Source organism: Maribacter aquivivus (assembly GCF_900142175.1).
Classification (GTDB): domain Bacteria; phylum Bacteroidota; class Bacteroidia; order Flavobacteriales; family Flavobacteriaceae; genus Maribacter; species Maribacter aquivivus.
The window spans coordinates 47,012-162,354 of record NZ_FQZX01000004.1 but is presented as its reverse complement, the minus strand read 5'-3'; the positions used below and the strand labels follow the sequence as shown (position 1 = coordinate 162,354).

At 35.1% G+C, this 115,343-nt stretch carries 100 protein-coding genes, 2 tRNA genes and 2 riboswitches (1 of these 104 cut by a window edge); of the genes, 75 read left to right on the top strand and 27 right to left on the bottom strand.

Annotated elements, in window-relative coordinates; all coding sequences use genetic code 11:
- The 15 genes from nhaD to BUC31_RS18755 all read left to right on the top strand — a co-directional run.
- Positions 1-1,193, top strand: partial view of a sodium:proton antiporter NhaD gene (gene nhaD / locus BUC31_RS18825; protein ID WP_073247170.1) — the 3' portion only. Its footprint begins 178 nt before the window's first position; the window shows 1,193 of its 1,371 coding nt (coding positions 179-1,371); its start codon lies beyond the left edge, outside the window; the stop codon is at positions 1,191-1,193.
- A 52-nt stretch (positions 1,194-1,245) separates the two neighbouring features.
- Positions 1,246-1,935, top strand: coding sequence for a MotA/TolQ/ExbB proton channel family protein (locus tag BUC31_RS18820; protein WP_073247168.1), 690 nt, complete (start codon positions 1,246-1,248; stop codon positions 1,933-1,935).
- Between the two features lie 9 nt (positions 1,936-1,944).
- Positions 1,945-2,331 (top strand): ExbD/TolR family protein, encoded by a 387-nt coding sequence (locus tag BUC31_RS18815; RefSeq protein ID WP_073247166.1) that lies wholly within the window; start codon positions 1,945-1,947, stop codon positions 2,329-2,331.
- Positions 2,332-3,270, top strand: coding sequence for an energy transducer TonB (locus tag BUC31_RS18810; RefSeq protein WP_073247165.1), 939 nt, complete (start codon positions 2,332-2,334; stop codon positions 3,268-3,270).
- Positions 3,267-4,478, top strand: a complete 1,212-nt coding sequence (locus tag BUC31_RS18805) for a bifunctional folylpolyglutamate synthase/dihydrofolate synthase (protein ID WP_073247163.1) — start codon at positions 3,267-3,269, stop codon at positions 4,476-4,478. The genes BUC31_RS18810 and BUC31_RS18805 overlap by 4 nt, the downstream gene beginning before the upstream one ends.
- A 59-nt stretch (positions 4,479-4,537) precedes the next feature.
- Positions 4,538-4,612: transfer RNA gene (locus BUC31_RS18800), tRNA-Val, on the top strand.
- Positions 4,613-5,543: 931 nt separating this feature from the next.
- The gene (locus BUC31_RS18795) at positions 5,544-8,648 is read left to right on the top strand and encodes a SusC/RagA family TonB-linked outer membrane protein (RefSeq protein WP_073247161.1); all 3,105 of its coding nucleotides are present in this window, start codon (positions 5,544-5,546) and stop codon (positions 8,646-8,648) included.
- A 17-nt stretch (positions 8,649-8,665) separates the two neighbouring features.
- Entirely contained in the window at positions 8,666-10,108 is a 1,443-nt protein-coding gene (locus BUC31_RS18790) for a RagB/SusD family nutrient uptake outer membrane protein (protein ID WP_073247159.1), read from the top strand.
- Positions 10,109-10,128: 20 nt separating this feature from the next.
- Entirely contained in the window at positions 10,129-10,950 is an 822-nt protein-coding gene (locus BUC31_RS18785; protein ID WP_073247157.1) for a PKD domain-containing protein, read from the top strand.
- 158 nt (positions 10,951-11,108) lie between these two features.
- On the top strand, positions 11,109-12,551 hold the full coding sequence (locus BUC31_RS18780; RefSeq protein ID WP_073247155.1) for a hypothetical protein: 1,443 nt from the start codon (positions 11,109-11,111) through the stop codon (positions 12,549-12,551).
- Between the two features lie 10 nt (positions 12,552-12,561).
- Positions 12,562-13,473, top strand: a complete 912-nt coding sequence (locus BUC31_RS18775; RefSeq protein WP_073247153.1) for a polysaccharide lyase family 7 protein — start codon at positions 12,562-12,564, stop codon at positions 13,471-13,473.
- Between the two features lie 10 nt (positions 13,474-13,483).
- Complete coding sequence (locus tag BUC31_RS18770; RefSeq protein ID WP_244534076.1) at positions 13,484-14,464, top strand: polysaccharide lyase family 7 protein; 981 nt, start codon at positions 13,484-13,486, stop codon at positions 14,462-14,464.
- Between the two features lie 219 nt (positions 14,465-14,683).
- Positions 14,684-15,385: a FadR/GntR family transcriptional regulator gene (locus BUC31_RS18765; protein WP_073247149.1), complete on the top strand. Its 702-nt coding sequence runs from the start codon at positions 14,684-14,686 to the stop codon at positions 15,383-15,385.
- Positions 15,386-15,461: 76 nt separating this feature from the next.
- A complete protein-coding gene (locus BUC31_RS18760; protein ID WP_073247147.1) occupies positions 15,462-16,733 on the top strand; it encodes an Nramp family divalent metal transporter in 1,272 nt (423 codons plus the stop codon).
- Between the two features lie 78 nt (positions 16,734-16,811).
- Positions 16,812-16,886, top strand: a tRNA-Val gene (locus tag BUC31_RS18755).
- A gap of 17 nt (positions 16,887-16,903) precedes the next feature.
- On the opposite strand, the gene BUC31_RS18750 is transcribed toward BUC31_RS18755, so the two are convergent.
- The gene (locus BUC31_RS18750) at positions 16,904-18,181 is read right to left on the bottom strand and encodes a UDP-N-acetylmuramoyl-tripeptide--D-alanyl-D-alanine ligase (RefSeq protein ID WP_073247145.1); all 1,278 of its coding nucleotides are present in this window, start codon (positions 18,179-18,181) and stop codon (positions 16,904-16,906) included.
- A 63-nt stretch (positions 18,182-18,244) separates the two neighbouring features.
- The gene (gldJ, locus tag BUC31_RS18745) at positions 18,245-19,912 is read right to left on the bottom strand and encodes a gliding motility lipoprotein GldJ (RefSeq protein ID WP_073247144.1); all 1,668 of its coding nucleotides are present in this window, start codon (positions 19,910-19,912) and stop codon (positions 18,245-18,247) included.
- 440 nt (positions 19,913-20,352) lie between these two features.
- On the opposite strand from gldJ, the gene porV reads away from it, so the two are divergent.
- The 9 genes from porV to BUC31_RS18700 all read left to right on the top strand — a co-directional run bounded on the left by porV (position 20,353) and on the right by BUC31_RS18700 (position 29,924).
- Positions 20,353-21,501: a type IX secretion system outer membrane channel protein PorV gene (gene porV, locus BUC31_RS18740; RefSeq protein ID WP_073247142.1), complete on the top strand. Its 1,149-nt coding sequence runs from the start codon at positions 20,353-20,355 to the stop codon at positions 21,499-21,501.
- Between the two features lie 126 nt (positions 21,502-21,627).
- Complete coding sequence (gene cdd, locus BUC31_RS18735) at positions 21,628-22,116, top strand: cytidine deaminase (protein ID WP_073247141.1); 489 nt, start codon at positions 21,628-21,630, stop codon at positions 22,114-22,116.
- 188 nt (positions 22,117-22,304) lie between these two features.
- Positions 22,305-23,303: a pyruvate dehydrogenase (acetyl-transferring) E1 component subunit alpha gene (gene pdhA / locus BUC31_RS18730; protein WP_073247139.1), complete on the top strand. Its 999-nt coding sequence runs from the start codon at positions 22,305-22,307 to the stop codon at positions 23,301-23,303.
- Positions 23,304-23,307: 4 nt separating this feature from the next.
- Positions 23,308-24,951, top strand: coding sequence for a pyruvate dehydrogenase complex dihydrolipoamide acetyltransferase (locus BUC31_RS18725; protein ID WP_073247137.1), 1,644 nt, complete (start codon positions 23,308-23,310; stop codon positions 24,949-24,951).
- A gap of 85 nt (positions 24,952-25,036) precedes the next feature.
- Positions 25,037-26,086, top strand: coding sequence for a M28 family metallopeptidase (locus BUC31_RS18720; RefSeq protein WP_073247134.1), 1,050 nt, complete (start codon positions 25,037-25,039; stop codon positions 26,084-26,086).
- Positions 26,086-26,766, top strand: coding sequence for an SDR family NAD(P)-dependent oxidoreductase (locus BUC31_RS18715; RefSeq protein WP_073247133.1), 681 nt, complete (start codon positions 26,086-26,088; stop codon positions 26,764-26,766). The genes BUC31_RS18720 and BUC31_RS18715 overlap by 1 nt, the downstream gene beginning before the upstream one ends.
- A 2-nt stretch (positions 26,767-26,768) precedes the next feature.
- Entirely contained in the window at positions 26,769-27,371 is a 603-nt protein-coding gene (locus BUC31_RS18710) for a SprT-like domain-containing protein (RefSeq protein ID WP_073247131.1), read from the top strand.
- 1 nt (position 27,372) lies between these two features.
- Complete coding sequence (locus BUC31_RS18705) at positions 27,373-28,452, top strand: mannose-1-phosphate guanylyltransferase (RefSeq protein ID WP_073247129.1); 1,080 nt, start codon at positions 27,373-27,375, stop codon at positions 28,450-28,452.
- Positions 28,453-28,454: 2 nt separating this feature from the next.
- Positions 28,455-29,924 (top strand): DUF389 domain-containing protein, encoded by a 1,470-nt coding sequence (locus BUC31_RS18700; protein WP_073247127.1) that lies wholly within the window; start codon positions 28,455-28,457, stop codon positions 29,922-29,924.
- Here the strand turns inward: BUC31_RS18700 and BUC31_RS18695 are convergent.
- Both BUC31_RS18695 and BUC31_RS18690 read right to left on the bottom strand, forming a co-directional pair.
- Positions 29,921-30,688, bottom strand: coding sequence for an ABC transporter ATP-binding protein (locus BUC31_RS18695; RefSeq protein ID WP_073247125.1), 768 nt, complete (start codon positions 30,686-30,688; stop codon positions 29,921-29,923). The genes BUC31_RS18700 and BUC31_RS18695 overlap by 4 nt on opposite strands.
- The gene (locus BUC31_RS18690) at positions 30,688-31,425 is read right to left on the bottom strand and encodes an MlaE family ABC transporter permease (RefSeq protein WP_027068092.1); all 738 of its coding nucleotides are present in this window, start codon (positions 31,423-31,425) and stop codon (positions 30,688-30,690) included. The genes BUC31_RS18695 and BUC31_RS18690 overlap by 1 nt, the downstream gene beginning before the upstream one ends.
- Positions 31,426-31,543: 118 nt before the next feature.
- On the opposite strand from BUC31_RS18690, the gene pafA reads away from it, so the two are divergent.
- Positions 31,544-33,211, top strand: coding sequence for an alkaline phosphatase PafA (gene pafA / locus BUC31_RS18685; RefSeq protein ID WP_073247189.1), 1,668 nt, complete (start codon positions 31,544-31,546; stop codon positions 33,209-33,211).
- Position 33,212: 1 nt separating this feature from the next.
- Complete coding sequence (gene murI / locus BUC31_RS18680) at positions 33,213-34,001, top strand: glutamate racemase (RefSeq protein ID WP_073247123.1); 789 nt, start codon at positions 33,213-33,215, stop codon at positions 33,999-34,001.
- Here murI and BUC31_RS18675 read toward each other — a convergent pair.
- Together BUC31_RS18675 and BUC31_RS18670 are read right to left on the bottom strand one after the other, a co-directional pair.
- Positions 33,988-34,488 carry a dihydrofolate reductase gene (locus tag BUC31_RS18675; RefSeq protein WP_073247121.1) on the bottom strand — a complete coding sequence of 167 codons (501 nt, stop codon included), beginning with the start codon at positions 34,486-34,488 and terminating at the stop codon, positions 33,988-33,990. The two genes, murI and BUC31_RS18675, sit on opposite strands and share 14 nt — an antisense overlap.
- An 11-nt stretch (positions 34,489-34,499) precedes the next feature.
- On the bottom strand, positions 34,500-34,901 hold the full coding sequence (locus tag BUC31_RS18670) for a 2TM domain-containing protein (protein WP_073247119.1): 402 nt from the start codon (positions 34,899-34,901) through the stop codon (positions 34,500-34,502).
- Between the two features lie 54 nt (positions 34,902-34,955).
- Here BUC31_RS18670 and BUC31_RS18665 point away from each other — a divergent pair, with 54 nt between their 5' ends.
- Positions 34,956-36,041 (top strand): aminotransferase class V-fold PLP-dependent enzyme, encoded by a 1,086-nt coding sequence (locus BUC31_RS18665; protein ID WP_073247117.1) that lies wholly within the window; start codon positions 34,956-34,958, stop codon positions 36,039-36,041.
- 148 nt (positions 36,042-36,189) lie between these two features.
- Positions 36,190-36,486, top strand: coding sequence for an isoamylase early set domain-containing protein (locus tag BUC31_RS18660; RefSeq protein ID WP_073247115.1), 297 nt, complete (start codon positions 36,190-36,192; stop codon positions 36,484-36,486).
- A 75-nt stretch (positions 36,487-36,561) separates the two neighbouring features.
- Here the strand turns inward: BUC31_RS18660 and egtD are convergent, their stop codons facing one another.
- The 8 genes from egtD to BUC31_RS18620 form a co-directional block, all read right to left on the bottom strand.
- Positions 36,562-37,530 (bottom strand): L-histidine N(alpha)-methyltransferase, encoded by a 969-nt coding sequence (gene egtD, locus BUC31_RS18655; RefSeq protein ID WP_073247113.1) that lies wholly within the window; start codon positions 37,528-37,530, stop codon positions 36,562-36,564.
- A gap of 16 nt (positions 37,531-37,546) precedes the next feature.
- Entirely contained in the window at positions 37,547-38,707 is a 1,161-nt protein-coding gene (egtB, locus tag BUC31_RS18650) for an ergothioneine biosynthesis protein EgtB (RefSeq protein ID WP_073247111.1), read from the bottom strand.
- A 75-nt stretch (positions 38,708-38,782) separates the two neighbouring features.
- Positions 38,783-39,598 carry an energy transducer TonB gene (locus tag BUC31_RS18645; protein ID WP_084135095.1) on the bottom strand — a complete coding sequence of 272 codons (816 nt, stop codon included), beginning with the start codon at positions 39,596-39,598 and terminating at the stop codon, positions 38,783-38,785.
- Positions 39,599-39,601: 3 nt separating this feature from the next.
- Positions 39,602-40,426 carry a thymidylate synthase gene (locus BUC31_RS18640; RefSeq protein ID WP_073247107.1) on the bottom strand — a complete coding sequence of 275 codons (825 nt, stop codon included), beginning with the start codon at positions 40,424-40,426 and terminating at the stop codon, positions 39,602-39,604.
- Between the two features lie 133 nt (positions 40,427-40,559).
- Positions 40,560-42,020, bottom strand: coding sequence for a NupC/NupG family nucleoside CNT transporter (locus BUC31_RS18635; protein WP_073247105.1), 1,461 nt, complete (start codon positions 42,018-42,020; stop codon positions 40,560-40,562).
- A 17-nt stretch (positions 42,021-42,037) separates the two neighbouring features.
- Complete coding sequence (locus BUC31_RS18630; RefSeq protein ID WP_073247103.1) at positions 42,038-42,667, bottom strand: bifunctional nuclease family protein; 630 nt, start codon at positions 42,665-42,667, stop codon at positions 42,038-42,040.
- Positions 42,668-42,752: 85 nt separating this feature from the next.
- On the bottom strand, positions 42,753-43,721 hold the full coding sequence (locus BUC31_RS18625) for an electron transfer flavoprotein subunit alpha/FixB family protein (protein WP_073247101.1): 969 nt from the start codon (positions 43,719-43,721) through the stop codon (positions 42,753-42,755).
- A gap of 38 nt (positions 43,722-43,759) precedes the next feature.
- Positions 43,760-44,500 carry an electron transfer flavoprotein subunit beta/FixA family protein gene (locus BUC31_RS18620; RefSeq protein ID WP_073247100.1) on the bottom strand — a complete coding sequence of 247 codons (741 nt, stop codon included), beginning with the start codon at positions 44,498-44,500 and terminating at the stop codon, positions 43,760-43,762.
- Positions 44,501-44,673: 173 nt separating this feature from the next.
- On the opposite strand from BUC31_RS18620, the gene BUC31_RS18615 reads away from it, so the two are divergent.
- The 4 genes from BUC31_RS18615 (at position 44,674) to BUC31_RS18600 (ending at position 51,392) form a co-directional block, all read left to right on the top strand.
- Positions 44,674-45,651 carry a pyruvate dehydrogenase complex E1 component subunit beta gene (locus BUC31_RS18615; protein ID WP_073247098.1) on the top strand — a complete coding sequence of 326 codons (978 nt, stop codon included), beginning with the start codon at positions 44,674-44,676 and terminating at the stop codon, positions 45,649-45,651.
- 107 nt (positions 45,652-45,758) lie between these two features.
- Positions 45,759-48,260: a DUF5686 family protein gene (locus BUC31_RS18610; RefSeq protein WP_073247096.1), complete on the top strand. Its 2,502-nt coding sequence runs from the start codon at positions 45,759-45,761 to the stop codon at positions 48,258-48,260.
- 72 nt (positions 48,261-48,332) lie between these two features.
- A complete protein-coding gene (locus BUC31_RS18605; protein ID WP_073247094.1) occupies positions 48,333-48,860 on the top strand; it encodes an inorganic diphosphatase in 528 nt (175 codons plus the stop codon).
- 105 nt (positions 48,861-48,965) lie between these two features.
- Complete coding sequence (locus BUC31_RS18600; protein ID WP_073247092.1) at positions 48,966-51,392, top strand: sodium-translocating pyrophosphatase; 2,427 nt, start codon at positions 48,966-48,968, stop codon at positions 51,390-51,392.
- 57 nt (positions 51,393-51,449) lie between these two features.
- Here BUC31_RS18600 and BUC31_RS18595 read toward each other — a convergent pair whose 3' ends face one another.
- Positions 51,450-52,154, bottom strand: a complete 705-nt coding sequence (locus tag BUC31_RS18595) for an energy transducer TonB (RefSeq protein WP_073247090.1) — start codon at positions 52,152-52,154, stop codon at positions 51,450-51,452.
- A gap of 210 nt (positions 52,155-52,364) precedes the next feature.
- Between BUC31_RS18595 and BUC31_RS18590 the strand changes: the two genes are divergently transcribed.
- Positions 52,365-53,390, top strand: coding sequence for an App1 family protein (locus BUC31_RS18590; RefSeq protein ID WP_317614969.1), 1,026 nt, complete (start codon positions 52,365-52,367; stop codon positions 53,388-53,390).
- Positions 53,391-53,393: 3 nt separating this feature from the next.
- On the opposite strand, the gene BUC31_RS18585 is transcribed toward BUC31_RS18590, so the two are convergent.
- The 3 genes from BUC31_RS18585 to BUC31_RS18575 are packed head-to-tail and all read right to left on the bottom strand — an operon-like array spanning position 53,394 to position 55,595.
- Positions 53,394-53,996, bottom strand: a complete 603-nt coding sequence (locus tag BUC31_RS18585) for an aminotransferase class IV (RefSeq protein ID WP_073247086.1) — start codon at positions 53,994-53,996, stop codon at positions 53,394-53,396.
- Positions 53,980-54,954, bottom strand: a complete 975-nt coding sequence (locus tag BUC31_RS18580) for an aminodeoxychorismate synthase component I (RefSeq protein ID WP_073247084.1) — start codon at positions 54,952-54,954, stop codon at positions 53,980-53,982. The genes BUC31_RS18585 and BUC31_RS18580 overlap by 17 nt, the downstream gene beginning before the upstream one ends.
- A gap of 26 nt (positions 54,955-54,980) precedes the next feature.
- Positions 54,981-55,595, bottom strand: a complete 615-nt coding sequence (locus BUC31_RS18575) for a deoxynucleoside kinase (RefSeq protein ID WP_073247082.1) — start codon at positions 55,593-55,595, stop codon at positions 54,981-54,983.
- Positions 55,596-55,789: 194 nt separating this feature from the next.
- On the opposite strand from BUC31_RS18575, the gene BUC31_RS18570 reads away from it, so the two are divergent.
- The 8 genes from BUC31_RS18570 (at position 55,790) to BUC31_RS18530 (ending at position 70,351) form a co-directional block, all read left to right on the top strand.
- A complete protein-coding gene (locus tag BUC31_RS18570; RefSeq protein WP_073247080.1) occupies positions 55,790-56,650 on the top strand; it encodes a GLPGLI family protein in 861 nt (286 codons plus the stop codon).
- A gap of 39 nt (positions 56,651-56,689) precedes the next feature.
- Positions 56,690-59,368, top strand: coding sequence for a TonB-dependent receptor (locus tag BUC31_RS18565; RefSeq protein WP_073247079.1), 2,679 nt, complete (start codon positions 56,690-56,692; stop codon positions 59,366-59,368).
- A gap of 258 nt (positions 59,369-59,626) precedes the next feature.
- A complete protein-coding gene (gene metK, locus BUC31_RS18555) occupies positions 59,627-60,883 on the top strand; it encodes a methionine adenosyltransferase (RefSeq protein WP_073247075.1) in 1,257 nt (418 codons plus the stop codon).
- 458 nt (positions 60,884-61,341) lie between these two features.
- A complete protein-coding gene (locus tag BUC31_RS18550) occupies positions 61,342-61,539 on the top strand; it encodes a hypothetical protein (protein WP_073247073.1) in 198 nt (65 codons plus the stop codon).
- 386 nt (positions 61,540-61,925) lie between these two features.
- The gene (locus BUC31_RS18545; RefSeq protein WP_084135094.1) at positions 61,926-63,869 is read left to right on the top strand and encodes a CocE/NonD family hydrolase; all 1,944 of its coding nucleotides are present in this window, start codon (positions 61,926-61,928) and stop codon (positions 63,867-63,869) included.
- 242 nt (positions 63,870-64,111) lie between these two features.
- A riboswitch (SAM riboswitch) is annotated at positions 64,112-64,215 on the top strand.
- A gap of 119 nt (positions 64,216-64,334) precedes the next feature.
- Entirely contained in the window at positions 64,335-65,609 is a 1,275-nt protein-coding gene (locus BUC31_RS18540; RefSeq protein WP_073247071.1) for an O-acetylhomoserine aminocarboxypropyltransferase/cysteine synthase family protein, read from the top strand.
- A gap of 146 nt (positions 65,610-65,755) precedes the next feature.
- Positions 65,756-69,142 carry a bifunctional aspartate kinase/homoserine dehydrogenase I gene (gene thrA, locus BUC31_RS18535; protein WP_073247069.1) on the top strand — a complete coding sequence of 1,129 codons (3,387 nt, stop codon included), beginning with the start codon at positions 65,756-65,758 and terminating at the stop codon, positions 69,140-69,142.
- 36 nt (positions 69,143-69,178) lie between these two features.
- Positions 69,179-70,351: a trans-sulfuration enzyme family protein gene (locus tag BUC31_RS18530; RefSeq protein ID WP_073247068.1), complete on the top strand. Its 1,173-nt coding sequence runs from the start codon at positions 69,179-69,181 to the stop codon at positions 70,349-70,351.
- Between the two features lie 69 nt (positions 70,352-70,420).
- Here BUC31_RS18530 and BUC31_RS18525 read toward each other — a convergent pair whose 3' ends face one another.
- Positions 70,421-70,948, bottom strand: a complete 528-nt coding sequence (locus BUC31_RS18525; protein ID WP_073247066.1) for a hypothetical protein — start codon at positions 70,946-70,948, stop codon at positions 70,421-70,423.
- 86 nt (positions 70,949-71,034) lie between these two features.
- Between BUC31_RS18525 and BUC31_RS18520 the strand changes: the two genes are divergently transcribed.
- The 21 genes from BUC31_RS18520 to BUC31_RS18420 all read left to right on the top strand — a co-directional run bounded on the left by BUC31_RS18520 (position 71,035) and on the right by BUC31_RS18420 (position 95,986).
- Entirely contained in the window at positions 71,035-71,445 is a 411-nt protein-coding gene (locus BUC31_RS18520; protein ID WP_073247064.1) for an RrF2 family transcriptional regulator, read from the top strand.
- Between the two features lie 200 nt (positions 71,446-71,645).
- Positions 71,646-71,909, top strand: a complete 264-nt coding sequence (locus BUC31_RS18515) for a DUF2061 domain-containing protein (RefSeq protein WP_036156290.1) — start codon at positions 71,646-71,648, stop codon at positions 71,907-71,909.
- A gap of 14 nt (positions 71,910-71,923) precedes the next feature.
- Positions 71,924-72,547, top strand: a complete 624-nt coding sequence (locus BUC31_RS18510) for a phosphoadenosine phosphosulfate reductase domain-containing protein (RefSeq protein WP_073247062.1) — start codon at positions 71,924-71,926, stop codon at positions 72,545-72,547.
- Positions 72,548-72,594: 47 nt separating this feature from the next.
- Complete coding sequence (gene cysD / locus BUC31_RS18505; protein WP_073247061.1) at positions 72,595-73,545, top strand: sulfate adenylyltransferase subunit CysD; 951 nt, start codon at positions 72,595-72,597, stop codon at positions 73,543-73,545.
- 105 nt (positions 73,546-73,650) lie between these two features.
- A complete protein-coding gene (locus BUC31_RS18500; RefSeq protein WP_027068055.1) occupies positions 73,651-74,898 on the top strand; it encodes a sulfate adenylyltransferase subunit 1 in 1,248 nt (415 codons plus the stop codon).
- 113 nt (positions 74,899-75,011) lie between these two features.
- A complete protein-coding gene (locus BUC31_RS18495; protein WP_073247059.1) occupies positions 75,012-77,102 on the top strand; it encodes a HEPN domain-containing protein in 2,091 nt (696 codons plus the stop codon).
- Positions 77,103-77,105: 3 nt separating this feature from the next.
- Positions 77,106-77,924, top strand: coding sequence for a uroporphyrinogen-III C-methyltransferase (gene cobA, locus BUC31_RS18490; protein WP_051638384.1), 819 nt, complete (start codon positions 77,106-77,108; stop codon positions 77,922-77,924).
- 94 nt (positions 77,925-78,018) lie between these two features.
- The gene (locus tag BUC31_RS18485) at positions 78,019-79,080 is read left to right on the top strand and encodes an NAD(P)/FAD-dependent oxidoreductase (protein WP_073247057.1); all 1,062 of its coding nucleotides are present in this window, start codon (positions 78,019-78,021) and stop codon (positions 79,078-79,080) included.
- A 158-nt stretch (positions 79,081-79,238) separates the two neighbouring features.
- Positions 79,239-79,351, top strand: a riboswitch (SAM riboswitch).
- 118 nt (positions 79,352-79,469) lie between these two features.
- A complete protein-coding gene (locus tag BUC31_RS18480) occupies positions 79,470-80,474 on the top strand; it encodes a homocysteine S-methyltransferase family protein (protein WP_073247055.1) in 1,005 nt (334 codons plus the stop codon).
- Positions 80,475-80,522: 48 nt separating this feature from the next.
- On the top strand, positions 80,523-80,870 hold the full coding sequence (locus BUC31_RS18475) for a four helix bundle protein (RefSeq protein WP_073247054.1): 348 nt from the start codon (positions 80,523-80,525) through the stop codon (positions 80,868-80,870).
- Positions 80,867-83,596: a methionine synthase gene (gene metH / locus BUC31_RS18470; RefSeq protein WP_244534075.1), complete on the top strand. Its 2,730-nt coding sequence runs from the start codon at positions 80,867-80,869 to the stop codon at positions 83,594-83,596. The genes BUC31_RS18475 and metH overlap by 4 nt, the downstream gene beginning before the upstream one ends.
- Before the next feature lie 176 nt (positions 83,597-83,772).
- Positions 83,773-84,726: a methylenetetrahydrofolate reductase [NAD(P)H] gene (metF, locus tag BUC31_RS18465; RefSeq protein ID WP_073247050.1), complete on the top strand. Its 954-nt coding sequence runs from the start codon at positions 83,773-83,775 to the stop codon at positions 84,724-84,726.
- A gap of 215 nt (positions 84,727-84,941) precedes the next feature.
- Positions 84,942-86,039 (top strand): acyloxyacyl hydrolase, encoded by a 1,098-nt coding sequence (locus tag BUC31_RS18460; RefSeq protein WP_027068048.1) that lies wholly within the window; start codon positions 84,942-84,944, stop codon positions 86,037-86,039.
- A gap of 10 nt (positions 86,040-86,049) precedes the next feature.
- Positions 86,050-86,844: a head GIN domain-containing protein gene (locus BUC31_RS18455; protein WP_073247185.1), complete on the top strand. Its 795-nt coding sequence runs from the start codon at positions 86,050-86,052 to the stop codon at positions 86,842-86,844.
- On the top strand, positions 86,841-87,989 hold the full coding sequence (locus tag BUC31_RS18450; protein ID WP_073247048.1) for a serine hydrolase domain-containing protein: 1,149 nt from the start codon (positions 86,841-86,843) through the stop codon (positions 87,987-87,989). The genes BUC31_RS18455 and BUC31_RS18450 overlap by 4 nt, the downstream gene beginning before the upstream one ends.
- A gap of 290 nt (positions 87,990-88,279) precedes the next feature.
- Positions 88,280-89,389, top strand: coding sequence for a hypothetical protein (locus BUC31_RS18445; protein ID WP_073247046.1), 1,110 nt, complete (start codon positions 88,280-88,282; stop codon positions 89,387-89,389).
- A gap of 388 nt (positions 89,390-89,777) precedes the next feature.
- Positions 89,778-90,605: a prephenate dehydratase gene (locus BUC31_RS18440; protein WP_073247044.1), complete on the top strand. Its 828-nt coding sequence runs from the start codon at positions 89,778-89,780 to the stop codon at positions 90,603-90,605.
- Positions 90,602-91,750, top strand: a complete 1,149-nt coding sequence (locus BUC31_RS18435) for a pyridoxal phosphate-dependent aminotransferase (protein ID WP_073247042.1) — start codon at positions 90,602-90,604, stop codon at positions 91,748-91,750. Before BUC31_RS18440 ends, BUC31_RS18435 begins: the two co-directional genes overlap by 4 nt.
- 34 nt (positions 91,751-91,784) lie before the next feature.
- Complete coding sequence (locus BUC31_RS18430) at positions 91,785-92,651, top strand: prephenate dehydrogenase (protein WP_073247040.1); 867 nt, start codon at positions 91,785-91,787, stop codon at positions 92,649-92,651.
- Between the two features lie 6 nt (positions 92,652-92,657).
- A complete protein-coding gene (locus BUC31_RS18425; protein ID WP_073247038.1) occupies positions 92,658-93,740 on the top strand; it encodes a bifunctional 3-deoxy-7-phosphoheptulonate synthase/chorismate mutase type II in 1,083 nt (360 codons plus the stop codon).
- Between the two features lie 155 nt (positions 93,741-93,895).
- Entirely contained in the window at positions 93,896-95,986 is a 2,091-nt protein-coding gene (locus BUC31_RS18420; RefSeq protein ID WP_073247036.1) for a DUF5723 family protein, read from the top strand.
- 65 nt (positions 95,987-96,051) lie between these two features.
- Here the strand turns inward: BUC31_RS18420 and BUC31_RS18415 are convergent, their stop codons facing one another.
- A complete protein-coding gene (locus tag BUC31_RS18415) occupies positions 96,052-96,864 on the bottom strand; it encodes a hypothetical protein (protein WP_073247034.1) in 813 nt (270 codons plus the stop codon).
- Between the two features lie 107 nt (positions 96,865-96,971).
- On the opposite strand from BUC31_RS18415, the gene rsgA reads away from it, so the two are divergent.
- The 10 genes from rsgA to BUC31_RS18365 all read left to right on the top strand — a co-directional run bounded on the left by rsgA (position 96,972) and on the right by BUC31_RS18365 (position 106,261).
- Positions 96,972-97,925 carry a ribosome small subunit-dependent GTPase A gene (gene rsgA / locus BUC31_RS18410; RefSeq protein WP_073247032.1) on the top strand — a complete coding sequence of 318 codons (954 nt, stop codon included), beginning with the start codon at positions 96,972-96,974 and terminating at the stop codon, positions 97,923-97,925.
- Positions 97,922-98,374 carry a D-aminoacyl-tRNA deacylase gene (gene dtd / locus BUC31_RS18405; RefSeq protein WP_073247030.1) on the top strand — a complete coding sequence of 151 codons (453 nt, stop codon included), beginning with the start codon at positions 97,922-97,924 and terminating at the stop codon, positions 98,372-98,374. Before rsgA ends, dtd begins: the two co-directional genes overlap by 4 nt.
- Positions 98,374-98,700: a nucleotide pyrophosphohydrolase gene (locus tag BUC31_RS18400; RefSeq protein ID WP_073247028.1), complete on the top strand. Its 327-nt coding sequence runs from the start codon at positions 98,374-98,376 to the stop codon at positions 98,698-98,700. The genes dtd and BUC31_RS18400 overlap by 1 nt, the downstream gene beginning before the upstream one ends.
- A 37-nt stretch (positions 98,701-98,737) precedes the next feature.
- Complete coding sequence (locus BUC31_RS18395) at positions 98,738-99,967, top strand: 3-phosphoshikimate 1-carboxyvinyltransferase (protein ID WP_073247026.1); 1,230 nt, start codon at positions 98,738-98,740, stop codon at positions 99,965-99,967.
- Between the two features lie 79 nt (positions 99,968-100,046).
- Positions 100,047-101,096 (top strand): tRNA preQ1(34) S-adenosylmethionine ribosyltransferase-isomerase QueA, encoded by a 1,050-nt coding sequence (gene queA, locus BUC31_RS18390; RefSeq protein WP_073247024.1) that lies wholly within the window; start codon positions 100,047-100,049, stop codon positions 101,094-101,096.
- 105 nt (positions 101,097-101,201) lie between these two features.
- A complete protein-coding gene (gene rlmN, locus BUC31_RS18385; protein ID WP_073247022.1) occupies positions 101,202-102,245 on the top strand; it encodes a dual-specificity RNA methyltransferase RlmN in 1,044 nt (347 codons plus the stop codon).
- Positions 102,246-102,668: 423 nt separating this feature from the next.
- Positions 102,669-103,646, top strand: coding sequence for a polyprenyl synthetase family protein (locus tag BUC31_RS18380; RefSeq protein WP_073247021.1), 978 nt, complete (start codon positions 102,669-102,671; stop codon positions 103,644-103,646).
- Positions 103,647-103,790: 144 nt separating this feature from the next.
- Entirely contained in the window at positions 103,791-104,354 is a 564-nt protein-coding gene (locus BUC31_RS18375; RefSeq protein WP_073247184.1) for an RNA polymerase sigma factor, read from the top strand.
- Positions 104,341-105,090, top strand: coding sequence for a hypothetical protein (locus BUC31_RS18370; protein ID WP_073247019.1), 750 nt, complete (start codon positions 104,341-104,343; stop codon positions 105,088-105,090). The genes BUC31_RS18375 and BUC31_RS18370 overlap by 14 nt, the downstream gene beginning before the upstream one ends.
- An 88-nt stretch (positions 105,091-105,178) precedes the next feature.
- Positions 105,179-106,261 carry a hypothetical protein gene (locus tag BUC31_RS18365; RefSeq protein ID WP_073247017.1) on the top strand — a complete coding sequence of 361 codons (1,083 nt, stop codon included), beginning with the start codon at positions 105,179-105,181 and terminating at the stop codon, positions 106,259-106,261.
- Between the two features lie 58 nt (positions 106,262-106,319).
- On the opposite strand, the gene BUC31_RS18360 is transcribed toward BUC31_RS18365, so the two are convergent.
- Positions 106,320-106,571, bottom strand: a complete 252-nt coding sequence (locus BUC31_RS18360; RefSeq protein WP_073247015.1) for a zinc-ribbon domain-containing protein — start codon at positions 106,569-106,571, stop codon at positions 106,320-106,322.
- Between the two features lie 70 nt (positions 106,572-106,641).
- On the opposite strand from BUC31_RS18360, the gene dnaG reads away from it, so the two are divergent.
- Positions 106,642-108,627, top strand: coding sequence for a DNA primase (gene dnaG / locus BUC31_RS18355; protein WP_073247013.1), 1,986 nt, complete (start codon positions 106,642-106,644; stop codon positions 108,625-108,627).
- 72 nt (positions 108,628-108,699) lie between these two features.
- Here the strand turns inward: dnaG and BUC31_RS18350 are convergent, their stop codons facing one another.
- Together BUC31_RS18350 and nadE are read right to left on the bottom strand one after the other, a co-directional pair.
- A complete protein-coding gene (locus BUC31_RS18350) occupies positions 108,700-109,329 on the bottom strand; it encodes a response regulator (RefSeq protein ID WP_073247012.1) in 630 nt (209 codons plus the stop codon).
- 165 nt (positions 109,330-109,494) lie between these two features.
- Positions 109,495-110,283: an NAD(+) synthase gene (gene nadE, locus BUC31_RS18345; RefSeq protein WP_073247010.1), complete on the bottom strand. Its 789-nt coding sequence runs from the start codon at positions 110,281-110,283 to the stop codon at positions 109,495-109,497.
- Between the two features lie 70 nt (positions 110,284-110,353).
- Here nadE and gldB point away from each other — a divergent pair, with 70 nt between their 5' ends.
- Together gldB and gldC are read left to right on the top strand one after the other, a co-directional pair.
- Positions 110,354-111,331 (top strand): gliding motility lipoprotein GldB, encoded by a 978-nt coding sequence (gene gldB / locus BUC31_RS18340; protein ID WP_073247008.1) that lies wholly within the window; start codon positions 110,354-110,356, stop codon positions 111,329-111,331.
- Positions 111,332-111,673 carry a gliding motility protein GldC gene (gldC, locus tag BUC31_RS18335; RefSeq protein WP_073247007.1) on the top strand — a complete coding sequence of 114 codons (342 nt, stop codon included), beginning with the start codon at positions 111,332-111,334 and terminating at the stop codon, positions 111,671-111,673.
- Here gldC and BUC31_RS18330 read toward each other — a convergent pair.
- From BUC31_RS18330 to BUC31_RS18315, 4 genes are all read right to left on the bottom strand, one after another.
- Complete coding sequence (locus tag BUC31_RS18330) at positions 111,670-112,329, bottom strand: DUF2306 domain-containing protein (protein WP_073247005.1); 660 nt, start codon at positions 112,327-112,329, stop codon at positions 111,670-111,672. The two genes, gldC and BUC31_RS18330, sit on opposite strands and share 4 nt — an antisense overlap.
- Positions 112,330-113,050: 721 nt before the next feature.
- Positions 113,051-113,638 (bottom strand): hypothetical protein, encoded by a 588-nt coding sequence (locus BUC31_RS18325; RefSeq protein ID WP_139252033.1) that lies wholly within the window; start codon positions 113,636-113,638, stop codon positions 113,051-113,053.
- A gap of 92 nt (positions 113,639-113,730) precedes the next feature.
- The gene (locus BUC31_RS18320; protein WP_073247001.1) at positions 113,731-114,426 is read right to left on the bottom strand and encodes a CPBP family glutamic-type intramembrane protease; all 696 of its coding nucleotides are present in this window, start codon (positions 114,424-114,426) and stop codon (positions 113,731-113,733) included.
- Positions 114,427-114,453: 27 nt separating this feature from the next.
- Complete coding sequence (locus BUC31_RS18315) at positions 114,454-115,089, bottom strand: transglutaminase-like domain-containing protein (protein ID WP_073247000.1); 636 nt, start codon at positions 115,087-115,089, stop codon at positions 114,454-114,456.
- Between the last annotated feature and the right edge of the window lie 254 nt (positions 115,090-115,343).

Below are 115,343 nucleotides of genomic sequence, written 5' to 3'. Positions count from 1 at the left end.
TAGAAGGATTTGATAAGTTTGGTCATTTGGATCGAATGCACATGATGGAGGAATCACTTTTGCATCATTTAGGTAAAACTGCTGAAATCTTATTTTTCTTATTAGGGGCAATGACCATTGTAGAGATAATTGATTATTTCGATGGTTTTGCAACTATTAAAGGCTTTATTAAAACAAAGCAGAAGGGAAAATTACTTTGGTTGTTTTCAATATTAGCATTCATATTATCTGCTATAATAGATAACCTTACGGCTACTATAGTGTTAATTACTATACTTCAAAAGGTTATTAAGGATAGAGAAACAAAATTGTGGTTTGCTGGTATGATAGTTATTACGGCAAACGCTGGTGGTGCTTGGTCGCCTATTGGTGATGTTACCACTACCATGTTGTGGATTGCTAATAGAGTAAGTGCTGGTCAATTGGTTCTTCACGTGCTTTTACCTTCATTAGTATGTATGATTGTACCTGTTGTAATTGCAAGTAGATTTAAAGTGTTTAAAGGTTTAATTGATGGGGAGTTAGAAGAAGAAAAATCTAAGTCTAAGTATAGTGGGGTAATGTTGTATTTAGGTCTAGGTGCTATTTTGTTTGTTCCTATTTTTAAGACAGTTACGCATTTGCCACCTTATGTAGGTATGATGTTATCATTGGCTGTTGTAGCAACTTTCGCTGAAATATATAGTAATAAGAAATTTAGCATTTCTTCAGTAGATCAAGAAGGTCAAGATAGTGAAGGTCACCATAGTCCTGTTCACCATTCTTTATCTAAAATAGAATTACCAAGTATATTGTTCTTCTTAGGAATTTTATTAGCGGTAGCTGCTATGGAATCGTTAGGAATACTTTTTAATGCTGCAGGTGCACTTAATGAAGCAATACCTAATACTGATGTTGTAGTGTTATTATTTGGTTTGGGGTCAGCGGTTATTGATAATGTGCCATTGGTTGCTGCAAGTATGGGGATGTTTAGCGAACCTTTAGATAATCCGTTATGGCATTTTATCGCTTATTCTGCTGGTACAGGTGGTAGTATGCTAATAATTGGTTCTGCCGCAGGTGTTGTTGCAATGGGTATGGAGAAAATTGATTTTTTCTGGTATCTTAAAAAGATTGCATGGTTGGCTTTTGCAGGTTTTATTAGTGGGGCTGTTGTTTTTATCCTATTAAGAGATTTTGTACTTAACGCATAATTTAATTCGCAATTCATCGTTATAAAGGCAAATTCAATACTTAAAGAATACTATGTTATTATTCCAGGATTTGGCTCAAGATGCGAGCGACGAATTATTGTCTGAAGAGAAAACTCTTTCGGTTATAGATTTAATATTTAATGGTGGTACAGGTAGTGTCATTATTATATCGGTATTATTTATAATGTTAGGAGTAGCTCTATATATCTATTTTGAACGTTTACTTGCTGTAAATGCGGCATCTAAAATAGATAAGAATTTTATGAATCAAATTCGTGACTATGTTACTACAGGTAATTTAGATGCCGCAAAGCTTTTATGTGCCCAGACAGATTCGCCAGTAGCTAGATTGACCGAAAAAGGTGTGTCTAGAATTGGTAAGCCATTAGACGATATAAATACGGCAATTGAAAATGCTGGTACCCTAGAGGTCTATAAGTTAGAAAAAAATGTAAGTATACTTGCTACAGTAGCAGGTGCGGCACCAATGATTGGTTTTTTAGGTACCGTTATTGGTATGATACTTGCTTTTCATGAAATGGCCAGTAGTGGCGGTCAAGCGGAGATGGGGTCTTTGGCTTCAGGTATTTATACTGCGATGACTACTACGGTAGCGGGTCTTATAGTAGGTATTATTGCTTACGTTGGGTATAACCATTTAGTGAACAGAACTGATAAGGTAGTTCATAAAATGGAGGCTAATGCAGTTGATTTTCTAGATCTATTAAACGAACCTCTTTAATTTTATACTATGAAATTAAAAGGAAGAAATAAAGTCAGTCCAGACTTTAGCATGTCTTCAATGACAGATATCGTATTCTTGTTATTGGTATTTTTCATGCTAACCGCAAATTCTCCAAACGCTTTAGATTTATTACTTCCTAAAGCGAAAGGGAAATCTACAAATACTCAGAATGTATCTGTAAGTATAGATAAGAACCTTCAATACTTTGTTAATGATGAACGTATTAATGGTGAATATATAGAGATAGAGTTGAAAAAAGCTCTAGCTGGTCAAGATAGTCCTACTATTATACTTAGAACAGAAGAAAGTGTTGCGATTAAAGAAGCTGTATATGTTATGGATATCGCAAATAGAAATAATTATAAGGTTATTTTGGCAGTACGCCCAAACTAAATGGCATTTTTAGATACGAAACATAAAAAGAAATCATTGACACTTACCACATTGTTGTTAAGTGCGTTGCTGTTGGTTTTATTTTATATCGGTCTAAACTATATGGATCCGCCAGAAGAAAACGGAATCTCTGTCAATTTTGGCACTATGGAATTTGGTAGCGGTAAAGTGCAGCCAAAAGAAAAGATACAGTCAGAACCTTTAGATACTCCTCCTGTTGAGCCAACAATACAAGAAGTTGCAGAAACTGTTGAGGAACCTGTAGAAGAAGTTGAGGAAGCTGCAGCTGAGAAAGAAGCCCCTGCGGAAAAGTTATTGACTCAAGATAATGAAGAGGCTATAAAAATCAATCAGGCAAAAGAAGCTAAAAGAAAGGCTGATGAAGCAGCTGCAGATGCAAAAAGAAAAGCAGAAGCTGCAGAGAATAAGAAAAAGGCTGAAGCAGCAAAAATTGCTAAGCAAAAGAAAGATGCTGAAGACAAGGCGCGCCAAGAGCAAGAAGCTAAAAAGAAAGCTTTAGACGCAATGATGGGTGGTCTTAACAAATCTGACGGTACAGCATCTGGTAGTGAAGGTGATGATAATAGGGTAGGAGATAAAGGTCAACCAGACGGTGATCCATATGCGACTAGTTATTATGGAAGTCCCGGTAGTGGCAGTGGAACTGGTGGTTATGGCTTAAATGGCAGATCATTAGTAAACAAAGGGCAAGTGCAGCAAGAATGTAATGAGTCTGGCAGGGTAGTGGTAAAGATTATTGTAGATCGGAATGGTAAAGTAATTAGTGCCGAGCCAGGGGTAAGAGGTACAACCAATAATAATCCATGTTTGTTAGAGCCGGCTAAGAAAACCGCATTCATGCATAAATGGAATTTAGATAGCAATGCTCCAAACCAACAAGTTGGTTTTGTAGTTGTTAACTTCAAATTAGGAGAGTGACCTATAAAGAAACATTAGATTGGATGTTTGCACAACTTCCAATGTATCAGAATAAAGGTAAGAGTGCCTTTAATTCAAAACTTGATGGCATTACATCATTTGCCAATCATTTAAACAACCCTCACACACGGTTTAAGAGTATACATGTAGCTGGTACCAATGGAAAAGGTTCAAGTAGCCATTTATTAGCTTCGGTTCTTCAAGAAGCGGGTTATAAAGTCGGTTTATACACCTCACCACATTTAAAAGATTTTAGAGAGCGTATTCGTATTAATGGGAATAAGGTAGCTAAGCATTGGGTGGTAGATTTTATTAATGAGAATCAAACATATTTTTCTGAAAACAAGTTGTCATTTTTTGAAATGACTGTTGGTATGGCATTTTCATATTTTGCTCAAGAAAAGGTTGATATAGCAATTATTGAAGTGGGCTTGGGCGGTAGGCTCGATTCTACGAATATTATTAAGCCAGAGGTTAGTCTGATAACAAATATTGGTTTAGACCATGTTGATATGCTCGGCGATACTATCGTTAAAATTGCAGGCGAGAAAGCAGGTATTATAAAGTCGGGAGTTCCAGTGGTAATAAGTGAGTATAATATTGAAACAGCACAGGTATTTAATTTAGTCGCAAAAGATAATAATGCTAAAATAATTTTTGCTGAAGATGCTGATTATTCTGATTATGAAATCGGTTTGTTAGGTTCTTATCAGAAGAAAAATATAAAAGGTGTACTTGCAACTTTAAATGCGTTATCTGGCTTTGTAGTAACTGAAAGCAATATAGTTCAAGGGTTGATAGGTGTCGTAGAAAATACGCAACTTATGGGGCGTTGGCAGCAAATTGGGTCTGATCCTGTTATTATTTGTGATACAGCACATAATAAAGAAGGTATTTCGCTTGTCATGGAACAAGTGAAAAAGCAGAAATATGAAGAATTACATATCGTAATTGGCTTTGTAAAGGATAAGGATTTAAGTAGGATATCTTCCCTTTTTCCAAAAAATGCAACATATTATTACTGTAAGCCAAAAAATTTTAGGGGACTAGATGAAAAAGAATTAGTACGTGTATTTTCTGATGCAGGTTTTAAAGGTGATGTTTATAAGTCTGTAAATAAGGCTTTTAAAGCTGCGAAAAAACGAGCTAAAAAGAATGATTTCATTTATGTTGGCGGCAGTAATTTTGTGGTAGCAGAAGTTCTTTAAATTTTTATTGATTTTTCTTTTGTGGAATGTAAAAGTATTATATATTTGCACTCCTTTTGGGGCTCTTAGCTCAGTTGGTTCAGAGCACCTGCCTTACAAGCAGGGGGTCACTGGTTCGAATCCAGTAGGGCCCACAGGTTAAAAGGCTTTCATGAAAATGAGAGCCTTTTTTTATTTTTATATCTTTCGTAACATAGAATTTCTTCGGTATTTTTTACACTTCTACCAGTCCAGATTTTGTTTTTCTTGTATGCTCTCTTTCTATGATATATTTCAAAATTATAGATACATCAATCATCCTTTAATCGATATTATAAAGTGACTTGGTTATTTTATTATTAGTATTCGTAGTAGAGTAATTATTAGGTCTTTTACACTTAATAGTTTAAAAGACCATTATTCTAGTGTAGAGGTATTTAAGAAGCGGCATGTTACTTTTAATATGTAAAAGTGATAACAATTACAGAATATACTATTCTTTTATCTTATTTCTTAATAATCTAACGATTGTAGTGACTGTTTGATGTATTTCAATTGGTGGAATCGTAATGAAACAGGGTGCTGGATCGTGATTTGCATAATTATGATATGAGACTCTAATTATTGTCAATTGCGCAATATAAGCTAGCTTAAATACATAAAATCACAATAAAATAGCCTTCAAATCGTCAAAGTAATTTTTTTTAACAATATAATAACATATATTTGGTAAACCAGTTTGATGAACCAATTTGGTAAACCAGTTAAAATATTAAAATTAAAGAACCTTTATAACCTAAAAAAAATGACGTGAAACTTTAGAGAGAATTGCATAAAAAAAGGACGGGTGCTCGCCCATCCTTTTAGTAAAAAAAAATTACTTCATTTCGAAGGGAAGTAATACACAAACATGTAAATATTACTATAAACACATTTCCTGGTAAAAATAGGAATTTTCATTGATTTAAGATGAAAGTGTGTGTGTAGGCATATTGAAGATTATGATGCGAGATATGTAATCGCATTTTAAGTAGATCAAAAAGATGGTACAAGCCAATTCAATAGAACTAACTTAATATAACACAGATGAATTTTAAATTAAAACTTTTTATGGTTGTAATGTTGCTTGTCAACATTCAATTATTTGCACAAGACACCTATGATCTATCAGGTACGGTAACAGATGCAAACAATGTGCCGATACCTGGCGCAAATATTGTTGTTGCAAATACAACAAGAGGTACTCAAAGTGATTTTGACGGAAATTTTACCATTCAGGTAACTAGTGGTGACATTTTACGTTTCTCATATATAGGGTATACAACAGAAACAGTAGCAATTGTTGCTCAGAAAACTGTTAGCGTTACTTTGAAAGAAGATGCAAGTCAGCTTGATGAAGTAGTAGTGGTTGGGTATGGTACTCAGAAGAAATCTACCGTTACAGGTTCTATTTCTAAAGTGACTAACGAAACTTTAGATCAAATAGCAGTATCAAGGGTTGATGACGCTTTAATAGGTCAGGTATCTGGGGTGAACATTCAAGCAACAAACGCTGAAGCTGGTGGGGCACCGACCATTACTATTAGGGGTATTGGTTCTGTAACTGCTGATTCAGGTCCTGCGTTAGTAATTGATGGTGTGGTTGTAAGTTCTGACTTTCTTGGAAATCTTGATATGAACGATGTAGAATCTTTTGAAGTATTGAAAGATGCTGCTTCTGCTGCCATTTATGGTAGTGAAGGTTCTAACGGTGTAATTTTAATTACTACGAAAAGTGGTAAGGCTGGGAAAACTAAATTTAGCTATCAAACATATACAGGTCTTAAAGGTGCTCATGGTAGTGACGATTATAGAAAGAGTGTGTCTGAATGGGCTAAAATAGAGCAAGCAGCTACAGGTACTCTTTCTAATGAAACACAATATGCTCAATTATTAGTTAGAGCAACTGGTGTTGATAGAGATTGGCAAGATGTTTTCTTTGACGGAGGCGCTATAACCAGTCATTCTTTATCTGCAAGAGGTGGTTCTGAAGATACTAAGTTTAGTACATCTTTAAGATATCTTCATGATGAGGGTGTTGTAATTACTGATGACTATAAATTGTTCTCAGCTAATATGAAAGTAGATTCTAAAATTGGCGAAAGAGCAAGATTTGGAATTAGAGCTACACCTTCTTACACAAAACAAAGAAGATTGCCAACTTCTATTCACAATCCTACACGGCAATCTCCTTGGTTACCTATTTATCACACAGAAGAATCACTTCAGTTTATTAATAGAGATAACTATCCAGATGTTGGTGTAGGGGATTATTTCTACGAAAATCATCTTGTTGAATTAGATGTAAATGGAGATGGTAACGATAGTAGACCACGTACTTCTGGTGATTCTAACCCATACGCACAGTATGTAGAAAGAGAGCATTTTGAATATAATACTAAATTATTCGGTTCTACATACTTAAGTTATGAGCTTTTAGACGGTCTTACCGCTAAAACATCATTGGGTGTAACTCTTGAGCAAAGAAAAAGAACCAGATATGACGGTGTATTAAATCATGCAAGTGGTAATTCTAGAGCTTCTTATTATTTAGCGAATAGATTCAGAACTAGAATTATTTCTGATAACACATTAAACTATACCAAAACATTTGGTGATGATCATGATTTAAACTTGTTGGTAGGTGCAACAATTCAGAAAAGAAAATCTGAAGAAAGTATTACTACAGGTAGTGGTTTTTCAAATGATTTACTTAAAAACTTTCAAGGAGCTACTTTAGTTGACCTTCCTACAGAAATTAATACTGAGCTTAAAAAGTTAGGTTACTTTGCTAGGGTTAATTACGCATACAAAGGTAAATACTTAGTAAACGCTTCTTTTAGACGAGATGGTAGTTCGGTATTTGGTATAGATTCTAAATGGGGTAACTTCCCTGCTGTATCGGTAGGTTGGAATGTTGCTAAAGAAAATTTCTTGTTAAATAGCGACGCAGTTAATACCTTAAAATTCAGAGCTAGTTACGGTCTTACCGGGGCAGAGAATTTTAATGTAGGTGATGATATTGTTAACTCATGGCCTTATTTAGCGTTATTACAGAATTCTAATGCAATTGATGGCGGTAATATTGCCGCTGGTGTTTCACCGCTTAATATTGCAAACACTTTATTGCAATGGGAAGCTTCTAAAGAATTTACTGTTGGTTTAGACTACGGTTTTTTCAATAATAGAATTTCTGGTTCTATTGATTATTATGAAAGAACAAGTGATGAGTTGCTATTAAACAATCCTGTTTCTTACATATCTGGGTTTAATAGTGGTATTGTTAATTTAGGTGAAGTGCAAAACAAAGGTGTTGAGCTTGAGTTGAGAACTAAAAATGTTTCAAATGAAAATTTCTCTTGGAATTCAACATTTATCGCTTCTACGAATAAAAATGAATTATTAAGCTTCGGAGATTCTAACAATGCTTTAATTGAAGATGATTATGGCAGAAATTCTCAATGGATTAATAGAATAGGAGAACCAATATCTTCTTTCTGGGGGTACGTTGTAGATGAAGAAGCTTTTGATGAAACTTCTTTTAGAACAACATATGTTGATAGTCCTTGGAACAGAATCAATGGTCAATCTGATGATACCATCGTTAAAGATTTAAATGGTGATGGATTGATAACTGAAGAAGACAAAACTATCTTAGGTAGTCCTTATCCAGATTTAGTTTACAGTTTTACCAATGAATTCAAATTTGGAAATGTTGATTTTTCATTTATGGTTCAGGGTAGCTTAGGTGCTCAGGTTAATAATATTGGTGATCAATATTTCTACAACTGGTTCGGTAATAGAACAAGAAGTGGTGGAGAATTAGAAGCAGTGGCTAATGGTTTGGTATCTGATGTTTCATTCATTCAAGAAAAGGTACTGACTAGTGATGTTATTGCAAGTGCAGATTACTTCTCTTTACGTAATGTAAATCTTGGTTATAATTTCTCAAAGGATGTGGCAGAACGTATAGGGGTAAGTGGCTTAAGAGTTTATGCTACAGCTCAGAATTTGCTTTACATTACAGCAGATGATTACCATGGTTTTAATCCAGAACATATAGATGGTAGCAATCCAAGAGCTTATGGTTCTCAAAGAGCAGGTACGCCAATCTTTAGAACGGTAACATTTGGTCTTAACGTTGACTTTTAATCTAAAAAAAACAAACAATGAAACATATAAAATATATAATTTTTGCCGTAACAGTGTCCGTTTTTGTTTCCTGTGATACTGAGGAATTTTTAAATCCATTACCAGATACGGCAGTTGCTGTAGATGGGTTCTTTCAATCGGATGCAGACGTATTGTCTGGGGTTTATGGAATTTACGATGCATTACAAGGTGTAAATAGTAATACCGAATCTAATATTGGTGACTTCAACAGAGGAGTTCAATTTGAACACCTTTTAACTGAGCATCGTACAGATAATACAAGAAATGCAACACTAGAGGGTTCTAAAGCCGATTTTCATAGATATGTTGTTAATGCTAATAATGTAGAGTCAGAAGATTATTATGCGTCTATGTACGAAGTAATATTTAGAGCTAACAACATTTTAGATTTTGTTGATGTTGCAGATGAAAGCAATCAAGCAAGATATACTGCTGAAGCTAAATTTTTAAGAGCATATGCATACTTTAAGTTAGTTAGAATGTTTGGTGCAGTGCCTTTAGTAACTTCAGTGGTAGGACCTACAGATAATGAGGCACTTTTTACTAGAATAGCAGAAGCTCAGGTTTATGATCAAATTATTGCCGATTTAGAAGAGGCGGTAAGTGTTTTGGATAATTCATCTAAATCAAGAGCATCAAAAGCTGCGGCTCAAGGTATCTTGGCGAAAGTTTATCTTTCTCTTGAATCTCCAGATTACAGTGCTGCACAACAACTATGTGAGTCTATTGTTAATAGTGGTAATTTTAGTTTAGAAAGTAACTTTCATGATGTCTTTTATAGTGAATTGAACGATGAAATCATTTTTGCAATTCAGTACCAAACTGGTAATAGTTCTGAAAGTCAAAGTTTTTCATCTGAATTTACTTCTTCAACTCGCGCAGGTTCTGAAGATGGTCAAAATATTGTAAACGAAAATTTAGTTTTAGACTTTGCTGCCTATGGCGGTAATAGAACAGCTGAATCGTATATTACTTTTGGCACATCGAACGAAGTAATTAAGTTTTTACCTGAAGGGTCTGATATTACGACTACTCCACCTTCTTACGGGGCAAGTGCTAGAGATGCAGGTAACGATTACATAGCATTACGTTATGCAGATGTTCTTTTAATGCATGTAGAGGCAATTATGGCAGGCGGTGCATCAACTACAAGTTCTGCTGCGATAGCTTCTTTTCAAGCGGTAAGAGATAGAGCTGGGTTAACAGCAACTGTTTCCACAATTACTAAAGAAGATTTGTTAGTTGAAAGAAGAGTAGAATTGGCATTTGAAAATCAACGTTGGTTCGATCTTCTTAGATTCGGTGTAGCTGAAGCTGTGTTAAGTGCTCATTCTGCTGAAATGGGATATGTATTTGATGCAAGAAAATTGTTATTACCTATTCCTGCAAGAGAAATAAATATAAGCGGCGGACTATTAACACAAAACCCGGGATATTAAATTTTAAAAACTTTTAAACTATGAAAATTAAACAAAATATTTTCCGAAAAACAACCTTGTTGCTCTTTAGTGTAGTGTTTACAAGTTCTTTTGTTGGTTGTGTTGGTTCTGATACATTTAGAGATGATCTGCCGGACTCTAACTCTAAAGCAGATACTATATTTCCAGAGGCAAATTTTGACTATACAGCAGATCAAGAAGATTTTACAGTAATTAATTTTACAGATCTTTCAACAGAAGCATCCTCATATTTATGGGATTTTGGTGGGGGGGAATCTTCAACAGATCGTGATCCTTCTTTTCAATTTTCTGGTGAAGGTACTTTTCCTGTTACTTTGGTTTCCAGTGATGGTAACGGTGTAACATCCACTGTTACAATTGATGTTGTAGTTGTAGATGAATTGGTAGCGGCCTTTCAATGTCCAGATTTCTTATGTAGTCCAAGAACACCATGGGCTGGGGTAGATAGAGGAACCACAAGTTCTTATTCCGCTAGTTCTTCACCATCACCACCAGAAGATAATGGAGCAGCTAAATTAAGTAGTAGTTCTAATTTTCTTGATCAAAGTATTCGTGTGGTTGCTGGTGCAACATATGAAGTAACTTTTTGGTATGTAAGTAAAACAACTGGTAGTTCTGCCGGTACACTTTTAATAGAAGACGCTGATACTCAAGCTGTTTTTCTTAACCAAGAAATTCCATTAACCGATCAAGCTTCGTCTTACGTGCAAACATCATTCTCTTTTACAACAGGTGATGAAACAGAAAACATGAGGTTTAATATCGAATATGCAGGTACTGAATGCAGATTTTCTAAAATTAGTATCGATAGACTTAATTAATCAAAACCCTTGAAATGGTAATTTAAAAATGTTATTACTCTTTTGGTAGTTTCATTTTTAAATTACGCTTCAAGACAATCATGTATATGCTTTTAATAAAAAGGTTTTATAACCATTCACTTTTAAGCATAAACTAATAAAATATAAAAAAATAAATTATGAGTTTAATAAAAAAAGGAATAAGTGCCTTGTTAATAACGGGCCTTATTATGTCATGTGATGAGGATGACTATACTCCAATTGAACCAGTCGCTTCGTCAGGTGGTTCAATAGAAAGTGTATTTTCAAGTTTCGAAGTGTCATCAAGTGGAGATGGTACCATTGTTACCGTTACACCATTAACTGTTGGTGTAGATTCATATGTTATTGATTTTGGTGATAGGTCAACTCCTCTAAACGCACTTCAAGGAGAATCTGCTACATATGACTATTCTAACGTTGATGCATCTACAGATTATACTATAACGGTTACAACAAAGGCAGCTGGTCAATCAGATTTAACAAAATCAGAAGATATCACGGTAGAGCATACAGTACAGTCTATTGACAATGCTCCTTCTTCACCAGACGTAAAAAGATATAATTTGTTAAATATATTTACCGATGCAGGTTCTGTTGGTTCAGCAGGTACTGGTGGTAAAGCAGTTGTTTTGGAATCAGGAAATAATTTGGTAGAGTTTTCTAGATTACATAGTGATACAGGAGTTTTCGCATTGAGTGATGAAGTTGTTGCAGCAGATGCTTTTTACAGCGGTGTTGGTTCTAACGATATTCATTTTGATGTGTATTCTGAATTTGCTACTGGTATCGATAAATTAAAAATTACGTTGGTAGATAGTACAAATGGTACTAGTCATGTTATTGATGAAATAGATTTGATGGATGGCGAGTGGACTGGGCTTGATTTTGATTTAGCTACAGATTTTTCATCACCTGTTTCTCAATTTGAAACAATTCTCTTTGAATTAGGTTCTAGCGGTACTGCAAATGATCATGCAACAATTACAGTAGATAATATCTATATGTCAAGAATGACAGGGTCAACCATTTTGAATGGTGATTTTGAAGATGGTCAAGATTTCTGGAAATGGTCAACGTTTACAGATGGAGAAACAAACCCGTTCGGTTCAAGTTCTGATGGTTCTAATCAAGATTATGATGGTGTTGATACCGGTAGTAAGACAAGAGGAGCTAAATGGTCATCAAGTCAATCTGGTGGAGAATTTGGATCTTCTAGTTCAAGGTATGCTTATCAAGAGTTAAATCTAGTACCTGGTGCAGATTATATTTTAGAGTATCAATATGCTATTAAAGATGATAGCGGAACAGATCCTATTGGAGGAAGAAAAATAGTTGGTTTAATTTTAGATGGTCAGTACGATGATGGCGCAGATGCCGTAGATAATCTTGGTGATAACTTAGGGTTTAACGAAGGTTTCGTAGCAGAGGGTAAATTCTCAGATACAACAGACGGTGCTGGTACATTAGTACAAATTCCATTTACTGCTAATGATAGTGGTGAAGTGGCTATAATGTTTTATGCAGTAACTCCTAAAGACGCATTTATAGATAATGTGAAGGTTCGTTCAGTGAATCCATAATTTGTAATTTATGCAAAACACCCGAAAAGGAATATTGGTATTTATGGTATTACTATTTCTATCTGTAAACGCTACTTCTCAAAATCAGAAAAGTAGCGTTTCAGAATCGGATGTAAATATCAAAAAATCTAAGAAGAAGAAAAAGAAGGTTAAGCTTCCAGAAATTGATTTAAGTAACTGGAAGGTTACTATTCCAGAAGGTGGTGGTAAAGGAGGGGCAATTAGTGTAGAGCCACCAGAAATTTTGAACTACGCTACAAATGACATATTGAAGCCTTATATGTATAATGATTCTACTAAAAGAGCATTAACGTTTTATGCTTATCCAACTACAGCGACCACAGCAAATACTAAATATTCTAGGTCAGAATTAAGGGAGCAAATGGTTCCAGGAGATGATAATGTCAATTGGACATTTAAGCAAGGTGGTACTTTAAAAGCAAAACTTTCAGTTGATGATGTTTCTCGAGATACGAATGGAAGATATCATAAAGTGATTATTTTGCAAATACATGGTCGATTGACTAACGATCAAAAAGAATTAATAAAACAAAAAGACAATAATGCACCGCCTGTATTAAAGATATATTGGCAGAATGGTAAAATTAGAGTCAAAACAAAAAAATTAAAATATGCCGATGTAAATTCTACTGGCATATTACATGAAGAAGCTTGGACAGATGACGAAGGCTTTAATTTTCAAGAAGAGGTTGGCTTCGGTAAATTTCAAATTGAAGTAAAAGTTACAGATGGTAAAATGGTGGTCTCATTAAATAAAACTGAATATGCCGTTTATAACGATTTCAATATGAAAAGATGGGGAGTATTTGAAAATTACTTTAAAGCAGGTAATTATTTTCAAAGCAGAGATGAAGGTTCATTTGCCAAGGTCAGTTTTTATGAACTTGAGGTGAAGCATTAATAAGAATTATATGATTATAAATAATATTTTACGTTTTTGTAAATCAACGATAGTACATTGCTTTTTTGCCTTTGTAATGGTATTTACCGTTTCTAGTTGTAGTAACGATGCAGAAGTAGCTGAAGAGGAGATTGTTCAGGAAGAAGAAGTGGTTGAGGAAGAAACAGAAGAAGTTCCTGAACCAGATGAAGAAGTAGTTGTTGAAGAAGAACAGGTAGAAGGGGTGGACTTTTTTTTACCAAATATAAATTTGAGTAATTGGAAAGTAACACTACCAATTGGTAGTCCAGATGAGGTTGAGCCACCGGAGATTGTAGATTATGCTACAGATGAAAGATTGTTGCCATACATGTACAATGATTCCTTAGATGGCTCTTTGGTGTTTTATACATCACCAGGTTCGTCTACAGCTAATTCATCATATTCAAGAACAGAGCTAAGAGAGCAAATGGTGCCTGGTAGTAATAGTACTAATTGGACTTTTACAGAAGGTGGTCGAATGAAAGGGACTTTATCAGTTCCGGAAATTACTACAGATGCTGGTGGTGATTTTCATAGAACTTTGGTTATGCAAATTCATGGTAGATTAACAAATGCCCAAAGAGATTTAATAGGGGAAGACGATAATAATGCTCCTCCAATGTTAAAAATTTATTGGCAGAAAGGCAAAGTAAGAGTACTTACTAAAAAGCTTAAAGATCTTGATGCTACAGACGAAGAGATTTTACATACAGATGCATGGGAAGATAATGAAGGACATACGTTCTCAGAGAATATAGGAAATAATACATTTACTCTAGAGATTATTGCCTCAGACGGAAGGTTGGAAGTGATTTTAAATGAAACCGATTCCGTTGTCTATGAAGATATCCATATGCAAAAGTGGAGCGTTTTTGAAAACTATTTTAAAGCGGGTAACTATTTACAAACCCTAGATGCAGGTGCATCTGCCAAAGTTAAATATTACGAATTAGAAGTCACGCATGAGTGATATAAGATAAATATACCTAGTATAAATAAGAAAGTTGTTTGAGTTAGATTTGTTGAAATGAGTTTACCGGTCTTTTTTAAGACTGGTAAATTTCATTAACATTCGCTGTTTTGGAGAATGTAATTATCGTTGAAAATAAAGCTTATTATTTTAGCAAGTTGTTATTACGGTTTAGGTGAACGAATTTGGCAATCATTTTTCCTTTAAAGCAAGATATATATGAAATTAGAAATCCTCACAAGGACAGAAAATCAGGAAATACAAAATGAGATTATAATACAGCTTAGAGATTTAATGAATAATAAAAATCTTGAGCCTGGTGATAAATTACCATCAGAAAGAATGCTGTCAGATAAATTCGACGTTAGTCGAAGCAATGTTCGAGAGGCGATTCAAAAATTAGAATTTTATGGAATTTTAATCTCAAAGCCTCAAAGTGGAACCTTTGTAGCAGATATAGGTCAGATTGCTATGAACGGTATGGTGAATGATATTCTTCGCCTAGAAGAGCCAGATTTTAAATCATTAGTAGAAACGAGAATTCTTTTAGAACTAAAAACCGTAAGGCTTGCTGCTAGAAGAAGAACAGATGCAGATTTAAAGCAATTGAAAAGTGCTTTGGATGCTTATCGTGAAAAGGTCGAGAAAGGTGAAGATGCAGTACAGGAAGATTTGCTATTTCATTTGGCAATCGCAAAAGCTAGCGGAAATAGTACTATGAACACTTTCATGCTTATTATTACACCAGAAATACTTACAAATTTTGAGAAGTACCATGTTTGCGATAAGAATATGGCATTTAGAGGCATAGAAGAGCATCAAGATATTTTTGATGCTATAAAGGAACAGAATCCGCAATTGGCGAAAGCAAAAATGAAAGTTCATTTTAAGAACCTATATCAATTTTGCTATAACATTTAGAAGAATAAATCCAATAGTTATTGCTTACTAAACTTCGAAATCATTTTAATAATAACCTACCTAAAGAACATATAAAATGAGTAATTCAGGCAAACTATCAATTTGGAAAAAAATATTGGCTTTAGTTTTGGCATTTGGTCCTGGAATATTCGCTATTGGCTATACTATTGGCACCGGTAGTGTTACGTCAATGATTGTGGCAGGTAGCACATATGGTATGCAACTATTATGGGTGCTGCTTTTAAGTTGTATTTTTTCAGGTTTGTTAATGTATGCTTACGGTAATTTCGCTTTAGTCACGGGTGAAACTGCACTTTACGCTTTTAAAAAACATTTGAAGTGGGGTAAGTTAATTGCTATTCTTATAATTCTTGGAATTTCTTTTGGTCAGTGGAATTCATTAATGGGAATTCTTGGTATTTCGGCTAATGTCATCTATGAGATATTTTTAATTTACTTCCCAAATTTGGTAGATTTCAAATATGAGTCTGTTTTAATAATAGCAATAACTGTTATTGTTATATTTTATGGATTGTTAATGGTGGGTAAGTATGCTTTTTTTGAAAAAATATTGGTCATTTTTGTAACTATCATGGGGCTTTCATTCATAATTTCTTTGTTTATGGTGTACCCATTACCTGTTGAGGTTGTAAAAGGTTTGATACCGACAATACCAAAAGTTGAAGGGGGTCAGATGATGGTTGCTGCTTTTGTTGGTACAACCATGGCTGCAGCTACGTTTCTTTCAAGGCCACTTTTTGTGAAGGGAAAAGGTTGGACAATAAAAAATCGTTCGCAACAAAAGAAAGATGCAATAATTGCAGCTTCGCTTGTTTTTTTTATAAGTGCATCTGTAATGGCTGTAGCTTGTGGGGCTTTATTTCATCAAGGGAAACCAGTAACCCAAGTATTGGATATGGTGAATACATTAGAACCCGTTGCTGGTAAATTTGCCCTTACACTTTTCTTTTTTGGAACTTTAAGTGCTGGCTTATCATCAATTTTTCCATGTTTACTAATTGCTCCAATATTATTGGCAGATTATCAATCAGGGGAGTTAGATACTAGTTCAAAACAATTTAGAATAATTACGGCAATAGCCTCATTATTTGCGCTGATAGTTCCTGTATATGGAGCTAATCCCATTCAAATGCAAATACTATCTCAAGTGTTTAATGTGTTTGTTTTGCCATTGGTGATATTAGGAATAATACTTCTTATAAATAACAAGAATTTAATGACTAAGTATAAGGCGGGAGTTTGGCTTAATTTAGGACTTTTTGCTGCACTTTTCTTTTCTTGCGTAATTTCTTATAATGGCGTTGTAGCATTGCTAGATTATTTCTAGTTCAAAACAATCTTATAGTCTTGCTTCTAATTAAAATGTGATAATTAGTATCTTTGTTGACTTGTTTAGAGTTTTAACGGGATATTAGCTCAGTTGGTTTAGAGCGCTGCCTTGACAGGGCAGAGGTCACCGGTTCGAATCCAGTATATCCCACAATAATATTAAACTTTTTAAATCAAATCTAAAACCCGTTCTAAAGCCATACCTCTAGAACCTTTAATCAAGAATGAAGATTTCGTTTGCGTAGGTTTGTTAACTAAGTAGACTTTTAATTCTTCAAAACTCTTTAGTCTAACAGCAGTAGAGTTAGTAGCGTAAAAATTCTCTCCAACCAATAGCACTTGTTCAAAATTTAAACTCGTTGCTAGATCTGAAATATTTTGATGTTCTTCTTTTGCAGATTCTCCTAATTCGAACATGTCGCCTAGAATCAATATTTTTCGATCTTTTTTTAACGAATTAAAATTTTCTAATGCCACTTTCATGCTCGAAGGGTTGGCGTTATAAGCATCTAGGATAATATAGTGTCCGTTATTATCTAATATCTGAGATCTATTATTGTCTGGAGTATATTCCTCAAGTGCCTTTTTTATTTCGCTTAACTCAACATTGAAATATTTTGCCATAATAATTGCTGCACAGCAGTTAGGAAAATTATAGGCACCAATTAAATTCGTTTCTATATTAATATTTTCTACAATTAGATTAACAAAGGGTTGAGCCTCTAGTAATTTAATGGTATAGTATTTAGAATCTTCAGAACTAAAACCGAATTTTTTAGTGTACGTACTTAGTTTGTCTTTTTGAATTGGGTCGTCGGCATTTAAGAAAATCGATTTTTTGTGAGAAATCAGGTAATCATATAATTCGCTTTTTCCTTTTTTAACACCTTCAATTCCACCAAAGCCTTCTAAGTGGGCCTTTCCAAAATTAGTGATATAGCCAAAATCTGGCTCTGCAATTTCACATAAAAACTCAATTTCCTTTAGGTGATTAGCACCCATTTCAACAATGGCGATTTCAGTGTCAGGTTGAATGGTTAATAAGGTTAACGGCACACCAATATGATTGTTGAGGTTTCCTTTGGTCGCTATTGTTCTATAAGTTTTGCGAAGTACAGCGTTAATTAATTCTTTAGTAGTTGTTTTACCATTACTACCAGTTAGACTTATAACCTGCGCTTTAGATTGTCTTCTATGAAAATTAGCTAATTGTTGTAATGTTGTTAAAACATCTTTAACTAGTATTGTTCTGTCATCAATAAGATATTTCTCTTCATCAATAATCACTAGGCTAGCTCCATTGTCTAAAGCTTTTTGAGCATAGGTGTTACCATTAAAATTGTCTCCTTTTAGTGCAAAGAAAATATCATTTTCTTTAATTTTTCTGGTATCAGTACTGATAGAAGGGTGGGCTAAAAAAGCCGAGTGTAAATCTTGAATTTTCATAAAATCGAAGATAAAAAAAAGCCCCTTAAGAAAGGAGCTTTTTTTAGTTCGTAAAAAGAAAAATTATTTAGCTTTTTTTCCTCTAACTGTTTTGTTTTTTGTTTTTGATTTAGAACCAACTCTAGACATTGCACATCTGAAACCAATATTATCAGTAGCCATATATTGTGGCAAATATCTTCTTTGTGCAGGATCTAACCAGTATGCTCTATCTCTCCAAGAACCACCTTTGTATACTCTAACTTCATCATTAATTAATGTAGTTCTGTTGTTTGATGCATCATAGCCTTTAACAAGGTTTCCTAATGAATCTCTTTCAACAGAATGCTTAGGAGAGTTGTACATTTTCTTGTTTGGATCTTCTTCTTCACCGTCATTAAATCTGTCGTAAAATCTTGAAGAACCAGAATCACCATCTCTATAGCCTCTGTTATCACTAGAAGAGAAGTTTGTTCTTAAATATGTTTCTTCCTCATCAACAGGTACCATTTTAATTTCACCTGGTAAGTTTACTGCAACTACCTTTCCGTTCGGTAAAGTGTCATAAACAATAGAATCTCTTAATATTTTTACTTTACCATCTTCACCTATAGCGCTTTTCATGTAAATGTTACCTCTGTAGTAGTTAAAATCACTTACTTCGTCATCAACTATTGGTCGGTAAACATCAGCTGTCCATTCGGCAACATTACCAGCCATATCATAAAGACCTAAATCGTTAGGCTTATAAGACATTACTTGTGCGGTAATATCGGCACCATCATCAGACCATCCTGCAATTCCGCCATAATCACCTTTACCTTGTTTGAAGTTAGCTAATTGATCACCTCTACCTACACGTTGTCCGTTACGAGTGTAATCTCCTTCCCAAGGATACTTTTTTCTACCTCTGTAGTTATTGTATTCTCTCTGTCCAACTTGAGCCTGAGCAGCATATTCCCATTCAGTTTCAGTAGGTAGTCTATATTCTGGCATAATAACACCGCTACTTCTTTTTGCGAAAGTAGATGTACTATCTTTTTTCTGCTTTCCTTGCAAAGAATCAATTTGTCCGTTGTAAACAGATTCTGGTCTGTTTAAGTAAGCTTCAGTACTAAAGGTGCCTTGAACTTCACCTGTAGCTGCTTGGTATTTTGCATCTTCAGATAAGTAACCTTCTCTTTCTAGCATTACTTCATTTACACGGTCGGTTCTCCATTCTGCAAATTGCGTTGCCTGAATCCAGTTTACACCTACCACAGGGTATTCTGCATATGCTGGGTGTCTCAGGTAATTATTTGTCATTGTTTCGTTGAAGCCTAATCTATTTCTCCATACCAAAGTATCTGGCAATGCACCTACATATATATTAGTGTATTTAGGATTTTCTGGTGGATAAACACTTTTTAGATAATCTAGGTATTCTAAGTACATTACGTTAGTTACCTCGGTCTCATCCATGTAAAAAGACTGTACATGTTGTGAAGTAGGAGTGTTGTTCCAATCATGCATTACATCATCTTGTACTTTACCTTTCGTAAATGTACCACCTTCAACAAATACTAATCCAGGAGCAGTTTCTTGCTCTTTAAAGTCAGTATTGTATTGAAATCCGCCTTCCTTGGCATTTATCTTCCAACCTGTAGCTCTAGACGTATTTTTTCCAGATGAGGATTTAGAACAGCTACTTACTGTAAAACCTCCTACTAATACAGTGCATGAGAGTACAACTTTTATTAAATGTTTCTTCATAATTAGGACTTGAGTTCAATTTACATATGCTATAGTAGTTTGGTAGCTACAGAATATGATACTATAATTTCTTTTAATTTGTTTGTCACTTTCGCTCAATAGAACGGTGTTTTTATGAGATTATTTTACAATTGAAAATAATTTTAAAAATCTCATGACGAACTGTCAATAAATTTAGGCTCGCTTTAATAGGTAAACGCTTAAAACAACTAATTAGTATGGTTTTAAATATTTCTTTTTGAAAGAATATATGGTAGCTAAAAAATGAACTTAACTATGATGTTATATGACTAGTGTTATATTGAAAAAATAAATTCTGCTAAAAAACTTAATATTCATGCAAGATAACGGGAAAATGTGCGTTTACATGTAAAATATTAGAGTGTGGAATAGGGTATTCACTATATTTCACCTTTAAAAATTTAAAGAACTATTCTAAGATGAGAAAAATTTTAATAATTTTCTTTGTATTGATTGTCGGTAATGTCTTTGCGCAAGACAACCAACGTGTAATTACAACGGCAGTGCCATTTCTAACTATTGCCGCAGATGCAAGGTCTGCAGGTATGGGTGATATGGGTGTTGCAACTTCAACAGATGCTTTTTCTCAACAATGGAATCCTGCTAAATTTGCTTTTGCAGAACGTAAAATGGGTATAGGAGTTAGTTATACTCCCTATTTAGAAAGTATTATTACTGATATTTCTTTGTTGAATGCTAGTTATTATAATAAACTAGACGACCAAAGTGCTTTTGCGGTAAGTTTAAGATATTTTACATTGGGTGAGATAGAACTAAGACAGTTTGCAAATGATCCCGGTACAATTGCTAAGCCAAATGAATTAGCGTTAGATGGTTCGTATTCTTTAAAGTTGAGTCCGACTTTCTCAATGGCAGTTGGTGGTAGATATATTAGGTCGAACTTGAAATTACCACAAAACGGTACAGAAGATTCTCAAGCCGCAAGTTCTTTTGCAGTAGATGTAGCTGGTTATTATAGATCTAACGAGATTGCTTATAATAACTTTGATGGTCGATGGAGAGCTGGTTTCAATCTTTCTAACATTGGAGGGAAAATTCAGTATGATGCCGGAGGTCAAGAAAACTTTTTGCCAAGTAAGTTAAGCTTTGGTGGTGGTTTTGATTTTATTTTGGATCAAGATAATGTTATAGGTATAACAACTGAGTTTACAAAATTATTAGTTCCAACACCTCAAGATTATGATAATGATGGAGATGTTGATGCAGCAGATAATGATATATACCAGAACGAAAGTGGCTTTAGCGGTATTTTTAATTCATTCTCTGATGCACCAGATGGTTTTAGTGAAGAGTTAAAAGAATTTACCTGGGCTTTAGGTGCTGAATATGTGTATCAAGATGCCTTTATGCTAAGAACAGGTTATTTCAATGAAAGTGAAGAGAAAGGATCTAGAAAGTTCTTTACGTTAGGTGCCGGTTTTAAGTTCAAAGCGGCGCAAGTTGATCTATCTTACTTGTTTTCTACATCTCAGGTAAGAAATCCACTAGAGAATACGTTACGTTTTTCTCTTACGTTTAACCTAGGTGAAGAATTTTATAACGATTAATTGAATTATAGATTTATATAAATAAAAAAACCTGCATAAAGCAGGTTTTTTTATGTCCTTATTTTTTATCTTCAATTACTATTGGCATCAGGTTTATATTTGTAGATTGAAAAACAAAACAAAATTATGGTCAGCCAAAAGAAAATAAGCTTTGACATTACGGTGTATGATTCGGTAAACGAACTTAAAAATGATGATCAAAATCTAATGTCAGTAGCTGTGAAAGCTAGGCAAAGAGCTTATGCTCCCTATTCTAGTTTTAATGTTGGGGCTTCCGTTTTATTGGAAAACGGTGAAATTATAGAAGGTAATAATCAAGAAAATGCATCATATCCTTCTGGGTTATGTGCAGAACGGGTTGCTGTTTTTTATGCGGGTGCAAAATATCCTGGTATTAAAATAAAAGCGATTGCAATAACGGCAGCATCCTTAAATCATGAAGTTAGTGAGCCAGCTGCACCTTGCGGTAACTGTAGACAGGCAATTTCTGAATATGAATTTAGACAGCAAGAACCTATAAGAATTCTATTAATGGGTGAAACGGGTAGTGTTATTGAATGCAATTCTCTGGCAGATTTATTGCCACTTGGCTTTAATAGTAGTTTTCTTAATTAAGAAAATCTGCAAAAAGTATTGTAAATAAACACGTTATATGCTTTATTTGTTAAGCATGTAATTTCTGAATGGATTTGCTTTTATTATTTTTATCGATTCATTTATATGTGTATTTTTGCTCTTTTGAGATATCTAGGTTATTCTATCTCGATTATCTATAAAGAATTTTAAACCTTTAGTTAAAATTGATGAAAAAAATCACCAAGGAAACGTATTTAAAGTGGTATGCAGACATGCTATTTTGGAGAAAATTTGAGGATAAATTAGCTGCTGTTTACATTCAGCAAAAAGTAAGAGGGTTTTTACATTTGTATAATGGGCAAGAAGCCGTTTTGGCTGGTGCACTTCATGCAATGGATCTTTCTAAAGACCGTATGATAACTGCTTATAGAAATCACGTTCAGCCAATTGGCATGGGTGTTGATCCTAAAATGGTTATGGCTGAATTATTCGGTAAAGTAACCGGTACCTCTAAAGGTATGGGTGGTTCAATGCACATATTTTCAAAAGAACATCGTTTTCATGGCGGTCATGGTATCGTTGGTGGTCAAATTCCACTAGGTGCAGGTATGGCTTTTGGCGATAAGTATGCTGGTAGAGATAATGTTACCTTATGTTATATGGGTGATGGAGCTGTAAGGCAAGGATCTCTGCATGAAACTTTCAACTTGGCTATGTTATGGCAGTTACCTGTTGTCTTTATTTGTGAAAATAATGGCTATGCAATGGGAACTTCTGTAGCGAGAACATCTTTTTCTACAGAAATCTGGAAGTTAGGTTTAGGTTATGAAATGCCATGTGGACCTGTTGATGGTATGAATCCTGTAACGGTTGCTCAAGAAATGAGTAAGGCAATAGAAAGAGCACGTAGTGGCGGTGGACCAACTTTTCTTGAAATGAAGACCTATAGATATAGAGGTCATTCAATGTCAGATGCTCAGCATTATAGAACTAAAGATGAAGTTGAAGAGTATAAGAAAATAGATCCAATTACCCAGGTGTTGGATATTATCAAAGAAAACAATTACGCAACTGACGCTGAAATCAAAGATATTGACAAGAATGTTAAGGTCATGGTTAAGGAATGTGAAAAGTTCGCAGAAGAATCAGATTATCCACCAATAAACCAATTGTATGATATGGTTTACGAACAAGAGGATTTTCCATTTGTTGAACATAAATTTTAATTAGATGGCTATAGTAGTAAATATGCCCCGTTTAAGCGATACCATGGAAGAGGGTACCGTAGCTAAATGGTTGAAAAGCGTTGGAGATAAAATTGAAGAAGGAGATATATTAGCCGAAATCGAAACAGATAAGGCGACAATGGAGTTCGAATCATTTAATGAAGGAACTTTATTGTATATAGGTATTCAGGAAGGTGATGCTGCACCAGTAGATAGTCTTTTGGCTATTATTGGTGATGAAGGTGAGGATATTTCTGCTTTAATAAGTGGAGGTAGTACAGCAGCTTCAACAGAGGAGTCGTCTGAGGAAAGTCCTGTTGCTGAAGATGCTTCGGAAGGAGAAGAAGCGCAAGGCGGTGGTGAAATTCCTGAGGGAGTTGAAATCATAAAAATGCCTCGTTTAAGTGATACCATGGAAGAAGGTACTGTAGCTACATGGTTAAAGAAAGTTGGTGATGATGTTGAGGAAGGTGACATATTAGCGGAAATCGAAACCGATAAGGCTACTATGGAATTCGAGTCTTTCTATAATGGTAAGTTATTATATGTTGGTATACAAGAAGGAGAATCTTCTCCTGTAGATGCTGTATTGGCGGTTATTGGACCAGAAGGTACAGATGTAGATGCTGTTTTAAATAGCGGGTCTGGTAGTGGTAAAAAAAGTACTGCAACAGAAACCAAAAAAGAAGCACCGAAATCTTCAGATTCATCTGGTAATACAGAAGTTTCTAAGCCAGTTGCCGATGGAGCAAGAATTTTTGCATCTCCTTTAGCTAAGAAAATTGCTGCAGATAAAGGTGTAGATTTAGCAAATGTTTCGGGTTCTGGTGATAACGGTAGAATTACTAAGAAAGATATAGAGAATTATACGCCAAGTAAAACGGCTGCGCCGGTTGCAGCCCCAAGTACAAAGGTAGATAACGCAATTGCAGCTCAACCAGTTTCTATGGCATTGCCATCTGGTGAAGAGGGTACAGAAGAAGTTAAGAATTCTAATATGCGTAAGGCAATTGCTAAAGCATTAGGTAATTCTAAATTTAACGCGCCACATTTCTATTTAACTATTGAAGTTGATATGGATAATGCTAAAGCGTCTCGTGCTCAGATCAATAGTTTGCCAGATACCAAAGTGTCATTTAATGATATGGTTTTAAAGGCTTGTGCAATGGCACTTAGAAAGCATCCGCAAGTAAATACTTCATGGAGCGCAGAGGCTACAAAATATCATAAGCATATTCATATGGGTGTTGCTGTAGCTGTTGATGAAGGTTTAGTTGTACCGGTTGTAAAACATGCAGATTTATTAGGATTAACACAAATAGGTAGCACTGTTAAAGATTTAGCAGGTAAGGCACGTAACAAGAAAATTGCCCCTTCAGAGATGGAAGGCAGTACTTTTACCGTATCAAATTTAGGAATGTTCGGTATACTTGAATTTACAAGTATTATCAATCAACCAAACTCAGCTATACTTTCAGTTGGTGCAATTGTTGAAAAACCAGTTGTTAAAAACGGAGAAATAGTTGTAGGTAATACAATGAAGTTAACACTTGCTTGTGATCATAGAACTGTTGATGGTGCTGTAGGAGCTCAGTTCCTTCAGACATTAAGATATTTTGTAGAGAATCCTGTTACTATGTTAGCATAGAAAATTGATTCTAAAATAGAATTGTTAAAGCATCCTTTCATCGGGATGCTTTTTTTTATCTTTATATTCTAAATTTGATGTTGTTATGAAATATATAAGTATTGTACTTCTAAGTACTTTGATTCTTAGTTGTGGTGGCGCGAAAGTTGACCAATCTACAGTTTTGAACCCTACAAACCCGAAAGGAGTAAAGGGGTCGGTTTTACCTGAAACTACAGTTGTAGAGACCGAAGATAAAGTAGGTGTAACAGCTTCAAAATTGAAGGGAAATACTTTGCCGGAAGATGTCGAAAAAATAATGACGTTTTTGACCTCAGATAAATTACAGGGGCGAGATACAGGTGGCGAAGGTATAGCAATGGCAGCTGATTATATTCAGAATGTGTTTGAGAACAATGATATAGCGCCTTATTTTTTATCATACAGAGATACTTTAGAAAATTATAGTGATGGGGTAGCTTATAACGTAGTAGGTTTTTTACCAGGGACTGATGACAAATTAAAAAATGAGTTTGTTCTCATAGGAGCACATTATGATCATATAGGTTTGATTAGTGGGGATAGTAACGATAAAATTGCGAATGGAGCCAATGATAATGCTTCAGGTACCACAACTGTTCTAGAATTTGCCAAATACTTTGGTAAACATAAAAACAACAAACGGAGTATAATTTTTGCTCTATTTACGGCAGAAGAAAAAGGATTGGTTGGGTCAAAGCATTTAGCGAAAAAATTAAAGACTGAAAATATTGATTTGTACGCAATGTTGAACTTTGAAATGGTAGGAGTGCCAATGGTCGATAAAGACCATAGTCTTTATTTAACAGGGTATGAACTATCGAATTTGGCAGAAGTTAGTAATGGCTATGCGCATAAAAATTTAGTAGGTTTTTTACCTAAAGCAAAAGAGTTTAATTTGTTCAGACGATCAGATAATGCTCCTTTTCATGATGAGTTTAATGTGCCGTCTCAGACATATAGCTCTTTCGATTTTACAAATTTTGGTGAATACCATAAAGTAGGTGATGAAGCATCGTTGATGGATTATGAATTTATGGCAACAATAGTAAATGAATCAGTACCTATGTTAAAAGGTATTATTAATTCACCGGTAAAAGAAGTAAAGTATAATTAATGGAATACGTAATTGTAACAGGTACCAGTAGAGGAATTGGCTTTGAGTTAAGCAAGTTATTAGCCGATGCCGGCTATAAGGTCTTGGCGTTATCTAGAAATGAAAAGCCTATTAAAAGTCTTAACCATAAAAATATTGAAGCATTTTCTTTTGATGTATCCTCGGTAGAAGATAGAGATGACTTATCTAATTATTTAAAAGATAAAAAAGGTAATGTTATAGCGCTTATAAATAATGCCGGCAAGTTGATAAATAAACCTTTTTTAGAGTTAACAGAAGAAGAGTTTATGGCGGTTTATGAAGTGAATGTTTTTGGGGTTGCGGCTATGACCAGACTCATTATTCCATTTATGGATAAAAATGCTCATGTGCTTACCATTAGCTCAATGGGCGGTATTCAAGGTAGTGCTAAATTTCCGGGTCTTTCTGCATATAGTTCCAGTAAAGGAGCAGTACTTACGCTCACAGAATTATTAGCGGAGGAGTTTAAAGAAACAGGTCCGGCATTTAATGCACTTGCTTTAGGTGCGGTTCAAACAGAAATGTTAGAAGAAGCGTTTCCGGGTTATGAGGCTCCTGTTAGTGCCAAAGAGATGGCAGAATATATAATGGACTTTGCTTTAAAGGGGCAAAAAATGTATAATGGTAAAATTTTACAAGTAAGTAGTAGTACACCTTAAGAATGCAAGAAACGTTAGCTAAATATCTTCCTGAATTAGCGGTTGGTCCATGTTATGCACTAATTAAAGATAGTCAGGTGCATTTAAAAATCGTGAATGAACGTGTTACTAGGCATGGTGATTATCGAATGCGAAAAGATGGTAATCATCAGATTACGGTTAATGCATCTTTAAATAAGTATAGGTTCTTAATTACGTTAATTCATGAAATTGCGCACTTAATAGCATTTGAAAAATATGGGCGTACTATTAAGCCGCATGGTGTAGAATGGAAAAAAACGTTTCAATACTTAATGTTACCATTTATACGTCCAGAGATATTTCCTTCACAGCTTTTACCTTTATTGGCTAGGCATTTTAAGAATCCGAAGGCGAGCAGTAGTACAGATGCACAATTATCAATTGCCTTAAAACAATTCGATGAACAACAATCAGATAAAACTTACGTTTACGAATTACCAATAGGGTGTGTGTTTCGCATCTATAATGGCAAATTATTTAAAAAAGGAAATAAACGAACTAAGCGTTATGAGTGTGTAGAATTATCCTCAGGAAGGATGTTTCTTTTTCAACCAAATGCTGAAGTAGAATTAATAAAAAGCTAACATGAACAAAAATTATTATGCCGTTTTAATGGCGGGTGGAGTAGGATCTAGGTTCTGGCCAATAAGCACAAGTGAGAATCCGAAGCAATTTCATGATATGTTGGGTACAGGTGATACCCTAATTCAGAAAACGTTTCAAAGATTAAACAAATTCGTACCTACTGAGAATATTTTGATTCTTACCAATGAACGTTATAATGATTTGGTCTTGGAGCAATTACCAATGGTAAAACAAGAACAGGTAGTTCTTGAACCTGCAATGAGAAATACAGCACCATGTATTTTATATGCCGCAATGAAGATTCAGAAGATGAATGAAGATGCGGTAATGATTGTTGCCCCAAGTGACCATTGGATAGAAGATGAAGATGCATTTGCAAAAGATGTTACAGCGTGTTTTACAAAGTGCGAGACTGAAGATGTTTTATGTACTTTGGGTATAAAACCTTCTTTCCCTAATACAGGTTTTGGGTATATAGAATATAATAAGGCAGATAAAGCACCAATTAAAAAAGTAAATCAGTTCAGAGAGAAGCCAGACTATGAAACTGCTAAAGACTTTCTAGCGCAAGGTAACTTTTTGTGGAACGCAGGTATATTTATGTGGAGTGCAAAAACTATTGTAAACGCGTTCCAAAATTTTCAGCCAAAACAATATGCGTTGTTTAGAGATGGTTTAGTATGTTATAATACAGACGATGAAAAGAAATTTATTTCTGAGAACTATCCAAAAGCTGAAAATATATCTATCGATTACGCTATTTTGGAAAATTCAAAAGCAATCTATGTGAAAGAAGCTACTTTTGATTGGAATGATTTAGGTACTTGGGGTTCGTTGTACGACAAGCTAGATAAAGATGAGAATAAAAATGCTATAGTAAATGCTAAAGTATTGACAGAAGACGCTAATGGTAATATGATTAGGTCTAAAGCAGGTAAAGTAGTCGTGGTAGACGGACTTAACGATTATATTATTGTTGATAAGGATGAAGTACTTTTGATTTATCCTAAGACCAAAGAACAAGATATTAAACAAGTTTTAAATAAGGTAAAGGATACCTTTGGTGATGAATTCGCTTAAATATGGAGAACAATCTTAATCAAGATAACATTACCCCTAACAGTAATGAGGGTAGTGGTAGTGAAGAAGTGAAAAAAGATTTTCAGGGTCTTTTAGGTAGTGTTAAAACGTTTCTTTCTGAGCTGTTGGATATTAGAACCAATACAGATCAGCAGGCGACGAAAGAAGCTATTATTGCTGATATTCCTTTTAAGGGGCATACTTCTTGGATTTTGATTTGTTCTATTTTTATTGCGTCTATTGGTCTTAATGCCAATTCTACTGCTGTAGTAATCGGTGCGATGTTAATTTCGCCTCTAATGGGTCCTATTTTAGGTATAGGCATGTCTGTGGCTATAAATGACATTGATACCTTAAAACGATCATTGAAGAACTTTGCCGTAATGGTAGTTTTAAGTGTGATAACAGCGTACTTGTTCTATCGTTTTTTTCCACTTAGGGATGAATCTTCGGAGCTTTTGGCTAGAACTGAACCAGATATTAGAGATGTTTTAATAGCATTTTTTGGTGGTTTGGCATTGGTGATTGCGCGTGCTAAGAAAGGTACAATTGCAAGTGTAATTTTTGGTGTTGCAATTGCCACAGCGTTAATGCCACCTTTGTGTACCGTAGGTTTTGGCTTGGCAATCGGAAACTGGGAGTATGCGACGGGTGCAATGTACCTGTTCATTATTAATACTATTTTCATAGCCTTAGCAACTTTCTTGGTAATAAAGCTCTTGAAATTTCCGATGGTTCGTTACGTGAATTCGCAACGAAGAAAATTAATAGCTAGGCTAGCTTCTTTATTGGCTGTTTTGGTTATGATACCTGCAGGTTTTACATTCTATAGCGTATTTAAAAAGTCATTATTTAATAGGGATGCAGAGTCTTTTATTACAGAGAAAATAGCACCTTATCAATTTGCGGGTGAAGGCAAGTTTTTAAAAGATTTTAGTGAGGTAGACTACGATGCTGAAGGTAAGTCTAAAATTGAATTGGTGTTTATGGGTAATGATGGTATACCTGATAATGTAATTGCTACTTGGCGTGCCCAGATGGCAGAGTACAAACAACTACAAGGAACTGAACTTAGCGTTGTTCAGGGATCTAAAAGTGACGAAGCAAATGAGCTGAAATATGTTAATGAGCTTTATGAGTCACAGAAAAGTATTCTTACCACTAAAGATGAGAAAATTCAGCTTTTAGAAAGTGAATTGGTAAGGTTGAATCAGATTTCATCAAATCAAATTCCTTTCAAAGAAATTAGTCTTGAAGCAAAAACCAATTACGAAAATTTGGATCGAATAGGTTATGCATATTTAATTTCAACAGATTTTACAAAAACAGATAGTATTCCATTATTTGAAGTAACCTGGAAAAAGGAAGCTAAGAGAGCCGAAACCGTTAAGGATATGGCTAAACTACAAGAATGGCTGAGACTTAGATTGAATAATGAGAAAATTCAAATAAAGGAAATGCCTAAAGACTAATTTTGTTCTTGTATATACATTTGGCGTACCTTCTTGAAAAGGTCAGATGAATACACAAAATTAGTTACGGCTTCATTATCGGTTTTAAAGATTTCGTTTTTAGTCCCTTCCCATTCTAGAAGTCCGTCTTTAAGAAAAATTATTTTTTCCCCAATTTGCATTACCGAGTTCATATCATGAGTATTTATTACGGTAGTAATATTATACTCTTCGGTAATTTCTTTGATAAGGTCATCAATAAGAATAGCCGTCTTAGGATCTAAACCAGAGTTTGGTTCATCGCAAAAAAGATATTTCGGATTCATAACTATAGCACGAGCAATAGCCACACGTTTTTGCATACCCCCAGAAATCTCAGAAGGAAATTTATGATGAGCATCAATTAAATTTACTCTTTTTAGCACCGCATCTACACGGTCTTTCATTTCAGATTTAGGCTGTTTGGTAAACATTTCTAGAGGGAACATGACATTACCTTCTACCGTCATACTATCAAAAAGGGCGCTACCTTGAAATACCATGCCCATTTCTTGTCTTAAATCGCGTTTCTCGTTATCGGTAAGGTTAGCATATAGTTTTCCGTCATAGACAATACCGCCTTCTTCTGGGATAAATAATCCTAAAAGACATTTAAGAAAAACAGTTTTACCTGATCCACTTTGTCCAATGATTAAATTAGTTTTTCCTTTTTCGAAAGTAGTCGTAACCCCTTTAAGGATATGAGCATCGCCAAAAGATTTATGTATGTCTCGTACTTCTATCATTATCCTAGCAAAAGTTGGGTTAATATGTAGTTGAGTATGATAATTACAACACTTGTCCAAACGAACGCTGTCGTACTTGCCTTACCAACCTCTAAAGCTCCGCCGCGCATATAAAATCCATGAAATGAAGGTATAGTCGCAATTACAAAAGCAAAAATCAAGGTTTTCACAAATGCATATGCAATATGAAAAGGAACAAAATCTGATTGTAATCCTGTAATAAAATCTTCACTGGTTAAAAATCCACCAAAAACTCCGGCCATCCATCCACCGAATATTCCAACATACATAGAAATTGCAATTGCGAAAGGGTAAAAAAGCATTGCAATAATCTTAGGAAAAACTAAGTAATTTAATGAATTTACGCCCATTACTTCTAAGGCATCTATTTGCTCGGTTACACGCATGGTGCCAATACTAGATGTAATGTAAGATCCTACTTTACCAGCCATTATAATAGATACGAAAGTAGGTGCAAATTCTAATATTACAGACTGGCGAGTTGCAAAACCAATTAGATTTCGGGGTATTAATGGGTTGGTGAGGTTAAGTGCTGTTTGTATGGCTACAACGGCACCGATAAAAAAGGAAATGAATATGATTATACCCAATGAGCTAAAAATCAACTCATCTATTTCCTTGAATATAAGGGACTTCATTATTCTCCATTTCGTAGGTTTTTTAAAAACCTCGCGGATCATAATTGCATAGCTCCCTACAGATGCTAAATAGTTCATTGATTGAAAATATATTTCTTACCGTAAAAATAACAATAAAGGACCTGATTTAACCTCCGTTTAATCTTTAAAGATGTAAATTATTTTACATTTGTGTTACAATCCTATCCGTATGAAAATGAAAAAATATTTTGTTGCTTCTTTATTTGTAAGCACGATGTTATTGGTGAACGCCTTAAACGCACAAAAGAAAAATAAGGAAAATACAAATGATGACCTTTTAAGGGTAAAACCAAAATTGGTGGTAGGTATTGTAGTAGACCAAATGCGTTATGATTATATAACACGTTTTTACGATCATTTTGGAAATGATGGTTTCAAAAGACTTGTAGAACAGGGGTTCAATTGTAAAAACAACCATTTTAACTATGCACCTACAAGTACGGGACCTGGGCACACTTCTGTATATACTGGTACTACACCTGCAGTGCACGGTATAATTGGTAATAATTGGTATGATAAAGAGATTGATGCAAGTGTGTATTGTGCCAGTGATGATACCTATACATCTGTAGGAACTACGGCAGATGCAGGAAAAATGTCACCACACCGTATGGGCGTTACCACGATAACAGACGAAGTGCGTTTAAGTAGCCAAATGCAAGGCAAGACCATCGCCATCGCTTTAAAGGATAGAGGTGCGGTTTTACCTGGTGGGCATACAGCTAATGCTGCTTATTGGTTTCATGGTGCAAATGAAGCTAAATGGATTACAAGTTCTTATTACATGAATCAACTTCCAAAATGGGTTAATGATTTTAACTCATCAGGTAAGGCACAATCTTATAAAAGAGAATGGAATACGTTAAAAGATATTAAGGAGTATAAAGAGAGTGGAACTGATAATAACATTTTTGAAGGAAAATTTGAAGGGGAGTCAACAACTTCATTTCCTCACAATACTCCTGCATTACTAGATAAAACAAAAGATTTTGATATTATAAAGGCAACACCATTTGGTAATTCATTGACTGCAGATTTTGCTATAGAGGCATTAAAGCAAGAGGGTTTGGGTAAAGACGATATAACAGATTTTTTAGCAGTAAGTTTTTCAAGTACTGATTATGTTGGGCATATGTATGGCGTAAATTCTAAAGAAGTTCAAGATACTTATTTAAGGTTAGATGCAGATTTAGAAAGATTTTTTAAAGCTTTGGATAAGATCGTAGGAGAAGGAGAGTATACGTTGTTCTTAACTGCAGATCATGGAGCAGTTGAAGTGCCAACGTATTTAAAAAGTGAAAAAATACCGTCAGGTTATATTGACACAGCGGCGAACAAAAAAAGGTTGACCGAGTTTTTACAGTATAAGTATGGTACAGAAGATATTATTAAAAACTATTCTAATGATCAAATATTTTTGGATCATAAAATTGTTAAAAACCTAGACCTTAGCTTGGCTGACGTGCAAGTTGAAATAGCTCAAGAAGTTTTAGGTTACGATGCAATAGATAGAGTGTATACAGCGAATCAAATGTGGAGTTATAATTACACCCATGGTATTCCTTATATCTTACAGAATGGCTATAACCAAAAAAGATCGGGTGATGTATTGGTAGTATTAAAACCAGGATTTATTTCTTATAATACTACGGGATCTACACATGGCTCACCACAAATTTATGATACACATGCGCCACTATTGTTTTATGGTATGGGTGTAAAGCCAGGTTCCACAGTTAACAGAACTGAGATTCCTGATATTGCACCAACCATTTCGGCGTTGTTAGGTATATCTTTTCCAAACGGAGCAACTGGTAAGCCTATAACAGAAGTATTTAAATAATATGGACAATAGGCAAATAGGTATTTTTGATTCTGGTATTGGCGGCACATCTATCTGGGGTGAAATACAAGAGCTTTTACCTAATGAAGATTGTATTTATTTGGCAGATAGTAAGAATGCACCATATGGTGAAAAATCTGAAGAACGAATTCTAGAGCTGAGTATAAAGAATACTGAATATTTATTAAGCCAAGGTTGTAAAATTATAGTCGTTGCTTGTAATACAGCAACGACAAACGCCATTGATTATTTAAGGGCAAACTACACTGTTCCTTTTATAGGTATTGAGCCAGCATTAAAACCTGCGGCTATAAATACTAAATCTAAGATTGTGGGTGTTTTAGCTACAAAGGGGACCTTATCTAGTAGTCTGTTTCATAGCACTTCAAAAAATCATGCTGCCGGTATAACTGTTTTAGAACAACGAGGCACCGGTTTAGTTGAAATGATTGAAAACGGAAACCTTCAAAGCGATGAATTATACCAGTTGTTAGAGGGTTATATACGACCTATGCTTGAAAAGGGAATGGATTACCTTGTTTTGGGCTGTACGCATTACCCATATCTAATTCCGCTACTGAAAAAAATGTTGCCAGAAAATGTAACTATAATAGACTCTGGTCAAGCAGTAGCTCGGCAGACAAGAACAGTTTTAGTCAAAAACGAGTTATTGACCAATTCTACAAATGTTGGCATTCATCAATTTTATACAAATGGTGATGTAAAAGTACTTGCTTCGATTTTAGAATTGGCTAAACCTAAATACACAGTATCTTTTAAAGACTTTTAAGGGTGTTTTCTTTTTTAACGTAGGTTAAATAAGTGAATGATAACTTGTGTTTTTCGTCTGTTGGGTGAAACTCTTGGTTTGTTAGCACCCAATAGTTCTCGTCAATTTCTGGAAAAAAGGTATCCGCATCTTCAAAAGTGGCATGCACACGGGTTAGTTCTATTTTGTCAGAACGTTTTTCACCTTGCTTATAAATTTCTCCGCCACCAATTATAAAGGCAATTTCATTGTCTATTAAATCTATTGCTTCATCTAAAGAGTGCACAACAATACATTCATCATAGTCTACCAAGTAATTTTTATCTCTGGTAATGATAATGTGAGTTCTATTTGGTAAAGGCTTAGGGAAACTTTCATATGTTTTTCTACCCATGATAATTTTATGACCAGACGTTAATTTCTTGAATCTTTTAAAATCATCTGGCAAATGCCAAAGTAAATCGTTGTCTTTGCCAAGCGCGTTGTTTTCTGCTGCCGCAGCAATCATTATGAGTGTACTCAAAGTAGTTTTTTTTTAGGTTCGGGTTCAATTGAGATGGGTTGTTTTATTTCCTGTTCAATTTCTTTTTCCATTTCAGCAATACGTTGCTTTTGCTTCGCTACTAATTTTTCTCTTTGTGCGCGTTCCCAGTCATTACCCATGAATTTATTGGTAATAAAGACATTAAAAATATGTAGCACAAACAGAAATCCCCAAAAGGTAATTGCCCAAACAAACCAATTATATTCTTGTCGGTATTTTAATATTTTATTAATAAGCACCAAGAAAACACTACCAACTAAAAATACTACGAAATGCGTGTAAAGGCGTTTTTTTTGTTTAACCCTTTTTTGAGCATTCTCTAATAGCTCATGCTGCTCTAAATCTAATTTGGAGGTATTTTTATTTCTAGAAAACATACTCTTCCTATCTTTGGTATAAAGATACAGGAAATGTATTATACGCTATAATCAATGGAAAAATTTAGAAAAGAATTCCCAGTTTTAAGAAAAGGTATTTATGTGAACACTGCAGTGTATGGGTTGCTGTATGATTCTTTGTTAGAATGGCGGCAAGAACATGATCTAGACTTTTTAATAGATGGTAGCGATATGCGGGAGCAATCGTTAAAGGTAATTTCAAATACGCGCACTAGCGTTGGTAGGTTTTTTAATTGTAAACGAGAGAACGTAGCTTTAGTGAGCAATTTTTCATCAGGACTTAATGTGTTGTTAGAGGGGTTGAATTCCAAGAAAAAGGTGTTACTTGTTGAGAATGATTATCCTTCTCTTAATTGGAGTTTTGAGAATAGAGATTTTGAGGTTTTCTATATGTCTATGACAGCCAATTTAGAAGAGCGTATTCAAGAAACAATATCAAGTCAGAAAATCGATGTGCTTGCTTTGAGTTTGGTACAGTGGTTAGATGGTTTTGCTATTGATTTAGGATTTTTGAAAGATTTAAAAAAACAACATCCTAGTTTGATTATCATGGTAGATGGTACTCAATTTTGTGGTAGTGCTAGCTTTGATTTTGATAATTCTGGAATTGATGTTTTAGGAGCTAGTGCCTATAAGTGGTTATTGGCTGGTTATGGTAATGGATTTATGTTGTTTTCAGATCAAGTAAAAAATGAGTTTGCGATAAATAATATTGGTTTTAATGCTGCTGACGGAGATTTTAATAAAAAAGATGAAATTAGATTCGCTAAGAAATTTGAGCCAGGTCATCTGTCATCGCTGATTTTTGGGAGTTTAAAGTTTTCTCTAGATTTTTTTGAAAGAATAGGGATGGATAAAATAACAGCACATAACCGCAAGTTATCAGAGAAGGCAAAGGCAGAATTTCAAAAACTAGGACTATTATCTGATGAAGTTTTGGGAAGAAAGCAGCATAGCACTATTTTTAATATAAAAGCAAATGAAGCTACTTATCAAAAACTAATAGACAATGATGTGTTTTGTGCTCAAAGAGGCGACGGTGTGCGTTTAAGTTTTCATTTCTATAATACCGAGGCAGAAATAGACGCAATTGTAAAAATCTTAAAAACAGGAAAGTAGCTATTCATAATAAAGTATTTTTGTAGGGTTAAATTCCGTTGTACATCTATAAAAAGCATAAATATTAAGGATTTGATAAAAATCTCTTAAGTGTTGTAAATGAGTATTTTATTGTACTAGTTTTGCTTTAAATATTAAATCTAATATCATGGCAATTGCAAAAAAATATTTAAAAACTAAGCCAGTATGTAAGGTTACTTTTACGGTACCTACAGACGATGCAAAAAAAGTAGCTGTTGTAGGCGATTTCAATAACTGGAACGCAAAAAAGAGCGAATTGAAGAAACAAAAAAATGGCTCTTTTAAAGGGACTTTTGATCTTCCAAAAGAGAACTCATTTGAATTCAAATACATTGTTGATGGAGAATATGTAAACGATGGTGAGGCTGATCGTTACCAATGGAATGATTTTGCTGGTTCTGAGAATGCTGTATTAGAATTGTAAAAAATAACACTGAAATATAGAAAGCCTGCTATTAAAAATAGCAGGCTTTTTTTTTATTCTATTTAGTAATAGAATCTAAGCTTTTTTAAAGACACAGTTTTTATAACCATATGCTGTTGATTCATACGAAGTGGTCATTTTTAACCCAGATTCTTTCGCAAGCCAAGTAATTATTTCATCATCGTACTTCTGTGAAATTTCGGTATGTATAGTTTCCCATTGCTTAAAGTGGACGGTTAGGTCTAAATTTTCAATTTGTACAGTCTGTTCAATTTTCGAAACTAAATAACTCTTTGCGGTTCCTGTTTCGGGGTCGTAGACTTCCCAATGTAAAAACTGTTCTAAGTCAAAATTTGCATTTAGTTCAGTATTTATTCTAGCAAGAACATTTTTATTGAATGCTGCGGTAACACCTTCTTTATCATTATAGGCATCTAATATGGTCTGCGGATTTTTCTTTTGGTCAAACCCCATGAACAATAAGTCTTCTGGTTGCATTAGCTTTTGAATCTTATTCATAAAAACAACTGCCTGTTCATGCTCTAAGTTGCCAATATTAGAACCTAAAAACAAAATTATTTTTCTGTTCTCGCGATTGTTTATTTCTTTAAGAGCTTCAAAATATGTTCCTTGAAAAGGTTGAACCTGTACTTCTGGCAGTTCTTTTTCAATAGAATTCTGTAATTGATTTAATGCGTTGTCACTAATATCGATAGGTACATAAGTGAAGTCGATTTTTTTGTCGCTGAATTCTTTTAATAGAATTTTAGTCTTTTTACCATCTCCAGCACCAAGTTCAATTAAGTCAAATGATCCAAAACCGGTAAACAGATTTGAGATTTCTTCTTTATTGCTTTCAAGAATTTCGTATTCAGAATCAGTTAGATAATAAGTAGGCATTGCCATAATATCTTGAAAAAGCTTATCTCCTTTTTTGTCGTAAAAATACATTGAAGATAAGTGCTTAGGGTTGTTGGTCAAGCCTTGAGAAACTTCTTTTTCAAATTCACTAGTATTGGTAAGCGTAGTTTTTGTGTCTTGCATACGTAATCTGTCGTATTTATTTAGCTAACCTTATTCCGGTAAACTGCCATTTTAAATCAGTTGGAAAAAAGTTGCGATAGGTGTGTCTTGCGTGTTTGGTAGGTGTTGCTATTGAGCTGCCCCTAAGTACCTTCTGGTTCACCATAAACTTGCCGTTGTATTCACCTAAAGCGCCATCAACTTTTTTGTAATTAGGGTAGGGTAGGTAGGCGCTTTCTGTCCATTCCCAACGTTGTCCCCAATTAAATTGTTCCTGCGCAGCTTCCCACTCAAATTCAGTAGGTAGGCGACATTCTTTATATTGGGCAAAGGCAAATGCTTCAAAATAAGAAATATGGGTAACAGGTGCGTCTAAATCAACTTCAGCTAATCCGTTAAGGCTATAGTAATGCCATACTCCATCAATCTCGTACCAATATAATGGTGATGTTATTTGGTTTTGTTGTACCCAATCCCATCCAGCGGCATGCCAAAGGTCGAAACGTTTATACCCGCCTGCCTGTATGAATTCTATATATTCGGCGTTAGTAACAAGTTTGTTTGATATTTGATAATCATGTAGATATACTTTGTGTCTACCTAGTTCATTATCAAAACAGAAGTCAGTAGAATTATGACCTATTTCATAAACGCCTTCGGTCATAGAAATCCAGCTTTGAGTACCTTTCTCAATGGTAAATTCTAGAAAAGTATCTGAGTATTTAGGTAATAGCGGGTTGTTTCCGAGAATATATTTAATATCTGTAAGCAACAATTCTTGATGCTGCTTTTCGTGATGTATACCAATTTCAAGAACAGCTAATAATGTGCTGTCTTCATTAGATTCTAGTAGGCTCTTCATTGCTTGAGTTACATATTGTCTGTATTCATACACCTTCTTTACTGAAGGTCTAGACAAATTACCTCGATCGGCACGAACAACACGTTTGCCTACGGTTTCGTAGTAGCTGTTAAATACAAATGAAAAATCTTCATCAAAAACGGTATAAGATGTATCGTATGATTTAAGGATAAATTCTTCAAAAAACCAAGTTGTATGACCTAGATGCCATTTTGGTGGAGAGACGTCTATGATAGGTTGTACCACATAATCTTCAATTTCTAGAGGCTTGCAAATAGCCTCGGTGTGTTCTCTGGTTTCTAAAAAGAAATCTAAGAACGTATCAGTACTAACCATGAAAACAATTTTTATGGAAAGTTAAATAAAAATGCTCAATTGAGTTTAACCTGATAAATTAAGAAATTGATACTATTAAAGCTTGAAGTTAATAGGGATAGAATACGGAATCTTTACGGGAAGACCATTTTGACGGCCAGGTTGAAGCTTTGGTAATAGGGAAATAATTCTTCTAGCTTCATTTTCTAAAATAGGTGCAGGACCTTTTGTTTTAATGTTGCCAACATTTCCTTCTTTATCAACCAAAAACATAATACTTACTCTGCCACTGACCTTTTTTGCAATAGCTTCTTTTGGATAAACAAAATTAGAACCAATATGAAGTTGCATTAGAGTATTAAACGTTTTTCTATCTGTTTGGGCATTTACCCTTGTCTGATTTGGAAATAAAGGAACTTCTTCAATAACACCGCCTTTGAAAATGAAATTACTATCTAAGGGAATTTTGTTTAATTGATTATTGCTAGTTAAATAATCGTAATTCAAAAAGTATTTTGGTCTGTAAATATCGGGCTTTTTATTATCGACTCTTAAAACATGCAATTCAGCAATTCTTTGATTGAGCTCTTTAGTGAATTTTTTATTCAGTTTTTTATCATTGATGTAAGTATGAGTTCTTTCATCATTAATCTGATTTAAATCATTTAATTCAAAAGTGATTCTTGCTTTTAACGTATCAATTTCCTGGTTCCTTTTTTTAAATAAACCCTCTAGAATATCAAGTACTTCGTCTTCAATTTTATAACTTAAGCAGTCATTTTTATCTAAAGCATCGGCACACTGATCAATAACGATTTCCTCTTGCGGAAAGTAAATAGAATCGTCTTGCGAAAAACAGTTCATTGAAATGAAGGTGCAAACGATAAGTAAAATTGATGCTTTTATTTTCATAGTTTAGATAGCTACTTTCCCTTTTATATGAGGATGTGGGTTGTAATCTACCAATTCAAAATCTTCGAATTTGAAATCAAAAATATCTTTCACTTCCGGATTCATTTTCATTTTAGGTAAAGCTCTAGGCTCTCTGCTTAGTTGTAATTCAACCTGCTCCATATGGTTATTATATATGTGGGCGTCACCGAAAGTGTGGATAAAATCACCAGCTTCATAGCCACATACCTGAGCCATCATCATGGTAAATAATGCGTAAGATGCAATATTGAATGGTACACCTAAAAAGATATCTGCACTACGCTGGTACAATTGACAAGATAATTTACCGTCGGCAACATAAAACTGAAAGAAGGCATGGCAAGGCGGTAATGCAGCTTTACCATCAGAAACATTCTCAGAAAATGATTTAGAAGTATCTGGCAATACGCTAGGGTTCCAAGCAGATACTAACATTCTTCTGCTGTTTGGGTTGGTTTTTAAAGAATGAACTACTTCTTTAATTTGATCAATTTCATCATCATTCCAATTACGCCATTGATGACCATAAACAGGACCTAGATCTCCATTTTCATCAGCCCATTCGTTCCAAATACGAACACCGTTTTCTTGTAAATACTTGATGTTGGTATCACCTTTTAAAAACCAAAGTAGTTCATATACAATAGATTTTAAATGTAATTTTTTGGTGGTAACCATAGGGAAACCTTCGCTGAGGTCAAATCTCATCTGATACCCAAAAACACTTTTAGTTCCGGTTCCTGTACGGTCGCCTTTTTGGTTTCCTTCATTAAGAACATGTTTTAAAAGGTCGTGGTATTGTTTCATAGCAATAGAATTATATAAATGCCAAACTAACTTGTTGGCAGATTACAAAAATACTATTTCGATGAATTTTTGAACGAAATTAAATTAAGGGTTATAAAGATCTTATTAACTAAATTAAAGTTGAAAATATAAGTTACCCTAAAATCATACCTGCAATAGTTGCAGAAAGTAATGATGCTAAAGAACCACCAAGAACAGCTTTCATTCCAAATTCAGATAGCGTCTTTCTTTGTCCTGGTGCTAGTGATCCAATACCACCTATTTGAATACCAATAGATGCAAAGTTTGCAAAGCCACATAACATATAGGTAGCCATAATAACAGACTTGTTAAACTTTAAATGTGGTAAGGTGCTAAGATCTTTAAGTTCTGCTAATTGTATATAGCCTACAAATTCACTTGCCACTAATTTAATGCCTAGCAATTGACCCATAAGCATGATGTCTTCATTGGCTACCCCGATTAACCACATTAAAGGGGCAAATATAGTGCCTAGAATTGCTTCGAGAGAGAATTTAGAATACGAGGTATTTTCAGCTATCCAGCTATTTAAGTGAGTAAAATCTCCGGTCCATTCTAGAATACCGTTGACCATCGCAATAATGGCTACGAAAACTAAAAGCATAGCACCTACATTAACAGCTAGCCTTAGTCCTTCTGTAGTACCATTTGCTATAGCATCTAATACGTTGGCGCCAATCTTTTCAGAAGAGACATGAACTTCAGTATTTACTTCTTCTGTCTGTGGATATAGTATTTTAGAAATTACAATCGCTCCAGGAGCAGCCATAACGGAGGCAGCTAATAAATGTTTCGCAAATACCAACTGTAGCAATTCATCTTCACCACCTAAAAACCCAATGTAGGCAGCTAAAACAGCACCGGCAACGGTTGCCATACCACCAATCATAACCAGCAGAATCTCTGATTTGGTCATTTTTTCTAGGTATGCTTTTATTAAAAGAGGTGCTTCTGTCTGCCCAAGAAAGATGTTTCCGGCAACAGAAAGACTTTCAGGTCCTGAAATACCCAAGGTTTTAGAAAGTGCCCAAGCAAGCCATTTTACTACTTTTTGTATTAATCCTAAATAAAATAGTAAGGATGTAAGAGCTGAGAAAAATATGATTGTTGGTAGTACTTGAAAAGCAAAAATGTATCCAAAAGTACCAGTATCAACGACTAAACCTTCAAAAAGGAATTTACTGCCCGCACGTGTAAATTCTAGTATGCTGACAAAGATTCTTCCTATTTGTTCAAAAACTAATTGTACGAAAGGTATTTTTAGTACGCCAACGGCAATAACCAATTGAAGAGCCAGACCTATACCTACAGTTTTCCAATTAATGGCTCTCCTGTTAGAGCTGAATAAAAAGGCTAAAAATAATAAGACTACCATGCCTAAAACTCCTCTGCCGAGACTGTTGAAAGAAAATCCTTCATTGATTTCCATTCCCATAACACCAGCAGTAGCAACATCTTCAGCCAAAGTGGTGTCAGTTGTACTTTGTAAAGGTTGAGTTACGTCTACGTCTTGAGCAAAAGTAATTGTGGTAAGAATCAGTGCAAAAAATAGCAACCATTTGCCCTTTTTCATAAACTATAATTTAATGTTTAGTTGCGTTTAGAGATTTCATCTCTCAGTTTTGCCGCCTTTTCGTAGTCTTCGTTGGTGACTGCCTTTTTTAATTCTGCTTCTAATTCATCTATAGTAAGTTCTGTGTAGCCATCGCTTGCACCAGATTCTATTTCTATAGTTTCCCCTTCTTGCAAAATTTCATCGACCATAATACTATCGTCGTTATCTTTTTGATCTTTCTCTTTAGATGAGAATTTCAAGAAAATACCAGCTTTGTCCAATATAGTCTTATAGGTGAATATAGGAGCATTGAAACGCAATGCCAAGGCAATTGCATCACTAGTTCTTGCGTCAATGATTTCTTCAATACCGTCTCTTTCGCAAATGATGCTAGAGTAAAATACGCCATCAACCAATTTATGTATAATCACCTGTTTGATAACGATATCAAACCTGTCTGAGAAATTTTTAAATAGGTCGTGAGTAAGTGGTCTTGGGGGCTTTATCTCTTTTTCCAAAGCAATTGCTATGGATTGAGCTTCAAAAGCGCCAATGACTATAGGTAATTTTCTATCGCCTTCAACTTCGTTCAAAATAAGAGCATAAGCTCCGTTCTGAGTTTGGCTGTAAGAGATACCTTTTATTTTTAATCGTACTAGACTCATAGGTTTTTAACTAAAAAAGGCTGTTCGAATACTTGGGGTTCCAACTATACGAACAGCCCTTTAAGGGGCACAAAATAACAAAAAATTACGCGTTTTGTGCTTTAAAATCCTTTAATTTTTCAATCAATTGAGGAACTACTTCAAAGGCGTCTCCAACAATACCGTAATCAGCAGCTTTAAAGAAAGGTGCTTCAGGGTCATTATTGATTACAACTTTTGTTTTAGAAGAGCTTACTCCTGCTAAATGTTGAATCGCTCCAGAAATACCGATGGCAATGTAAAGATTACTTGCTACGGGCTTTCCTGTTTGTCCAACGTGCTCGCCGTGAGGTCTCCAGCCAAGATCAGATACAGGTTTGGAACAAGCCGTTGCGGCTCCTAAAATATCTGCTAGTTCTTCTATCATTCCCCAGTTTTCCGGTCCTTTCATCCCTCTACCTGCAGAAACAACAATATCGGCATCTGCTATAGTAGCTTTACCAACAACTTTATCTATTTCAACAGATTTGGTGTCATTTGTAGCAGCATCGGCAGCACCACTTATTTCTTCAACAGAAATTTCTGTTTTGTTTTCGTGAGCACCAAAAGCATTATTAGATACACCTACTATTTTAATATCGGTATCTATTTGAGTGTGTGCAAAACCTTTATTACTGAAAGCGGTTCTTTTAACCACAAACGGCGAAGTGCTATCTGGCGCCTGAACTACATTTGGTGCGTAGCCAGCAGATAGTTTGGCAGCTAATAAGGGAGCTAAATACTTTGTATCTGTACTTGAGCTCAAAATAACAACCTTTGCGTCTGTACTTTTTACTGCTTCAGCAATAGATGCTGCGAAGCCACCAGCGTTAAAAGTTTCTAATGAACCGTCTTTAACGTTCATTACTTTAGAAACTCCGTATTCACCAAGAGATTCTCCCTCGGTAGTGTTGAAAGCTATTGCGGTAACAGTTGTGCCCATCATTTTGGCAACTGCAGAAGCGTAAGAGGCAACCTCGAATGCATTCTTTTTAAATTTTCCTTGTTCTGATTCTGTATATACTAAAACTGACATCTTTTTTGTTTTTAATGATTACCTATCTATATAGGTTATTAAATGACTTTGGCTTCATTATGTAAAAGATCAATCAATTGATCTACACTATCGACAAGTTTAACTTGACCTTTTGGAGCTGGTTTGTCGAATTTTTTGTCTTCGGTAGCTTTGATTGCATCTACAGGTTCAACAACAGTTAATGCTTTCTTTCTTGCCATCATAATACCACGCATATTAGGTATACGTAAATCACTTTCTTCAACAAGACCTTTTTGCCCGCCTACTACTAAAGGTAGAGAGCTACTTAATTTTTCTTTTCCACCATCGATTTCTCTAACAGCAGTAACATTGTTTCCGTCAATTTCAAGACTAATACAAGAATTGATGAAATTCATATTGGTTAAAGAAGCCAAAATACCAGGTACCATACCGCCATTATAATCAATAGATTCTCTACCGCCTATTACCAAATCGTAACCTCCGTTCTTAACAACTTCTGCAAGTTGTTGAGCAACAGAAAACCCGTCAGTAGGTTCTGTATTGATTCTAAAAGCTTCATCTGCGCCTATGGCAAGTGCCTTGCGCATTGTAGGTTCAACAGTAGGTCCGCCAACAGTAGCAATATGCACTGTAGCGCCTTGTTTTTCTTTAAACCACATAGCTCTAGTTAAACCGAATTCATCATTCGGGTTAATTACAAACTGTACACCGTTGGTGTCAAATTTGGTATCGCCATCTGTGAAATTTATCTTAGACGTAGTGTCTGGAACATTACTTATGCAAACTAATATCTTCATGTTTAAAAAACTTTATATCAATGAAGACGAAGATAGCTATTTAAATCCTAATTTACTATGCATGCATAGTAAATTTTATAACTTTTTTTAAATCTGGCATTCTATTTTTTGATATTATATTTCATATTTTTGCTTGCTTTCTAGCATATAACAAAGAATAATATTTACCATACATGAAAACACTACAATTTAGGCAAGCAATAGCCGAGGCCATGTCCGAAGAAATGAGGAAGGATGAATCTATCTATTTAATGGGTGAAGAGGTAGCTGAATATAATGGCGCATATAAGGCTTCCAAGGGTATGTTGGATGAGTTTGGCCCAAAGAGGGTTATTGATACTCCAATATCAGAACTTGGATTTGCAGGTATAGGCGTTGGTTCGACTATGACCGGTAATAGACCTATTATAGAGTTCATGACCTTCAACTTTGCGTTGGTAGGTATTGATCAAATTATAAATAACGCGGCTAAGATCAGACAAATGTCTGGAGGTCAATTTCCTTGTCCTATAGTATTTAGAGGTCCTACAGGTTCAGCAGGCCAATTGGCGGCGACGCACTCACAGGCTTTTGAGAGTTGGTATGCCAACTGTCCGGGTTTAAAAGTAGTAGTGCCATCTAACCCAGCAGATGCAAAAGGATTATTGAAAGCTGCAATTCGCGATAATGACCCTGTAATATTTATGGAGTCTGAGCAAATGTATGGTGATAAAGGTGAAGTGCCAGAAGGTGATTACACTATTCCATTAGGTGTTGCAGATATTCGTAGAGAAGGTAAAGACGTAACTATTGTTTCTTTTGGAAAGATTATTAAGGAAGCAGATAAAGCTGCCGATGAATTAGAAAAAGAAGGTATTAGCTGTGAGATTATAGATTTACGTACAGTAAAACCTTTAGATTACGAAGCTATTTTAAAATCTGTTAAAAAGACAAACCGTTTAGTGATTTTAGAAGAAGCTTGGCCATTTGGCAATGTAGCAACAGAAATTACATATCATATACAAGCGCATGCATTTGATTATTTAGATGCACCAGTTGTTAAAATAAACACTGCAGATACACCAGCACCATATTCTCCAGTACTATTGGCAGAGTGGTTACCTAATCATAAAGATGTGGTTGAAGCTGTTAAAAGAGTTTTATACAAATAAAAGATTTACTTTTGTAAAGTACTTTAGCTTCTCCGACCAAGTCTGGAGAAGCTTTTTTTATTAGTATGTTATTTGCAACAAATTTTTTTATTGAACAACGAATTCTAATGAGAGGGATAATTTTCATATTCTTAAGTCTATGTGTGTTCATAGCTCAAGGCCAGACTAAAATTGGTGGTATTGTCATTGATGAGCAGGGTGAGCCTGTATCCTTCGCTAACGTATTCTTTAAAAATTCTACAGAAGGTACCATTACAAATGATGATGGACGGTTTTATTTAGAGTCTGAAAATGAATACCCTACAGTAATTATATCTTTTATAGGTTATACAGATTACGAACTTCAATTAGATTCTAAAGTTGTTTATGATTTAAAAATAACCATGGTTGAAGCTGCAGAGCAGTTAAACGAAGTGGTGTTGATAGCTGGCAAGCAATCTAAAAAGAATAATCCTGCGGTAGATATACTTAGAAAAATTTGGTCTAAGAAACGCCAGAACGGTGTTAGGCAGTTTAATCAATACGCTTTTGATAAGTATGAAAAGGTAGAGTTCGATTTAAATACGATAGATAGTTCGCTTATAAAAAGTAAGGTTTTTAAAGGACTCGAATTTGTTTTTCAAGATTTAGATACTTCTCGTATAACAGGTAAAACATACTTGCCAATTTTTTTAAACGAGACTTTTTCTAAAGTTTACGGTGATAATAAAATCAAAGAGGAAAAAGAGGAAGTTTTAGGGAATAAGAATTCCGGATTCGAAAACAATCAAGCTATTATAGCTTTCGTACAAGACTTATATCAAGAATATGATGTCTATAATAATTACCTGAAATTTTTCGATAAAAGTTTCACTAGTCCGCTATCAAAAACCGGAGTAGATGTGTATAATTATGCGCTTCGAGATAGTGCTTTTATAGATAATAAGTGGTGTTATAATATTGTATACTATCCACGGCGTAAAAATGAATTGACCTTTAAAGGGGATTTTTGGGTAAATGATTCTACGTGGGCGGTGAAAAATATTAATCTTCAGGTTACCAAAAGTGCTAATATCAACTGGGTAAAAGAAATCTACATAGAGCAAGATTTTGAAGTAATGAATGATTCTGTGTTTCTTTTGAAACGCGATTATATGTTGAGTGATTTTAGTTTTAACAAAAAAGAAGAATCAAAAGGGTTATACGGAAAGCGAACAAGTGTTTATGATAATTACGAGTTCAATAAGGTTAAGCCAAGAGAGGTCTATAAAAAAGATAGAAACCCTTTAGACGTTACCCAGATTATTAAAGATGATGCCTTTTGGGAACAGAACAGGTTAGAAAGTTTAAATAAAGATGAAAAGGGTATTTATAAGTTGCTAGACACTCTTAAAACCGTACCAAAATTTAAAACCTATTATAATTTTGTAAGTATTTTAGGATCTGGTTATGTAGAGGTAGATAAATGGAATTTAGACTTAGGCTCTGTTTATGATTTCTTTGGATACAATACTGCAGAAGGGGCGCGAGTGCGACTTGGAGCAAGAACCTACTATGGGCAAAATGATCTTTGGAGAATAGAAGGATACACTGCGTACGGATTCAAAGATCATAAATTTAAACACGGCTTGTCGGGTAAAATGCTATTAGATAAAAATAGCAGATTAATCGTTTCTGGTGGTAACCGTAGAGATATAGAGCAGCTTGGCGTTAGTTTAACCGCAACTAATGATGTCTTGGGTAGAAGTATTGCCTCTTCTTCTTTATTAACGGTAGGTGCTAATAATAGATTAACGAATATCAATCTTAGTGCGCTTAATTTTGAAATTGAACCGATAACCAATTTAAAATTATCTGTGGGTGGTACGTTTAGAACCTTGAGTTCTGCATTGCCCGGTGATTTTAGTTTAGATTATGTAAATCCAGAATCTCCAACAGGAGTTTCGTCAGAAATACGTCAATTCGATTTTAATGCATTGGTGCTGTATACTCCTGGTAAAAAAACTATTGGTTTTGGGGTAGAGCGTAGAGATGTCAATGATACTTACAGTACTATATTATTAAATTATACAAAGGGGACTAAGGGTGTAATGAATAGTGATTTTGACTATAGCAAGCTCCAATTTTCATATAGCCAACCATGGCAATTAGGTGGTTTTGGTAGGTTGTTAAGTACTGTAGAATTGGGTAAAACATTTGGTGAAGTACCTTTAGGACTTTTAAGCGTAGTGCCTGGTAATCAAACATTTTTCTCTAACTATGGTACCTTTCCAAATTTAGATTTTTATGAATTTGTTACCGATACTTATGCTGCAGTTCATTTGCAACATAATTTTAATGGACGGTTTTTCTCAAGAATTCCTTTTCTAAGGAAATATAATTTAAGGGAAATCGTAGCTTTGCGCGGAGTATGGGGAGATTTGTCTGATGAGAATATAGCCCTAAGTGCACCAGCAACAGTAAATACACCGTTACGTGCACCATCAGAAAAAATATACTATGAATATTCTTTTGGAATAGGAAATATCTTTAAGGTATTCAGATTAGATTTTAATTTTAGAGGAAATTATTTAGAGAATCCAGATGCGAGAAAGTTCGGTGTAACCGGTACGTTTGGATTTGTTTTTTAATTCGATTAATTTTTACAATTATAACAACTTAGTAACGTTTCATAAGAAACTATAAATTAAACAATTTTTAATATGGCAGCAGCAAATGGCTTAACCTTTGATGTTTTAATAGAAATTCCGAAAGGAAGCAGAAACAAGTACGAATACGATTTTGATTTACATAAAATTCGTTTTGACCGTATGTTATTTTCTTCAATGATGTATCCTGGTGATTACGGATTCATACCTGAAACTTTAGCGTTGGATAAGGATCCATTAGACGTTTTAGTAATGGGAACAGAACCAACGTACCCAATGACGGTGATGGAAGTGAAACCTATAGGTGTATTTCATATGACAGATGAGAAAGGTCCGGATGAGAAAATTATCTGTGTGCCAGTTTCAGATCCAATTTGGAGCAATAACAATGATATAAGTGATTTGAATCCGCATAGATTAAAAGAAATCGAACATTTCTTTCAAGTATATAAAGATTTAGAAGAGAAGAAAGTTGATACAGGTGGGTGGAGCGATGCTGCTAAAGCAGTCGAAATTTACCATGAATGTGTTAAGAGATATGATGATAGTGAGCACAAAGCAAAGGGCACTTTTGTCATATAAATAATATTTTACATCATTTGAGCCACTTTTTTTAATAAAAAGTGGCTTTTTTTATTCTATTCTAATTTACTACATTAGTCGAACTAACAACTAACAATAGATTAAATGGAGTCAATGATGATTTACATGCCAATTCTTATGGCAGTATTAGGCCTAATTTATATGGGCATTAAAAGATCTTGGGTATTAAAACAGGATGCCGGGGATGGGAAAATGAAAGAAATATCAGATCACATTTATGAAGGCGCCCTTGCCTTCTTAAGTGCAGAATATAGGCTTCTGGCTATATTCGTAGTCGTTGTAAGTATTTTACTTGCAATCGTTTCTTTCGTAGTGCCAACAACACATTGGCTAATTGTAGTAGCATTTATTTTTGGTGCGGTATTTTCTGCCTACGCAGGTAATATAGGTATGAAAATTGCTACCAAAACCAATGTAAGAACTACGCAGGCAGCTCGTACCAGTTTACCTAATGCATTGAAAATCTCTTTTGGTGGCGGTACGGTAATGGGACTTGGTGTTGCTGGTTTAGCAGTATTAGGACTTACTATCTTCTTTATAGTGTTCTTTCAATTTTTTATGGGCGGTGTTTGGACATCGACTATGGATATGACAATAGTTTTAGAAACCCTTGCAGGTTTCTCTTTAGGTGCTGAGTCTATTGCACTATTTGCTCGTGTAGGTGGTGGTATTTATACCAAAGCGGCAGATGTAGGTGCAGATTTGGTAGGTAAGGTAGAGGCAGGTATACCAGAAGATGATCCTCGTAACCCAGCTACAATTGCAGATAATGTTGGTGATAATGTAGGTGATGTTGCAGGTATGGGAGCGGATTTATTTGGTTCTTATGTAGCAACAGTTCTTGCGGCTATGGTTTTGGGTAACTATGTAATTAAAGATATGGGTGGTAATATTACTGATGCCTTTGGTGGAATTGGACCTATATTATTGCCAATGGCAATTGCCGGTGCAGGTATAATTATATCTATTATAGGTACCATGTTGGTGAAAATAAAAAGCAACGATGCTAAAGAAACTGAGGTAATGGGTGCTCTGAATATTGGTAACTGGACATCAATTGTTTTGGTTGCAATCTCATGTTTTGGATTAGTTACTTGGATGTTGCCTGAAACCATGAAAATGGAATTCTTTGGTGAAGGTTTATTAGAAATATCTTCTATGCGCGTATTCTATGCCACCTTGGTAGGTTTAGTAGTAGGTGCAGTTATTTCTTCAGTAACAGAATATTATACAGGATTAGGGAAATCTCCAATTTTAAAAATTGTACAACAATCTTCAACAGGTGCAGGTACAAATATTATTGCAGGTTTAGCAACTGGTATGATTTCTACATTCCCATCCGTTTTATTGTTTGCAGGTGCTATCTGGGCGTCTTATGCATTTGCAGGATTTTATGGTGTTGCTTTAGCAGCTTCTGCAATGATGGCAACTACAGCTATGCAATTGGCAATTGATGCCTTCGGACCAATTTCTGATAATGCAGGTGGTATTGCCGAAATGAGTGAGCAAGAACCTATTGTAAGAGAAAGAACGGATATATTAGATTCTGTAGGTAACACAACTGCAGCTACAGGTAAAGGTTTTGCTATTGCCTCTGCAGCATTAACTTCTTTGGCATTATTTGCCGCCTATGTCACTTTCACAGGTATTGATGGCATTAACATATTTAAAGCTCCGGTATTGGCAATGTTATTTGTTGGGGGTATGGTGCCGGTAGTATTCTCTGCATTGGCAATGAATGCTGTAGGTAAAGCAGCTATGGAAATGGTTCAGGAAGTTAGACGTCAGTTTAAAGAGATACCTGGTATTATGGAAGGTACAGGCAAGCCAGAATATGATAAATGTGTGGCAATTTCTACAAAAGCTTCTTTAAAAGAAATGATGTTACCTGGTTTATTGACTATTGGTTTTCCGTTGGTAATTGCATTCGTTCCTATGTTATTCGGAATGAATAAATTGGCAATCGCAGAAATGCTAGGTGGTTATATGGCTGGTGTAACGGTATCTGGTGTGTTATGGGCAATTTTCCAAAACAATGCAGGTGGTGCTTGGGATAATGCCAAGAAATCATTTGAAGCTGGTGTTGAAATTAATGGTGAAATGACGTATAAAGGTTCAGAAGCTCATAAGGCAGCTGTAACTGGTGACACTGTTGGTGATCCTTTTAAAGATACTTCAGGTCCTTCAATGAACATTTTAATTAAATTGACATGTTTGATAGGGTTGGTAATTGCACCAATATTAGGAGGTCATGCAGAAGAAGGTGTTGCATTGTTAAATGATACAAAAGAGGTTACTATAGAAATGAATGTAGAAAGTGCAGATTTGGCGGAAGCTATTGTTACGTATTCTACAACGGTAAATGGTGAATCTATTACTAAAGAAGTAATTTATAATGGTACCAAAGCAGAGGTAGAGGCACAATTGCAAGCATTTGAGAATGCTACAATTGAAAAGAAAGGAACTGCTACGGAAATTACTATAGAAAAAGTGGAGATTAATAAACAGTAATTTTTCACTTGAAATATAAAAACCATCAGCTTTGCTGATGGTTTTTTGTTTTTAGAACTATTGTAGTTTGAATGTAATTGGAATTGCAAATGAAACTTTTACAGCAGAACCTCTTTGTTTACCAGGAGTCATTTTTGGTAATTTAGATAAAATTCTTACGGCTTCTTTTTCTAGTACATCATGCGGACCTCTTTTTCGAATAGTACCGATAGTACCATCATTGTTGATCATAAATGTAGTATTGACTCTACCTTCAATGTTCATTTCTTGGGCTAATTTTGGGTAGCGAAAGTTTTTGCGAATATGCTTTTGCATCATCTCATTAAAACAAGCCCTTTTGTCTTTTTCATTTTCACAACCTGGGAATACGGGCACCTCTTCAATTGTACTCCAGATAACTTTCACCTCTTCCTCTTCTTCGATAACCTCAAAATCTGATGCGTCTACAACCTCGGTTTCCGTATTTACCTCAATAGCGATAACTTCAGTTTCTTCAATAGGATCATCATCTTCAATAATTTCTATCTCAGTTGGTAGAACTGGTGGTTTTGGTGGAGGAGTAACTTCTAGTTCGAAAACCGGAATTTCTTCATCTATCGATTCGTCAGTTTTGTTAAAAGCTACTTCATACTCCTTAAATGATTCAAATGATTTCCATTCTAACGCGGTGTACACCATACCTAATACTAATAGTAGTCCGATTACAAAGAACATTCCGCTCTTTTTGTTAAGGTCTTTCTGTGGATTTTTTTTTGGTCTCATAATATTTGAATTTTAGACTTGCATAAACAAGTAGGGTTATTATTTATTTGCTTATCTAAAACTATAATAAACCTAAAGGCTGTGAAATGAGTAATGAGTTAACGCTGCTTTTGAATGAGTGAAAGAGACATTCATTTAAAACAGACGCAGAGAATGATTGCTTGTTGGTGGTAAAATCAATAATTCTTGAAATAAAAATTTTAAAGGTTGTTGAAAGACCGTAATTTTAAGGCCATGGGTATTTTTAAAAAAGATAAACTTCAAATCATCAACTTTCAATCATACGGTAATGCTACTCGACTGTATGCGAGAGGTAGGGCTATTGAAGATGAAAATATCGATTTAGACCAAAAAGGTATTTTTAATTTAATGCAGAATACATGGAAACGGTTTGAAACTGATGAAATAAAAAACTCCCCAGTTAAGATTACGTTTTCCAATGGTCATACGGTACAAGGTACAACCGATAATGATGGTTATTATTTAATTGATGAGCATGTAGAAGGACTCCAAAGTCTGGCAAATGAAGAGGGCTGGGTGAATTTTGAGCTGTCTTTTGCGAATACCAAATTAAATAGAGAGATATTACTTCAAAATCGTTTTCCAGGTGAAATGTTAATACCTAGTAGTAATGCCAAGTTTGGAGTAATTAGTGATATAGATGATACCATTTTACATACAGGTGTAGTGTCTTCTTTAAAATGGAAGGTAATTATTAATACCATGTTTAAAAGGGCTACCAAGCGCTTACAATTAGAAGGGGCGTCTGATTTTTATACTAAACTTCACCAAGGGAAAAGTGGTCAAGAAGCTAACCCCATATTTTATGTTAGTCATAGTCCGTGGAATTTATATAGATATCTTGAGCTTTTTTTAAAGACCAATAATTTTCCTAAAGGACCCATTTTATTGCGAAGCATGGCAAGTTTTAAAAGGAGGTCCAAAAGCGATGAAAAGCCGCAAAAGCAAAAAGAAATAAATAATTTATTAAAAGCATATCCTAATCTACCGTTTATTTTAATTGGTGATAGCGGCGAAAAAGATGGTGATATTTATCAAGAGGTATCTACATTGTTTCCTGGTAGGGTCAAAGCTATTTATTTACGTAGCGTTAACCATTCTAAACGAATGAAACGAATTGAAAATCTATTTTCTGACTTTAAGGATATTCCTTTTTTAATGGTGAATAAAACAGAGGAAGCCATTGAACACGCTAAGAAAAACGGATTTATTTAGAAATTACCCTTTTTGTATATTTGAAATTGGCACCCATCTAGTATCATCAAAATCATTTAAAGCATTTACTAATTGAAAACTTTTAAAATTTTGAATATCACTTTCTAGAATGTGAGCTTCGGTAATTTTGTTTTCTTCTAAAAGTCTAGCTCTACATGTGCCTTGAAGCAATGGGGTAGAAGGCGTAGTTATTAGCTTACCATCTGTAAAAAGAATATTTGAGTATGAGGCATCGGTAATCAATCCGTTTTTTAGAATAAGCACATCGTCAAAATTTCCTTTTTGATTAAACAGTTGATTTAGTTTTTTACGATTATTCCTTTTTAAGGAATAACTTATAGTATCATCATTTACTAGCTTAAGTGATTTAGGTATGCTGTTTTCATATAAGGAAATAGAATAGCGAGTACCATGTTGTTTGTAACCAATACGCAACTTATATTTAAAGTTGTTGTCTAAATTAGTTAGATGTATGCCATCGAACAAGGTGTAGGTTGGGTGGGTTTTATATTGTTGAATATAAGACTTATTGAATCTAGCTTCATGGTATTCTTCATTCTTAATTTGGCTATTTTCAATACAAACAGATTCAAATAATGGGTACATATATTTTTTCTAAAAGTTCTTGGTATTCCTCTTCCATCTCGCTCAAGTGAGTAATGCCACCGCCACTTTTGTAAAAAAGCTTTTTATTAATTTTTTCTATAAACCGTATGCTTACGGCACTATCTATTTGCTCTCCGTCAAATACGCCAAAGATTCCTGTATAGAAACCACGTGGTTCAATTTCTGCGGTAGATATAATTTCTAAAGTTTTCTTTTTAGGTGCTCCGCTTATAGATCCTGCCGGTAATGTTTTTAGCAATAAAGAAGCGAAATTATCTTTCCAGTTCTCAGGTAATTCTCCTTGAATTTCAGTACTAGTCTGTAATAATTCTTGATTTCCTTTTTTAATTTTATCTACGAACCTAAATTTATTGACCCTTACTTTTTTGGCAATCATGGAAAGGTCATTTCGTATAAGGTCTACTATAGTGTTATGCTCGTACAGTTCTTTTTTATTCGATAATAGTAGGTCTTCTGCATTTGGCACATTGCTGTTGATAGTGCCTTTCATTGGGTAAGAGAAGATGCTTCCGTCTTTAATTTTGAGATAACATTCTGGTGAAAAAACAACGAATTTATCTTTGTAAAGAAGCTTATATGGCGCATGGGCTTTTTGATAGATCTCATTTAAATCTACCGTTGTGTTAAGTGCGGTAGGGAAAGTAAGATTTAGCAAAAAGCTATTGCCATTATTTAGTTCTTGTTTAACGGTGTTGAAGGCATTCTCATAAATTTCTTTAGAAACCATTGTTGGTTTTAAATTAAAATCGACACCTTCAAGATTAGTTTTAGCAAAATTTTCATCATTACCGTTGCCTTTGATATTGAAGAAGATATTTTGGTTTGCAGCTTCTTCAAACGTAAAAACCTGTTTTATTGATTTTTCAAAATCGATGATGAATAAAAACGGAATTCCATCTTGAAGAAAGCGAGTCGCTTTTTTTTCAAAATTTTCCATTGGTTTCGGGCTTTTCGAAAGTGAACCTAAAATAGACCGTTAATTTGAGCGTCAATTTTGTTAAGTATACTACCTAAATCTTCAGGGTTGTCTACAAAATCTAAATCGTCTACATCTATGATCAATAAGTTTCCTTTTTCATATCCATGAATCCAAGCTTCGTAACGTTCATTCAATCGGCTTAAATAGTCAATTGAAATCGTATTTTCATATTCTCTACCTCTCTTATGAATTTGCTTCACTAAATTAGGGATAGAGCTACGTAAGTAAATTAAAAGATCTGGCGGGTCAACTAAGGTCTCCATCAAATCAAATAAACTAGAATAGTTTTGAAAATCTCTATTGGTCATAAGACCCATAGCATGTAAATTGGGTGCAAAAATATGTGCATCCTCATAAATAGTTCTATCCTGAATTATTTCTTTACCACTTTCTTTAATTTGAAGAATTTGTCTGTATCTACTATTTAAAAAGTATATCTGAAGGTTAAAACTCCAGCGTTCCATCTGATTGTAAAAATCATCTAAATATGGGTTCTCAACAACATCTTCATAATGAGCTTCCCATTTATAATGTTTTGAAAGTAATCTAGTTAGGGTTGTTTTTCCGGCACCGATATTTCCGGCAACTGCTATGTGCATAGAATTAAATTAATTAATGGTTGTGTTCTTTTTTTCAAACAAAGTTCGATGGTACAAGATACAAGATAACTATAGGAAGTAAAAACATATTTGTTGTATGGTATAAAAATAATTGCCTCAATTCATTTATTAACAGAAATTGATTAAACCAAAAGCAAAAAAAGGTGTCATACTACGGAATTTAATTTTGGGACATGGGAAAATATTATTGGTTTATAGGTTTTATAATGGTTTTTATGGGCGTTACCATGCAAGCGCAAGATTTTCAAGGTAAAGCAGTATACCAGAGTAAAACACAGGTGAATTTCGATTTTGGGAACAGAAACATTCCTGAGGATAGAAAAAAAGAAATGATGGAGCGAATAAAAAGGGCAAATGAGAAGACCTTTGTTCTCAACTTCAATCAAACAGCATCTATTTATGAGGAAGAAGAAAAACTGGAGCAGCCAGGTGAAAGAGGTGGTGGAGGTCGTGGTCCTAGATTTGGTGCAATGACGGGTACAGATGGCGATTTATATAAAAATATAAAAGATCAGCGGTATTTGGTCAAGAATGAGCTGTTAGGTAAAATTTTCTTGATAGATGATGAATTAGAGTCATTAGAGTGGAAAATGGGTAGCGAATCTAAGAAAATTGGTAATTATACCGCATTCAAAGCAACTGCTACAAAAACGATAAAGCGCCCTAATATGAGTGCGATTTTCAGAAGACCGGGCAGGGGAGAAGACAATAATGATGACGAGAAAAAAGGAGAAGAGTTTGTTATAAAAGAAGTTGAAATTGTAGCATGGTATACACCTGAAATTCCAATAAATCAAGGTCCGGGATTATACTGGGGGCTTCCAGGATTAATATTAGCTGTGAACGATGATATAACGACTATTGTTTGCTCTGAAATTACCATGAATCCGTCAGAGAAAATAGAAATAAAAGCACCCAGCAAAGGTAAAAAGGTAACGCAAGCTGAGTATGATGAAATCTCTCAAGAGAAGATGAAAGAAATGCGAGAGAATTTCAGAAACAGAGGTGGTCGTGGTGGCGGTAGACCAAACTAAAATAGTACTTCATAATTCATTCTTTTTTATAGTTATCACATGAAAAATAAAGTACTTATAACCCTGCTATTATTGGTGGTTGCCATCAGCTCAGCTCAAGAAATATCATTATCAGGTACTGTCAAAGACAGCCTAGGTATTGGTGTTGATATGGCTAATGTAATTGCTATAAATACTGCTACGCAAGGGTTAGAATCTTATGGAATAACCAATCATGCGGGGCTATTTAAGCTGAAGCTAAAATCTGGTCAGCAATACACGGTTAAAATAAGTTATCTCGGTTTTAAACCAGAATCGTTCACATTTACAGCTGGTGAAAATGATGCTGTCAAAGATATTGTAATGCAAGAGCAAGCGGCGCAATTAGATGAAGTAGATGTTACTTATGAAATGCCCGTTTCTGTAAAAGGAGATACTATAGTTTACGATACCGATTCGTTTGTATCGGGTACTGAAAAGAAACTAAAAGATGTGTTAGAAAACCTACCGGGAATTGAAATAAACGATGATGGCCAAATAGAGGTAGAGGGTAAGACCGTAAGTAAGATTATGGTAGAAGGTAAAGATTTTTTCGATGGTGATACGAAGTTGGCGGTAGAGAATATTCCAGCAAATGCCTTAAGTAAAGTAGAGGTATTGCGTAATTTCAATGAGGTGTCGCAAATGAAAGGACTTACTAATGACGATGACAATGTGGCTTTGAATATAAAGCTGAAAGAAGGTAAAAAGAATTTTTGGTTCGGAGAGTTAACAGCAGGTTATGGTCCTGAAGATAGGTATTTAGCGCACCCGAAGTTATTTTACTACAGTCCTAAATACAGCATAAATATTATCACCGATCTAAATAATATAGGTGAAGTTCCTTTTACACGTAACGATTATAGAAATTTTACAGGCGGGTTCCGAAATTTGAATTCTAGAGGAGGAAGCTCCATTTCTACAGGTGCAGATGCGTTGGGACTTTCTTCGGCACAGAATAATAGGGCAAATGATATTGATACCAAATTCGCAGCAGCTAATTTTAGTTATGCCCCTATGGATGGTTTGGATCTAAGCGGATTCGGAATTTACTCATACACCGGTACGCTCATGAAATCTGAAGGAACCACATCATATATTGCCAGTAATGATGTGGAAAGTACTACCACGAATACAGATCAGACAATACATTTAGGTTTGGCAAAATTGAGTGCCAAGTATAAGCCTAATGAAGATTTTCAATTAGATTTTGATGCACTACTAAAACAGTCAGATGATAATGAAGAGGTAGATGTACTTTCTATATCTTCTATTACCGATCAAATTGCAGAGGTAAAAAAGCAGAAGCCGTTATCTATAAATCAGAATTTAAATATCTATTACACCTTAAATGAGAAGAACATTTTTGCGGTAGAAGCGCAATATTTATATCAAGATGAGGATCCTTTCTATGAAGCGATCCGTAACGAGTTTGCCTTTGTAGATATTTTTCCAGTAGATGAAAATCAGAATTTATATAATATCAATCAGGCTAAAAATGTGGTAACCAATAAGGTCGATGCCAAAGTAGATTATTACAGAGTTCTTGGCACAAAGAGTAACCTTAATCTAACCTTAGGTACTACACAAAGCAATCAAAATTTCAATTCTAACATTTTTCAGATATTAGATAATGATGATGTTTTAAATATGAACGGCGATGAGTTTGATAATGAAGTTGGCTTTCATGTGTCTGATGTTTATGCGGGCTTACATTATAAAGTTATTTCAGGGATTTTTACTTTCAATCCGGGAGTTACCTTGCATCAGTTTAATGTAAAGAATGAGCAGTTAGGTACTGTAGTAGAAGATAATTTGACTTCGTTGTTGCCTGACCTATATATAAACGCACAACTAAAGAAATCAGAGAACCTTCGTTTTAATTATCGTGTAACACGTTCGTTTACAGATGTAAGTAATTTTGCGCAAGGTTATGTGTTAAACAATTACAATTCGCTGTATAGTGGAAATCGCGATTTAGAGAGTGCGCTCAACCATAATGTTTCGCTAAATTTCTTCAGCTTTAATATGTTCAATTTCACTAACATTTTTGCTAACATAGCGTACACCAAAAGAATAGATGCTTTAAAAAGTGGCGTTGATATCATTGGTATTAATAGAGTAAGTAGTACCATCAATTCTAATTTTGAAGATGAGTCGTTAACGGCAAGCGGAAAATACGAACGTACATTTGGTAAGATAAAAGCATCTGTACAAGGTAATTTAGGTTGGTCTACTACCAACAACCTTGTAGATAATGTGCAGCGAACCTCAAATTCATTGACACAGAATTATACAACTGCTTTATCTACCAATTTTAAAGATGCACCAAATTTAGAATTAGGGTATAGGTACACCGTAAATAATTATGAAAATGGCGATTTAGAAACAACATTTTTCACGAGTAGGCCATACGCTCGTTTTGATACCAGTTTTTTAAAGAGCTTTATTTTCAACGTAGAATATGATTATTATAATTATTCGGATGAGGAAGATACCATATCAAATAGCTATAGTTTTCTAGAAGCTACCCTCACGTATCAGCAAAAAGATAGTCGTTGGGAATATGGTATAAAAGGAACCAATTTACTGAACACCACAACATTAAATAGAGACAGTACAAATGAACTATTTTTTAGCACACAAGCCTATTTTGTGCAGCCGCGCTATGTGTTGTTATCTGTAAAATATGATCTTTAAAAATTGAAAATTAAGGGTTAGAATTATCAAATCTTTTAATTGAGTCAATAAATAACATCATATTAAGAATTGAACAGAACATTTTTTCTATTTTTGCATCTGAATTAAAAAAGTGAGGAGGGATTTGACTGATTGCAACCTCTGTTTTAGCCTTAGGGTATAAAGCGAAAAAAATGCTAAAGCAGTTGATGTTGATATCGCTTCGCATCACACTTCTTTTCGGCATTCCTTCAAATCCTTTGAAAAAAAAAGATTGTTATGCCATATTTATTTACATCAGAATCTGTTAGTGAAGGACATCCGGACAAAGTTGCGGATCAAATCAGTGACGCGTTATTAGATAATTTTCTTGCCTTTGATCCAGAAAGTAAAGTTGCTTGTGAGACATTAGTAACTACTGGTCAAGTAGTATTAGCAGGAGAAGTTAAAAGTGATACCTATTTAGATGTTCAGAACATTGCCCGTGAAGTCATTAATAAAATAGGATATACAAAAGGAGAATACCAGTTCAGCGGAGATTCTTGCGGTGTTATTTCTTTGATACATGAGCAGTCTCAAGATATTAGCCAAGGTGTAGACCGTGGTTCAAAAGAAGAGCAGGGTGCCGGTGATCAAGGTATGATGTTTGGTTACGCAACTAGTGAGACAGAAAACTACATGCCTTTAGCTTTAGATATCTCGCACAAAATTCTGCATACATTAGCAGAAATGCGTCGAGAAAATAAAGAGATTGATTATCTAAGACCAGATGCTAAAGCACAGGTTACTATAGAATATTCAGATGCCAATGAGCCAATACGTATAGATACTATTGTAGTTTCTACACAGCACGATGCTTTTGATGCAGATGATGAAAAGATGTTGGCGAAGATTAAGTCTGATATTATTTCCATTTTAATTCCTAGAGTAAAGGCACAATTACCAGCAGATACTCAGAAATTGTTTGATGATCAGATCAAGTATCATATTAACCCAACAGGTAAGTTTGTAATAGGTGGTCCGCATGGCGATACCGGTTTAACAGGTAGAAAGATTATTGTTGATACTTACGGTGGTAAAGGAGCTCACGGTGGTGGTGCTTTTAGTGGTAAAGATCCAAGTAAAGTAGACCGTAGTGCAGCTTATGCAGCGCGTCATGCAGCAAAGAATTTGGTAGCTGCAGGTGTGGCAACTGAAATTTTGGTACAAGTTAGTTATGCTATTGGTGTTGTAGAACCTACATCTATTTATGTAGATACCTACGGTACATCAAAAGTAGGATTGAGCGATGGTGACATTGCAAAGAAAGTAGCGCAGTTATTTGATATGAGACCTTTTGCTATTGAAGATCGCTTAAAATTAAGAAACCCAATTTACTTAGAAACCGCTGCATACGGACACATGGGTAAGCAGCCAATAACTGTTACTAAAGTTTTTGAATCACCATATAACGGTCGTATTGAAAAAGAAGTGGAATTATTTACTTGGGAGAAGTTAGATAAAGTAGCAGAGATAAAGACAGCATTTAATTTATAGACGTTACTGCTACTGCAACGAAGCTATGTATTTATAATGGAGATGAATACTTTGTTATTGTTTACATTTTGATTATCAACTACTTAAAGGGTGAAATCAAATTAATATGTTTTCTCAAATAGAATTAAGTATATAAAATGCTTCGTGTTTCACGGGGCATTTTTTTTGCCTTATAATTACCTCACAAGCCAATTAACACCTCTTCACAACAAGAAAGTCTGTTTTGACCACAAAATCTATTTTGTAGGAAAAAGATTACATATATTTATAATGTAATAATTAGAGAATCCCAAATCTCGCCACCTACAAAAGATGAAATACATAGTTGTAGTGCAAACGAAATACGCACATCGTCAAGTACAGGTTGAAGTCCCAAATGTCAGCTTGTTATCAACACTGTTTAAAGGTATAACATCTATAAAAAACCTATTAAAGTAATAACTTAACCTACGAATGCCATGTCATTACCCCACAGAATTGTGCTAGTCATTTTAGCTTGCATAGTATTACAATCTTGCTCAAAAGATACAGATCTTATCTCTGAATTTGTTGTTCTTGATGCATCTAAAAAAGAGTGCCGTGCCGTAGAAATCAGCGCGGACTTAGATTTGGAAAAATCTGAAAAAACAGTTGCATTAATTCCTTTTTCTGATTAAATTCCATCCCGCTAAACACTAACCATATGAAAAAACAACTACTCCAAGAAACTACTGTTCAAGAATATAAAGGTGATTTTTTTACGGGCATACTTATGCTTGTAAGAAAGTTGTTCATGATATAATCTTGTTCGCAATTGCTTCATAAATGCTTGCTTCTGATAGCATTTATGAAGTATTTTTCCTTTCTACACTACACCATTTATTTTTAAATTCTATTGAGCCTGCCTATTAATTGGTAATGCAAAGTTACTGTGCTATAACGCAATTTGGCACACTTCTACACAGGTATTCAAATAAGACAACATTTTCCTGTGTCTACCTATCTATAAACCTTCAAAAATCGAGTAAACTTTCTTAGATTTAAGACTTCAAACTCTTAAGACATGCCAAAGTTTACCATCAAACACCTTTTTACCCTAATTTTTCTTTCTACACTAATTATTTCCTGTAGAAAAACAGCACCTAAAGTGGCAGATGCCGAAGTCTCCGAAACTTATGTAGCGGATAACTACACGAAGAAAGAAGTCGATATCACCATGCGAGACGGCATCAAATTGCACACTACGGTGTATTCGCCAAAAGATACTTCAACAGAATACCCGATCATCATGCAACGAACTCCCTATAGTTCGCAGCCCTACGGAGAAGGTAATTTCAAAACTAAAATAGCACCCAATATTCACATGATGCAAGATGGCTACATTGTGGTATACCAAGATGTTCGTGGTCGTTGGTTAAGCGAAGGGCATTATGAAAATATGCGTGCTTACAAGCCCAATAAAAAAACAGATCAAGATATCGACGAAAGTTCAGATACGTATGATACGATAGACTGGCTGGTAAACAATGTAGAAAACAATAACGGTAATGTAGGTATTTGGGGAATTTCGTATCCTGGGTACTATTCAACCTATGCCGTTGTAGATGCACACCCAGCATTAAAGGCAGCATCGCCACAGGCGAGTATAGCCGATTTCTTTTTTGATGATTTTCACCATAACGGAGCGTATTTGTTAAGCTATTTTAGAGCAACGTCATTATTTGGTACTCCTAGACCCGATGGTGATAAACCTATAGATACGGCATGGTATACACTACCAGATTTACCTACAGAAGATCAATACCAATTCTTTTTAGATGAAGGTCCGTTGAAAAATTTAGATCGCTTCTTTGAATATGAAACTACAGATACGCCACGTATGGCAAAAGAAGGTGTAACCGATGATTATTTCTGGAACGAGCTAAAAGAGCATCCTAATTATGATGAAATGTGGCAGAGTAAGGGATTAATTCAGCATTTAAAAAATGTAAAGTCTAGCGTGGCAACAATGGTTGTTGCTGGAGAGTTCGATGCCGAAGATTTATACGGACCCTTAGAAACCTACAAGAATATTGAAAAGTACAATGCCGATAATTACAACACTTTGGTTTTTGGACCGTGGGATCACGGCGGATGGGCAAGAAGAAAGGGGCAGAACATTGTTGGTAACTATTACTTTGGGGATGGAATTTCTGAGTTTTTTCAAGAGAATATAGAAACTAAATTCTTTGATCATTTCTTAAAAGGAAACGGAGATAAAAATAGCGGACTTCCGGAAGCTTATGTTTTTGATACTGGTCGTAAAGATTGGAAGACCTATGATACTTGGCCACCAGAAGGTGTAGTTAAAAAAGATATGTACTTATCTGCAAATCAAGAACTGACTACCGAGCCAAAAGCAATAGAGGAAGTAAAATTCATTAGTGATATTAAAAAACCAGTCCCGTATTCAGAAGATATTAAAACGGTATTTACACCAAGAAAATACATGACAGATGATCAGCGTTTTGCTGCTCGCCGTGGTGATGTTTTGGTTTTTGAAACCGAAGTGATGGAAAATGATATGACCCTAGCCGGAGATATTCTAGCAAAACTAAAAGTAGCCACTACGGGTACCGCGGCAGATTGGATTGTAAAAATTATTGACGTACACCCGGCAGATGAACCAGCCTATGAAGGTATGCAAGACCACTTAAAAATGAGCAACTACCATTTAATGGTACGTAGTGAGGTGCTTAGAGGTAGATTTAGAAATAGCTTTGCCAATCCAGAGCCATTTGTAGCGAATCAAAAGACAGAAGTAAACATAAAGCTGCAAGATGTTTTTCATACTATTAAAAAAGGGCACAAGTTACAGGTGCAATTACAGAGCACGTGGTTTCCGTTGATAGATTTAAATCCTCAGACTTATGTAGATAATATCTTTGAAGCAGATGAATCAGATTTTAAAACTCAAACCCATACGGTATTTACAGATTCTAGTATTGAGTTTTCTGTGTTGGAGTAGCGGGGCATCAAAGTAATAATTTATTAAAAAGTATATTAACGTATTGCTAGTTCGAGTGCTTTTGACCTATTTTTCGTAGGTCAAGAGTGTATCGAGAACCTTTTAGGTAAACATTTTTTATCAACCTGAAATCCCACAGAAAACTAACAACAAAACCTCAAATTATATATTTTTCATAAAATACTAGGTTTTTAAAATCTTCTGCCCAATATTTGTAGCTCAAAGTTCACACACTTATTGAATAGTTATCAAGAAAGGTGGAGGGATTAGACCCTTTGAAACCTTAGCAACCCTTTGTTCCATACAAAGAAGGTGCTACATTCTACCCTTAGGGGATGGATAACAGTAATCGATTTTTTATCGATATTACTTTCTTATAACTTTTTGATTTTACCTACCCGCAATTTTTGCAGGTCGAGGTTGAGCTTTTTAATTATTTAAACAATTTTTAAAAACAACAAAATCATGAGTAACTACAAATTAGCAACAAACGCATTACACGCAGGTCACGACACAACTACCAACGGTGGTACAAGGGCAGTGCCTATTTATCAGACATCATCGTATGTATTTAACGATACAGACCATGCGGCAAACTTATTTTCTTTAAAAGAACTAGGTTTTATTTACACACGTTTAAACAATCCGACGAATCAAATTTTACAAGATAGATTAGCTGCTGTAGAGGGTGGTATTGGTGCGGTAGTATTTGCATCGGGTACAGCTGCAATCTCAACTGGTTTATTGACATTATTAAAAGCAGGTGATCACATTGTGGCATCAAGCAGTTTGTATGGTGGTACGTTTAACTTATTGAACGTAACCTTACCAAGATTCGGAATCACAACAACATTCGTAGATGCATCAGATCCTGAAAATTTTGGAAAAGCGGTACAAGACAATACAAGAGCATTCTTTGTGGAGTCTTTAGGGAATCCGAAATTAGATGTGTTGGATTTGAAAGGAATTTCAAAAGAATCTAAAGCGGCAGGTGTTCCATTTATAGTGGATAATACAGTTGCTACTCCGTCATTGTTAAACCCAATTGAGCACGGAGCAAACTTGGTAATTCATTCATTGACAAAGTACATTGGCGGACAAGGAACTTCTTTAGGAGGTGCTATTATTGACGCAGGTACGTTTGACTGGACTAACGGAAAATTCCCGGAATTTACGGAGCCATCTGCAGGTTACCACGGTCTAGTATATAGCGAAGCATTAGGAGCTGCAGCGTTTACCTTTAGATTAATTTTAGAAGGCTTACGTGATTTTGGCGGAGCATTGAGTCCGTTTAACGCATTTCAAATTATACAAGGTTTAGAAACCTTGCCAGTTCGTATTAAGCAACACAGTGCAAACGCATTAGAATTAGCAACTTGGTTAGAGGGTAGAAAAGAAGTGGAATGGGTAAACTATCCAGGGCTTAAGAGCAACAAGTACAACGCATTAGCTAAAGAATACTTGCCAAAAGGACAAAGCGGATTAGTTACCTTTGGCGTTAATGGCGGATTTGAAGCTGCTAAAAAAGTAACCGATGCTACGAAGATATTTTCTTTGTTAGCTAATATTGGAGATACGAAGTCATTAATCATTCACCCAGCAAGTACAACGCACCAACAATTAACTGCAGAGCAGCAAGAAAGTGCAGGTGTAGGTCAAGATTTAATTCGTTTGTCTGTTGGTCTAGAAGATATTGAAGATTTAAAAGCCGATTTAGAACAGGCATTTGCTAGTCTTTAATTTAGATTACTGAACAAGGTATAAGCAAAAAAGACTAAACAATCGGTTGCTGAGTAAAGCTCAAGTGACCGATTATTTGATAATAAAATACTAGTGCTGGTGGCTGAGCAAAGTCGAAGCCAAGCCATAAATTGATTTTGAAATAGATGTTACATCAATTACAGATTAAAAAATACAAGACCTTAAGCGGGATCTCTCAAGACATTCAATTGTCTTATCAGGTATTCGGTAAAAAGTTACATACAGCGCCTATTATTTTGGTGAACCATGCATTAACGGGAAACTCTAATGTTACCGGAGATGATGGTTGGTGGTCTGCACTTATTGGTGATGAAAAATGTATTGATACCCAAAAATATACCATTTTGGCATTCAACATTCCAGGGAATGGTCATGATAAATTCGTTATTGAAAACTATAAAGATTTTGTTGCCGGAGATGTAGCAAGAATGTTCTTATTAGGATTACAGCAGTTGAAAGTAGAACGTTTGTTTGCTTTAATTGGTGGGTCTTTAGGTGGCGGTATTGCTTGGGAAATGGCAGCATTACACCCAACACTGACAGAGCATTTAATACCTGTGGCATCTGACTGGAAATCGACCGATTGGTTAATTGCCAATTGTCAGATTCAAGAGCAGTTTTTAGTGAACTCCAAGCAGCCTGTACATGATGCGCGTATGCATGCAATGTTATGCTATAGAACTCCCGCTTCCTTCAAAGAGCGCTTCAAAAGAAGTACAAATGAAGAGCTAAAGGTTTTTAATGTAGAAAGCTGGTTAATGCATCATGGCGATAAACTACAAGAGCGTTTTCAATTATCGGCTTACAAGTTGATGAACCAGTTGTTGAAGACCATTGATGTTACTAGAGGTGGAGATGAGAATTTCATTAAATTGCAAAATAGCGATACCAACATTCATATTATTGGTGTCGATTCTGATATGTTCTTTACCGCACAAGAAAATAAAGATACGTTTAAGCAATTGGCGCAAGCTAAGAGTAACGTTACCTATGGAGAGGTTCAGTCATTACATGGTCATGATGCGTTTTTGATCGAGTTCGATCAAATGGAGAAACTGCTAGGTGGTATTTTCAACACCAACGGAAATGTCAAGAAAATAAAGATTCTAAAGTTTGGAGGTAAGTCCTTGAGCAACGGAGAAGGGCTAGAGCGTGTATTAGATATTGTTGCCAATAAGGTAAAGAATGATGAGAACATTGCCATTGTTTTATCCGCTAGGGAAAAAGCTACAGATCAGTTAGAAGAAATGTTGGAGAAAGCTGCAAAGGGAAAAGACTATAAGTCGGACTTTGTAGCTCTAGAAAAATATCAAAAGCATACCTATAAGAATATCAATTTATCGGCAGAGTTTAAAGGCTTGGCGAAGTTGTATGAAGGCGTTTCTTTGTTGGGTGATTACAGTGCTAAAATTAAAGATGAGGTACTAGCTTATGGTGAATTGATTTCTGCCAAGTTGGTTACTAAATTATTAATAGGAAAAGGTATCAATGCAGCGCTGGTAGATACCCGTAAGGTGATAAAGACCGATAATACATTTGGTGATGCCAAAGTATTGGAAGCAGAATCAAAAGAGCAGGTTTTACTCAAGTTTGCTGAAATTCCCAAAAATACTGTAGCAGTGGTCACCGGTTTTATCTCATCTACGTTAGATGGAGAGACAACTACTTTAGGTAGAAATGGGAGTAATTATTCAGCAGCACTTTTAGCAAATTTTTTAGATGCTGAAGAATTGCAGAATTATACACATGTTGACGGAATATATACTGCAAATCCTGATTATGTGCCAGAAGCTAAAAAGTTAGAAAATCTTTCTTATGAAGAGGCAAATGAATTAGCGAATTTTGGAGCTACCATACTACATGCAAAAACGATAATTCCGCTAATTGAAAAGAACATTCCGCTGCGTATTTTAAATACGTATAATGATGATAATGAAGGAACATTAATAAGTGCCAAATCTAGCAAAGAAGGCATTAAATCACTTTCTGTAATTGAAGATGTTGCCATGATCAATATTGAAGGTCGCGGCTTGTTAGGTAAAGTAGGTGTAGATGCCAGAATTTTTAAGGCGCTGGAATCAAGTAATATTAGTGTAAGTATAATATCTCAAGGTTCTTCGGAAAGAGGCATTGGACTTGTGGTTAAGAAAGACAAGGCTAAGAGAGCAAAATTGGCCTTAGAGAACGAATTCAGTAATGATTTTGAATCTAAAGATGTGAATATGATTACGGTGATAGATGATGTGTCTATTATTTCGATTGTAGGTCAAGATTTAAGTACGTTCCATAATCCATTTAATGCATTGATTAAAAACCAGATAGTGCCATTATTATTCAATAATACGGTATCAGGTAAGAATGTGAGTTTGGTGGTGAAAAAATCTGATTTGCATAAGGCGGTAAACGTTATGCATGGGCAGGTTTTTGGAATCAGTAAAAAAATAAATATTCTTGTTTTTGGACATGGAAATGTTGGTGGAACTTTGATAGACCAAATTCTGAAATCTGCCAAATCAATCAAGGATCGCAAAAAGTTAGATTTACGGGTTTTTGGAATCGCGAATTCTAAAAAGATTTTGTTAAATGAAAAGGGAATTACCAAAAGCTGGAAAACGAATCTAAAGCAAAAAGGAAAGGCGTATAAAGTTGAAGATGTCTTTGATTTTGCAAAACGTCATCATTTAGAGAACCTGATTGTTATTGATAATACGGCAAGTAAAGACTTTGTAGCAAACTATTTTGAGTTTGTAGAACATGGTTTTGATATCGTGTCTTCAAATAAAATAGCCAATACCTTACGGTACGACTTTTATCAGTTGCTACGAGAAGAGTTGCAAAAGAATCAAAAGCAATATTTGTATGAAACCAATGTAGGTGCAGGGTTACCACTAATAGATACCATTAAGTTATTGCATTTATCAGGCGAAAATATAACCAGAATTAAAGGAGTGTTCTCTGGTTCTTTAAGTTATATTTTTAATACTTTTTCAGAAAGCGACCTACCATTCTCATCTATTTTAAAAGATGCAATGGAGCAAGGCTTTACAGAGCCAGATCCACGAGAAGATTTATCTGGCAATGATGTAGGTAGAAAGTTGTTGATTTTAGCACGTGAGCTAGATTTGCATAATGAGTTTGGAGATATTAATATTGATAATCTTATCCCTAAGAAATTACAAGAAGGAGCGGTTGATTTCTTTTTAGAAAATTTAGATGTGTTGGATGCTAAATTCAATGAAATTAAAAAGAATCAGAAACCTAACCACGTTTTACGTTATGTAGGTGACTTGCATGGAAATCTTCAAAAGGAAAAAGGTGTATTAGATGTGAAATTGATATCCGTTCCAAAAGAAAGTGCTTTAGGGCAAGTAAAAGGGTCAGATTCTATCATAGAAATCTATACGGAATCTTACGGTGAAAATCCGTTAGTAATTCAAGGAGCAGGTGCAGGAGCAGCTGTTACAGCTAGAGGAGTATTTGGAGATATTCTAAGAATAGCGGAAAAAGGGTAATCGTTTGGTTGAAGCAAACGCCAAAAAAAATAAGAAATGAAAAAGAACAATAATAAATTTGAAACCAACGCGATACGTACGCAATTAAAGCGAACAGAGAACTTGGAACATTCTGTACCGTTGTATTTGACATCTAGTTTTGTATTTGAAGATGCAGAAGATATGCGTGCATCCTTTGCGGAGGAGAAAGAGCGGAATATATATTCACGTTACTCGAACCCAAATTCAACTGAATTTATAGATAAAGTTTGCCAAATGGAAGGTGCAGAGAGTGGCTTTGCATTTGCATCTGGTATGGCGGCTGTGTTTTCTACTTTAGCGGCATTGTTAGATAGTGGTGATCATGTGCTTTCAGCAAGAAGTATATTTGGTTCAACACATTCATTATTTACCAACTTCTTTCCAAAGTGGAATATTGACCACACCTATTTCAAGATAGATGCATTAGAGGAAATAGAAAGTTTAATCACTCCGAAAACAAAAATCATCTATGCAGAGACGCCTACGAATCCTGGGGTAGATGTATTAGATTTAGAGGAGTTGGGTAAGATTGCGAAAAAGAATAATTTAATTCTGGTAATAGATAATTGTTTTGCATCGCCTTATTTGCAGCAGCCTATAAAGTTTGGTGCAGATTTGGTCATTCATTCAGGTACAAAACTAATGGATGGTCAAGGTAGAGTATTAGCAGGTATTACTGTGGGTAGTGCAGAATTGATGGACAAGGTATATCGTTTTTCAAGAATAACTGGTCCCGCTTTATCACCGTTCAATGCATGGGTGTTATCGAAAAGTTTGGAGACTTTGGCAATACGAGTAGATAGGCATTGTGAAAATGCTTTAAAACTGGCGGAGTATTTAGAAGCACATGAAAACATAAATTGGGTGAAATATCCGTTCTTAAAATCGCATCCAAAATATGAGATAGCCATTAAGCAAATGAAAGCTGGTGGTTGTGTAGTAGCTTTTGAGGTAAAAGGAGGATTAAACGCAGGTAGGGAGTTTTTTGATTCTATTAAACTGTTGTCCCTTTCTGCCAATTTGGGAGATTCAAGAACAATAGTAACGCACCCGGCATCAACTACGCATAGTAAATTAAGTGTTGAAGAACGTGCAGCTGTTGGTATCTCTGACGGAACAGTTAGAATTTCTGTAGGTCTAGAACATATAGATGATATCATCGCAGATATAGCGCAAGCGTTAGGATAAATATCTAACTAGCAGAAATAAAAAATGCCCGGTATGTACCGGGCATTTTTATATATAATAATGTTGTAATTATTTACTTAACGTCATATTGTAAGTAGCACTAACGGTAGAAGTTCCAAAGAACGATTCAACAGTTTCATTTAGCTCGTAACGAAGAGACATTTTAGAATCATTAAGTTCTACAATAGTGTAGCCAACTTCTTCCTCACCAGAACCGAAGTATAACGTACTGCCATCTAATCTCCATTTTTCAGATGCAAAAAAGTCTTCGCCTTCTTGCTCTTGTGTGTCATTTTCTCCTGCTATAGTAGTACTTAATACTGTAGTATAAGAACCTTCGCTAGTTACTACCTGTGGGTCTTCAGAAAAAGTGACAATAGTTTGGAAATCTTTACCTACTGCTTTAAAAGTAGCAGGAATTGTGGTTCCTTCAATAGTAGTGTCTGATCTACCATCGGTAGCTTCAAGTGCTGTTAGGTTCCATGTACCTACAACTTCTTCTTCAGTTGCGTTAGATACGGCGTCATCATCATTTGAACAAGATGTGAAGACTAAAGTAAAAACTGTGATAATCGATAATAAGAATACTTTTTTCATAATTAATTTAATGGTTGTGACTGTATAACGACGTTTTGTTGGTTCAAGTATTTAACACATATTTTTTATTTGGCTATCTTAGCAATATGCTCTCGAAAAAGACAAAATATGGGTTGAAAGCACTGGCGTATTTAGCCGCACAACCCGATAAGAAACCAGTTCAAATTTCAGAAATTGCTGAGAAAGAGAACATCTCTCAGAAATTCTTGGAGAGTATACTCTTGAGTTTAAGAAAAACAGGATTCTTAGGCTCTAAAAAAGGCAAAGGAGGTGGTTATTATTTAATAAAATCTCCCGAAGAAATATCTATGACCGATATTATGAGGGTTTTAGAAGGACCAATTGCCATGGTACCTTGTGTAAGTCTTAATTTCTACGAAACCTGTGATGATTGTCCTGATGAAAACACCTGTTCCGTTCATAAGCTAATGCTGCAGGTACGTGATAGTGCTTTAGATGTTTATCGAAACAATACACTAAAGGATATCATCTCGTAAATCCCATCATTTTAATAAATCTTCATTTTGCAGTAAGCCAATACATTGTGAAATATTAATTTTTCATGCTCTTTTGTTAATAATCTACTAAATCTATAGGGTAAATGAAATTTATTTAAAATTAGAGCGACTACTTTAAAAAATAATTCTATTTTTGAAAACTCTATTAAATTAGTAGGGTAATAAAAATTGAGTAAAAGATGATTGCAGATCAACTTATATTAAATAAAAAAGAAAACAAAACTACGTATCAAGATGATAAAACATCTGAAAAACCAATTCGTAGTATTGCCAAGGCTTTCAGTTGGAGGGTGATAGGTACCGTAGATACGTTAATCATATCTTATATACTTACAGGTGAGTTTTCGGTAGCAGCATCAATTGCCTCTATTGACTTCGTGACAAAAATGATTTTATATTTCTTTCACGAACGTTTTTGGAATTTAGTAAAGTGGGGTAAATAATAAAGAATAGGATTATGGCATTGACAGAAGCACAAGTTCAGAAGTTGAACATTCAATTTAAAGGTATACCGCCAGAAGAAATTATTTCTTGGGCAGTAAAGCATGCAAAAGCTCCAGTAGTAACTACAAACTTTAGACCATATGAAGTAGCTATTTTACATGCTGTATCTGGTGTAAAAAAAGATATTGCTGTTGTTTGGTGCGATACGGGTTACAATACGCCTAAAACGTACAAACATGCAGATGAGATAATTGGCAAGTTGAATTTGAATGTGAAATTGTTTGTGCCTAAGCAAACTACAGCACATAGAGATGCTGTTATGGGTATTCCGCAAATTGATGATCCAAGACATGCAGTGTTTACGGAACAAGTAAAGTTGGAGCCTTTTAAAAGGGCAATGGCAGAATTTAAGCCAGATGTTTGGTTTACGAATCTAAGAAAAGGACAGACTGCACATAGGGACAGTTTAGATATTTTAAGTCTAAGTAAAGACGGGGTTTTAAAGGTGAGTCCTTTTTATCACTGGAACGATACGCAGCTAGATACCTATTTAAAAAAATATAATCTACCTAATGAGCATAACTATTTTGATCCAACCAAAGTTTTGGAAAATAGAGAATGCGGGTTACATAGTTAAATCTAGGTAGTAGAAAAGAATAAAGATAATTTATCTAAAAAATTATAATGAGTAATACAAGCACGGAATTGGAAGTAACACCATCCCTAGAACTTTTAAAAGATACCTCTAGTATAAATGCTCTTGAGAATGAAGCAATTTATATCATTAGAGAAGTAGCGGCTCAGTTCGAGAAGCCTGTTCTTTTGTTTTCAGGAGGAAAAGATTCAATTACATTGGTTCGTTTGGCGCAAAAAGCATTTTGGCCATCAAAAATACCTTTCCCATTAATGCATATTGATACGGGACATAACTTTCCTGAGACTATTGAATTTAGAGATAGATTGGTAGAAGAATTAGGTTTAGAGTTAATTGTACGCAATGTGCAAGATTCCATCGATCAAGGTAAAGTAAAAGAAGAGTCTGGTAGATATTCTAGTAGAAATAGCTTGCAGACAACTACGTTGTTAGATGCAATAGAGGAATTTAAATTCGATGCTTGTATTGGTGGTGCCCGTAGAGATGAAGAAAAAGCACGTGCTAAAGAACGTATTTTCTCCGTAAGAGATGATTTTGGTCAATGGGATGAACGTAACCAACGTCCGGAGTTATTTGATATGTTGAACGGACAAATAGAATTGGGTCAGAACGTGAGGGTTTTTCCAATATCTAACTGGACAGAATTAGATGTTTGGTCTTATATCAAAGAAGAGCAAATTGAAATTCCATCAATCTACTTTGCACACAAGCGTAAAACATTTTTAAGAGACGGTATGATCTGGTCTGCAGAAGACGGTATTGTATTTAGAGAAGAAGATGAGGTTGTAGAAGAACGTTTAATTCGTTTCCGTACAGTAGGTGATATGTCATGTACTGCCGCAGTACTTTCAGATGCTGAAACTATAGATAAAGTAGTAGAGGAAATTAGAGATTCTTCTATTTCGGAACGAGGCGCACGTATAGATGACAAGCGTTCTGAGGCAGCAATGGAGAAGAGAAAACAACAAGGATATTTTTAGAATTTTCTTAAGAAAATTCTGCCCTTAGCCCTTAGCTATCGGCTAATAGCCTTAATTAATAATTTAATAGCCAGAAGCTTAAAGCTAAAGGCTAACAGCATTAAAATGGAAGTACTAAAAATAGCAACAGCAGGTAGTGTAGATGACGGTAAAAGTACCTTGATCGGTAGAATACTGTATGATACAAAATCATTGACCAGCGATAAGTTAGAGGCAATTGAAAAGACCAGTAAGCAAAAGGGATATGATTATTTAGATTTCTCTTTGGCAACAGATGGTTTGGTAGCGGAACGTGAGCAAGGAATCACTATAGATGTTGCCCATATTTATTTCTCTACAGCAAAGAAAAGTTACATTATTGCAGATACCCCTGGGCATGTAGAATATACACGTAACATGGTTACTGGTGCATCTACTTCACAGGCGGCGATTATATTGATCGATGCTAGAAAAGGTGTAATTGAACAAACAAACAGACATTTCTTTATTAATAATTTACTGCGCATTAAAGATGTTGTAGTGGCAATTAATAAGATGGATTTGGTTGATTATTCTGAGGAAACGTATAACGCTATTAAAGCCGATTTTCAAGAATTGATGGCAAAACGCGATTACCAAGACCAGAAAATCACCTTCATTCCAGTAAGTGCATTAAAAGGAGATAACGTAGTAAATAAAACGGACAAGACACCTTGGTATACAGGTCCTACTTTGTTAGAACATTTTGAAGCCTTAGATAGAAAAGATATTTTTAATGTAGGTACACCACGTTTTCCAGTACAATATGTTATTCGCCCTAAGACAGATGAGCATCATGATTTTAGAGGATTTGCAGGTAAGGTATATGGTGGCGAGTTAAGTGTAGGTGATGAGGTAGTAGCACTGCCTTCGCAAACACGTTCTAAGATAAAGGACATTTATTTTCACGATAAAAAATACAAAACAGCTTCTAGACGTTCATCGGTAACAATCACATTAGATGATGAAATCAACTTAAGCCGTGGAGACATGTTAGTGAAAGCCAATGATTTACCAACAGTAGATAAGCAATTTACAGCTACAATTTCTTGGATGGATTCATTGCCTTTAGCAACAGGAAATAAATATATAGTACAACACGGTGTCAACAAAGTATTGGCAAAAGTAGAACAAGTACATCATAAAATTGCTCCGGATTATTCGGGTATCGATACAGAAGCAGATTCTTTGGGTATGAATGATATAGCCCAGGTTAGCTTTCGTTTAAATAAACCAATCTTCTATGATCAATTTAAGAATCACAGAACTAACGGTTCGTTTATTTTAATAGACACCAAATCTAATAGTACCGTAGGAGCGGGATTCATTAGTTAAATATAAAAGGTCAATTTTAATATTGACTGTTTTTAATAAGTCTATAAAATCTATAGGCAAAATATAGTAATAATTTATCTCAGTACGTAGTGCTGAATACTTAATACCGAGCAATGCAGAGTTTTAGAACAGAAATAGAGAATCAAGTAGTTGCGAATGATATTTTAGAATTGGAACGCAAGATTCATGAGTTCCATGGCGGCAAATTAGATGAGGAGAAATTTAGAAGCCTACGTTTGGCTCGTGGAGTATACGGTCAGCGTCAAGAAGGGGTTCAAATGATTCGTATAAAATTACCATACGGTAAGGTAACTTCTAATCAATTGCTTCGTATTTGTGATGTATCAGACGAGTATTCTACAGGTAGGTTACACATTACTACGCGGCAAGATATACAAATTCACTATGTGGATTTGAACAGGACTCCAGAGTTATGGTCAGAATTAGAAAAGGATGATATTACATTAAGAGAAGCATGTGGTAACACGGTACGTAATGTAACGGCTAGTGAAACTGCAGGTATAGATGTAGATGAACCTTTTGATGTTTCGCCTTATGCACATGCATTATTCCAGTATTTCTTAAGAAATCCTGTGAGTCAAGAAATGGGACGTAAGTTCAAGGTTTCTTTCTCTGCAAGTGATGCCGATACCGGACTTTCATACATGCACGATTTAGGTTTTATTGCTAAGCTTGAAAATGGAGAGCCAGGTTTTAAAGTAATGCTTGGTGGCGGATTAGGTTCTCAGCCAAGACATGCAGATGAGTTGTATAGCTTTTTACCAGCGGATCAAATTATTCCTTTAATGGAAACGGTTATTAGAGTTTTTGACCGTTACGGTGAGCGTAAGAGTAGAGCAAAGGCTAGAATGAAGTTTTTACTGAAGGATTTAGGTCTTGACGGATTCAAAGAATTATTGGCAGCAGAGAAAACAGCTGTTCCTTTTGATACTTTTCCAATTAATCCAGAAGAATATCCGAAGATAAAAGTTTCACAATTAGAAGTTCCTAAAGTAGAAATTTCTAATCAGAAAGAATTTGAGCAGTGGAAATCAACGAATGTAGTACCACAGAAACAACCAGGTTATGTTGCTATTGGTATCAAAGTTTTATTAGGTGATTTTTATACTGATAAAGCACGCTTATTGGCGAATTTGGTACAGAAATATGCTGCAGGAGAATTAAGGTTGTCGCTACGTCAGAATATTTTAATTCCTTTTGTAAAAGAAGAAAATATTGAATTTTTCTATACTGAATTAAAAGAATTAGGCTTTACCGATGCTGGCTATAACAAGGCATTAGATATTACTGCTTGCCCAGGTACAGATACGTGTAACTTAGGTATTGCTAGTAGTACAGGTATTGCAGAAGAATTAGAAAGAGTAATTAAAACAGAATATCCAGATTATATTAATAACGAAGATGTTGTTATAAAAATTAGTGGATGTATGAATGCCTGCGGACAACACAATATGGCAAATATTGGTTTTCAAGGAATGTCTGTTCGTACAAAAGATAAATTAGTTGCACCTGCACTTCAGGTTCTGTTGGGAGGAAGTACAGATGGTAACGGTCAAGGACGTTTTGCTGATAAGGTGGTAAAAGTACCAAGTAAAAGAGGTCCGGAAGCATTACGTTTAATACTAAATGATTTTGATGCAAATGGTGGCGATTTATCGTTCCCTGATTATTATGCAGAAAAAGGACAAATGTATTTCTATGATTTTCTTACGCCACTTTCATCAATAGATGATTTAACACCGGAAGACTTTATAGACTGGGGAAATACGGAGCGTTATGAAAAAGCTATTGGAGTAGGTGAGTGTGCCGGAGTTGTAATTGATTTAATTGCGACGCTACTTTTTGAAAGTGAAGAGAAAATACAGAATGCACAAGATATGTTCGATGCCGAAAAATGGTCGGCAAGTATCTACCACGCATATTCTTCAATGGTAAATTCAGCGAAAGCAATGTTAACGTCAGAGAATACGAAAGTAAATACGCATGTAAGTATCATTAAAGATTTCGATGAGAAATTTGTAGCCGATGGAAGAATTGCTGTTGCAGGCGGATTCGAGAAATTGGTTCTTCAATTGAATCAAAATGAGCCATCAAAAGCTTTTGCAGCATCGTATATTAAAGATGCTAAAGCGTTTTTAGAGATTGTTGCGAAATTTAGAGAACAGGAATTAGCAGAAGCATAAATCATGGCAGATAGTAATTTACATAAAAATAGACAGGCAAAATTAACCGTAGTAGGTGCAGGACCTGGTGATATAGAATTGATCACTTTAAAAGCGATTAAGGCGCTGGAAAATGCCGATGTTGTGTTGTACGATGCTTTGGTAAATGAAGATTTGCTAGACTACGCTAAAAATGCAGAATTAATTTTTGTTGGTAAACGCAAAGGATGCTATGCCTATCAGCAAGAGCAGATTAATCAGCTCATTATAAGTAGGGCAAAATCGCACGGACATGTAGTTCGTTTAAAAGGTGGAGATCCGTTTGTATTTGGTCGTGGTTCTGAGGAAATGGAATATGCAGCATCGCATGGTTTAGAAGTTGCCATGGTTCCTGGTATTTCCTCTAGTTTAAGTGTACCGGCATATCAAAATATTCCAGTAACAAAAAGAGGAGCGTCAGAAAGTTTTTGGGTAATTACGGGAACAACAAAAGAACATAAACTATCAACAGATGTTGCCTTAGCAGCTAAAAGTAGTGCTACTGTAGTAATACTTATGGGGATGTCCAAACTACCACAGATAGTAGCATTGTTTAAAGGCGAAGGTAAGTCAGACATGCCTGTTGCAATTATTCAGAATGGAACTCGTGAAAATGAAAAGGTAGGTATAGGCACTATAGAAACTATTGTTGATGTAGTGGAAAAAGAAGAGTTATCTAATCCTGCTATTATTATAATAGGGGAAGTTGTAAGGCATAGAGAATCACTGATGAAGGCAAAGCTTGAATATTCAAGTAATGAGAATGTCAGGTTGAGTCCAGTAGAAACCTCATTGAGTAAATAGTAATAAGTAAGTAGTTTAAATATAAAGTAGAATTTAAAGAAGTAGCATAGGGAGTGAAGACTCAATACTAGCTGCTCTATATCAATAAATAGTTATGATTAAAACAGATATGCTCATTATAGGAGCGGGACCAACCGGATTGTTTACGGTGTTTGAAGCAGGATTGTTAAAATTAAAAACACATTTAATAGATGCGTTGCCACAACCAGGTGGACAATGTTCAGAGATATATCCAAAGAAGCCTATTTATGATATTCCGGCATTTCCAGAAATCCTTGCGGGTACTTTGGTAGATAATCTAATGGAACAAATAAAACCTTTTGAGCCAGGATTTACGTTAGGCGAAAGAGCGGAAACTTTAGATAAATTGGAAGATGGTTCTTTTGTAGTAACGACAAATAAAGGAACGCAGCATAATGCGCCAGTAGTAGTTATTGCTGGTGGTTTAGGTTCTTTTGAACCAAGAAAACCACCTATCGAGAACATTGTAAATTTTGAGGATACCGGTGTTGCTTATATGATTAAAGATCCAGAAGTATATCGCGATAAAAAGGTCGTAATTTCTGGTGGTGGAGATTCTGCTTTAGACTGGGCTATATTTTTAACAGATGTGGCTTCAGAGGTGACTTTGGTACATAGAAGAGATGAATTTAGGGGCGCTTTGGATTCTGTTGAAAAAGCAGCTGAATTGGCTAAGCTTGGTAAAATAAAATTGATTACTAAAGCTGAGGTTAAAGAATTACATGGTAAAAATCAACTTGAGGCTGTAGTTATAAAACATACAGATAAAGAGAAAGAAGATACCTATTTAGAAGTTGATAATTTTATTCCGCTTTTTGGTTTATCACCTAAATTAGGTCCTATAGGTGATTGGGGCTTAGATATTCATAAGAATGCGATTAAGGTAAACAACGCAAAAGATTATCAAACAAACATACCGGGAGTATATGCAATTGGCGATGTAAATACATACGAAGGTAAACTGAAATTGATATTGTCAGGTTTCCATGAAGCTGCAGTAATGTGTCAGTATGCATACCAACAAATCAATCCGGGTAAACGATATGTAATGAAGTATACTACCGTTGGCGGAGTCGAAGGATTTGATGGTTCTAAGAAAGAAGCTAAGAAAGAAGTAGTACAAAGTATAGCCTAAAATACTTAAGTAATATGGCAGAAACCTCTGATTCTTTAATGATTCAGAGGTTTTTTTATGACAATTCCCCAGAATTTCGTTAACTAAATAACCTATTGAAGTTTTGGATAAGAGCATACTGTGCCGTTACTTTGCAATTAGTTCATAAATATATTGAAACGTTATCAAGAAAGGTGGAGGGACTAGACCCATTGAAACCTTGGCAACCCTTTCCAATATGGAAAAGAAGGTGCTACATTCTATCTTTATTCTGCTTACTTCTGCAGAATGTGTTATTTAAAATAGCATTACAAAAGACAGATAACTTAAGAAAAGGCATCTAGCCTAACTTTCCTTACTTGATTTCGAATTAGTTTTTTATTGGATGTAGAATCTTTTTACAACGTAAAATGAAGGATATAAAAGAAATTTTAAAAGAGCGAATTCTCATATTAGATGGTGCCATGGGTACGATGCTACAACGCTATAAATTTACTGAGGAAGATTTTAGGGGAGAACGTTTTAAAGAATGGGAACACCCTTTACAAGGCAATAATGATTTATTATCGCTAACCCAACCTGAGGCAATTGCTGAGGTTCATCGTAAATACTTTGCTGCAGGGGCAGATATTGTGGAGACCAATACATTTTCGGGTACAACAATTGCCATGGCAGATTATTACATGGAAGATTTGGTGTATGAGCTTAACTATGAATCTGCACGTATTGCGAAAAAAGTAGCTGATGAATTCACTGCGAAAGAACCTAATAAACCACGATTTGTAGCTGGTAGTATAGGACCCACAAATAAGACGGCAAGCATGTCTCCAGATGTAAATGACCCAGGATATAGAGCCGTGTCTTTTGATGAATTAAGAATAGCCTATAAACAACAAGTTGAAGCTTTGTTAGATGGTGGTTCAGATTTATTATTGGTAGAAACCATATTTGATACCTTAAATGCAAAAGCAGCTTTATTTGCTATAGAAGAAGTAAAAGAGGAAAGAAATATTGATGTGCCAATTATGGTGAGCGGTACAATTACCGATGCTTCGGGTAGAACATTGTCCGGACAAACAGCGGAAGCTTTTTTAATATCCATTTCACATATTCCAATTTTATCGGTAGGGTTTAATTGCGCTTTAGGCGCAAGTCAGCTGGTACCTCATTTAGAAGTATTATCTAAAAAAAGTGAGCATGCAGTTTCTGCACACCCTAATGCAGGTTTACCAAATGCGTTTGGGGAATATGATGAGACTCCAGAGCAAATGGCAGCACAAATAAAAGAATACGCAGAAAAAGGATTAGTAAATATTGTAGGAGGTTGTTGTGGAACAACACCAGAGCATATTACGGCGATAGCAAATATGGTGGCTAAATATGAACCTAGAAAGTTGACAGTTGTTAGTAAATAAATCGTTTTTCGTTTCTCGTTAATGGTTTATCGTAGTTATAAAAATTAAATGGATTATAAAGATTTAGACATTTGGGTGCAGGCTAGAGTACTTGTTAAAACAGTTTATGTTTTGACAAAGTCCTTTCCAAAAGACGAACAATTTTCTTTAACCTCGCAGGTTAGACGATGTGTTATTTCTGTACCATCAAATATTGCAGAAGGTTGTGGAAGGCAATCCAATAAGGAGACTATTCATTTTTTACATATAGCGAGAGGTTCTTTATATGAGCTGGAAACGCAGTTGATTTTAGCCGGAGATTTAAATTACATTTCAGATATAGATAACGTTTTGAAAGAAATAGAAAGAGTTAAAAAGTTGTTGAACGGATTCATAAACTATCACAAGAAATTATGAGTACAAAAAACGAACAACGAGCAACGAGCAACGAGCAACGCTTTTTAAAACTAAGCGGATTAGAACCCTTGATTGTTACCCCCGAGACTAACTTTATCAATGTTGGTGAACGAACAAATGTTGCAGGTTCTAAAAAGTTTCTTCGTCTTGTAAAGGAGGAGAAATTTGAAGAGGCACTGGCGGTTGCAAGGGAGCAGGTAGAAAATGGAGCGCAGGTTATCGACATTAATATGGATGATGGTCTGATTGATGGAAAAGAGGCCATGGTCAAATTTTTGAATTTGGTCATTGCCGAGCCAGATATTTCTCGTGTTCCTATTATGATAGATAGTTCTAAATGGGAAATCATTGAGGCTGGTTTACAAGTAGTGCAGGGTAAGTGTGTAGTAAACTCTATTAGTTTAAAGGAAGGTGAAGTGCAATTTTTGCATCATGCAAAATTGATTAAAAGATATGGTGCTGCGGTAATCGTGATGGCATTTGATGAGGTTGGACAAGCAGATAATTATAACCGACGTATTGAAATAGCAAAGCGTTCTTATGATGTTTTGGTAAATAAAGTCAATTTTGCACCAGAAGATATCATTTTTGATTTAAATATTTTCCCTGTTGCTACAGGTATGGACGAGCATAAATTGAATGCTCTCGATTTTATCAGAGCTACAAAATGGGTTCGTGAAAACTTACCACATGCAAGTGTTAGTGGAGGTGTCAGTAATGTTTCGTTTTCGTTTAGGGGAAACAATCCTGTGCGTGAGGCAATGCATTCTGTTTTCTTGTACCATGCTATTAAAGCAGGTATGAATATGGGTATCGTTAACCCAAGTATGCTAGAGGTTTACGATGATATTCCTAAAGATTTATTAGAACGTGTAGAAGATGTTATTCTTAATAGAAGAGATGATGCAACAGAGCGTTTACTAGATTTTGCAGAGTCTGTAGTTGGTAAAACAAAAGAAAGTAAGATAGATTTATCTTGGAGAGAAGAGCCATTACAAGATAGAATTACACGTGCCTTGGTAAAAGGTATTGATCAATACATAGTAGAAGATGTAGAAGAAGCCAGATTAGCTGCCGATAAGCCAATTCAGGTTATTGAAGGAAATCTAATGACCGGTATGAATGTGGTTGGTGATTTATTTGGAAGCGGAAAGATGTTCTTGCCACAAGTAGTGAAATCTGCCCGAGTAATGAAGAAGGCGGTAGCTTATCTATTACCATACATAGAAGAAGAAAAGTTATTGAATCCGCAAGAAGGAGATTCTGATAATGCAGGTAAAATATTGATGGCAACCGTTAAAGGTGATGTGCATGATATTGGTAAGAATATTGTTGGTGTTGTTTTGGCATGTAACAATTATGAGATTGTTGACTTAGGAGTCATGGTGCCACCAGAAAAAATAATTGCAGCCGCCATTGAGCACAATGTAGATATTATAGGACTTAGCGGATTGATTACGCCGTCATTAGATGAAATGGTGCATTTAGCGAAGGAAATGGAACGTAAAGACTTCAAGATTCCGTTGTTAATTGGTGGTGCAACCACAAGTAAAGCACATACGGCAGTAAAAATTGATACGCAATACAATGAAGCTGTAGTGCATGTAAATGATGCGTCTAGGGCGGTAACCGTTGTGGGAGATTTGCTTCAAAAAGATACTTCAAAAGGCTATAAAAAGAGCATTAAGGATGATTATGATGTTTTTAGGGAAAAGTTCTTAAATCGTTCTTCAAGTAAAACCTACAAGCCTATTTCTGCTGCACGTAGAAATAAATTTAAGATCGATTGGAAAACCTCTGAGATAGTTAAACCAAACAAATTAGGTATTCAGGTTATTGAAGATTTAGATTTAAATATACTAGTACCATTTATTGATTGGACTCCGTTTTTTAGAAGTTGGGAATTACATGGTAAATACCCTGCTATACTTACCGATGAGGTAGTTGGAGAACAAGCGACCGAATTATTTGCAGATGCTAAAGCAATGCTGAACAAAATTATTTCTGAAAAGAAATTGAAGGCAAAAGGTATTTTTGGATTGTTCCCGGCAAACTCAATTAATGAGGATGATATTGATATCACTTTAAGTGAAGTTGAAGGGCGAGATGAAGAGCATTTTACATTTAGAACACTTCGCCAACAATTACAGAAAAGAGAGGGTGTTGCAGATTATGCATTGGCAGATTTTATAGCACCTAAAGAATCTGGTAGGCAAGATTATATGGGTTGTTTTTGCGTGTCTACAGGGTTTGGTACGGCAGAATTAGCGGCTAAATATGAAAAGGATTTAGATGATTATAATTCTATAATGGTAAAAGCCTTAGCAGATCGTTTGGCAGAGGCTTTTGCGGAATATTTGCATAAAGAAGTGCGTATGAAACATTGGGGTTATGCTGCAAATGAAGATTTGAGCAATGAAGATTTAATTAAAGAATCATACAAAGGTATTCGTCCTGCACCAGGTTATCCTGCTTGTCCTGATCACTTAGAGAAATTGACCATTTGGGATATTTTAAAAGTTAATGAAACTATAGGGGTAGAATTAACGGATAGTTTGGCAATGTGGCCAGCAGCATCGGTTAGTGGGTATTATTTTGGAAATCCAGAAGCACGTTATTTTGGATTAGGAAAAATAAAAGATGATCAGGTTAAAGATTTTGCAGAACGTAAAGATATATCTCTGGAGAAGGCAGAAAGATGGCTAGCGCCGAACATAGTTGATTAGTGCGTTAGGGATAGAAGCGGCATATTTTTCTATTTAAATTGATGTTCACTAAGATGAAAGAGTGAATTATAAATAGAAAAAATAGAGCTGAAAGCCCGCCCGAACGCCCAAAAGAATAAAGTATAAGTAATAATACCTCTGTGGAGGTTGCTCTTAAAAGGGGAATAGTATAGGACATGAAAGTAACAGATCATATTACAAACGCTAAAGGAAAAACGCTTTTTTCATTTGAAATTGTGCCTCCGGTAAAAGGGCGCAATATTCAAGAATTATATAAGAATATAGACCCTTTAATGGAGTTTAATCCTCCGTTTATTGATGTAACGACTTCACGAGAGGAGACCATCTATGTAAAAAAAGAAGGACTTCTAGATAAGAGAACTACTCGTATGCGACCAGGTACAGTAGGTATTTGTGCCTCTATTCAACATAAATATAATGTTGATACAGTACCTCATGTAATCTGCGGCGGATTTACCAAAGAGGAGACTGAATACATGTTGGTAGATTGTCATTATTTAGGCATACAAAATGTAATGGCGTTGCGTGGCGATGCTCGTAGCGAGCAAAAATATTTTGAACCTACCGATGGTGGGCATCCGTTTGCTATAAACTTGGTAAAACAGATTCAAGATTTAAATTGTGGTAAGTATTTACATGAATCTATAGAAAGTGAGCATTGCAGTGAATTTTGTATTGGCGTAGCCGGATATCCTGAAAAGCATTTAGAATCACCTTCCCTACAATCAGATTTAAAGCGTTTAAAAGAAAAAGTAGATGCAGGCGCCGATTATGTGGTAACACAAATGTTCTTCGATAATAAAAAGTATTTTGAGTTTGTTGAAGCAGCCAAGAATATTGGAATTACAGTACCGATCATACCAGGTATTAAACCAATTGCGGTAAAGCGACATATGCAGTTGTTGCCACAAGTGTTTAGAATAGATATGCCACAAGATTTAATAGAAGCTGTTGATAGTTGCGCTACCAACAAAGATGTACGTGCGGTAGGTATTGAATGGGCAATTCAACAATCTAAAGAATTGAAAGCTGCGGGAGTACCTGTTTTACATTACTACTCTATGGGTAAATCTGATAATATAAAGGCAATAGCAGAAGCACTTTTTTAGTTTTTAGGAAGCTAGTTTGTCAGTTCGAGTGTTTTTATATCGTAGAGTAACGGAGATATGAAAATGTGTCGATAACCTTTGTTACGAGGGGGTTTTTCGATAAAAATTTCTTGGTGCCTCAAAAACTCACTCGAAGTGATATTATTACTTTTGTAATTACAATATTTGTAAGAAAGAACTTGGTACTTCGTACTTACTACTTATTTTTGCCCTCAATGAATTTCAAGTTTTTTTCTATTTTACTGTTATCAGTTTCTTTTTGTTTTGCACAGGAATCTACTGAGCTTAAAAAGTATACCCTTGATGCAAGTCAGTTTTACGGGTCTATTATTTTACATAATCCAGATATTTCGCATTTAATTACTTCGCATCCAGAAGGCGTGATTTTGAGCTATAATCGTAAAACGTATGGTGCAGAGGAATGGGAGGAATTATATAATTATCCTGATTTAGGATATTCTTTCATATACCAGAATGGCAACAACAGTACTTTGGGTGATAATTACGGACTTTATGCCCACTATAATTTCTATTTTTTTAAACGTAATGTACAGTTTCGTGTGGGGCAAGGTGTGTCTTATGCCTCTAACCCATATGATAAGGAAACCAATTTTAGGAATAATGCCTACGGGTCTGACATATTGAGTTCTACCTATTTAATGTTCAATTATCACAAAGAAAATATTTTTAAGGGATTAGGGTTTAAAGCTGGCGCTTCTATCATTCATTATTCAAATGCGAATTTTAGAGCTCCAAATACATCTACTAATACATTGGCGTTTAATGCCGGTTTTGTGTATGATTTAGATGGAGGAAAAGAAATAGAATATGTGCATCGTGAAAAAGAAAAAGTAACCGAGCCATTACGTTACAACTTTGCGTTAAGAACAGGTATAAATGAAAGTGATGTTATTGATTCTGGTCAGTACGGGTTTGTTGTACTCTCTGCCTATGCCGATAAAAGGGTAGGAAGAAAAAGTGCGTTACAATTTGGGGTAGATGCTTATTTCTCTAATTTTTTAAAGGAGTTGATTCGCTATCAAAGTATCGCTTTTCCTGAAAATGGTGTTGAAGCAGATGACGATTATAAAAGAGTGGGTGTATTTATGGGGCATGAATTGTTCATTAATAGCATGTCGGTAATTTCTCAGTTCGGTTATTATGTCTATTATCCTTTTGATTTTGAAGGGCGTACGTATCTGCGTGTTGGTTTAAAACGTTATTTTGGCGACAAACTGTATGGCGCGGTAACCTTAAAGTCTCATGGGGCAAAAGCGGAAGCTGTAGAATTTGGAATAGGAATAAGATTGTAAGATGATAGAAATGATATATAAATTAAAAAGTAATCTGGTAGAGGGCAGTCGAGGTCTTTTAGTCTTGTCTGGGATACTATTATTTTTATTTATTTCATGCGATTCGGAAAATGCATCTGATTGTTTTCAGGAAACTGGAGCTATTGTCAAGGAAGAAGTTAATGTAGATGCATTTAGTGCCATAACTGTATTTGAAAATGTAGCCTTAGTTATTAAACAGGGCGATACCCAAAAAGTTGAAATTGAAACCGGAGAAAATTTACGTAACGAGGTAGATGCTGTGGTTGAGGATGGTAATTTGTTACTAACAGATACCAACGATTGTAATTACGTTCGTGATTATGGTACAACAGTGGTTTATGTTACTACTCCCAATTTAACAAGTATTAGAAGCAGTACCGGTTTTCCTATTCAAAGTGACGGAGTGTTGGCTTTTGAAAGTTTAAGCTTGCTGTCAGAAAGTTTTACAGATCCAGAAGCAGAAACTACAGATGGGGAATTCATTTTAGAATTAAACGTTTCTAGTTTAAGTATGACAAGCAACGGAATATCATATTTCAAGTTAAAGGGCAGCGCAAAAAGCTTTAATATAAGTATTGCAGCAGGCGATTCTAGGGTAGAGGCAGAAGAACTAATAACCCAGCGGGTAAATTTTAACCATAGAGGTTCAAATGATATTTTAGTAAATCCGCAAGAAAGTTTAACCGGAGTTTTAAGAGGTACAGGAGACCTGCAGAGTTTTAACCGACCGGCAACAGTGGATGTTGAAGAATTGTATAACGGACGCTTGATCTTTGTGGAATGAATCCTATACTCAAATATCTGAAAAACGTGTTTGCTGCTAAACGTATTTTGGCGGATGATACTGAGTTAACAGGATTGGTAAAAGTAGATTATTTACTTCAACAATTAATAATAGAAGATAAAGTACCCGGAATTGCAATTACTGTTTTAAAAGAGGGAAAGTCAGTTTTCCAAAAAGGGTATGGGTATGCCAACATTGGCGAGAAACAGTATATAGACCCTAAAAAATCTATTTTTAGAATTGCTAGTGTCTCAAAGCCTATTGCAGCTATAGCTTTGGCACATATGGTACAAGAAGAACTTATTGATTTAGATGAATCTTTCTATACCTATCTTCCAGATTATCCAAAGAAAGAATGGGATTTTACTATTCGCCAATTAGCTAGTCATACGGCAGGAATTAGAGTATACAAAGGCAAGGAGTACGGATTAAACAAACCTTTGTCCATAAAAGAAGGTCTTAAGATATTTAAAGATGATCCTTTGGTATACAAACCAGGTAGCGAATATTTGTACAATAGTTTTGATTGGGCAATGATTTCTGCCGCAATGCAAGAAGCAAGCGGAATCCCGTTTGAAGAATATGTGCAAGGGAAGGTGCTGAATCCGCTAGGGATGAATTCTACTTTTTGTCCCGAATGTCATTATGAGTCAGACTCACAGAGCAGTAGTGAAAATACTGATGCTCTTGAAGTAAATGATATTTTTATATCCAAAGAACAAAACAACGTTGCTACATTTTACACAAAGAGCATTTCAGGATTTAGAAAGGCGATACCTGTAGATAATTTTTACAAATTAGCAGGCGGCGGATATTTGTCCACCTCTGAAGATATCGCAAAATTCGGACAAGCATTTTTAGATAAGAAAGTTAAGATCGAAGAAGCAATTTTAAATCAATTTTTAACAGCTCAGCAAGTAGATGGTAATTCTACGTACTACAGTTTTGGTTGGCAAGTAAGCGAAGATGCAAAAGGTAGAAAGTTCTTTGGGCATGTTGGTAATGGAGTAGGAGGGTATTCTAATTTTTTTGTCTACCCTAAAGAGCAGCTTGTTTTTTCGATTCTCATTAATTGTACCGACCCAAGAATTCAAGAAGAGCTAGATGCAATTGTAGATTGTTTTTTCAACGAGAGTAAGGCTTAGTGGTCTAATTATTTTTTAAGTTTTAAAGAAAGGCAACAATACTTTAGGCGATGTAAAAGAGTTCACGTGGACTATACCATTTTACTTTCAGTCGGGTCCTAATAGGAGCACATTGAACTAGGTTAGACCTAAATTAAGGCTTATGTTGTCTAAGTATTCGTCAAATCTAAATTCAACACTATAAAGTCGTCTTCGGTACATATTACTTCGTTTTTTACAATTTTCATTTAAGTTTTTAGTTAGTACTTAATATTCGTTTAGTAAATATTAAATATTAACCAATTTTAATTATGAAAAAAACCAATTTATTTATTCTGTTCTTTTTAAGTATAATCATTTTTTCTTGTTCTAGTGATGATGCTAATGAAAGTCTATCCGACGATATTGATCCAGACGGAGTTAATATAGTAGAAGAAGAGTTATTAAATGTTAATGCTACATCGGCAGGCATTGCTATTGATGGTGCCACACTAAATGATGGGGGTGTAACGCCAACCGGAGGTATAGACTTCAGTTTAGATTATACCAAACAAACCGCATTTCAAGACTATGGTTTTGAAATCATATTTGATGCACCAACAGATTTTGCCGGAGCCTATATTCAGTTATTTGATGAAAATGGTATGGCTGATAGTTATATTGATGTGCCATCAAGTGCTACAGATAATTATTATGGAGGTAAATTTTTATCAAAAGAAAGAAAAGATGTTTTTACAAAAAAAGGTGCGTCGACTCAAAAAGATGAGGATACTGTAATTGATGTCAATTTTTCTAATACTGTACCTGCCGGAACATTCTGTTATGCAATTTGTGTTTATGACAGCCAAGGTAACATTAGTCAACCAGTAGAGGTTTGCGTAACAGTTGAATCTTGGGGTGGTAATGTAAATCTTTTAGGTGATTGGGATTTTACAAAACAAATTGATAACGGTGAGCTTATTGAAGTAGGTGAGGAGTCTTGTGAGAGCTACGATTCAACATTATATTGTGACAATGGAAATCAAGTAGATGTTGAATTAGATGAATGTTACACACTTAACGACCTGGTAATTACATTTAATGAAAATGGCACTTATTTTTTTAGTCAAGAATCTGAATATAAAAGTTTAGATTATAGTGCATCGAATGCAGCTTGCGATGTAATATATGAAGAAGATGGTGGTGAGGCTTATACATCCTCAGGTAACTGGGCTTTTAACGAAGAGGAAAATATTTTGACTTTAGTTGAGTTTGAGTATACCGAAACTAGTGATGGAGAAACTTACACAGATGTAGAGCCAGATGGTTATTTATTGCTAGATGGTGAAATAAGTCTTTCGAATAATGAATTAATTATTTCAGAATCAGATACTTTTAATGGTGAAACAGAACTTTACGAATATTTTTTCAGTAAAAAATAAGGGTTAAATCTATAAAGTATTTAAAAGACCTCTAATTAGAGGTCTTTTTTATTTTAATAAGTAATTCATGTTTAATTTAATTTTTAACACAAAACCTTCACTTTTTGAGATAGAAATTGAATTTTTTAAAAAAATAAAACGGAAAACGACCATTTTTAAATATAATTACTACATTAGCCAAAGTTTACAAGCACAATGACAAAACAATATTTCTGGAACGGTTTTTATTTTTACTTCTTTTTTAAGAGAGGTACGGGACTGTTGTAGTATATTTTAAATATAAAATAGAATCTAAGTTCCGATATATATCGGAACTTTTTTTTTGTTCAAAAATTGAAATCTCCCTGAACGTAGTAGAAGGGTTTTGCAGTAAGTTGAAATGTGAATTATGAGTTTAAAAATAGCCATACAGGGAATTAAAGGAAGCAACCATCATCAAGTTGCAAAAGATTGTTTTGGTGATGATATTGAGTTAGTAGAATGTCTTTCTTTTGATGCTTTGGTAGACAAGTTATTGTCTAATGAAGCGGATCAAGGGGTTATGGCTATCGAGAATAGCATTGCAGGTTCAATAATACCAAATTACGCATTGGTCAATCATAATAATTTGCACATTATAGGTGAGTATTATTTAAATATCCATCATAATTTAATGATGTTGAAGGGGCAGAAAATTGAAGATATTACAGAGGTCAGTTCTCACCCCATGGCATTGTTGCAGTGTAAAGAATATTTTAGACAATACCCGCAAATAAGATTGGTAGAAGATGTAGATACGGCAGAGACGGCAAAACGTATACAAGAGCAAAAATTAAAGCACGTTGCAGCTATTGCACCTAATGTAGCGGCAGAATTATATGGGTTGGACATCGTAGCGAACGACATACAGACGATACGAAATAACGCTACTCGTTTTATCATTGTAAAGACAAAAAATAATGTGTTGCCAGAGGCTGAAATTACAAAGGCTTCACTACGGTTTATAACCGACCATAAAAGGGGGAGTTTAGCGGCTGTGCTTAATGTTATGAGCGATTGTAGATTGAATTTGACAAAAATACAGTCGTTACCGGTAATAGAAACACCATGGAAATATGCATTTTTTGTGGATGTCACCTTTACTGATTATGCAGATTTTACTAAGGCTAAAAGTCTTTTGAACATCATGGCAGAAGACTTTAAGGTTTTGGGCGAATATAAAAATGTAAGACAATGATACGTACTGCCGACAGGTTAAATACCATACAGGAATACTACTTCTCAAAAAAGTTGAGAGAGGTACGCGGCTTAATGGCCCAAGGTAAACCAATCATAAATATGGGTATTGGAAGTCCAGATTTGACTCCGTCTCAAGAAGTGTTGAATGCAATACAGAGCGCGGTATTAGAAAACGGTGCGCATCAATATCAAAGTTACCAAGGGTTACCTCAGTTAAGAGGTGCAATTGCTAATTTTTATAAGAAGAGGTTTAATGTTGACGCCAATCCTGATACTGAGATTTTACCATTAATGGGCTCAAAGGAAGGTATAATGCATATTAGCCTTTCTTTTTTAAACGAAGGTGATGAGGTTTTAATCCCTAATCCGGGATACCCAACCTACACTTCTGTTACTAATTTGGTAGGCGCAGTGCCTACGTACTATGACTTGACTGAAGAAAATGGCTGGTTTCCAGATTTAGAAGCATTGGCAAAGCAAGATTTGTCTAAGGTAAAGATCATGTGGTTGAGTTACCCGCATATGCCAACAGGTGCTTCGGCAACTAAAGAGCAGTTTGTAAAAATAGTAGACTTTGCAAAGCAGCATGATATTCTGTTAGTAAACGACAATCCGTACAGTTTTGTTTTAAATGATGAACCAGCGAGTATTTTAAGTATACCGAATGCAAAAGAGGTATGTTTAGAATTGAATTCATTGAGCAAAACCTTTAATATGGCCGGTTGGCGTGTAGGTTTTGTATTAGGAAGCGAAGAGCATATCAATGCTATTTTAAAGGTGAAGAGTAATATGGACTCTGGTATGTTCTACGGAATTCAGAAAGGAGCCATAGCAGCATTAGAAAGTACCGATGAATGGTTCCGGGATTTGAATGCCGTATATAGTGAGCGTAGAGAGTTGATTTTTGAATTGGCAGAAACGCTTGGGTGTACATATGATAGAAATGCCGTTGGCTTGTTCGTATGGGCAAAATTACCAGAAGGTAGTGTGTCATCAGAAGAATTTATAGATAATGTATTGTATACAAAAGATTTGTTCATTACCCCAGGTACTATATTTGGTAGTAATGGTGAAGGCTATATTCGCTTTTCGCTTTGTATAACAAAAGACAAAATAAAAGAAGCAATTAAAAGATTTGATTAGTTAAAAGAAAAATAACTAAAGCGTAGCTTTAATAATGAATGTATTTGTAATAGGTATCGGTTTAATAGGAGGTTCTTTAGCGAAAGACATAAAGTCGGCAGTGGACAATGTTACTGTTTATGGTATAGAATCTAATGAAGCAAATTTAGCTGAGGCATTGTCTTTGGGTATAATCGATAAGACGGCAACCTATCAAGATTTACAATTAGCAGACATGGTCATTGTAAGTATACCTGTTGATGTTATGGTTACAGAGCTTCCGGTAATATTAGATGCTGTTCATGAAGACTGTGTAGTTTTTGATGTAGGATCAACCAAATCTTTGATCTGTAAGGTTTTAGAAAATCATCCTAAGAGAAGAAACTTTTTAGCATGCCATCCCATTGCAGGAACAGAATTTTCAGGTCCGTCTGCAGCAATAAATAATTTGTTCAAAGACAAAACGAATATTATTTGCGAAGTAGAATTAACTGCATTTAAGCTACAAGAAAGCGCTTTGAAAGTTTTTCAAGCAGTTGGTATGAGAATACGATATATGAACCCTGTGGCTCATGATAAGCACATTGCTTACGTTTCTCATTTATCTCACATAAGTTCATTTATGTTGGGTAAAACAGTGATTGAAAAAGAGAAGAACGAGCGTGATATTTTTGATATGGCGGGTAGTGGATTTGAAAGTACAGTGCGTTTGGCAAAAAGTTCGCCAGCCATGTGGACACCAATTTTTAAACAGAATAAAGAGAATGTAGTCGAGACATTAGAAGAGTACATTCAAAATCTTACGGCATTTAAAGAAATGTTACAGAAAGATGATTACGAGGGCATTTATAATGAAATGAACAATACGAATAAGATTAAAGGAATATTAAAAAGAAATACCGTTAAACAAGAAATAGAATAAGTAAAAATGGAAAATTCAAAACAAATGAGAACATGGTTGGATGATTTACACCTAGACCATCCACTAGTAATAGCAGGGCCATGTAGTGCGGAAACAGAGGAACAAGTGTTAGGTATAGCACATTCTCTTAAAGATACCGATGTAAATTATTACAGAGCAGGTATTTGGAAACCTCGTACTCGCCCAGGAAATTTTGAAGGTGTAGGCGCTTTAGGTCTTAAATGGCTTCAAAAGGTAAAGGCTGAAACAGGTATGAAAACTGCAACAGAGGTTGCAAACCGTGCGCATGTTGAGTTAGCATTAGAACATGATATTGATTTATTATGGATCGGTGCAAGATCAACTGTTAGTCCGTTTATCATGCAAGAATTGGCAGATGCCTTAAAAGGTACAGATAAGATTGTATTAGTGAAGAATCCGGTAAATCCAGATTTGGCTTTATGGTTAGGTGGTATCGAAAGATTGCATACTGCAGGCATAAAGAAATTAGGCGCAATACACAGAGGGTTCTCAACGTATGAGAAAACAAAGTATAGAAATATACCAGAGTGGCAAATGGCGATTGATTTTAAAAATAAATTTCCAGATTTACCATTGATCAATGATCCATCGCATATTACAGGTAAGCGTGATATGATTTTTGATGTATCGCAAACAGCTTTAGATTTGAATTTTGACGGATTGATGATTGAAACTCACCATGATCCAGATAACGCATGGAGTGATGCTGCACAACAAGTTACCCCAGATAAATTAGTACAGATCATGAGAGATCTTAAAATTAGAAAAGAAAGTGATCCAGAAGCAGAGTACAATTCTCAATTAAGTAACCTAAGAGCTCAGATTGATGTTATTGACAATCAAATAATAGAGACATTAGGTAAAAGAATGAAAGTATCTGACGGTATTGGAGCACTTAAAAAGCAAAAAAACGTTGCGGTTCTTCAGTCTAACAGATGGAATCAAATTCTAGGTGCAATGATTTTAGAAGGGGAAAGTAAAGGACTAAGTGAAGAGTTTGTTCTTCGAATGTTCAAAGCAATTCACCAAGAGTCTATCAATCACCAAGAGAAGATAGTAAACGCTTAAGATTAGCTTAACGTTATAAAAATAAAACATCCGTATTATGCGGATGTTTTTTTTATGTCTAATTTTTAGTTAGTAAGAAAAATAGTACGTTTTTGCAATATCCTTAATTGTGTGTCGTTAGGCATGTATAGAACCAATTTAACCAAACCTAGAGTATGAAGAAAGTAGTATTATTTGCCATTATGTTCGTTGCTTCACTATCAGTAAAAGCACAATCCTATATTGGCTATTTAACCGATAATTATAGTGGGGTAAACGGAGTCATTTCCAACCCCGCGAATATTGCAGATTCCCGTTTTAAAACAGACATCAATTTAGTTGGTGTAAGTGGTTTTCTTGCCAATGACTATGTTGGCGTAGGATATTCAGATTTAATATCGAGTGATTTTGAGTATGATGATGACGCTATATTATCGCTTTCAGACAATAACAATTTTTCGGGTAATGTAGATGTGTTAGGTCCGTCATTTATGTTTAACGTAGGTAGAACATCATCTATAGCCGTTTTTACAAGGGCAAGAAGTTTTGTTACCGGTAATGAATTTAACGGCGAAAGTATTGATGACCTAGATGATAGTATTGATGAAAGTCAAGACTTCTTGGTAGATGAAGGAGATTTCTTTGCAGCTGGTCACGGTTGGGCAGAAGTAGGTATTACTTACGCTCAAGAATTAATGAACAAAGAAGAGCACTTTTTAAAAGGTGGTCTTTCGTTAAAATATTTAAAAGGATTTGGTAACGCGTATGTTGCCGGTAGAAATGTAACTATAGATTATGATGCAGATGGGGCAACATTGCCAAATAGCTCTACTATTGGAACATTGGAATCTACGGGCGATTTAATCTATGGTCGTGCAGATGATTATGATGATGACAACTATGACTATGAAGTGCCAGATGCAAACGGATTCGGATTAGATTTAGGTTTCGTTTATGAGTGGAGACCGGACTATAAAGATTATGAGGTTACGGGTGCTGATGGTGAGAAAACCGTAATGAAAGACAAAAACAAGTACAAGCTTAAATTTGGCTTGTCACTTACAGATGTTGGGTCGGTTAATTATAAGGGTAGTTTAATGGATACTTACAATATCAACAATACTATTACCCAAGATGATTATGATAATATTGAAGATTCTGATGATTTACAGAACTTGTATACGTTTACTCAGGCAACAGAAGATATGAAAGCGGGTTTACCAACTGCACTTCATTTTAACGCAGATTGGAATATTAAGAATAATTTTTATTTAAACTTTAATACCGATTTGTCAATGCGTTCTGCGGGTGAAAATAATCTAAGAACAGCAAATGTATTTTCATTGACCCCTCGTTTTGAAAGTAAGTGGTTTAGTTTCTATTTGCCGGTAAGTAGCTATCAGTATAGTGGCTTGCAAGTAGGTGCAGGTTTACGTGCCGGACCATTATATATTGGTTCAGGGTCATTGATTTCTACATTCACAAAAAATGAAATTCAAGGTGCAGATATATATGCAGGTTTAAAAGTGCCTGTTTATTATGGTCAGCCTAAGGATTCTGATGGTGATGGTATACCAAATAAAGAAGACGGTTGTCCTAAAAAAGCAGGTCCAATTGAAAACAACGGTTGCCCTTGGGGAGATATTGATGGTGATACTGTAATGGATAATGAAGATAAATGTCCAGAAGAAGCAGGACCAGTAGAAAACAACGGATGCCCATGGGTAGATACTGATGGTGATACAATAATGGACAATGAAGATCAATGTCCAGATGAGGCAGGTCCAGTAGAGAATAATGGTTGTCCTTGGGCAGATTCTGATGGAGATTCTGTACTTGATAAAGATGATGAATGCCCTAATGAAATGGGTACGGTTGCAAATAAAGGTTGTCCAGAGCCGGTAGTTACCGCTGAGGTTCAAAAGTCATTGAACGAGTATGCAAAAACAATTTTGTTTACGACAGGTAAATCTACGCTTAAAGATGAATCTACACCTGTTTTAGTTGATATTATTAGTATTTTGAATGAATACCCAAATGCTAATTTCACCATTGAAGGTCATACAGATAGTGTGGGTTCTGAAGCAACTAATCAACAATTATCAGAGAAAAGAGCTAAGGCAGTATTACAATTCTTAATAGATGGTGGTGTCTCTCCTTCTAGATTAACATCTGTAGGTTATGGAGAAAGTAAACCAATTGCTACCAATATGTATAAAGATGGTAGACAAAAAAATAGACGTGTTGAAATTAACTTAGCGCAATAGTCTTAAATAGATAAATAAAAAAAGCCCGGTACAAACCGGGCTTTTTTTATAAAGTATGTTATGTTCTATTGAACAGAGAAATCAAAAACCGATTGGTTTTCTCTACCTTGAGGTACTTGACCTTGATAGATAAAGCAATACTCACCTGGCTCTAAAGCATCTGGAGTTACTTTGAATTTGTGACCTTCAATTTCTTCAATGGCAAAATTAAGTGCGTATTTAGGGTCAATACCAGTACTACTAGTAATCCAACTACTTTTTCCTGTAATTACCTCTCTAAGATTCTTTTTCTCTTTTACGGTAAGTTTTACCAAAACAAACTCATTTGGGTTACTTGCCATTCTAAACCACCAGTTAAAGATACCTGTATCGCCACCTTGGTTGTTTTGCATGTTATCAACTTGAGTTACACTTGGGTCAAAGATGAAAGTAAACTCAGGTTGACTTTGACGAATAACGTTGTTAGATTGTGTTTTTGGTAATTGTGCTTTTTTCTTAGCGTTGATTAAACCAGAAACCAATTTCTGTGCAACTTGGTTAGAATTAGAACCAGAGAATACACTTGGTTGTACTAATTTATCTTCACCACTAGCATCAGTATAATAAATACCCGTTTTAGACATGGTGTTTTGCTTAGACTTGTCCATAATTAAAGACAATACTTCAGAAGAAACACCTGCATTTTTCATTTGTCCAAGAGCTGTGATAGAGGCGTCGAACTTAACGTCAGAAGTATTTATCTTATCGATGATCATGTAGTCGTCAAAACCAAGTTCAACCATTTGTACTACAGATTCGTTAGTGATAGTTTCTTGGGCAGCCCCAAAAGTGAATACTGATAATGTCAGCATCAGCAATGATTTTTGAATGAATTTCATTTTCGTGTATTTGGTTATTATTTAATGTTATAGTTCTAATTTCAAATTTATGTTAATTTTTATATTTAAAGCAGTTACTTTGTATAAAAGGAAGGTATTTTGGATAAATGGTAGGAATTGTTTATAAATCTACGGGAAGTTGGTACACTGTTAAGGCAGGTAATGGTGATTTCTATGAATGTAGAATAAAAGGAAAATTTAGAATAAAGGGTATAAAAAGTACAAATCCTGTTGCGGTTGGTGACTATGTACGTTTTGAAACTGAGACTACTGGCGATGATACCTTTGGTATTATTAACGAAATCGAGAAACGTAAAAATTACATCATTCGTAAGTCTGTTAATCTATCTAAGCAGACCCATATAATAGCAGCCAATTTAGATCAAGTATTTTTATTGGTAACATTGAACAATCCACCAACCTATCCAGTTTTTATAGATCGATTTTTAATTACGGCCGAGGCATACGAAATTCCTGCAGTATTATTATTCAATAAAATAGATACTTATTCACCTGAAGAGTTAGATGAAATCAAATTTTTGGCAGCATTATATCGTAATATCGGTTATACATGTTTAGGCATCTCGGCTGCAACAGGTAAAAATGTTGATAAAGTCAAAGAAATGATGTTAGGTAAGACCTCTATGTTTTCTGGTCATTCTGGGGTAGGTAAATCGACATTGGTAAATGCTATAGAGCCTAATTTAGATATAAAGACAAAACAGATTTCTCAGCAGCATGCACAAGGTCAGCACACAACCACATTTGCAGAAATGTACGATTTAAGCTTTGATGCCCGTATTATAGATACACCCGGTATAAAAGGATTTGGTATCGTTGATATGGAAAAAGAAGAAATAGGGAACTATTTTCCAGAGTTCTTTAAGCTGAAACAAGAATGCAAGTTTAATAATTGTATTCATGTAGACGAGCCTAAATGTGCTGTAAAAGACGCTTTAGAAACTGGCGATATTGCATGGAGTAGATATAACAGTTATTTACAGATGATAAAAGGCGAAGACGAGAATTATAGGGTAGATATACATGACGAGAAAAAATGAGAGCAGTAATACAGCGCGTTTCCAAAGCTAGTGTAACGGTTGATGGCAAACAGTTATGCGCCATTGAACAAGGTGTTTTAATACTTGTCGGCATAGAAAATGAAGATACACAAGACGATATAGATTGGCTAACAAATAAAATAGTCAACCTTCGTATTTTTAATGACGACGAAGGAGTAATGAATATGTCACTTTTAGCTACAAAAGGCGATGCAATTGTGGTTAGTCAATTTACGCTACACGCAAGTACTAAAAAAGGAAATCGCCCATCTTATATAAAAGCTGCACGACCAGAAGTAGCTATTCCACTATACGAAGCTTTTATTGCTACCATGGAATCTAAAATGGATAAGAAAGTTGGTACAGGTATATTTGGGGCAGATATGAAGGTAGAATTGTTGAATGATGGGCCGGTGACTATACTTATTGACACAAAAAATAAAGATTAATGAACATCGAAAACGCACAATTAGAAGTAGATAACTGGATCAAGGAACATGGCGTTCGTTATTTTAACGAGCTTACCAATATGGCACAGTTGACAGAAGAAGTAGGGGAGGTCGCTAGAATTATTGCTAGACGCTACGGTGAACAGAGTGAAAAGGAGTCTGATAAGAATAAAGATTTAGGCGAAGAGCTGGCAGATGTAATGTTTGTAGTATTATGTTTGGCGAACCAGACAGGTATTGATTTACAACAAGCTTTTGATAAAAAGTTAGATTTGAAAACAAAGCGTGATCATGACCGTCATCACAACAATAAAAAGTTGAAATAGGCGTATATTTGGCGTTCTATTTTTAAAACCATACGCTTTGAAACTTCACCTAACTGGTCCGTCAAATCATCAATTAAAAGATACCATAACTATAACAGGTTCTAAAAGTGAATCTAACCGTAGTTTATTATTGGCTGCATTATTTCCAGATATTAAAATTGAGAATATTTCAAATTCTGATGATGCCCAGGTTATGGCAAAAGGCTTAAAAATTTCAGAGGGTACGGTAGATATTCATCATGCTGGTACGGCAATGCGCTTTTTAACGGGATATTTTTCTTCTCAAGAAGGTAAGGATGTAATTCTTACCGGATCTAAAAGAATGACAGAAAGACCTATTAAAATTCTTGTAGAAGCTTTAAGGACATTAGGGGCAGAAATCTCTTATGTGCAAGATGAAGGGTATCCACCTATAAAAATTAAAGGGCAACGTATCGTAAAAGATAAAGTAAGTTTGCCCGCAAATGTCAGTAGTCAGTACATTTCTTCATTATTGTTAATAGCACCAAGTTTAGATAACGGACTAGAATTAGAGCTGGTAGGTAAAATTACTTCGGTACCTTATATTAAAATGACTTTGGCTTTGCTTGAAGAAATTGGTGTAGAAACCTCTTTTGAAGGTAATATGATTAAAGTTTCGCCGAAAGCAAAAGTAGTACCTACGACATTAGTTGTGGAGTCTGACTGGAGTTCAGCATCTTATTTTTATGGTATTTGTGCACTTGCGGCACCAGGTACTGAAATTACTTTATCTGCATATAAAAAGAAAAGCCTTCAAGGTGATAGTGTGCTTGCCGATATTTATACGGCATTCGGAGTTGAAACTACCTTTGGTGAAAATAAAGTCACATTAAGAAAGACCGATAAAAAAGTATTGGCCGCCAATGAATTTGATTTAGCCAATGCACCAGATATTGCACAAACAATTGCAGTTACTTGTTTCGGATTAGGGGTTGGTTGTCATTTAATTGGTTTACACACCCTAAAAATTAAAGAAACGGATCGTTTAGAAGCTTTACATACAGAGCTTTCTAAATTGGGGGCAAATATTTCTGTAACAGATAAAACACTTACTATAGTGCCAACGTCAGAAATTAACGCAGATGTAGCTATAGATACTTATAACGATCATAGAATGGCAATGGCTTTTGCACCGTTGGCAATGAAAACTACTCTTTTTGTGAATGATGCAGAGGTGGTTTCTAAATCATATCCTGATTTTTGGAATGACCTAAAACAACTAGATTTCAGCATAAAAGAATTATAATTAACGTTTTACTTGACAAGGCCTATCTGCAGATTGTATATTTGCAGCCGCAATTTGCTACAATAAATATAACAGCTACATGAAATTATCAAATTTTAGTTTTGAGCTTCCAGACGAATTATTGGCGGAGCATCCATCTGAAAATAGAGATGAGTCTAAATTAATGGTTATCCATAGAGAGACCGGAAAAATTGAACACAAGATGTTCAAAGACATGATCGACTATTTTGATGAAGGTGATGTTATGGTTCTTAATAACACTAAAGTTTTTCCTGCTCGTTTATACGGTAACAAGGAGAAAACTGGTGCGCGTATTGAGGTTTTTCTTTTACGTGAGTTGAATGAAGAGCAACGTCTATGGGATGTTCTTGTGGATCCAGCACGTAAAATTCGTATTGGTAACAAGTTATATTTTGGTGACGATGAAACGTTGGTAGCTGAGGTTATTGATAACACTACTTCTAGAGGTAGAACATTACGTTTTTTATATGATGGTGCTTACGTAGATTTCAGAAGAAAACTAAGAGAGCTAGGTGAAACGCCGTTACCTAAGTATATTAAAAGAGATGTTGAGCCAGAAGATGAAGGTCGTTACCAGACTATTTATGCAAAGCATGAAGGCGCAGTTGCTGCCCCTACTGCTGGTCTTCACTTCTCTAAACACTTATTAAAGCGTTTAGAAATTAAAGGTGTTGATTTTGCTGAATTAACTTTACATGTTGGGTTAGGTACTTTTAACCCAGTAGAAGTTGAAGATCTTTCTAAGCATAAAATGGATAGCGAAGAGCTATTTATTGATGAGAAAGCTACAGATATTGTAAATAATGCTAAGAGAGAAAAGCGTCGTATTTGTGCAGTAGGTACTACAGCAATGAGAGGTTTAGAAAGTGCTGTTTCATCTAAGCATATGTTAAATACGTATGAAGGTTGGACGAATAAGTTCATTTTCCCTCCATATGATTTTAGTATTGCGAATGCAATGATTACTAATTTCCATTTACCAAAATCTACATTATTGATGATGGTATCTGCATTTATGGGTCATGATTTAATGAACAAAGCATATAAAGAAGCAATATTGGAAAACTATAAGTTCTATTCTTATGGTGATGCCATGTTGATTATATAAGTTCAAAAAATATCCTTTCTAAAAAGGAAAAAATAATAAAATCCCGCTTTATCACATATTGAGAAAGCGGGATTTTTATCACTAGTAATACCTACCTTTAAAAAGATGGAAGAAATAAAGAAAAAAGATATTCGGGCACTAACGCGAGAGCAGCTTAGAGAATTCTTTGTTTCTAACGGTGACAAAGCTTTTCGTGGTAACCAGGTGTATGAATGGTTATGGCAAAAAGCAGCTTATTCTTTTGATGTGATGACGAATCTATCAAAAGAAACTAGAGAAATGCTAGAAGCTAATTTTGTAATCAACCATATTAAGGTGGATCTTATGCAGCGTAGTAGTGATGGTACTATTAAAAATGCCGTTCGCTTGCATGACGATTTAATTGTAGAATCGGTATTGATTCCAACTAAATCAAGAACTACTGCCTGTGTATCTAGTCAGGTAGGTTGTAGTTTAGACTGTAGGTTCTGTGCAACGTCTCGTTTAAAACGTATGCGAAATCTGAATCCTGATGAAATTTACGATCAAGTAGTTGCTATAGACAATGAAAGTCGCTTGTATTTTGAAAGACCATTGAGCAATATTGTTTTTATGGGGATGGGAGAACCTTTAATGAATTATAACAATGTCTTGAAGGCAATTGATAAGATTACTTCTCCTGACGGATTGGGGATGTCTCCAAAGCGAATTACAGTTTCAACTTCTGGTGTGCCTAAGTTAATTAAGAAAATGGCAGATGATGAAGTGAAATTTAAATTGGCTGTTTCGTTACATTCCGCAATAGATGAAATCAGAACTTCAATTATGCCGTTTAATGCCAAGTTTACTTTAAGCGATTTGCGAGAGTCCTTAGTGTATTGGTATGAGAAAACAAGAAGTAGAATTACTTACGAATATGTAGTTTGGGACGGAATAAACGACGCTCAAAAAGATGTTGATGCCTTGGTAGAATTCTGCCGTTTCGCGCCCTCTAAAGTAAATTTAATAGAATATAACCCAATTGATGATGGCGAGTTCAAACAAGCCTCTAACGCAGCCATAGATCGCTACGTTAATACATTAGAAAAGAATAATATTGTAGTAACCGTTCGTCGTTCTAGAGGAAAGGATATTGATGCCGCATGTGGTCAGTTGGCGAATAAGTCTTAAGGGAAGTACAAAGTATTAAGTACGAAGTCCAAAATCAGTAATACTAGGTTGCAAAAGAGAGAATATAGTATTCAGTAAAACGAATTACTAGAGCAAATACTAACGTAATATCTTAGTACTTTATACTTAATACTAAAAAACGCGAAGCGTTAAAGCCAAAAGCCAAAAGCCAAAAGCCAAAAGCCAAAAGCCAAAAGCCAAAAGCCAAAAGCCAAAAGCCAAAAGCCAAAAGCCAAAATTCATTTTTGAGCTTGTTTTTTGTATTTGTATTTGAACTTGAGTTTTGAACTTGAACTTATTTTTTCCAACAACCAACAACCAACAACCAACAACCAACAACCAATCCCTTTAATCCATTATCTCCTTGCTGAGTACTGTTAACTGCTTGCTTTTGACTAATTTTGCCGTTCTAATAAAGAGCAACTGAAAATAGTAGCACAAATAAAGGAACCTGTCTATCAGGAAATGGAGCTGTTTGAATCTAAGTTTAGAGATTCAATGACCTCTAAGGTTGCGCTACTCAATAGAATTACCCATTACATCGTAAATCGCAAGGGAAAACAAATGCGCCCTATGTTCGTTTTTCTAACAGCCAAATTGTTGAATGACGGTGAGGTGAACGAGCGTACTTATCGTGGTGCTTCGGTTATAGAATTGATACATACGGCAACATTGGTTCATGATGATGTTGTTGATGAAAGCAATAAACGCAGGGGGTTCTTCTCTATAAATGCCCTTTGGAAAAATAAGATTGCCGTTTTGGTTGGCGATTATTTGCTGTCTAAAGGTCTTTTATTATCCATAGATAACGAAGATTTCGATTTACTTAAAATTATCTCTGTTGCCGTTCGCGAAATGAGCGAAGGCGAATTATTACAGATAGAAAAAGCAAGGCGTTTAGATATTACCGAAGATGTCTATTACGATATTATCAGGCAAAAAACGGCAACGTTGATTGCGGCATGCTGTTCGCTTGGTGCTTGTTCTGTAAAGCCAGAAAGCGCAGATGTAGAAACCTTCAGGAAATTTGGAGAACTATGCGGAATGGCATTTCAGATCAAAGATGACCTTTTTGATTATGGCGGACAGAAAATAGGAAAGCCAACCGGTATAGATATTAAAGAGCAAAAAATGACGTTGCCATTAATATATGCACTAAATCACTGTACCAAAAAAGAGAAAAGTTGGACTATTAATTCTATCAAAAACCACAATAAGGATAAAAAACGCGTCAAAGAAGTCATTGCCTTTGTAAAAGATAAGGGCGGATTGGATTATGCGGTAACTAAAATGTTACAGTATAGAGATGAGGCATTAGAACTGTTAAGTACGTATCCTGATTCTGAGTATAAAAGTGCTCTAGAATTGATGGTAAATTACGTGGTAGATCGTAAAAAGTAAATTCGTAAAAAAATATTCTTCATTTTATTAATTTTAAATAACTGTATTTCAGCGGTTTAAAAATTAATTTTAATTTTTGTTTATCTTCAGGCAACTATAGCTACTTCTTCTGCGTCTATGCTAATAGAAGACCAAACCAATATTTTGAAAATTATACCTTTTTATAAAAACGAGAAGCAGCTCATTAAAAAAGCAACATCGGGTAACCGCGATGCGCAAGAGCGTTTGTATAAAAAACATGCTCCAAAAATGTTGAGTGTCTGCCGTCAGTATATAAAGGATATTCATTTTGCGGAGGATGTAATGGTACAGGGTTTTCTGAAAATGTTCAATAAGCTAGATACATTTAAGTTCGAAGGTAGTTTTGAAGGATGGTTAAGGCGAATCATGATACGGGAAAGTATCTCTTATTTAAGAAAGCAGCAGTTTGTGGTGTACGATGATGAGGTGTACGAAAAGAATCAAACTGAAGAAATATCGCAAAGTACCGATTTGGATACCGAGCATATTCAACAATTGATAGATGCTTTACCTCAAGGCTATAAAATGGTGTTTGTACTGTATACCGTAGAAGGGTATAAGCATAAAGAAATCGCAGAAATGCTTTCGATAACCGAAAGCACTTCAAAAACACAGTTATTAAAAGCCCGAAAATTGCTTCAAGACCAATTAAGGCAACAAAATATTATAGGGTATGGAAACCGATAAATTTGAAAAACATATAAAAGCCAAGTTGCAAGAGCGGGAGATTAATCCGTCAGAAAATGCTTGGTCAAAAATTTCATCAGAGTTAAAAAATGATAAAATAAAAAAGAAACCAGTGTATTTATGGTTGGGCGTTGCCGCTAGCATTGTAGTGTTGTTAGGTGTAGCTTTATTTTATTTTAATGGTACAAATGAGTTGAATGAATCATCAATAGAGTTGGTAGATACCGAAAACGAAAATAAGGTTGAAGAAGTAATCACTAAAAATCCAAATAAGGTTATAGAAGAACAAGTGGTTGTTGTGCAAACAGAAACAAAAAGGAAGAATATAGCTGTAGAAGAGGTAGAAATTGATATGCCAAATGAAAAAGAGAGTATCATTTTAGATGATGCTATTAAAGTAGCGGTTGTAGAGCATGTATCTGCAGACCAATCTACTTCTAAATTAGAGGTGTCAGATGAAATTATAAATTCTAAAGTGGCAGATATAGTGGCTCAAATAGATGTTTTAGAGCAGTATAGTACGGTTACAGATGCAGAAGTAGATTCGTTGTTAAAACGAGCACAAGACGAAATTTTAAGAGAACGAATATTTAATAAAGATAATACTGTCGATGCAATGGCTTTGTTGACAGAGGTTGAAGAAGAACTTGATCAATCTTTCAGAGACCAAATTTTTAATTCTTTAAAAGCCGGTTTTATAAAAGTGCGAACTGCAGTGGCAGACCGCAATAATTAATCAAACACAAATCGTTTTATCCTAAATCTCTATAAAATGCTATGGGGACAGGGAACGGAGTTTTATTCATCAAAAAATCAAAATCGAAATGAGAACAATTACAATGTATTTAGTAGTGTTACTGACCCTGTTTATGGTGCAAAATTCAGTAGCGCAAGAAGATTACCAAAAAAAAGTGGATATTTTAAAAGAGCAAAAGCTAAGCGTAACTAGACAGGAAAAAGAAGCTTTGAAATTTGAGATAGCAGCTATTGCTAAAAAGTTAGCTAATGCTGAAATCACACAAGAAGAGGCTGATAATTTAAAAATGGAAGCGGCTGAAAAGCGAGCTCTGAATATAGAGGATAGAATAGCCATAATTAATAACAGAATAGCTTTGTTAGAACGTAATAATGGAGTGGTGAAAGAATTGGATACCTTGAATTATAAATTTGCTTTTCAAATCGGTTTTGGCGATGATGACGGTGACGATGCAAAACTTTTTGGAATTCGACTAAATGAAAATCCGAATAGAAGAGAGCCAATTTATGACAGAAGAACATATTCAGATTTGGTTCTTGCAGTAGGTCTCAATAATGCTATTGTAGACGGGCAATCTTTAAATGATTCACCGTATAAAATAGGAGGTAGTAGATTTTTTGAAATGGGATGGCAATGGCGTACCCGAGTATTTAAAAATACGAATTTCTTAAGATTCAATTACGGATTCTCATTTCAGTTTAACGGATTAAAACCTAAGGATAATCAGTATTTAGTGTCGCTGGATAATGGGCAATCAGAACTTCAGGAGTTCGATTATGAGCTAGATAAGTCGAAATTTAGAATGGATAACCTAGTTTTTCCTATGCATTTTGAGTTTGGACCATCAAAACTGAGTACAAGCGAAAAAAAGATGAGGTATTCTTTAAAGAATCAATTTAGAGTAGGGGTAGGAGGTTATGGCGGATTTAATATAGGCACACGCCAAAAATTGAAATACAACCTTGACGGTGATAATGTAAAAGACAAACTAAAACGTAGTTATAATACCAATGATTTAATTTACGGTTTAAGTGCTTATGCAGGTGTTGACGGTTTTTTATTATATGTGAAATATGATTTGAACCCTATATTTAAAGATGCCCTTGTAGAGCAGCACAACATTTCACTAGGTCTCCGTTTCGACCTTTAAAAAAATATTCATCAATCAAATTAGCTGTGGTGCCGTGCGTAAAAACCGGTTACTACAGCTAATTCATTGTTTTAGATAATTCTTGATTCATCTCTTCGGTAAACTCAGTCTCATAATAACCACGTTTACAGTGGCTACATTCTATCGTAGTCGTACTAGATATTTTAAAAAGCTTGATCCAAAAGATATGAAAATAGTTCTTTTGGGTAATAGCTGTTAAAGTTCCGCGTTGCTGGCAATACGGACATGTACTGTTAAAAAGCTTTTTAGTTTCTGGCTTTCCTGATCTAGTGCCAAAGAATAGAATCATTATTACTATTTTTGATAGTTCTAATTTACACAAAATTATTTTCCTCCTTCAGAGGGATTAAGGTCGAAATATGATTTCAAAAATTACCATAGATAAAGTATATGAAACCGCTCGACTAGAAGAGGTTATTGGTGATTTTGTACAGCTAAAAAAATCAGGGTCCAACTTTAAAGGACTTAGCCCTTTTTCTGATGAGCGATCACCAAGTTTTATGGTATCGCCGGTAAAGCAGATTTGGAAAGATTTTAGTAGTGGTAAAGGTGGTAATGTGGTTGCTTTTTTAATGGAGCATGAGCATTTTACGTATCCTGAGGCTATAAAATACTTAGCAAAGAAATATAATGTTGAAGTAGAGGAAACCGAACAATCTAACGAACAAAAAGAACAAGCTAGCGAACGTGAGAGCATGTACTTGGTGTCAGAATTTGCCCAAACGCATTTTAAAGAAATGTTGTGGGAATCAGAGTTGGGTAAAGCAATAGGGCTTAGTTATTTTAAGGAGCGTGGCTTTACTGATGAAATCATCAAGAAATTTGAGTTAGGATATTGCCTAGATCAATGGGACGGATTTACAACTGCAGCTTTAGATAAAGGATATAAACTAGAATACCTTTCAAAAACAGGATTAACCATAGTTAAAGAAGATTCTAATAACCCAAATGGGTCTAGAAAATTTGACAGGTTCAAAGGTAGGGTGATGTTTCCTATCCACTCTTTAAGTGGTCGTGTATTGGGTTTTGGTGGTCGTATTTTAACGAACGATAAAAAGGCGGCCAAGTATCTGAATTCTCCTGAAAGTGACATCTACCATAAGAGTAAGGTGTTGTACGGTATTTACCATGCAAAGCAATCTATTGCTAAAGAAGATAATTGTTATTTGGTAGAAGGGTATACGGATGTTATTCAATTTGTACAACGCGGTATTGATAACGTGGTATCTTCTAGTGGTACGGCTTTGACGCCAGAACAGATTAGGTTAATAAATAGATTGACCAAAAATATCACGGTATTATTTGATGGTGATGCGGCAGGTTTACGAGCATCGCTTCGTGGTATAGATCTTATTTTGGAACAAGGTATGAATGTGCGCGTTTGTACATTTCCAGAGGGTGAAGATCCAGACAGTTTTGCCAAGAATAATGAGTTAGAAGATGTCATGACCTATCTTAATGACAACTCTAAAGATTTTATTCAGTTTAAGGCGTCGCTTCTGGTAAAAGAGGCAGATAACGATCCCATAAAGAGAGCAGATACAGTTAGGGATATCGTGAACAGTATTGCTAAGATTCCCGATCGCATACAGCAAGAGATATATATTCAAGAGTGTGCGCAGATCATGAACATATCTGAAGCAGTTTTGTATAATACCCTTGCTCAGATAGGTAAGAAAGAAGAAAAGAATATACAAGCAACACAAAAGGAGGAGCAGAAAGCTTTTGATGTTGTTCGTAATACAGATCAGGAAAAAGAAGAAAAAGTTGATGTACAGTATTTGCTAGAGCGAAAAATTATTGAATCGCTTATGCTGTATGGTAATCTCAAAGAGCAGTTTGAAGATTTGGTATTAAAGGAAAATGATGCCGGAGATTTGGTGTTGGAGCCAGAGTTATCTGAAATTAAGGTATACGAGAAAATCTATTTGGATCTGCAAGAAGATGAAATAGAATTGGCCAATGAAGATTTCCGTAAAATGTACGCTAGATTGATTGAAGCCTTAAATGAAAAAGAGGAGTTTTCGATCACCAATTTTGTTAATGGTTTAGAGCAAGAAATGGCAAACCAGATATCTTCTATTTTAATGGAAGAGGAACGGTATAAGTTAGATGACTGGGAGCGTAAAGAAATTTTTCCAAAGAGTAAAGAAATAGGTGTTGCGCAGTTGGTAAGTGAGACGATACTGACATTACGTTGTTTTTTAATTAAAAAAAGAATGACAACATTGCAAAACACTACTCAAGATTCTGCTACAGATCATAGAGAAGTTCTTGAAGAGATTATGAATTACATTCAGTTGAATAAATTGCTAAATAAAAAATTAAATAGGGTATTGTCTTGATTTTTAGAAAGTATCATAAATAAAAAAGACCCGCAAAGCAGGTCTTTTTATATTTTATTCAGTTGTAAGAATTTAGTACAATTCTAAGGCTTTTGCCTGTTGTAATAAATCTACCATATTATCTACATTTAATTTTTTCATTAAACGAGCTTTATAGGTACTAACTGTTTTTTCATTTAGGTTCAAACCTAATGCAACTTCTTTGTTACGTTTACCACTAGCTAAAAGTTTTAATACTTCTATTTCTCTAGTAGATAGTTTTCTAAAGAACCTTCTTGGTTTTTTAGTTCCTTCATCGAAAGCAAGACGCTGTGCAAGTTCGTTTGTAATAAACATGCTACCTTCACTTACTTTAGTTACTGCTGCAGTAATGTATTCTACACCAGAAGATTTCGATAAATACCCGAATGCACCAGCTCTAATGGCACTTAAGGCGTAAACATCTTCAGATTGACCGCTGTACATAAGGACTTTTACGTCCGCGTAATCTTTTTTAATTCTTCGTAATGCCGCTATTCCATTTACATCAGGAATATCCATTTCTAGCATGACTACATCGGGGGTTGTGTCTTTAAGTTTTTCAAAAAGTTCTTCGGTAGTAGCTACCTCATCGATCAGTTCAAATCCCTCAGCGGATTCTAGAACCTTCCTAACTCCCATTCTTATGATAGGGTGGTTATCCGCTATTAAAACTTTGATCATTAATTGTTTTTTTTATATAGATTTTGGAACCTTTTTGTCTGAAAAGACTACATGCAATGTAAGGCTTAAAATTCTAAATTAGAAGTCAAAGTTGCATTATTTTATTAGTAACGTATAATTTCAGACTTTATTTTCGATTTAATACCTTGATTCTTAGATGAGTTGTTATTTTAACTGTTTTGGAATCTCACAAACAGGTATTGGTAACATTTTATGTTGGTTCATTGTATTCAGTCTCATGAATATAGTAAAGACCTCTTTCTTTCTACCTTCAAAGTCATTAATTGTTTTACCCTCGTCCTTCATGTCCATTGCCCATTCTAGCTCAGGGTAAGAAGCACCTATTTGATCTTCATCTGTTCTGTCATCGCCCCACAATCCATCAGTTGGTGCAGCACCTATTATCTCTTCGTTAATGCCTAAAACCTTTGCAATGGCATAAACTTCGGTTTTCATTAAATCAGCTATCGGACTCAAATCTACGCCGCCATCTCCGTATTTGGTGTAAAAGCCAACTCCAAAATCCTCCACCTTATTACCGGTTCCGGCTACAAGGTAGCGTTCTAGAGCAGCAAAATAATAAAGACTGGTCATGCGTAAACGTGCACGTGTATTTGCTAAAGACATAAATCTGTCCTCTTCATTGTCAACAGTAGGTAAGGCAGCTACCAAACTATCGAACACGGGTGTAAGGTTTACCGGTTGTCTTTTTACATTCTTAAAATTCTCTTGTAACCATTCAATATGTCGAGATGCTCGGTCACTTTGATTCTCGGCTTGGTGAATTGGCATTTCTAAACAAAGAAGGTCTAAACCTGTCTTTGCACATAGGGTTGAAGTGACTGCAGAATCTATTCCGCCAGATATACCAATGACAAAACCTTTCTGTTTTGCATTTGTAGCATAATCCTTTAACCAATTAACAATGTGCTCAATTACCTTTTCCGTTTGCATACCGCTCTAATTATTTAGTAAAATCAATTAACTTTGCCATAAAAATAAGTTGAACACTGTGAATAATAAAATGTATTGTAAAATACTTACCAAGGTCAAACCTATTTTTATACTATTATCAGTTTTTTTCATTCTTTCTAGCTGTAATGATAGTGATAAGGTCGCCGAAGAGATTGCTGCTATACCGATAGACCTTAAAATTTCGCGATTTGATCGTGAGTTTGCCGCTTCTGGCGAGAAGGGGTTACCGGCATTGCGTAAAACGTATCCGTACTTGTTTCCGGCACCAGATAGTGTTTGGATTGCCAAGATGGAGGATTCTCTACAAATAGAATTGTTTCAAGAGGTGGGTAATGCCTTTCGTAGTTTTGAAGTTGAAGAAGAAGGACTGGTACAATTATTCAAACACATCAAATATTATTTCCCAGAATACAAGGTCCCAAAAGTACTTACGGTAACTAATGATGTTGATTACAATAATAGGATTATCCTAACCGATAGTTTGTTATTTATCAGTCTTGATAATTACTTAGGATCTGAGCATAAATATTATGGCGGCTTTCAACGTTACATAGCACACTCTTTAGATCGTAATTTTTTAGTGAGTGATGTCGCTAGTTCATTTGCTAAGCAAGTTGTGCCAAAACCTAGAGACCGTACATATCTTGCGCGAATGGTTTATTTTGGAAAAGAATTATACCTTAAGGATAAATTGATGCCAGAAGCGGGCGATGATAAAAAAATAGGATATTCACAAGAGGAAATGGATTGGGCAGTTGCCAATGAAGAGCCTATGTGGAGAAATTTTATTGAAAACGAATATTTATATAGTACCGATAATAAATTGAATCAGCGATTTTTAGAACCAGCTCCGTTTTCTAAATTCGGATTAGAATTGGACAACGAATCGCCGGGGAGACTAGGTCGTTACGTGGGTTGGCAAATTGTGCGTGCCTTTATGAATAATAATGACGTAAGCATTAAGCAACTAATGACAATGCCTGCGGAAGAAATATTTAAGAAATCAAATTACAAACCGAGAAATTAGATGGCAGATTTACATACTTCAGAAATTACACTGCGCGTAGGATTAGATGAAAATAGAATTCCGGAAACATTAAACTGGTCTGCACAAGACGGTGGTATTGAAAACGAGGAAGCAAAAGCAATGCTTTTATCTGTTTGGGATAGTAAAAATCAAGAGTCGTTAAAAATTGACCTGTGGACAAAAGATATGCCTGTAGATGAGATGAAAACATTTTTTCATCAGACATTGGTTTCTTTGACCGATACCTTTTTGAAGGCAACACAAGATGATAAAATGACGGCTACCATGAAAGATTTCTGTGATTACTTTGCAGAAAACCTAAATCTTAAAGAAAAAGATTAAGCTGTTTTAAGTTTCTTTTTTCCTTTCGTTTTTTTAATCCAGTAGATAATATAGGCAGTTCCTATAACGGATGGTGTAATCCATGCCCAAAGTGTATCTTGGTGCATACCTGCAACTATAAATGCGGTAACCGAGGCTATGAGGGCACCTAACATTCTACTAAGATGATTTATGAGCCAAAGCTTCCTGTTTTCTAATGTGCTTTTAAATAGTTTGTAATCTCCGTAAGGTAGAAATAGACCTATTATTCCAAAGAACAGATAAAGAATGCTGTGAGAATAACCGTTAATAAGTCCGTTGATGCCAAACCCAATCATTAATAAAGCCGAAAAAGCCATGCTACCCGAAACCAATTTATCGGTCAAATTTGCTTTTGTTTTTTTTATTGATTTAAATGTGAGCGCTCTATTACCCGCCAGCACCATATAAATAGTAAAAATGCCTATTAAGAATAAAAAGGTATTTATGTGGTTGGGCATTCGCGCAATTACCAAAGAAATCGCAGAACTAATAATCATAGACCACGAAAACCATTTACCAAGACGCTTGTGGTTTAACCTTCCTTTTTTTACAACAATACTAGCAATACCAGTAATTAGCCCCACACCACCAAAAAAGGCATGAATATAAATGAAGATTTCAATGATGTTTTCCATGGTTGGTTGGTTTTATGTTATTCAAAGATGGAGTAATCATAATTATGAAACTAAACAATATAACCGAATTGTAGGTTTTGGATGCTGAGTTGTTAGGGGAAGTTTTAAGTACGAGGTACGAGGTACGAAATACAAAGTCTTAAGTAAAAAGTATACGTCATTGCGAGGAGCATTTAGAGACGTAGCAATCTGTGGCATTAATATAATCAATGTCAGTTCGAGTAGTTTTATGATGTAGTAGAGCTGAGTCATAAAATTGTATCGAGAACGGGTATGGAACACGCAGAGGTTCTCGATACAAATTTTCTCATCCTTCAAAAATTCACTCGAACTGACATTTCGTTTTACTTATAGTAAAGAGTACTAAGTATTAAATAAAAAGTATACGTCATTGCGAGGAGCATTCCGCGACGTGGCAATCTGTGGCATTAATATAATCAATGTCACTTCGAGTGGTTTTATGATGAAGCATAGCGGAGACATAAAATTGTGTCGAGAACAGGTATGGAACATGCAAAGGTTCTCGATACAAATTTTCTCATGCTTCAAAAATTCACTCGAACTGACATTTCGTTTTGCTATAGTAAAGAGTACTAAGTAAAAAGTACGTAATACCAATTTTAAATGACCAATTAAAGAAATCAAGAGTTAGCTCGAACGGCTTAATACTTTGTACTTAATACTTAATACAAAAAACGCGAAGCGTGCAATCAACCAACAACTACTTCCTATTCTTCTTCGGCTTACACGTCATACAAAAATCAGAAAGTGCATTGATTTCATTTATCACTTTGTTGTGTTCTTTTTGAAGTAACTCGGCATCTTTACCAAAATCTGTAGCTTTAAAAACTTGGGCACTTACAGTGTTCATCTCTTCTTGTAGCTCATTGAAAATAGGCTGAAATAAACTAGAATCGCTAAAAGCTCCTTTTTCCTCGTATATTTTCTTGCGTATTTTTCTGGAGTATAGTTCTACCAAATCAAAATCATACCTTCCGAATTGTAGCAGCTGATTTGCAGTCAATGAATCTGGAGCAACCAAAACAGCCAGGTTCTTTTGAAAAATGGCTTTTACCTTACTATTAAAGTTTTTGGTGAACATGAAGGAGACTGAATTCATATTGAAGCCGAAATCAATTTTAGCGCCAGAATAAATAGAATAAGAGGTAAGGGCAGCATTAATTTCCGATTCTGACGATTGGTAGTCGCTCAGTTGTAACTCGTAATCGGGAGTCCATACCATCGGTTCTTGTGCAAAAATATTGGCTGATGTAAATGCTATGACTAGTATTAAAAAGATGTTCTTCAAATGAGTCAATGTTAAATTAGTTTAGATGTGAGTTATAATGTAGAAGTTAAGGTACACATTTCAATTATTTAGATTCAAGCTTTATCAAATCATTAACTAAAAAATAAATAAGGAAATGATATTAGGGCGTTATGGGCCATATGTAAACCTATAGCCAAAAGGATATTATATTTTAATCTGGCATAACTAAAAACAACACCGCCTAAAACATGGGAAAATGCTATTAGCGGAATATAAACTACTATAGTAGAATTTAAATCATAGTTAGCAATATGTAAAATTGAAAAGCTAATGATTAAAAGATAGAAGATAATTAAACGATGATTTTTCCAATAGTTCGTTAGAGAAATTATAATTTTTGGGCTAAGAGTAAAGGTCAAAAATGTCGCTATCGCTAGTGCTGATACTAATGCTATATATACACTAAAGTCAAGAACAATTTTTAAAAGGGCGTAGATTATACCAGAAATCATAACGATAAAATTTCTTTTAGAAAATTTAAGTCCTAATCTAAAAGTAAGTTCTTCTAAAATTGGTGCGACGATAGCAAGAATGCTAAACTTTAAGAAACCGGAATACGAATCAAAATCTTGAGTTTCACTTGGTAAAGGAATATCAATGCCATCTATAGAATTTAGCCCCAATGAAATGCCCAAATAAAAAAGTTTTAAAAGAAATATTAGACCTAACAGTTTAAAGAAAATTCTGATCTGATCTTTTAATAATAGTTTATCACCCTCAATATATCCAGTTTTTAGAAGCGTTCCAATATCCTTTAATATTTTCATAAACACAATATGATGACAGTTTTTGACCTACAACTGAAATTCCGTTTGGTTAGTGCCGGTATCAAAAATATTTGGATAATGCTCACGTGCATTCCGTTCCATAAATTCCATAGGTACATCTTCAAAATGACCGTAGTCTTCCAGGTACTCCATAAACTGTGTTCCGTCTGTACTGAATTCTTGTAATACGGCATCATTTTCTCCATCAAAATCTAAAGGAGCAACATTAAGCATTTCGCATAACGATGCATTGAATGTAGGAGAGAGCTTCAGCCACTTGTCATTTATAAAAGCATCTACCATACCATGGGGAGTAAGCTCGTTAGAGCCGAATTTCTCTATTAATCGTTCTACGCCAATATGGTTTTTAACTTTCGCTAAGTGAATTCTAGCAGGTATACCTAGGGCACGAAGTCCTGCAATTAAGATGATGGACTTATCTATACAATGACCTTTTGGTCGTTTTGCAATTTCACTAGCTCGGTATTTCTCTTTATTGAAACTTAGGCTATATGGATCGTATCGCCATGCATCACGCACTTTGTTATATAGCGCAATAGAAATTTCTTTCTCAGAAAGTGTCGTGTTTTTGAATTCAGAAACCAGGTCTTGAATCTCGTCACTTTCATAATCAAAAAAATAAGTAGGTGATAGGAAATCCATAGTATTGAAAATTAGCGAATTATTTCATGTTCAATTTACGAAATAGATTTGGCATACTCACTTAGGTAATGGCAGACATGTCAATATAAATTCTGTATTAAGAAAAGAGTATAAAGTAGTAAGTATGAATTCTGAAGTATGAGGTACAAGGTTGGAATAAAGAAAATAGACTTCTTTTGATTTCAAGTATTTAGCTATGCTAAATTTTTATTAGTAAAAGCCAAAAGCCAAAAGCCAAAAGCCAAAAGCCAAAA

Bases quoted from the DNA above. Each gene is read 5' to 3' on its own strand.
- BUC31_RS18350 (WP_073247012.1), bottom strand. From the start codon at position 109,329: ATGATCAAAGTTTTAATAGCGGATAACCACCCTATCATAAGAATGGGA.
- BUC31_RS18810 (WP_073247165.1), top strand. From the start codon at position 2,332: ATGGCATTTTTAGATACGAAACATAAAAAGAAATCATTGACACTTACC.
- BUC31_RS18780 (WP_073247155.1), top strand. From the start codon at position 11,109: ATGAGTTTAATAAAAAAAGGAATAAGTGCCTTGTTAATAACGGGCCTT.
- cysD (WP_073247061.1), top strand. From the start codon at position 72,595: ATGAGTAATACAAGCACGGAATTGGAAGTAACACCATCCCTAGAACTT.
- BUC31_RS18445 (WP_073247046.1), top strand. From the start codon at position 88,280: ATGAAAAAAACCAATTTATTTATTCTGTTCTTTTTAAGTATAATCATT.
- BUC31_RS18515 (WP_036156290.1), top strand. From the start codon at position 71,646: ATGATTGCAGATCAACTTATATTAAATAAAAAAGAAAACAAAACTACG.
- BUC31_RS18550 (WP_073247073.1), top strand. From the start codon at position 61,342: ATGTCATTACCCCACAGAATTGTGCTAGTCATTTTAGCTTGCATAGTA.
- BUC31_RS18425 (WP_073247038.1), top strand. From the start codon at position 92,658: ATGGAAAATTCAAAACAAATGAGAACATGGTTGGATGATTTACACCTA.
- egtD (WP_073247113.1), bottom strand. From the start codon at position 37,530: ATGCAAGACACAAAAACTACGCTTACCAATACTAGTGAATTTGAAAAA.
- BUC31_RS18725 (WP_073247137.1), top strand. From the start codon at position 23,308: ATGGCTATAGTAGTAAATATGCCCCGTTTAAGCGATACCATGGAAGAG.
- BUC31_RS18765 (WP_073247149.1), top strand. From the start codon at position 14,684: ATGAAATTAGAAATCCTCACAAGGACAGAAAATCAGGAAATACAAAAT.
- BUC31_RS18420 (WP_073247036.1), top strand. From the start codon at position 93,896: ATGAAGAAAGTAGTATTATTTGCCATTATGTTCGTTGCTTCACTATCA.
- queA (WP_073247024.1), top strand. From the start codon at position 100,047: ATGAAATTATCAAATTTTAGTTTTGAGCTTCCAGACGAATTATTGGCG.
- BUC31_RS18320 (WP_073247001.1), bottom strand. From the start codon at position 114,426: ATGAAAATATTAAAGGATATTGGAACGCTTCTAAAAACTGGATATATT.
- porV (WP_073247142.1), top strand. From the start codon at position 20,353: ATGAGAAAAATTTTAATAATTTTCTTTGTATTGATTGTCGGTAATGTC.
- BUC31_RS18315 (WP_073247000.1), bottom strand. From the start codon at position 115,089: ATGGATTTCCTATCACCTACTTATTTTTTTGATTATGAAAGTGACGAG.
- BUC31_RS18615 (WP_073247098.1), top strand. From the start codon at position 44,674: ATGAAAACACTACAATTTAGGCAAGCAATAGCCGAGGCCATGTCCGAA.
- BUC31_RS18480 (WP_073247055.1), top strand. From the start codon at position 79,470: ATGAAGGATATAAAAGAAATTTTAAAAGAGCGAATTCTCATATTAGAT.
- BUC31_RS18540 (WP_073247071.1), top strand. From the start codon at position 64,335: ATGAGTAACTACAAATTAGCAACAAACGCATTACACGCAGGTCACGAC.
- rsgA (WP_073247032.1), top strand. From the start codon at position 96,972: ATGGTAGGAATTGTTTATAAATCTACGGGAAGTTGGTACACTGTTAAG.
- BUC31_RS18775 (WP_073247153.1), top strand. From the start codon at position 12,562: ATGCAAAACACCCGAAAAGGAATATTGGTATTTATGGTATTACTATTT.
- metF (WP_073247050.1), top strand. From the start codon at position 83,773: ATGAAAGTAACAGATCATATTACAAACGCTAAAGGAAAAACGCTTTTT.
- thrA (WP_073247069.1), top strand. From the start codon at position 65,756: ATGTTACATCAATTACAGATTAAAAAATACAAGACCTTAAGCGGGATC.
- BUC31_RS18690 (WP_027068092.1), bottom strand. From the start codon at position 31,425: ATGAACTATTTAGCATCTGTAGGGAGCTATGCAATTATGATCCGCGAG.
- BUC31_RS18440 (WP_073247044.1), top strand. From the start codon at position 89,778: ATGAGTTTAAAAATAGCCATACAGGGAATTAAAGGAAGCAACCATCAT.
- BUC31_RS18790 (WP_073247159.1), top strand. From the start codon at position 8,666: ATGAAACATATAAAATATATAATTTTTGCCGTAACAGTGTCCGTTTTT.
- BUC31_RS18500 (WP_027068055.1), top strand. From the start codon at position 73,651: ATGGAAGTACTAAAAATAGCAACAGCAGGTAGTGTAGATGACGGTAAA.
- BUC31_RS18715 (WP_073247133.1), top strand. From the start codon at position 26,086: ATGGAATACGTAATTGTAACAGGTACCAGTAGAGGAATTGGCTTTGAG.
- BUC31_RS18710 (WP_073247131.1), top strand. From the start codon at position 26,769: ATGCAAGAAACGTTAGCTAAATATCTTCCTGAATTAGCGGTTGGTCCA.
- BUC31_RS18520 (WP_073247064.1), top strand. From the start codon at position 71,035: ATGCTCTCGAAAAAGACAAAATATGGGTTGAAAGCACTGGCGTATTTA.
- BUC31_RS18370 (WP_073247019.1), top strand. From the start codon at position 104,341: ATGGAAACCGATAAATTTGAAAAACATATAAAAGCCAAGTTGCAAGAG.
- BUC31_RS18625 (WP_073247101.1), bottom strand. From the start codon at position 43,721: ATGTCAGTTTTAGTATATACAGAATCAGAACAAGGAAAATTTAAAAAG.
- cobA (WP_051638384.1), top strand. From the start codon at position 77,106: ATGGCAGATAGTAATTTACATAAAAATAGACAGGCAAAATTAACCGTA.
- BUC31_RS18670 (WP_073247119.1), bottom strand. From the start codon at position 34,901: ATGTTTTCTAGAAATAAAAATACCTCCAAATTAGATTTAGAGCAGCAT.
- BUC31_RS18360 (WP_073247015.1), bottom strand. From the start codon at position 106,571: ATGATTCTATTCTTTGGCACTAGATCAGGAAAGCCAGAAACTAAAAAG.
- rlmN (WP_073247022.1), top strand. From the start codon at position 101,202: ATGGAAGAAATAAAGAAAAAAGATATTCGGGCACTAACGCGAGAGCAG.
- BUC31_RS18525 (WP_073247066.1), bottom strand. From the start codon at position 70,948: ATGAAAAAAGTATTCTTATTATCGATTATCACAGTTTTTACTTTAGTC.
- BUC31_RS18795 (WP_073247161.1), top strand. From the start codon at position 5,544: ATGAATTTTAAATTAAAACTTTTTATGGTTGTAATGTTGCTTGTCAAC.
- murI (WP_073247123.1), top strand. From the start codon at position 33,213: ATGGACAATAGGCAAATAGGTATTTTTGATTCTGGTATTGGCGGCACA.
- pafA (WP_073247189.1), top strand. From the start codon at position 31,544: ATGAAAAAATATTTTGTTGCTTCTTTATTTGTAAGCACGATGTTATTG.
- BUC31_RS18630 (WP_073247103.1), bottom strand. From the start codon at position 42,667: ATGAGTCTAGTACGATTAAAAATAAAAGGTATCTCTTACAGCCAAACT.
- BUC31_RS18365 (WP_073247017.1), top strand. From the start codon at position 105,179: ATGAGAACAATTACAATGTATTTAGTAGTGTTACTGACCCTGTTTATG.
- cdd (WP_073247141.1), top strand. From the start codon at position 21,628: ATGGTCAGCCAAAAGAAAATAAGCTTTGACATTACGGTGTATGATTCG.
- BUC31_RS18510 (WP_073247062.1), top strand. From the start codon at position 71,924: ATGGCATTGACAGAAGCACAAGTTCAGAAGTTGAACATTCAATTTAAA.
- BUC31_RS18565 (WP_073247079.1), top strand. From the start codon at position 56,690: ATGAAAAATAAAGTACTTATAACCCTGCTATTATTGGTGGTTGCCATC.
- BUC31_RS18600 (WP_073247092.1), top strand. From the start codon at position 48,966: ATGGAGTCAATGATGATTTACATGCCAATTCTTATGGCAGTATTAGGC.
- BUC31_RS18665 (WP_073247117.1), top strand. From the start codon at position 34,956: ATGGAAAAATTTAGAAAAGAATTCCCAGTTTTAAGAAAAGGTATTTAT.
- BUC31_RS18450 (WP_073247048.1), top strand. From the start codon at position 86,841: ATGAATCCTATACTCAAATATCTGAAAAACGTGTTTGCTGCTAAACGT.
- BUC31_RS18585 (WP_073247086.1), bottom strand. From the start codon at position 53,996: ATGTACCCATTATTTGAATCTGTTTGTATTGAAAATAGCCAAATTAAG.
- BUC31_RS18475 (WP_073247054.1), top strand. From the start codon at position 80,523: ATGGATTATAAAGATTTAGACATTTGGGTGCAGGCTAGAGTACTTGTT.
- BUC31_RS18415 (WP_073247034.1), bottom strand. From the start codon at position 96,864: ATGAAATTCATTCAAAAATCATTGCTGATGCTGACATTATCAGTATTC.
- BUC31_RS18400 (WP_073247028.1), top strand. From the start codon at position 98,374: ATGAACATCGAAAACGCACAATTAGAAGTAGATAACTGGATCAAGGAA.
- dtd (WP_073247030.1), top strand. From the start codon at position 97,922: ATGAGAGCAGTAATACAGCGCGTTTCCAAAGCTAGTGTAACGGTTGAT.
- BUC31_RS18485 (WP_073247057.1), top strand. From the start codon at position 78,019: ATGATTAAAACAGATATGCTCATTATAGGAGCGGGACCAACCGGATTG.
- BUC31_RS18330 (WP_073247005.1), bottom strand. From the start codon at position 112,329: ATGGAAAACATCATTGAAATCTTCATTTATATTCATGCCTTTTTTGGT.
- BUC31_RS18820 (WP_073247168.1), top strand. From the start codon at position 1,246: ATGTTATTATTCCAGGATTTGGCTCAAGATGCGAGCGACGAATTATTG.
- BUC31_RS18815 (WP_073247166.1), top strand. From the start codon at position 1,945: ATGAAATTAAAAGGAAGAAATAAAGTCAGTCCAGACTTTAGCATGTCT.
- BUC31_RS18620 (WP_073247100.1), bottom strand. From the start codon at position 44,500: ATGAAGATATTAGTTTGCATAAGTAATGTTCCAGACACTACGTCTAAG.
- dnaG (WP_073247013.1), top strand. From the start codon at position 106,642: ATGATTTCAAAAATTACCATAGATAAAGTATATGAAACCGCTCGACTA.
- pdhA (WP_073247139.1), top strand. From the start codon at position 22,305: ATGAAAAAAATCACCAAGGAAACGTATTTAAAGTGGTATGCAGACATG.
- BUC31_RS18705 (WP_073247129.1), top strand. From the start codon at position 27,373: ATGAACAAAAATTATTATGCCGTTTTAATGGCGGGTGGAGTAGGATCT.
- BUC31_RS18530 (WP_073247068.1), top strand. From the start codon at position 69,179: ATGAAAAAGAACAATAATAAATTTGAAACCAACGCGATACGTACGCAA.
- gldB (WP_073247008.1), top strand. From the start codon at position 110,354: ATGTATTGTAAAATACTTACCAAGGTCAAACCTATTTTTATACTATTA.
- nadE (WP_073247010.1), bottom strand. From the start codon at position 110,283: ATGCAAACGGAAAAGGTAATTGAGCACATTGTTAATTGGTTAAAGGAT.
- metK (WP_073247075.1), top strand. From the start codon at position 59,627: ATGCCATATTTATTTACATCAGAATCTGTTAGTGAAGGACATCCGGAC.
- BUC31_RS18460 (WP_027068048.1), top strand. From the start codon at position 84,942: ATGAATTTCAAGTTTTTTTCTATTTTACTGTTATCAGTTTCTTTTTGT.
- egtB (WP_073247111.1), bottom strand. From the start codon at position 38,707: ATGGTTAGTACTGATACGTTCTTAGATTTCTTTTTAGAAACCAGAGAA.
- BUC31_RS18455 (WP_073247185.1), top strand. From the start codon at position 86,050: ATGATATATAAATTAAAAAGTAATCTGGTAGAGGGCAGTCGAGGTCTT.
- BUC31_RS18675 (WP_073247121.1), bottom strand. From the start codon at position 34,488: ATGATTGCTGCGGCAGCAGAAAACAACGCGCTTGGCAAAGACAACGAT.
- gldJ (WP_073247144.1), bottom strand. From the start codon at position 19,912: ATGAAGAAACATTTAATAAAAGTTGTACTCTCATGCACTGTATTAGTA.
- BUC31_RS18695 (WP_073247125.1), bottom strand. From the start codon at position 30,688: ATGATAGAAGTACGAGACATACATAAATCTTTTGGCGATGCTCATATC.
- BUC31_RS18430 (WP_073247040.1), top strand. From the start codon at position 91,785: ATGAATGTATTTGTAATAGGTATCGGTTTAATAGGAGGTTCTTTAGCG.
- BUC31_RS18610 (WP_073247096.1), top strand. From the start codon at position 45,759: ATGAGAGGGATAATTTTCATATTCTTAAGTCTATGTGTGTTCATAGCT.
- metH (WP_244534075.1), top strand. From the start codon at position 80,867: ATGAGTACAAAAAACGAACAACGAGCAACGAGCAACGAGCAACGCTTT.
- gldC (WP_073247007.1), top strand. From the start codon at position 111,332: ATGGCAGATTTACATACTTCAGAAATTACACTGCGCGTAGGATTAGAT.
- BUC31_RS18645 (WP_084135095.1), bottom strand. From the start codon at position 39,598: ATGAAAATAAAAGCATCAATTTTACTTATCGTTTGCACCTTCATTTCA.
- BUC31_RS18605 (WP_073247094.1), top strand. From the start codon at position 48,333: ATGGCAGCAGCAAATGGCTTAACCTTTGATGTTTTAATAGAAATTCCG.
- BUC31_RS18435 (WP_073247042.1), top strand. From the start codon at position 90,602: ATGATACGTACTGCCGACAGGTTAAATACCATACAGGAATACTACTTC.
- BUC31_RS18750 (WP_073247145.1), bottom strand. From the start codon at position 18,181: ATGAAAATTCAAGATTTACACTCGGCTTTTTTAGCCCACCCTTCTATC.
- BUC31_RS18700 (WP_073247127.1), top strand. From the start codon at position 28,455: ATGGAGAACAATCTTAATCAAGATAACATTACCCCTAACAGTAATGAG.
- BUC31_RS18770 (WP_244534076.1), top strand. From the start codon at position 13,484: ATGATTATAAATAATATTTTACGTTTTTGTAAATCAACGATAGTACAT.
- BUC31_RS18595 (WP_073247090.1), bottom strand. From the start codon at position 52,154: ATGAGACCAAAAAAAAATCCACAGAAAGACCTTAACAAAAAGAGCGGA.
- BUC31_RS18720 (WP_073247134.1), top strand. From the start codon at position 25,037: ATGAAATATATAAGTATTGTACTTCTAAGTACTTTGATTCTTAGTTGT.
- BUC31_RS18635 (WP_073247105.1), bottom strand. From the start codon at position 42,020: ATGAAAAAGGGCAAATGGTTGCTATTTTTTGCACTGATTCTTACCACA.
- BUC31_RS18660 (WP_073247115.1), top strand. From the start codon at position 36,190: ATGGCAATTGCAAAAAAATATTTAAAAACTAAGCCAGTATGTAAGGTT.
- BUC31_RS18785 (WP_073247157.1), top strand. From the start codon at position 10,129: ATGAAAATTAAACAAAATATTTTCCGAAAAACAACCTTGTTGCTCTTT.
- BUC31_RS18640 (WP_073247107.1), bottom strand. From the start codon at position 40,426: ATGAAACAATACCACGACCTTTTAAAACATGTTCTTAATGAAGGAAAC.
- BUC31_RS18575 (WP_073247082.1), bottom strand. From the start codon at position 55,595: ATGCACATAGCAGTTGCCGGAAATATCGGTGCCGGAAAAACAACCCTA.
- BUC31_RS18495 (WP_073247059.1), top strand. From the start codon at position 75,012: ATGCAGAGTTTTAGAACAGAAATAGAGAATCAAGTAGTTGCGAATGAT.
- BUC31_RS18580 (WP_073247084.1), bottom strand. From the start codon at position 54,954: ATGGAAAATTTTGAAAAAAAAGCGACTCGCTTTCTTCAAGATGGAATT.
- BUC31_RS18760 (WP_073247147.1), top strand. From the start codon at position 15,462: ATGAGTAATTCAGGCAAACTATCAATTTGGAAAAAAATATTGGCTTTA.
- BUC31_RS18570 (WP_073247080.1), top strand. From the start codon at position 55,790: ATGGGAAAATATTATTGGTTTATAGGTTTTATAATGGTTTTTATGGGC.
- BUC31_RS18545 (WP_084135094.1), top strand. From the start codon at position 61,926: ATGCCAAAGTTTACCATCAAACACCTTTTTACCCTAATTTTTCTTTCT.